This window comes from Bacillus sp. TH30, assembly GCF_016650875.1.
Lineage (GTDB): Bacteria > Bacillota > Bacilli > Bacillales > Bacillaceae_G > Bacillus_A > Bacillus_A mycoides.
Window position 1 is genome coordinate 2,750,686 of sequence record NZ_JAEKEY010000002.1, and the last position, 115,343, is coordinate 2,866,028.

Annotated in this window: 100 protein-coding genes, 2 pseudogenes and 1 riboswitch (2 of these 103 only partly in view); of the genes and pseudogenes, 65 read left to right on the forward strand and 37 right to left on the reverse strand. The window is 36.2% G+C overall.

Annotation, left to right across the window (positions count from 1 at the left end):
- The 10 genes from JFU20_RS16215 to galU all read left to right on the forward strand — a co-directional run.
- On the forward strand, window positions 1-866 hold the 3' portion of the coding sequence (locus JFU20_RS16215) for a glycosyltransferase (RefSeq protein ID WP_002166420.1). Its footprint begins 433 nt before the window's first position; 866 of the gene's 1,299 nt are visible here — the last part of the coding sequence; its start codon lies off the left edge, out of view; the stop codon is at window positions 864-866.
- A 65-nt stretch (window positions 867-931) separates the two neighbouring features.
- Entirely contained in the window at window positions 932-3,655 is a 2,724-nt protein-coding gene (locus tag JFU20_RS16220; protein WP_201038738.1) for a bifunctional glycosyltransferase/CDP-glycerol:glycerophosphate glycerophosphotransferase, read from the forward strand.
- 4 nt (window positions 3,656-3,659) lie between these two features.
- On the forward strand, window positions 3,660-4,847 hold the full coding sequence (locus JFU20_RS16225; protein WP_033716005.1) for a glycosyltransferase family 2 protein: 1,188 nt from the start codon (window positions 3,660-3,662) through the stop codon (window positions 4,845-4,847).
- Window positions 4,810-5,193 (forward strand): glycosyltransferase family protein, encoded by a 384-nt coding sequence (locus JFU20_RS16230; RefSeq protein ID WP_201038739.1) that lies wholly within the window; start codon window positions 4,810-4,812, stop codon window positions 5,191-5,193. The genes JFU20_RS16225 and JFU20_RS16230 overlap by 38 nt, the downstream gene beginning before the upstream one ends.
- Complete coding sequence (locus JFU20_RS16235) at window positions 5,193-6,968, forward strand: CDP-glycerol glycerophosphotransferase family protein (protein ID WP_201038740.1); 1,776 nt, start codon at window positions 5,193-5,195, stop codon at window positions 6,966-6,968. The genes JFU20_RS16230 and JFU20_RS16235 overlap by 1 nt, the downstream gene beginning before the upstream one ends.
- Window positions 6,969-7,187: 219 nt before the next feature.
- Entirely contained in the window at window positions 7,188-8,471 is a 1,284-nt protein-coding gene (locus JFU20_RS16240; RefSeq protein ID WP_033716007.1) for a nucleotide sugar dehydrogenase, read from the forward strand.
- Window positions 8,468-9,274: an ABC transporter permease gene (locus JFU20_RS16245; protein WP_002166426.1), complete on the forward strand. Its 807-nt coding sequence runs from the start codon at window positions 8,468-8,470 to the stop codon at window positions 9,272-9,274. Before JFU20_RS16240 ends, JFU20_RS16245 begins: the two co-directional genes overlap by 4 nt.
- A 15-nt stretch (window positions 9,275-9,289) precedes the next feature.
- Entirely contained in the window at window positions 9,290-10,921 is a 1,632-nt protein-coding gene (tagH, locus tag JFU20_RS16250; RefSeq protein ID WP_201038741.1) for a teichoic acids export ABC transporter ATP-binding subunit TagH, read from the forward strand.
- A gap of 178 nt (window positions 10,922-11,099) precedes the next feature.
- Window positions 11,100-13,148, forward strand: a complete 2,049-nt coding sequence (locus tag JFU20_RS16255; RefSeq protein WP_002016228.1) for a DUF6270 domain-containing protein — start codon at window positions 11,100-11,102, stop codon at window positions 13,146-13,148.
- 52 nt (window positions 13,149-13,200) lie between these two features.
- Entirely contained in the window at window positions 13,201-14,082 is an 882-nt protein-coding gene (gene galU / locus JFU20_RS16260; RefSeq protein ID WP_002016229.1) for a UTP--glucose-1-phosphate uridylyltransferase GalU, read from the forward strand.
- Window positions 14,083-14,137: 55 nt separating this feature from the next.
- Here the strand turns inward: galU and JFU20_RS16265 are convergent, their stop codons facing one another.
- The gene (locus JFU20_RS16265) at window positions 14,138-14,581 is read right to left on the reverse strand and encodes an SRPBCC family protein (protein WP_002166429.1); all 444 of its coding nucleotides are present in this window, start codon (window positions 14,579-14,581) and stop codon (window positions 14,138-14,140) included.
- A 510-nt stretch (window positions 14,582-15,091) separates the two neighbouring features.
- Here JFU20_RS16265 and fabZ point away from each other — a divergent pair.
- From fabZ to JFU20_RS16325, 12 genes are all read left to right on the forward strand, one after another.
- Window positions 15,092-15,526, forward strand: a complete 435-nt coding sequence (gene fabZ / locus JFU20_RS16270) for a 3-hydroxyacyl-ACP dehydratase FabZ (protein WP_000884318.1) — start codon at window positions 15,092-15,094, stop codon at window positions 15,524-15,526.
- 170 nt (window positions 15,527-15,696) lie between these two features.
- Window positions 15,697-16,605 (forward strand): polyisoprenyl-teichoic acid--peptidoglycan teichoic acid transferase TagU, encoded by a 909-nt coding sequence (gene tagU / locus JFU20_RS16275; protein ID WP_002016232.1) that lies wholly within the window; start codon window positions 15,697-15,699, stop codon window positions 16,603-16,605.
- Window positions 16,606-16,851: 246 nt separating this feature from the next.
- Window positions 16,852-17,523: a response regulator transcription factor gene (locus tag JFU20_RS16280; protein ID WP_002166430.1), complete on the forward strand. Its 672-nt coding sequence runs from the start codon at window positions 16,852-16,854 to the stop codon at window positions 17,521-17,523.
- Window positions 17,524-17,534: 11 nt separating this feature from the next.
- Window positions 17,535-18,965, forward strand: a complete 1,431-nt coding sequence (locus JFU20_RS16285) for a HAMP domain-containing sensor histidine kinase (RefSeq protein ID WP_201038742.1) — start codon at window positions 17,535-17,537, stop codon at window positions 18,963-18,965.
- A 66-nt stretch (window positions 18,966-19,031) separates the two neighbouring features.
- Entirely contained in the window at window positions 19,032-19,814 is a 783-nt protein-coding gene (locus JFU20_RS16290; protein WP_002089688.1) for a DUF3919 family protein, read from the forward strand.
- Window positions 19,811-20,845 carry an ABC transporter substrate-binding protein gene (locus tag JFU20_RS16295; RefSeq protein ID WP_201038743.1) on the forward strand — a complete coding sequence of 345 codons (1,035 nt, stop codon included), beginning with the start codon at window positions 19,811-19,813 and terminating at the stop codon, window positions 20,843-20,845. The genes JFU20_RS16290 and JFU20_RS16295 overlap by 4 nt, the downstream gene beginning before the upstream one ends.
- Before the next feature lie 19 nt (window positions 20,846-20,864).
- A complete protein-coding gene (gene pgtP, locus JFU20_RS16300; protein ID WP_201038744.1) occupies window positions 20,865-22,199 on the forward strand; it encodes an MFS transporter in 1,335 nt (444 codons plus the stop codon).
- Between the two features lie 248 nt (window positions 22,200-22,447).
- On the forward strand, window positions 22,448-23,632 hold the full coding sequence (locus JFU20_RS16305; RefSeq protein WP_201038745.1) for an efflux RND transporter periplasmic adaptor subunit: 1,185 nt from the start codon (window positions 22,448-22,450) through the stop codon (window positions 23,630-23,632).
- The gene (locus JFU20_RS16310; protein ID WP_002130002.1) at window positions 23,629-24,309 is read left to right on the forward strand and encodes an ABC transporter ATP-binding protein; all 681 of its coding nucleotides are present in this window, start codon (window positions 23,629-23,631) and stop codon (window positions 24,307-24,309) included. The genes JFU20_RS16305 and JFU20_RS16310 overlap by 4 nt, the downstream gene beginning before the upstream one ends.
- Window positions 24,306-25,505, forward strand: a complete 1,200-nt coding sequence (locus JFU20_RS16315; protein ID WP_201038746.1) for an ABC transporter permease — start codon at window positions 24,306-24,308, stop codon at window positions 25,503-25,505. The genes JFU20_RS16310 and JFU20_RS16315 overlap by 4 nt, the downstream gene beginning before the upstream one ends.
- A 129-nt stretch (window positions 25,506-25,634) precedes the next feature.
- Window positions 25,635-26,303, forward strand: coding sequence for a YknW family membrane protein (gene yknW / locus JFU20_RS16320; RefSeq protein WP_201038747.1), 669 nt, complete (start codon window positions 25,635-25,637; stop codon window positions 26,301-26,303).
- 213 nt (window positions 26,304-26,516) lie between these two features.
- On the forward strand, window positions 26,517-26,987 hold the full coding sequence (locus JFU20_RS16325; RefSeq protein ID WP_002089676.1) for a sigma-70 family RNA polymerase sigma factor: 471 nt from the start codon (window positions 26,517-26,519) through the stop codon (window positions 26,985-26,987).
- Between the two features lie 54 nt (window positions 26,988-27,041).
- On the opposite strand, the gene JFU20_RS16330 is transcribed toward JFU20_RS16325, so the two are convergent.
- Entirely contained in the window at window positions 27,042-27,548 is a 507-nt protein-coding gene (locus tag JFU20_RS16330; RefSeq protein ID WP_201038748.1) for a competence protein ComK, read from the reverse strand.
- A gap of 194 nt (window positions 27,549-27,742) precedes the next feature.
- Here JFU20_RS16330 and JFU20_RS16335 point away from each other — a divergent pair, with 194 nt between their 5' ends.
- The gene (locus JFU20_RS16335; RefSeq protein WP_002016253.1) at window positions 27,743-28,141 is read left to right on the forward strand and encodes a DUF4359 domain-containing protein; all 399 of its coding nucleotides are present in this window, start codon (window positions 27,743-27,745) and stop codon (window positions 28,139-28,141) included.
- 20 nt (window positions 28,142-28,161) lie between these two features.
- On the opposite strand, the gene JFU20_RS16340 is transcribed toward JFU20_RS16335, so the two are convergent.
- Both JFU20_RS16340 and JFU20_RS16345 read right to left on the reverse strand, forming a co-directional pair.
- Complete coding sequence (locus JFU20_RS16340; protein ID WP_002016255.1) at window positions 28,162-28,377, reverse strand: DUF2922 domain-containing protein; 216 nt, start codon at window positions 28,375-28,377, stop codon at window positions 28,162-28,164.
- A 21-nt stretch (window positions 28,378-28,398) separates the two neighbouring features.
- A complete protein-coding gene (locus tag JFU20_RS16345) occupies window positions 28,399-28,623 on the reverse strand; it encodes a DUF1659 domain-containing protein (protein WP_002016256.1) in 225 nt (74 codons plus the stop codon).
- A gap of 111 nt (window positions 28,624-28,734) precedes the next feature.
- On the opposite strand from JFU20_RS16345, the gene JFU20_RS16350 reads away from it, so the two are divergent.
- A complete protein-coding gene (locus tag JFU20_RS16350; protein ID WP_002068432.1) occupies window positions 28,735-29,220 on the forward strand; it encodes a VanZ family protein in 486 nt (161 codons plus the stop codon).
- A gap of 155 nt (window positions 29,221-29,375) precedes the next feature.
- On the opposite strand, the gene JFU20_RS16355 is transcribed toward JFU20_RS16350, so the two are convergent.
- Together JFU20_RS16355 and JFU20_RS16360 are read right to left on the reverse strand one after the other, a co-directional pair.
- Complete coding sequence (locus tag JFU20_RS16355) at window positions 29,376-32,132, reverse strand: DEAD/DEAH box helicase (RefSeq protein WP_193652159.1); 2,757 nt, start codon at window positions 32,130-32,132, stop codon at window positions 29,376-29,378.
- Entirely contained in the window at window positions 32,116-33,735 is a 1,620-nt protein-coding gene (locus JFU20_RS16360) for an SWIM zinc finger family protein (protein WP_201038749.1), read from the reverse strand. Before JFU20_RS16360 ends, JFU20_RS16355 begins: the two co-directional genes overlap by 17 nt.
- Before the next feature lie 158 nt (window positions 33,736-33,893).
- Between JFU20_RS16360 and JFU20_RS16365 the strand changes: the two genes are divergently transcribed.
- Genes JFU20_RS16365 through JFU20_RS16375 form a run of 3 tightly spaced genes read left to right on the forward strand, consistent with a single transcriptional unit; the run spans window position 33,894 to window position 37,334 of the window.
- Entirely contained in the window at window positions 33,894-34,382 is a 489-nt protein-coding gene (locus JFU20_RS16365) for a zinc ribbon domain-containing protein (protein WP_002016260.1), read from the forward strand.
- A 5-nt stretch (window positions 34,383-34,387) separates the two neighbouring features.
- Entirely contained in the window at window positions 34,388-35,941 is a 1,554-nt protein-coding gene (locus JFU20_RS16370; RefSeq protein WP_201038750.1) for a zinc ribbon domain-containing protein, read from the forward strand.
- Window positions 35,942-35,954: 13 nt separating this feature from the next.
- Entirely contained in the window at window positions 35,955-37,334 is a 1,380-nt protein-coding gene (locus tag JFU20_RS16375) for a zinc ribbon domain-containing protein (RefSeq protein ID WP_201038751.1), read from the forward strand.
- 194 nt (window positions 37,335-37,528) lie between these two features.
- On the opposite strand, the gene JFU20_RS16380 is transcribed toward JFU20_RS16375, so the two are convergent.
- Both JFU20_RS16380 and JFU20_RS16385 read right to left on the reverse strand, forming a co-directional pair.
- The gene (locus tag JFU20_RS16380; protein ID WP_002016266.1) at window positions 37,529-37,831 is read right to left on the reverse strand and encodes a DUF3910 family protein; all 303 of its coding nucleotides are present in this window, start codon (window positions 37,829-37,831) and stop codon (window positions 37,529-37,531) included.
- Window positions 37,832-37,916: 85 nt separating this feature from the next.
- Window positions 37,917-38,795 (reverse strand): cell wall-binding protein EntA, encoded by an 879-nt coding sequence (locus tag JFU20_RS16385; RefSeq protein ID WP_002167369.1) that lies wholly within the window; start codon window positions 38,793-38,795, stop codon window positions 37,917-37,919.
- A 677-nt stretch (window positions 38,796-39,472) separates the two neighbouring features.
- Here JFU20_RS16385 and opuD point away from each other — a divergent pair.
- Both opuD and JFU20_RS30445 read left to right on the forward strand, forming a co-directional pair.
- Complete coding sequence (opuD, locus tag JFU20_RS16390) at window positions 39,473-40,987, forward strand: glycine betaine transporter OpuD (RefSeq protein ID WP_002166438.1); 1,515 nt, start codon at window positions 39,473-39,475, stop codon at window positions 40,985-40,987.
- Window positions 40,988-41,292: 305 nt separating this feature from the next.
- Entirely contained in the window at window positions 41,293-41,427 is a 135-nt protein-coding gene (locus tag JFU20_RS30445) for a hypothetical protein (protein WP_002068447.1), read from the forward strand.
- 155 nt (window positions 41,428-41,582) lie between these two features.
- On the opposite strand, the gene JFU20_RS16395 is transcribed toward JFU20_RS30445, so the two are convergent.
- The 7 genes from JFU20_RS16395 to JFU20_RS16425 form a co-directional block, all read right to left on the reverse strand.
- Window positions 41,583-42,884 (reverse strand): glycosyltransferase family 2 protein, encoded by a 1,302-nt coding sequence (locus JFU20_RS16395; protein WP_002166440.1) that lies wholly within the window; start codon window positions 42,882-42,884, stop codon window positions 41,583-41,585.
- Window positions 42,881-43,636, reverse strand: a complete 756-nt coding sequence (locus JFU20_RS16400; RefSeq protein WP_002166441.1) for a diguanylate cyclase domain-containing protein — start codon at window positions 43,634-43,636, stop codon at window positions 42,881-42,883. The genes JFU20_RS16395 and JFU20_RS16400 overlap by 4 nt, the downstream gene beginning before the upstream one ends.
- A 278-nt stretch (window positions 43,637-43,914) precedes the next feature.
- A protein-coding gene (locus tag JFU20_RS16405) for an IS3 family transposase (RefSeq protein WP_087947136.1) occupies window positions 43,915-45,260 on the reverse strand; the annotation gives its coding sequence in 2 pieces (ribosomal slippage) (window positions 43,915-44,819 and window positions 44,819-45,260; 1,347 coding nt in all).
- Between the two features lie 75 nt (window positions 45,261-45,335).
- Window positions 45,336-46,547, reverse strand: a complete 1,212-nt coding sequence (locus tag JFU20_RS16410; RefSeq protein ID WP_002016182.1) for a NupC/NupG family nucleoside CNT transporter — start codon at window positions 46,545-46,547, stop codon at window positions 45,336-45,338.
- Window positions 46,548-46,909: 362 nt separating this feature from the next.
- Window positions 46,910-48,652 carry a C40 family peptidase gene (locus JFU20_RS16415; RefSeq protein WP_002016183.1) on the reverse strand — a complete coding sequence of 581 codons (1,743 nt, stop codon included), beginning with the start codon at window positions 48,650-48,652 and terminating at the stop codon, window positions 46,910-46,912.
- Between the two features lie 210 nt (window positions 48,653-48,862).
- Window positions 48,863-49,747: a D-amino-acid transaminase gene (locus tag JFU20_RS16420; RefSeq protein ID WP_002016184.1), complete on the reverse strand. Its 885-nt coding sequence runs from the start codon at window positions 49,745-49,747 to the stop codon at window positions 48,863-48,865.
- A 483-nt stretch (window positions 49,748-50,230) separates the two neighbouring features.
- On the reverse strand, window positions 50,231-52,159 hold the full coding sequence (locus JFU20_RS16425; protein WP_002129972.1) for an LTA synthase family protein: 1,929 nt from the start codon (window positions 52,157-52,159) through the stop codon (window positions 50,231-50,233).
- A gap of 550 nt (window positions 52,160-52,709) precedes the next feature.
- Between JFU20_RS16425 and JFU20_RS16430 the strand changes: the two genes are divergently transcribed.
- Window positions 52,710-53,075, forward strand: coding sequence for a YkvA family protein (locus JFU20_RS16430; RefSeq protein WP_002016186.1), 366 nt, complete (start codon window positions 52,710-52,712; stop codon window positions 53,073-53,075).
- 50 nt (window positions 53,076-53,125) lie between these two features.
- Window positions 53,126-53,617, forward strand: coding sequence for a metal-binding protein (locus tag JFU20_RS16435; protein ID WP_002089644.1), 492 nt, complete (start codon window positions 53,126-53,128; stop codon window positions 53,615-53,617).
- 176 nt (window positions 53,618-53,793) lie between these two features.
- Here JFU20_RS16435 and JFU20_RS16440 read toward each other — a convergent pair whose 3' ends face one another.
- Entirely contained in the window at window positions 53,794-54,111 is a 318-nt protein-coding gene (locus JFU20_RS16440; RefSeq protein WP_002089643.1) for a magnetosome magnetite crystal formation protein family, read from the reverse strand.
- A 287-nt stretch (window positions 54,112-54,398) separates the two neighbouring features.
- On the opposite strand from JFU20_RS16440, the gene lldP reads away from it, so the two are divergent.
- Window positions 54,399-56,060, forward strand: coding sequence for an L-lactate permease (lldP, locus tag JFU20_RS16445; RefSeq protein ID WP_201038752.1), 1,662 nt, complete (start codon window positions 54,399-54,401; stop codon window positions 56,058-56,060).
- Between the two features lie 71 nt (window positions 56,061-56,131).
- Window positions 56,132-56,247: riboswitch (TPP riboswitch) on the forward strand.
- Between the two features lie 112 nt (window positions 56,248-56,359).
- On the forward strand, window positions 56,360-58,120 hold the full coding sequence (gene thiC / locus JFU20_RS16450) for a phosphomethylpyrimidine synthase ThiC (protein ID WP_201038753.1): 1,761 nt from the start codon (window positions 56,360-56,362) through the stop codon (window positions 58,118-58,120).
- A 251-nt stretch (window positions 58,121-58,371) separates the two neighbouring features.
- On the opposite strand, the gene JFU20_RS16455 is transcribed toward thiC, so the two are convergent.
- From JFU20_RS16455 to cydA, 3 genes are all read right to left on the reverse strand, one after another.
- Window positions 58,372-59,730: an arsenic transporter gene (locus JFU20_RS16455; protein WP_002016177.1), complete on the reverse strand. Its 1,359-nt coding sequence runs from the start codon at window positions 59,728-59,730 to the stop codon at window positions 58,372-58,374.
- A gap of 219 nt (window positions 59,731-59,949) precedes the next feature.
- On the reverse strand, window positions 59,950-60,975 hold the full coding sequence (locus JFU20_RS16460) for a cytochrome d ubiquinol oxidase subunit II (RefSeq protein WP_002089640.1): 1,026 nt from the start codon (window positions 60,973-60,975) through the stop codon (window positions 59,950-59,952).
- Window positions 60,968-62,323, reverse strand: coding sequence for a cytochrome ubiquinol oxidase subunit I (gene cydA / locus JFU20_RS16465; RefSeq protein ID WP_002016174.1), 1,356 nt, complete (start codon window positions 62,321-62,323; stop codon window positions 60,968-60,970). Before cydA ends, JFU20_RS16460 begins: the two co-directional genes overlap by 8 nt.
- 252 nt (window positions 62,324-62,575) lie before the next feature.
- On the opposite strand from cydA, the gene JFU20_RS16470 reads away from it, so the two are divergent.
- Together JFU20_RS16470 and JFU20_RS16475 are read left to right on the forward strand one after the other, a co-directional pair.
- Window positions 62,576-62,725 carry a hypothetical protein gene (locus JFU20_RS16470; protein WP_002016173.1) on the forward strand — a complete coding sequence of 50 codons (150 nt, stop codon included), beginning with the start codon at window positions 62,576-62,578 and terminating at the stop codon, window positions 62,723-62,725.
- 89 nt (window positions 62,726-62,814) lie between these two features.
- A complete protein-coding gene (locus JFU20_RS16475) occupies window positions 62,815-63,900 on the forward strand; it encodes a hypothetical protein (protein WP_033716003.1) in 1,086 nt (361 codons plus the stop codon).
- 67 nt (window positions 63,901-63,967) lie between these two features.
- Here JFU20_RS16475 and JFU20_RS16480 read toward each other — a convergent pair whose 3' ends face one another.
- Window positions 63,968-64,852: a LysR family transcriptional regulator gene (locus JFU20_RS16480; RefSeq protein WP_002016170.1), complete on the reverse strand. Its 885-nt coding sequence runs from the start codon at window positions 64,850-64,852 to the stop codon at window positions 63,968-63,970.
- 135 nt (window positions 64,853-64,987) lie between these two features.
- Between JFU20_RS16480 and JFU20_RS16485 the strand changes: the two genes are divergently transcribed.
- Window positions 64,988-66,988 (forward strand): YhgE/Pip domain-containing protein, encoded by a 2,001-nt coding sequence (locus JFU20_RS16485; protein ID WP_201038754.1) that lies wholly within the window; start codon window positions 64,988-64,990, stop codon window positions 66,986-66,988.
- A gap of 57 nt (window positions 66,989-67,045) precedes the next feature.
- On the opposite strand, the gene JFU20_RS16490 is transcribed toward JFU20_RS16485, so the two are convergent.
- From JFU20_RS16490 to JFU20_RS16500, 3 genes are all read right to left on the reverse strand, one after another.
- Entirely contained in the window at window positions 67,046-67,426 is a 381-nt protein-coding gene (locus JFU20_RS16490; protein ID WP_000609851.1) for a VOC family protein, read from the reverse strand.
- 195 nt (window positions 67,427-67,621) lie between these two features.
- Window positions 67,622-68,779, reverse strand: coding sequence for an acyltransferase (locus tag JFU20_RS16495; protein WP_201038755.1), 1,158 nt, complete (start codon window positions 68,777-68,779; stop codon window positions 67,622-67,624).
- Between the two features lie 167 nt (window positions 68,780-68,946).
- A complete protein-coding gene (locus tag JFU20_RS16500; protein ID WP_002016167.1) occupies window positions 68,947-70,164 on the reverse strand; it encodes a dicarboxylate/amino acid:cation symporter in 1,218 nt (405 codons plus the stop codon).
- A 224-nt stretch (window positions 70,165-70,388) separates the two neighbouring features.
- Here JFU20_RS16500 and JFU20_RS16505 point away from each other — a divergent pair, with 224 nt between their 5' ends.
- From JFU20_RS16505 to JFU20_RS16515, 3 genes are read left to right on the forward strand one after another with little or no spacing between them, the layout of a single operon-like run.
- Window positions 70,389-70,691: a PTS sugar transporter subunit IIB gene (locus tag JFU20_RS16505; RefSeq protein ID WP_002016166.1), complete on the forward strand. Its 303-nt coding sequence runs from the start codon at window positions 70,389-70,391 to the stop codon at window positions 70,689-70,691.
- A 14-nt stretch (window positions 70,692-70,705) separates the two neighbouring features.
- Window positions 70,706-72,007 carry a PTS cellobiose transporter subunit IIC gene (celB, locus tag JFU20_RS16510; protein WP_201038756.1) on the forward strand — a complete coding sequence of 434 codons (1,302 nt, stop codon included), beginning with the start codon at window positions 70,706-70,708 and terminating at the stop codon, window positions 72,005-72,007.
- Window positions 72,008-72,016: 9 nt separating this feature from the next.
- A complete protein-coding gene (locus tag JFU20_RS16515) occupies window positions 72,017-72,334 on the forward strand; it encodes a PTS sugar transporter subunit IIA (protein WP_044439402.1) in 318 nt (105 codons plus the stop codon).
- Between the two features lie 109 nt (window positions 72,335-72,443).
- Here JFU20_RS16515 and speD read toward each other — a convergent pair whose 3' ends face one another.
- Window positions 72,444-72,815 (reverse strand): adenosylmethionine decarboxylase, encoded by a 372-nt coding sequence (gene speD / locus JFU20_RS16520; RefSeq protein WP_002143768.1) that lies wholly within the window; start codon window positions 72,813-72,815, stop codon window positions 72,444-72,446.
- 27 nt (window positions 72,816-72,842) lie between these two features.
- Window positions 72,843-73,928, reverse strand: coding sequence for a polyamine aminopropyltransferase (locus tag JFU20_RS16525; protein WP_201038757.1), 1,086 nt, complete (start codon window positions 73,926-73,928; stop codon window positions 72,843-72,845).
- 394 nt (window positions 73,929-74,322) lie between these two features.
- On the opposite strand from JFU20_RS16525, the gene JFU20_RS16530 reads away from it, so the two are divergent.
- From JFU20_RS16530 to chbG, 5 genes are all read left to right on the forward strand, one after another.
- A complete protein-coding gene (locus JFU20_RS16530; protein WP_001023565.1) occupies window positions 74,323-74,625 on the forward strand; it encodes a PTS sugar transporter subunit IIB in 303 nt (100 codons plus the stop codon).
- A 16-nt stretch (window positions 74,626-74,641) separates the two neighbouring features.
- Window positions 74,642-75,949, forward strand: coding sequence for a PTS cellobiose transporter subunit IIC (celB, locus tag JFU20_RS16535; protein WP_201038758.1), 1,308 nt, complete (start codon window positions 74,642-74,644; stop codon window positions 75,947-75,949).
- Between the two features lie 183 nt (window positions 75,950-76,132).
- Window positions 76,133-76,456, forward strand: a complete 324-nt coding sequence (locus JFU20_RS16540) for a PTS lactose/cellobiose transporter subunit IIA (RefSeq protein WP_000989054.1) — start codon at window positions 76,133-76,135, stop codon at window positions 76,454-76,456.
- Between the two features lie 3 nt (window positions 76,457-76,459).
- Window positions 76,460-77,785, forward strand: a complete 1,326-nt coding sequence (celF, locus tag JFU20_RS16545) for a 6-phospho-beta-glucosidase (RefSeq protein WP_002016156.1) — start codon at window positions 76,460-76,462, stop codon at window positions 77,783-77,785.
- Between the two features lie 49 nt (window positions 77,786-77,834).
- Window positions 77,835-78,539, forward strand: a complete 705-nt coding sequence (chbG, locus tag JFU20_RS16550; protein WP_201038759.1) for a chitin disaccharide deacetylase — start codon at window positions 77,835-77,837, stop codon at window positions 78,537-78,539.
- A gap of 41 nt (window positions 78,540-78,580) precedes the next feature.
- Here chbG and JFU20_RS16555 read toward each other — a convergent pair whose 3' ends face one another.
- Window positions 78,581-79,762 carry a chromate transporter gene (locus JFU20_RS16555; RefSeq protein ID WP_201038760.1) on the reverse strand — a complete coding sequence of 394 codons (1,182 nt, stop codon included), beginning with the start codon at window positions 79,760-79,762 and terminating at the stop codon, window positions 78,581-78,583.
- Window positions 79,763-79,951: 189 nt separating this feature from the next.
- Between JFU20_RS16555 and exsM the strand changes: the two genes are divergently transcribed.
- A complete protein-coding gene (gene exsM, locus JFU20_RS16560; RefSeq protein ID WP_002016152.1) occupies window positions 79,952-80,365 on the forward strand; it encodes an exosporium regulatory protein ExsM in 414 nt (137 codons plus the stop codon).
- A 73-nt stretch (window positions 80,366-80,438) separates the two neighbouring features.
- On the opposite strand, the gene JFU20_RS16565 is transcribed toward exsM, so the two are convergent.
- The 3 genes from JFU20_RS16565 to JFU20_RS16575 form a co-directional block, all read right to left on the reverse strand.
- A complete protein-coding gene (locus tag JFU20_RS16565) occupies window positions 80,439-83,117 on the reverse strand; it encodes a sigma-54-dependent transcriptional regulator (RefSeq protein ID WP_002034748.1) in 2,679 nt (892 codons plus the stop codon).
- 104 nt (window positions 83,118-83,221) lie between these two features.
- Window positions 83,222-83,959, reverse strand: coding sequence for a polysaccharide deacetylase family protein (locus JFU20_RS16570; RefSeq protein WP_201038761.1), 738 nt, complete (start codon window positions 83,957-83,959; stop codon window positions 83,222-83,224).
- 208 nt (window positions 83,960-84,167) lie between these two features.
- Window positions 84,168-85,241, reverse strand: a complete 1,074-nt coding sequence (locus JFU20_RS16575; protein WP_000378307.1) for a glycosyltransferase family 4 protein — start codon at window positions 85,239-85,241, stop codon at window positions 84,168-84,170.
- 451 nt (window positions 85,242-85,692) lie between these two features.
- Between JFU20_RS16575 and JFU20_RS16580 the strand changes: the two genes are divergently transcribed.
- A complete protein-coding gene (locus JFU20_RS16580; protein WP_201038762.1) occupies window positions 85,693-87,063 on the forward strand; it encodes a UDP-glucose dehydrogenase family protein in 1,371 nt (456 codons plus the stop codon).
- A gap of 75 nt (window positions 87,064-87,138) precedes the next feature.
- Window positions 87,139-88,254 carry a non-hydrolyzing UDP-N-acetylglucosamine 2-epimerase gene (gene wecB / locus JFU20_RS16585; RefSeq protein WP_002034751.1) on the forward strand — a complete coding sequence of 372 codons (1,116 nt, stop codon included), beginning with the start codon at window positions 87,139-87,141 and terminating at the stop codon, window positions 88,252-88,254.
- Window positions 88,255-88,307: 53 nt separating this feature from the next.
- On the opposite strand, the gene JFU20_RS16590 is transcribed toward wecB, so the two are convergent.
- Together JFU20_RS16590 and JFU20_RS16595 are read right to left on the reverse strand one after the other, a co-directional pair.
- Window positions 88,308-89,435, reverse strand: a complete 1,128-nt coding sequence (locus JFU20_RS16590; protein ID WP_002016146.1) for an LCP family protein — start codon at window positions 89,433-89,435, stop codon at window positions 88,308-88,310.
- Between the two features lie 74 nt (window positions 89,436-89,509).
- Complete coding sequence (locus JFU20_RS16595) at window positions 89,510-90,145, reverse strand: YigZ family protein (protein ID WP_002034752.1); 636 nt, start codon at window positions 90,143-90,145, stop codon at window positions 89,510-89,512.
- Between the two features lie 238 nt (window positions 90,146-90,383).
- On the opposite strand from JFU20_RS16595, the gene JFU20_RS16600 reads away from it, so the two are divergent.
- The 7 genes from JFU20_RS16600 (at window position 90,384) to hpf (ending at window position 96,643) form a co-directional block, all read left to right on the forward strand.
- Complete coding sequence (locus JFU20_RS16600) at window positions 90,384-91,226, forward strand: DegV family protein (protein WP_002016143.1); 843 nt, start codon at window positions 90,384-90,386, stop codon at window positions 91,224-91,226.
- Window positions 91,227-91,388: 162 nt separating this feature from the next.
- Window positions 91,389-91,703: a winged helix-turn-helix transcriptional regulator gene (locus tag JFU20_RS16605; RefSeq protein WP_002089608.1), complete on the forward strand. Its 315-nt coding sequence runs from the start codon at window positions 91,389-91,391 to the stop codon at window positions 91,701-91,703.
- A 263-nt stretch (window positions 91,704-91,966) separates the two neighbouring features.
- Window positions 91,967-93,271, forward strand: coding sequence for a C40 family peptidase (locus JFU20_RS16610; RefSeq protein ID WP_201038763.1), 1,305 nt, complete (start codon window positions 91,967-91,969; stop codon window positions 93,269-93,271).
- A 130-nt stretch (window positions 93,272-93,401) separates the two neighbouring features.
- Window positions 93,402-94,751: an ATP-dependent helicase ComFA gene (gene comFA, locus JFU20_RS16615; protein WP_033716222.1), complete on the forward strand. Its 1,350-nt coding sequence runs from the start codon at window positions 93,402-93,404 to the stop codon at window positions 94,749-94,751.
- Window positions 94,751-95,455, forward strand: a complete 705-nt coding sequence (locus JFU20_RS16620; protein WP_033716000.1) for a ComFC family protein — start codon at window positions 94,751-94,753, stop codon at window positions 95,453-95,455. Before comFA ends, JFU20_RS16620 begins: the two co-directional genes overlap by 1 nt.
- Window positions 95,456-95,581: 126 nt before the next feature.
- Window positions 95,582-95,779: a cold shock protein CspC gene (gene cspC, locus JFU20_RS16625; protein ID WP_001990088.1), complete on the forward strand. Its 198-nt coding sequence runs from the start codon at window positions 95,582-95,584 to the stop codon at window positions 95,777-95,779.
- A gap of 321 nt (window positions 95,780-96,100) precedes the next feature.
- On the forward strand, window positions 96,101-96,643 hold the full coding sequence (hpf, locus tag JFU20_RS16630; RefSeq protein WP_002016135.1) for a ribosome hibernation-promoting factor, HPF/YfiA family: 543 nt from the start codon (window positions 96,101-96,103) through the stop codon (window positions 96,641-96,643).
- A gap of 104 nt (window positions 96,644-96,747) precedes the next feature.
- Here hpf and JFU20_RS16635 read toward each other — a convergent pair.
- Window positions 96,748-97,190, reverse strand: a pseudogene (locus JFU20_RS16635) (VOC family protein).
- Window positions 97,191-97,272: 82 nt separating this feature from the next.
- On the opposite strand from JFU20_RS16635, the pseudogene JFU20_RS16640 reads away from it, so the two are divergent.
- From JFU20_RS16640 to JFU20_RS16675, 8 genes and pseudogenes are all read left to right on the forward strand, one after another.
- Window positions 97,273-98,204, forward strand: a pseudogene (locus JFU20_RS16640) (helix-turn-helix transcriptional regulator).
- Window positions 98,205-98,610: 406 nt separating this feature from the next.
- Complete coding sequence (secA, locus tag JFU20_RS16645) at window positions 98,611-101,118, forward strand: preprotein translocase subunit SecA (RefSeq protein ID WP_002016132.1); 2,508 nt, start codon at window positions 98,611-98,613, stop codon at window positions 101,116-101,118.
- A 143-nt stretch (window positions 101,119-101,261) separates the two neighbouring features.
- A protein-coding gene (prfB, locus tag JFU20_RS16650) for a peptide chain release factor 2 (RefSeq protein ID WP_100248371.1) occupies window positions 101,262-102,360 on the forward strand; the annotation gives its coding sequence in 2 pieces (ribosomal slippage) (window positions 101,262-101,333 and window positions 101,335-102,360; 1,098 coding nt in all).
- A gap of 456 nt (window positions 102,361-102,816) precedes the next feature.
- Window positions 102,817-103,140, forward strand: coding sequence for a cytochrome c551 (gene cccB / locus JFU20_RS16655; RefSeq protein ID WP_002016129.1), 324 nt, complete (start codon window positions 102,817-102,819; stop codon window positions 103,138-103,140).
- 323 nt (window positions 103,141-103,463) lie between these two features.
- Entirely contained in the window at window positions 103,464-104,150 is a 687-nt protein-coding gene (ftsE, locus tag JFU20_RS16660; RefSeq protein ID WP_002016128.1) for a cell division ATP-binding protein FtsE, read from the forward strand.
- On the forward strand, window positions 104,140-105,033 hold the full coding sequence (gene ftsX, locus JFU20_RS16665) for a permease-like cell division protein FtsX (RefSeq protein ID WP_002089596.1): 894 nt from the start codon (window positions 104,140-104,142) through the stop codon (window positions 105,031-105,033). Before ftsE ends, ftsX begins: the two co-directional genes overlap by 11 nt.
- 118 nt (window positions 105,034-105,151) lie before the next feature.
- Window positions 105,152-106,588: a S41 family peptidase gene (locus JFU20_RS16670; protein ID WP_012261984.1), complete on the forward strand. Its 1,437-nt coding sequence runs from the start codon at window positions 105,152-105,154 to the stop codon at window positions 106,586-106,588.
- 95 nt (window positions 106,589-106,683) lie between these two features.
- Window positions 106,684-107,868 carry a PDZ domain-containing protein gene (locus JFU20_RS16675; protein WP_201038764.1) on the forward strand — a complete coding sequence of 395 codons (1,185 nt, stop codon included), beginning with the start codon at window positions 106,684-106,686 and terminating at the stop codon, window positions 107,866-107,868.
- Window positions 107,869-107,939: 71 nt separating this feature from the next.
- On the opposite strand, the gene JFU20_RS16680 is transcribed toward JFU20_RS16675, so the two are convergent.
- Window positions 107,940-108,821, reverse strand: a complete 882-nt coding sequence (locus JFU20_RS16680; RefSeq protein ID WP_201038765.1) for a LysR family transcriptional regulator — start codon at window positions 108,819-108,821, stop codon at window positions 107,940-107,942.
- Window positions 108,822-108,958: 137 nt separating this feature from the next.
- Between JFU20_RS16680 and JFU20_RS16685 the strand changes: the two genes are divergently transcribed.
- From JFU20_RS16685 to JFU20_RS16695, 3 genes are all read left to right on the forward strand, one after another.
- Window positions 108,959-109,714 carry an arylamine N-acetyltransferase family protein gene (locus tag JFU20_RS16685; RefSeq protein ID WP_002016120.1) on the forward strand — a complete coding sequence of 252 codons (756 nt, stop codon included), beginning with the start codon at window positions 108,959-108,961 and terminating at the stop codon, window positions 109,712-109,714.
- Window positions 109,715-110,084: 370 nt separating this feature from the next.
- Window positions 110,085-111,800 carry an ABC transporter ATP-binding protein gene (locus JFU20_RS16690; protein ID WP_201038766.1) on the forward strand — a complete coding sequence of 572 codons (1,716 nt, stop codon included), beginning with the start codon at window positions 110,085-110,087 and terminating at the stop codon, window positions 111,798-111,800.
- Window positions 111,801-111,865: 65 nt separating this feature from the next.
- Window positions 111,866-112,177, forward strand: coding sequence for a YbjQ family protein (locus JFU20_RS16695; RefSeq protein WP_002112849.1), 312 nt, complete (start codon window positions 111,866-111,868; stop codon window positions 112,175-112,177).
- 284 nt (window positions 112,178-112,461) lie between these two features.
- Here JFU20_RS16695 and abc-f read toward each other — a convergent pair whose 3' ends face one another.
- The 4 genes from abc-f to JFU20_RS16715 all read right to left on the reverse strand — a co-directional run.
- Window positions 112,462-114,096, reverse strand: a complete 1,635-nt coding sequence (gene abc-f / locus JFU20_RS16700; protein ID WP_201038767.1) for a ribosomal protection-like ABC-F family protein — start codon at window positions 114,094-114,096, stop codon at window positions 112,462-112,464.
- Window positions 114,097-114,360: 264 nt separating this feature from the next.
- Window positions 114,361-114,906, reverse strand: a complete 546-nt coding sequence (locus JFU20_RS16705; RefSeq protein ID WP_002016115.1) for a flavodoxin family protein — start codon at window positions 114,904-114,906, stop codon at window positions 114,361-114,363.
- Between the two features lie 4 nt (window positions 114,907-114,910).
- On the reverse strand, window positions 114,911-115,279 hold the full coding sequence (locus tag JFU20_RS16710; RefSeq protein ID WP_002016114.1) for a MerR family transcriptional regulator: 369 nt from the start codon (window positions 115,277-115,279) through the stop codon (window positions 114,911-114,913).
- Between the two features lie 51 nt (window positions 115,280-115,330).
- Window positions 115,331-115,343 carry the 3' end of a LysR family transcriptional regulator gene (locus JFU20_RS16715; RefSeq protein WP_201038768.1) on the reverse strand. Its footprint extends 881 nt past the window's final position, so only the last 13 of its 894 coding nucleotides appear in the window; its start codon lies off the right edge, out of view — the gene reads right to left on this strand; its stop codon occupies window positions 115,331-115,333.

A 115,343-nucleotide genomic window follows, 5' to 3' on the forward strand; every position in this document is an offset into this window, starting at 1 on the left:
ATGATTTCTATCATTCTAATGATTTAAATACACTACCACAAGGATGGCTTTGTGCGAAAATATTTAGAAAAAGGAAATTGGTTTATGATTCACATGAGGTACAGACTAGTCGTACAGGATACAATAGTAAAATTTATGGGATTATGGAGAAATTCTTTCTTAAATATACAGATGTGATGATTATGGAAAATCATACACGTGCAAAATATGCGGAAGATTTATATGGCTTTTATCCTAAGGTCATTCATAACTATCCTTTTGTAACGCAACCAGAGGACAGTAATTCAATTAATCTGCATGAGGTGTTAGAGATTCCAAAGGAAGAACCCATCTTGTTATATCAAGGCGGAATTCAAATAGGAAGAGGATTAGAAAAGCTAGTACAAGCAGTTCCAATGTTTAAAAAAGGTACGCTTGTGTTTATTGGTGATGGGCGTATTAAACCTGAGTTACAAAAGATGGTGCTGGAGTTAGGTTTGGGAAATAAGGTGAAGTTTATTCCGAAGGTGCCTGTAAATGAATTATTGCATTATACGAAAAATGCTTATTTAGGTTTTCAGGTTTTAAATAACGTTTGTTTTAATCATTATTCAGCTTCATCTAACAAACTATTTGAATATATGATGAGCGGGGTGCCCGTTGTTGCTTGTAGTTTTCCTGAGATACAACGCGTGGTAGAAAATGAACATGTTGGGGTTTGTATAGATTCTCACAATCCTGCTTCCATTGCTGAAGGAGTAAATTACATATTAGAACATCCAGAAGAAAGAGAAAAAATGAAAGAAAATTGCTTCATCGCCCGTAATAATTATAATTGGGAAAATGAAAAAGAAATCTTTATAAACATATATAAGAGCTTGGAATAGCATAAGGGAAAAGGTGTTCTGTTTTTACGTTACCATATGAACTAAAAGATGGGAATGAGAGTTTCTTGAAGAAAGCGAAGCTAAGTGTAGTAATTACGAATTATAATAAGGAAAAATATTTAGCTCAGTGTTTACAATCTGTTATCGAGCAGACATTAAAGGGGATCGAAATTATTGTTGTCGATGATGGTTCAACAGATAATAGTATGACAGTATTGAGGCAGTATGAAAAGCAAGATAATAATTTGAAAGTTTATAAGCAACAGAATGCTGGTGTGAGTGCTGCACGTAATACAGGATTGCAAAAAGCAAATGGGGAATATGTTACATTTTTAGATGCAGATGATTATGTACATTTAGCTGGATACGAGGAAATGTATGAGGTTGCCAGCGAAAATAATGCAGATATGGTTATTGCCAATATTATTTGTTTTAATGAATATAAAAATTGGCCACTTGCATACATGAAAAAATTATTTGATAAGAAACTTCCGTTAATTAGGAACGTTGCAACAAACTTAGAATTACATTTCACTCCATCCACAAGCAATAAGATATTTAAAAGAGAAATGTGTATCATCAATGGTATTCATTTTGATGAAGATCTTTGGGTAGGAGAGGACTTGTTATTTACACAAAAATGTTTGCTGGTTGCAGAAAGAGTAATCGTACGCGATATACCGCTGCTTTATTATAGAATAGTAGATAATGGTGGTAATAACCTATCTAAAAAAACAACGATTACGTTCTTTAATCAGTTAGTTATATTACAAATGAAATTAACGGCCCTGTATAGAGAGAAAGAAAGAGTTCCGTTAATTCATACTATCGAGGCAAGACAATGGAAATTCTTTGTGGATTCCATTGTTTTAAAGGGAAAAAGTTTTTCAAGTGAAAAGCTTTTAGAAGTCATTCAATTAGGAAATAAGTTTCTATCAAACCTAGTTAGTTTAAAGCGTGTAGAGAATTTTAATGTGCGTGATAAATTAATAACTGAAATGATAAAAGAAAATGATTGTATAAGTTTAGAAAAATTATTAAGTATTATTCAGGATGAATTGATTTCAAAAGAACATATATACGATAATGAAAAATATTATTATTTTTATTATCAATTTTTCCCTCGATATAAAGAATTATTGCAAGTTAATAATTTAACCGTAGTTCATAAAATTGAAGGAATAAAACTTCGCAAAGAGGTTCTTACAATTAATGGATATGCATTTGTTGAAAATATATCGACCAAAAAAATAAAAAAAGAATTGGTATTTTATAAAGAAGGAACTACTAAAACAATCCAACTAAAAAACTCCTTACGTACCGATATATCATACTTATTTTCTAACAACACAATTGACTATAATGATGCGGGATTTGGAACAATAGAAGTCAATGTAAGAGATTTGTTAGAAGAGGGAGAATGGAGAATATCAATACGCCTCAGCATAGGGAATACTGTTGTTGAAGAACCGCTAAGGGTTCTGTTAGCACAGTTACGCAATAATACAAAGTATCAAAATATAAATTCATTGGATATTAAAGTGCTATATAAAAATAGTGAAGCTACAATTCATATTCGTAAGTCTAACTATATGAAGAGAATGATGAGTACATATAGTGAAATTAAGCGAGCAATCCGTTATGACGTAGGTTTATTTAAACGGAAAAATTATGAAACATTACTTGCAATTATATCCTATAAATTATTTGGAGCATATTTTCGTAGAAAGAGGATATGGTTAATTGGTGAAAGACAAGATACAGCGCAAGATAATTCTTATCACTTATTTACGTATATTCGAAAGAAACATCCTGATGTTCCAGTTTTTTATATTATTAATAAGGAAAGTAATGACTATAAAAGCATCAAAGAATTAGGTAATATAATCCAATTCGGAAGTTTTAAACATACATTCTATTTGTTAATCTGTAATAAAACGATTAACAGTTATTCAGAAACAGCAAATATGTATACGGATGATTATAAACATATTTTAAAGTACTATCCAGAATGGCAGCAAAACAAGAAGATTTTTATTCAACATGGTGTTATAGGGGTCAGTCGTGTAAATCATGTGTTAAATAAAAATCGAATGGGCTATTCTCTATTTGTTGTGTCCTCACAGTTTGAAAAGGATCATATCGTCAAAGAATTTGGATATGAGGAAGACGAAGTAATTGTAACGGGGCTTGCACGTTGGGATGCCTTGAAAGATGAGAGTAAAGGGAATGAAATTTTACTCATGCCAACTTGGAGAAGTTGGATTAAAACGAAAGAACAGCTAATGCAATCTAAGTACTGGCAGACATATATGTCATTTTTACAAAGTAAAGAACTTCATCAGATATTAGAAGAACAAGACATGAGATTAACTTTCTTTCCGCATTACCAGACTCAAAAATTTGGTGCAGAAATGCCTGTATTTCATGAGCGAATTAGGGTCATGAAACAAGGTGAAGAAACAGTGCAAAGTCTATTAAAACGACATCGTTTATTGATTACAGATTATTCCACAGTTTCATTTGATTTTGCTTATATGAATAAACCTGTTATTTTCTATCAGTTTGATTATGATGAATTTTACTCTAAACATTATAACGAAGGCCCTATTGATCATAGGACAGAATTGTTTGGAGAAAGGATAGAAAGTGAGAAAGATATACACCTTTTACTAAATGATTTCGAAAGTTCATTGAAGAACCCTAATTTGGAGCAAGTAAACAAGTACGTTGTTAAGCCAAAAGAATTACATTGTCAAATGTTATTCGAAAATATAAAAGGAGTGTAGAGATTTGAAAAAGCCACTAATTTCGGTGATTTTGCCCATATACAATGTAGAGATGTATATAGAGGAGTGTTTAAATTCTTTAATCAATCAAACAATTGGTGTAGAGAATTTAGAGGTTATTATGGTAAATGATTGTTCTACAGATAATACAGGAGGAATTCTAGACCGATATGCTAAGAACTATGATAATTTTAAAGCTATACACTTAGAAAAAAATTGTGGCGCACCTGGTAAACCAAGAAATATTGGTATTGATATCGCAAAAGGAAAGTACCTAATATTTATGGATCCAGATGATTATATACCAGTTGATTCATATGAAACGTTATTTAATTTAGCTGAAGAACATAAATCAGATTTTGTTATGGGAAAAATGGAAAGCTTTAATGAGAGTGATGGTTCAACTTTTCAACATTCAACTTTCAAACACTACCTTTTACAAAAAACGTATGTGAATACTAACATAGAGATATCGCCATTCTTTTTACAGGTAAAAACAGCTATTACTTTAAAATTAGTAAGAACAGCATTTGTTAGACAACATAAAATCTCTTTCATTGAGGGAATGAGAAATGGGGAAGATAAATTTTATGATGTTCAGTTATTTACAAAGGCGAAAAGGTTTAGTTACATTCCGAAAAATGTTTATAGTTATAGAGCACGTGATGATGATCATAATTTATCGTTGACACAGCAAGATATTATTTCTTCTGTTGAGAATGATGTAAAGTCTGTAGATGCAATTAAACCTGAATTGAACAACCAGGAATATAATTATTTTCAAGTAAATGCACTAAGATCAATTCTTTGGAAAATTTGTGATCCGGACTTTAATAAGCTATCAATTGAAGAAAAAAAGAGGTTAATTAATTTAGTGAAAAGAGTAATAGATAACTATGATGTTGAAATAGTGAAGAAATATTTAGTTTGGGAAGAGCCTTTATTAAGTTTAATTGAAAAAGATTATATAGATGAAGCATTAGCATATAATAGCATGTTGATTTCGAGAAGATGGTGGTTAAAACAAGGGACTGAATTACAACAAAGATATAAAAAACAAACGATTATTCGTAATAGTTTTTCTTGGAGGATTACTAAATTTCTTAGAAATAGGAATTTTAAATTAAAGGATATTATCAAGGGGAGATTTTTGAATGAAACTAAGCGTGATAACACAATTACGGGTTCATGATGAAGCTGTAATTAAACAAGCTTTTGAATTATTACAAAAACAGACTATCGGTGCTAATGAGTTTGAAGTGCTTATTTTTTATAATTATGAAAATGTTACTTTAGAAATGGTTGAATTTATAGAAAATTTAAAGGGAAGTTATAAGCTGAATATAGTATTAAAAGAAGGAAATCTTGATGTAGAGAGACTAAGAGGGGAGTATATTACTTTCTTTGATTTTTATACAAAGTTTAGGCCAAATGTATATGAACGTTTATATAATGCCGCACAAAAGAAAGATTTAGATTTCATATCTGCTTGTTTGGAAGAAAAAAATGAGAAAAAAATTATAAATAAAAAAATATAATGCAGAGTAATTTTGCTACAATTACAGCTTTAAAAGTAATAAAGAAGGAAGTTCTATTAACAAAGGGGCTTAATTTTATCTCTCAATTAAATGAGCCAAACATCAAACATTTAGATGTTCAGTTATATTTAGCTGGTCTAAATTATGATTTTGCAACTGATATAAAATATAAAAACAAAACACCATTTAATGAAGAGTACATAATAAATTCAATAAAAGATATTCAGTATGTTTTTGATTCTTTAATAAGTGATTATGGAGAAGGATTTAATCAGGATTTAAAAATTATACTTTTTAAACAAATATTAAATTTAGTGGATAAAAACACCTTTTTAAATGAAGTAGAAAAAAGTCATCAAGAGACATTGTTGAATGTGTTGGAGAGTCTCTTGTCTATTTCAGATGAAAGTATTTATAAGGGGAATGAAGGATATAAGGCCTTTTTAAATCTTATAACTTTAGGTTTATATGATGAAGCGATGAAATACATGGTGATATTTAGGAGTAAGAGGTACTGGTATAATCAATCACAAAAGTATGAAACGTATTTTGAAAAAAATCCATATCTCCTCGAAGAATCTTTATCTTGGAAAATTACAAAGCCTATTCGAGGAATTCAAAGTGTATTTGAATATATTAAAGGTTCATTGTATAAAATACTTATTCTTTTGTTGAGCGTATTTGTAAGGGTACGTTTTGCAGGGAAAGAGATTTGGTTAGTTGGGGAGCGTGAGGATCAAGCTGAGGATAATGGATACTTCTTCTTCAAGTATTGTCGCGAAAAATATCCATCAGAAAAAATATATTATGTAATTAATGAAGATTCACCTCATTTAGAGAAAGTAGAGCAATATGGTAATGTTATATATCATTCTTCCTTTAAGCACAAGGTTTATATGCTGGCCGCAAGTACATATATAAGTGCTTGGGTATTCGAAGAATGCTCTTATCCTAGACCGAAGCAAGAATTTATTAAATGGTTTGGGAATATGGTTTCTAAAAAAAATAATATTTGTTTACAACATGGTGTGATCATTCATAATATTGCTCCGTATTTAAGTAAGGAAAGATATAAGCAGGATTTAATTATTTCAAGTTCAGAGTATGAAAAACGTATTATTATGAAGACACTAGGGTATCCTGACGAGGATGTGGCTGTAACTGGATTAACTAGATTTGATAACCTTCACGAGAGAAAAACAAAAAAACAAATTCTAATTATGCCGACGTGGCGTAGACACTTATTAAATGTAAATAAAGTACAGTTTTTACAGTCCGATTATTATAAAGTATATAAAAGTTTAATTGAGAATCAAGCCTTTCTAAATTTAATAGAAAAGAATAATATAGAAGTTAAATTTTATATACATAGTCAAATGCAGAAGTTTATGGATGAATTTGTTGTGGAACATCCTAAAATGGAATTTTTAGTAAAAAGCAATGCGACTGTATCGGAATTATTAAAAGAAAGTGCACTATTAATTACTGATTATTCATCAGTGTCATCAGACTTTCTATATATGGAAAAACCAGTTATAATGTATCAGTTTGATCCGCATAATAATCATCATGCTCCGTGTACAGAAATTAAATATAGTGATTTAGGTTTTATTGTGTCTGAGGAACAAGAGTTAATTAAGCAAATAAATAATGTTATGAATAATAATTTAAAGATTAGTCAGAGATATTTAGCAAATTCAAAAAGAATTTTTAAATATAAGGATACTAAGAATGCTGAGAGAGTATATCACGTAGTTAAAGAAAAGACTTCTTAAATACTATAAATGTGTAGAAAAATAATTTAGCGTGTTTGGGAGTATTCTTATTTATTGATATGAAAGAAATTTAGAATAGCAGATTTAGATAATTTATATGGATGAAATGAGTGCTAGATAATCTGTATTTTGGTTTGGGGCGCTAAATTGTTTTTATGTGAAGTTATTTTTGGAAAATAGATTTTTTTATTAATAAATTACGTGGAGATGAGAAGGTTAGTGAAAATTTGTGTAGTAGGCTTAGGATATATTGGTCTCCCAACAGCTGCTATGTTTGCGAAACATGGTGCTGAAGTAGTAGGCGTGGATATCAATCAACATGTTGTAGAGAAGTTAAACCAAGGGGAAATTCATATTGAAGAACCAGGCCTTGGAGAAGTTTTTCAGGAGACAATAAAGCAGAAAAAACTATCTGCTTCCCTTGAGGTGGTCGGAGCAGATGTTTTTATTATTGCCGTTCCTACACCAAATAAAGATGATGAATATAAATCATGTGATTTAACAGGTGTTTTAACAGCCGTTAAAGAGGTTATTCCTAATATTAGAAAAGGAAATACATTAATCGTAGAATCAACAATCGCTCCTCGGAGTATGGATGATTTTATAAAACCTTTAATAGAAGATGCTGGTTTTGTAGTTGGGAAAGATATCTTTTTAGTGCATTGTCCAGAGAGAGTCTTGCCAGGAAAGATTATGGACGAAATTATTTTTAATAATAGGATTGTGGGAGGTATTACTCCAGCTTGTTCCAAAATGGCGGCTCAAGTGTATAGCTTATTTGTGAAGGGGGAAATAATTCAAACTGACGCAAAAACAGCAGAAATGTCTAAGTTGATGGAAAATACGTTCCGTGATGTAAATATTGCATTATCAAATGAGTTAGCAAAAATATGTAAAAATTTAAAGATAAATGTATTAGATGTTATTGAAATGGCCAATAAGCATCCACGTGTAAACTTACACCAACCAGGTCCTGGTGTAGGGGGGCATTGCTTAGCGGTCGATCCGTATTTTATTGTAGCCAAAACGCCAGAAATAGCGAATATTATTCAGATGTCTCGTGATGTAAATATTTCTATGCCATTGTACGTTTGCGAGAATATTGAACAATTGCTTAAAGGAATTGATTCTCCTAAGATTGCTGTATTTGGGGTTGCTTATAAAGGGAATACAGATGATATGCGAGAAAGTCCGGCTTTAGAGATCATTGATGTGTTATATCAAAAAGGATATAATGTGACGATTCATGATCCTTATGTTAAGAGTGAGTTATTTAATTTGAAGACGGCAGAAGAAGCTGTAGAAGGTGCGGATTTAATATTAGTATTGGCCGATCATAACCAGTTTAAAACTATGGAGTACAGCCAATTTGTTTCAAAAATGCGCCAACCAATTTTATTTGATGCTCGAAATTGTATACCTTTAAATAAAAAAGGTAAAATGAAAGTTGTTAATTTCGGGAATATTCACGAAATGTTACAATCGGATGAGGTTTTTGTATGAAAGCTATAAAAAGTGTTATTAAAGAACAATTAGATAACTTATATTTAATGGGAAGGCTTTCTATATATGAAATTAAGCAGCAATATGCTGCTAGTACGTTAGGAATTACATGGGTATTTTTGAACCCTTTAATTCAAATTTTTGTATATTGGTTAGTATTTGGTTTAGGGATTCGAGGTGGAGCTCCTGTAGAAGGGGTTCCGTTCTTTGTTTGGATGATATGTGGTATTATTCCATGGTTTTTTATAAATGGCTCAATTATTCAAGGCTCGAATTCTATTTATGCTAAACTAAATACAGTTTCTAAAATGAATTTTCCATTGAGTGTAATACCTACTTATATTATTTTATCGCAGTTATATACGCATTTAGTGTTACTAACGGTTTTAATACTTATTGTTATATGTATTAAAGGTATAAGTTTTCTTGGTATAGTTGGATTGGTTTATTGTATATTCTCTACATTTAGTTTTTTAATTGCTTTGGCTTTTATTACCTCTACAATTTCTACTATTTCTAGGGATGTACACTTATTTATTCAATCAATTACGAGAATGTTATTTTATTTGACACCAGTTTTATGGAAGCCAAGTGAGCATATGAATAGTATATTTGCATTTTTAATGAAGATAAATCCGTTTTACTATGTAGTTGAGGGATACAGGTCATCATTATTACATGGAAGTATAAGTTTTATAGGGTCATTTTATACACTATATTTTTGGGGACTAACAATTATTTTGTTTGTGATTGGGGCAATGTTCCATATTAAATTCCGCAAGCAGTTTGTTGATTACTTATAAAAGGTGAATAATCCAATGAATTATAAAGTAAAGTTTGAACATGTTACAAAGAAATATAAAATGTATAGTAAACCTTCGGATAAATTAAAGGATTTATTTTTTAGGGACAATAATGGTGATTATCATTATGCTTTAAATAATGTTAGCTTTGAGGTACCAGAAGGAGAAATAGTTGGAATTGTTGGTTTAAATGGTTCAGGAAAGAGTACATTATCAAATTTAATTGCGGGTGTCACGATTCCGAATAAGGGAGAATTTACAATTAATGGTTCTGCATCGTTGATTGCAATCTCTTCTGGGCTCAATAACCAATTAACAGGAATTGAAAACATTGAGTTAAAAGCTTTAATGATGGGCCTGACAAAGGAGAAAATTCGAGAAATTACACCAAAAGTTATTGAGTTTGCTGATATAGGAAAATTTATGTATCAACCAGTGAAAACTTATTCAAGTGGAATGAAGTCTAGAATAGGATTTGCGATTTCGATTCATATTAATCCTGATATTTTGGTAGTCGATGAGGCCCTCTCCGTTGGAGATCAAACTTTTACTAAAAAATGTTTAGATAAAATGAATGAATTTAAGGAACAGGGAAAGACGATATTTTTCATTAGTCATTCTCTTACACAAGTAAAGAGTTTTTGTACTAAAGTAATTTGGCTACATTATGGACAACTAAAGGAATATGGTAATGTAAATGAAGTAGTAGATAACTATAATGCTTTTTTAAAGAATTATAATCAAATGAGTGTTGAAGAAAAAAATAAGTTACGTGAAGAACAAACATTACAATTTCAACATGGTTTATTGCAGGAACAGTCGGTGGCAGTCCCGAGGAGGAAAATACGGGATCCTAAATCAAAAAAGAAAGATATTATATTGTTTGGAACCATTTTTAGCATTTTAGTATGTGCAATCGTAACGGGGTTAAATTATAAGGGAATTCTCTCGTTGATGAGTGAAAGTAAAAATAAGGAGAGTTTCGTCCAAAGTAAAAACGCCACTGAAAAACAAAAGATTAAAGCAGAGCCCTCAAGTGATAAGAAGTACATGGTGAATAATAATGACATCAGTATTCGAAAAGAGCCAAGTATGAGCAGTAGCCGTTTAGCATTAACTCACTTCGGGGAAATATATACAGTTTCAAATGATAATGCAACTAATAATGGGTGGATGCAAATAGTTTTGCCAAGTGGGGAAAAGGGTTGGATAAATGGAGAGTACATCATACCATTTATATCGAATAACAAGATCATAGAAGATGCTAAATTGGATAATGTAATAACATTATTAAACCGTGCGTATGGATTATCTATAAAATCAATTGATACATACGTTGGGAAAAGTTTAAGTGAACTTGAGGCTGTATATCCTAATAATCTAACACCATCACAAACGATAGTAGGTAAAACGGAGTATAAAGATGGAAAAATCAAGTTTGTTATTTCAGGGTCTAAGGTAGTAGAAATGGGCTTTCAAGACATCTCAATGTCTATTAGTAAGTTGCAAGAAATTCTGGGGAAAGAAAGTATAAATAATGATTTTGAAAAGAATTATTTATTTGAAACCAAACGTTATTATGTTATAGCACGCTCTGATAAAAGCCATCAAGAGATTCAATCGTTAGCAATTATGTCAAAAGAATAGGAAAAAATTTTGAGATTTACCTAGGGTGTTTAGGTAAATCTCATTTTAGAAATGAGCATAATTAGTTTGATTATAGACCTTTAAGGGCTTTTGCATATAGATTGAAAATAAAAATAGTATCAAATTTATTATTTGTAAGATGTATACTAATAATTAATGGGAAAGAGTGGGGTTTATAATGGAGGTTATAATAGAAGAGCTAGGATATAATCCTGAAAAAGGGAATATGACGATTATAGGAACTTCTACTGTCGGGAACGGAAGGCTAATTTTACGAAAGAAAAGGAATCATCGCGATTTTGAGTTTCCTTTGGAAGTTGAACTTGGGGAAGTGCTAAAAGGGAAAAAATTTCAAATTGATATTAATTTGAAATCTATTTTAGAAAAGCAAACATTAAACAATGAAGCTGTATGGTTAATACATATGATTACTGAGGGAAATGAGTATTTGGTTAAGGTTAAATCAAATATTGAGGAACGGTTTGACTATTTTTACAGTAAAAATAGTATTTTTAAATTGATTCCATATATAGCGAAGGATGGGGTTTTAGCATTTTATCTAAGAGGATTAGAATTAGTACCACTCGTCAAAAAAATGGAATATTCGGATGGCAAATTTGTATTAAATATTTTGTTAACTGGAAAGGATACTAAATATTTAAAGAAGGAAAAAATAAAACTTATTTTAAAAAGAAGAAATCAAGTTGATATGGCTTTTCACGGTACTAGTATAAGTACTAAATGTGTGCCAATAATAAAAGATTCTGTGGATATAGCAATTGATATAGCAGAGGATATCCCATATGTTAACCAAGATAAAGAAACATGTTGGGATATTTTTGTGAATATATGTAATGAGGGTGAAACGGAATATTATAATTTACCTCTGGAAACTAATAGTGTATTAAAAAAACAAGCATTTAGATATAAGCAATTTAAGGCGAATAAACTTTTCTATATTAAACCTTATGTTACAGGTGATAATCGACTAGCTATTTATCAATCAAATATGCTTCATAAAGTTCGAGCTATAGATATAATAGAGGATGATGAATCTATAAAAATTGACGTGGGGCTAGAAATTTTTAATAACCAAAAAATAGATGAGCTAAATTTAGTTATTAAAAGAAGAGAGAAAACTGGAAATGGATATGAATATTATGAAGAATTTGTATATGGTTTGGAAGAAAGTGGACCATTATATGTAGCTCGAATTAATAAAAACAGTTTATCTCATAAACATATTTTAAGAGATAAAGAAGTATGGGACTTTTTTATAAGATTAAAGCTAGATAATAATGAAAGTGATTTGCAACTTGATATTTCAAAACAATATAAAGGGGACTTTTCGTATTTTGATATATGTTGTACAGAGAAAAATATGAAGGGGAAATTATTTATAAATGGATCTTCGCAACTCTCTTTATATACTATAGATGGGAAAAATAGATGTGCCGTCAAGGTAGCTGTATTGGGAACCTGTTTTAGTAGAAACGCGTTTAATTCAAGCCAATATTTCAATCCAGATTATAAAAAAATATATGATTGTGTTTACACACAATTTCATTCTTCACTAATTAGTCTTGTCTCAGATCCAGTGTTATTAGATCCTAAAGAATTAGATGACATTAAAGAGAGTGACAGAAAATTTGTTGAAGTTGATTTTGATAAAAGTTTCTTTGAAAAATTAAAAGAATCAGAGGCTGAATATTTAATTTTGGATCTTTATTCTGATGCATCTAAATCTATATTGAAAATTGATAGTGATAGATATATTAGTTGTAGTTATATATTAGAGGATAGTAAATATATAACTAAGTTGGAGAATAGCCAAATAATAGATCATGAAAATAATGATGAGTATTTTGAGATTTGGAAAGAGGCTGTTGGAGATTTTATTCAAAAGTTAAAAAACATATTACCAGAGGATAAGATTATTTTAAATAAAGGTAGATTTACTTCTACTTACTTTGATGAACATAGAGAAGTTAAATCATTCTCAGATCCGCAATTAATTTTGAGGAATAATTATTTTTGGGATAAACTAGATAATTATATTATGCATCTTATACCAAAGGCGAAAGTTATTGACTTAACAAATACAAGTTATATTGGAGATGCAACATATCCGTTTGGTAAGTCATTTTCACACTATGAATCAGGATATTATAAGGAATTTTTAAATCGCTTAAATCGCTTAGTTATTTCAGACCGCTTAAGTAAGTGATGGGGAATAAAAGGAAATTCCTTTAAATTATAAAAGCTAAGGTGGGTTATTGATGAAAACAGTAAAAAAAGCTATTATCCCAGCAGCTGGATTAGGAACAAGGTTTTTACCAGCAACTAAAGCAATGCCAAAGGAAATGTTACCAATCGTTGATAAACCAACAATTCAGTACATTGTAGAAGAAGCAATTGAATCTGGAATTGAGGATATTATTATTGTAACTGGAAAAGGAAAGCGTGCTATCGAAGATCATTTTGATCATTCTTTTGAGTTAGAACAAAACTTATTAGAAAAGGGAAAGTTTGAAATTCTTGAGAAGGTGCAAGAGTCTTCCAAAATTAATATCCACTATATTCGTCAGAAAGAGCCTCAAGGTTTAGGACATGCTGTATGGTGTGCACGCAAATTTATTGGTAACGAGCCATTCGCTGTTTTACTTGGTGATGATATTGTACAAGCTGAAACACCATGCTTACGTCAATTAATCGATCAATATGAGGTAGCACAATCATCAGTAATTGGTGTTCAAACGGTTCCGGAAACTGAAACGCATCGCTATGGTATTATTGACCCGCTAGTACAAAAGGGTCGTAGTTATCAAGTAAGTAAGTTTGTAGAAAAGCCAGCTAAAGGAACAGCACCATCCAATTTAGCAATTATGGGACGCTATGTATTAACACCTGAGATCTTCATGTTCCTAGACGACCAACAAACAGGAGCTGGTGGCGAAATTCAGTTGACGGATGCTATTCAGCGTTTAAATGAGATTCAAAGAGTGTTTGCTTATGACTTCGAAGGAAAGCGCTATGACGTTGGAGAGAAGCTTGGATTTATTCAGACAACGATTGAAATGGCGTTACAACATGATGAGTTAAAGAATGAGTTATTAGGTTATATGGAGAATTTATTAAAAAAAGAAATCGTTCATAATTAACTTTCATATGAAACATCCCTGGAATTTATTCGTAAATAAATTCCAGGGATGTTTTTTATAATTGTTGCATTAATTCATTCGCCATTTTTTTAGATAGTTGTTTTGTCATTTTAGGAACAAATGGTTTTATTGCTCTGTTAAAAATAAAGGCCCCTTTACCAGTTGTTTGTATTTCCAACTGACTTGTTACCTTTGTGGTAGAGGGAGAGGTTGATTCAGCATGAAAAAAGCCGCTGCCAATCAACTTCTTAGTTGGCGAAGTCATTGTAAAGCTAATTTTATCTGGCATTTGCCATTCACTAATTTCGACGTTTAGACTAACGTCTCGTTTAATAAATCCAAAATCGCCGTGCAAACGCCAAGTTGAATGTTTATCATCAATAATCTTATGTTTAACATAGCCTGTAACTAGTGGAGCCCAATTGTTTATATTACTAACAAAGCTCCAAATTTGATCTGGGGAAGCTTTTAATTCTATAGTATGTATACCTTTTGCCATTTTTCAGTTCCTTTCTAAAAATAAAGGTATTTGAAGTTGAATAATTAGGTCAAAACGCTAAATTCATTTTATCATAATATAAAGATAATATTTCTATTACGAGATATTTTTATTTTCATTTTGAAATTTTTTATTAAAATTCATATTTCTAAATATCACATTTAAGAGAATGTAAGGAAAATAGAGAAATCCTAAGTAAAAGTAGGGAATTAATACGAAAAAGGTCGAAAATTAGGTTTTTATTTCTGATTTTTGTCATATATAATAAACCATGAATACGACATTAAGGCTTAATATATTTGATATAATTTGCCTTTCCCTAACTTGGGTATACACTCTTTTCAACCTCCGTGTCAGTAATAATTTATATTGAAAAGAGTGTATACATTTTTTTATTTGGAAGCAGAATTTTGAAGTTGTTTTTTTCTAATGACAAATAAGGACTGAAATGGGATAATGATAGTATAACTTCTGGTGGTATGACCAATTTCGTTTTAAGGAGAGAAGTGTATGCTAGATATTCAACAAATTAAAGAAATTATTCCTCACCGCTATCCATTTCTACTTGTGGATAAAGTTTTAGAAGTAGAAGAAGGAAAGCGTGCTATTGGAATAAAAAATGTGACAGCTAATGAAGAATTTTTCAACGGACATTTTCCTGACTATCCTGTAATGCCAGGCGTTTTAATTGTAGAAGCTTTAGCGCAAGTTGGTGCTGTGGCAATGCTAAAAAAAGAAGAAAATCGTGGTCGTTTGGCATTTTTTGCTGGTATCGATAATTGTCGTTTTAAAAGACAAGTACGTCCAGGTGATCAGCTTCGTTTAGAAGTTGAAATGACGCGCGTACGTGGAGCAATTGGAAAAGGGAAAGCAATTGCTACTGTAGACGGTGAAATCGCGTGTGAGACGGAAATTACGTTTGCGCTTGGTGACAAGAAAGAATAAATATATTAAGATATATGGTAGACAAATAACGATATAAAATTGTTATTTGTCTATTTTTTATGGATTGATATATAATTTAGTTTTATTAAATTGTTTTGTGCTCTGTATAATAGGGTTTACATGTATTGTAAGTTAGGTTGACGATAGGTTTAAGAAGGAAGGTTTAAATAATGAAAAAGAAAATTTTATTTTGGGTACTCGGTATTATTGGAGTACTAATTATAGGTGGAGGAGTTTATGCCTATAATGTATATTCTTCTGTATCTAAGACATTAGAGGAAGTTCATAAACCTCTAAAGCGTGATCAAAATAATAATAAAGTTGGAGAAAAAATTAGTAATACTGAACCTGTTTCAATTTTATTATTAGGAGCAGATGAACGCGGTGAGGATAAAGGACGTTCGGATTCTTTAATGGTTATCACGTTAAATCCTAAAAATAATTCAATGAAAACAGTAAGTATCCCTCGTGATACGTATACGGAGATCGTTGGAAAAGGGAAAAGTGATAAAATCAACCATGCCTATGCATTTGGCGGAGTAGATATGTCTGTAGCGACTGTAGAAAAATTCTTGAATGTTCCTATTAATTATTATATTGAAGTGAACATGGAAGGATTTAAAGATATCGTTGATGCAGTCGGTGGTGTAGATGTAAATAATGATTTAGAATTTACGCAGGATGGACATCATTTTGCGAAAGGAAATATTCATTTAACTGGTAATGAGGCTTTAGCATATACACGTATGCGTAAACAAGACCCACGTGGTGACTTTGGTCGTCAAATGCGCCAACGTCAAGTCATGCAAGGAGTTATCAAAAAAGGTGCAAGCTTCTCTTCTTTAACAGGTTATGGAGATGTGCTAGCAGCAATTCAAAAGAATGTGAAGACAAACTTAACACAAGATCAAATGTTTGATATGCAAAAGAATTATAAAAATTGTCTGCAGAACAGTGAAGATATCCAAATCCCAGGCGACGGCCACAAAGCCGCTGATGGTATTTGGTACTACTATGTTCCAGATGCAGCAAAACAAGACTTAACGAATAAATTAAAAGCGCATCTTGAATTGAAATAGTAATTTTGAATATCCCACACTATTTGTAAAGATAGTGTGGGATATTCAGTAGTAGCATATTTCTATATCAAGCACGCATGGGATTGGCATCAAAAACAACCGAATGGATATGCTAAATAAAATATAACAAGTGAAAAGAGAGAGAGGGTATCGTCGGCAAAATATGTTCGACAATACCCTCTCTTTTTTTGTCTTATTTTTGCTATACTAAACTGTACTATAATACAGGATGGAAGGAGGAGAATGATGAAAATACTTGTAGTAGATGATGAATCGAGTATTCGTAATTTGATTCGGATGCAGTTAGAGATGGAAGGGTATGAAGTATTGACGGCGGCTGATGGAAGAGAAGCTTTAGAGAGATGGAATGAGCAGCCGGATGTACTTATTTTAGATGTGATGCTTCCTGATACGGATGGGTATGAGTTGTTACGTTTATTCAGGGAGAAGGAGCGTGATATTCCGGTGCTTATGCTGACAGCGAAGAGTCAGATGAATGATAAGTTACTTGGTCTTCAGCTTGGAGCTGATGATTATGTGACGAAGCCTTTTAATTATGCGGAGCTCATTCTTCGGGTGAAGAATATGGCGCGGCGCGTGAAGAAGAAGGAGGTTCCTTTAAATCATGAGGTGATTGGGGCTGGTGATTTACTTATTTGTCCAAAGGAACGAAAGCTTCATGTGAGTGGACAGGAGATTCAGTTAACGTACCGAGAGTTTAATTTATGTCAGTTGTTTGTTTCGAATCCGCAGCGTGTATTCATGAGAGATGAGCTATTAGAGAAGGTATGGGGGTTTGAGTATATCGGAAATACGAGAGCGGTTGATATTATGGTGCAAAGGCTTCGAAAGAAACTCGGCGCGAGCGGGGAGTATATTAAGACAATTTATGGTGTGGGATATAAGCTTGATTGCTAAAAGGTGATGATATGTCTTTAAAACGAAATATGGTGTTTGGAATAGTTGGGTTGTTGATTCCAATTCTTGTTCTTTTGTATGCGGTTGTTTATATTGCACTGGAGAAGAATGTGTATCATAATGCGGCAGATTCCTTAGAAAAGTTAAGTGTGGAAGCGCAAATCTATACGATGAATTATTTAGAGAAGGAAGCAGAAGTTGAGACGCTAGGGCCTAATTCGCTTTTAATTGCTTCGTATTTAGCAAAGCGAATGGATGTCCGAGTGCAGATGATTGGGAAGAATGGAGATGTTGTTGCAGATACACAAAAAGGAGCGTTACTTCATCGGAATATTGACATTGAGAGTTCTTTGAAGGGAAAGAAATCTTATGTTTTCGAGGAGGGAGACCCAGCTCCAATTCTTTTGTTTTCAAGTCCGGTTTATTATGGAAACGATGTCATTGGAAGTATTCGTTTTATAAATGAGTTAACGGATGAGAAGGAAGTTTTAACAAATGTAAGTTGGACGTTTTTAATGACGTCGCTTTGTTTAGTAGCTGCTGGTATTTTCTTTGCGATTCGTTTGGCGAAGTCTCTTCATAAACCAATTGATCAGTTAAGGCAAATGGCATATCGGCTTGCGAATGGAGATTATGAAAGTAAGATTGAGCTGAATGAGTATGTGGAAATTGCGCAGCTTTCAGCGTCCTTTAATGCGATGGCTAATGGGATTGAACTGCATATTAAGCAGCTGAAGGAAGAGAAAGAGAAACAGAAAGATTTCTTGGACCGCATTACGCATGAGCTGAAAACACCGCTTACGGCAATTATCGGTTATGTGGATTTAATTCCGAAGTTACAGTCGAAGGAGGATGTGCAGGAGAGCCTCCGTTATGTGTCTGTAGAAAGTGAGCGTCTATTATCACTTGTAGAGGAATTACTTAAGTCTTCAAAGTACGGGAAGAGTACGTTTGAAGTATCACCTACAGTCGTGAATATTAAAGAATTGGCAGAAGAAGCGGTTTCGATTGTGAAACTCAGGTTGCAGCAGTTTGAAATTGAAGTTATGAATGAGTTAACAGAAGTACACGTCGTTGCGGATTTTGATAAGACGAAGCAAATTTTCTTGAATGTGCTTGATAATGCGATTAAATATAGTGATGCTACGCAAGTTCGTATGAATGTAATTATAAATGAGCAGGAAGCGAAAGTTTTTGTTCATGATGATGGTATTGGTATGGATGAAGGTGTGCTTGCAGAATGGAATGAGTCTCCGGAAGGTAAGGTGCTTCCTTCAAGTTACGGGAATGGCTATGGCTTATACATTTGTCAGGAGATTATGAAGAAGCAAGGCGGAAGTATGCGAATTGAGAGTAGTGAAGAGATGGGGACTACAATATGCATTACATTTTTACTTCCGAGACGGATGGAAGACATAAAAAACTTGAAAGCGGTTAAATGATACATTTATGAAACAATTATGCGGTATTTTCGAAACAACGTTTTTTTATCTTGGAGGTAGGCAGAAATGAAAAGGCTATCATTTCAAATTCTTATGTTTGTCTTTTGTATGATCGTTTCTCTTATTTTGTTTTATGTTATTGAGAAGCAAATATATAATCGAATCACAATTGTGGATGACAAACAAGCCGTTTTACAAAGAGTGAATGAATCCCTTCCTACTGAAGTGAAAGTAAGGCATGAGAAGTGGGGAGAAATTGTTGTAACGGATGAAGTTCGTTTGCATACGATTGTTTCATTCTTTGACCGAATTCGAATAGAACCGAGAGAAGCGAGGAATCAAGAACAAGTATTTACTGGAGAAGTAACGTACTTGAATGGACATAAACGTACTTTTGCAGTAGGTGACTTGTTCCAGTACGAGGCTAATGTATACGGAAAGAATGGCACGGATCCGATGATCTCAGCATTTCAAACGTATTTGTTAAGTCTGTATTATACACCAGAGCGCATTAGTAATTTCTTTGCGGAGGCAAAGGAAGTTGTAGTGAGGCAAGGGGATGTAATACGTACTATAGATCTTACGCAAATATTTGATTCTATTCGATACGCAAAGCAAATTACAGATTACGGAGAAATTCAGAAATTATTACAATCACAGAATGAGCCGATTGCTTATATTACTGCCTATAAAACAGGCAAACGTGTAAAGAATGAGCGGGAGGATATTCTAACTATTTCTGTGTATCCATCGTACTTTGTTGTGCAATATCTCGGTGATAATAACGGGAATGTCATGTATATGAAGGGCTCCCTAGCAGAATTCCTTGTAAAGGAGAGTGTGTCATGAGAAAGATAGCCTTTTTCTTCTTTTTGCTAGTAATCGGAGGAGCGATGTCTAGTTGCTCTCGAGATACAACCTCTATTAAATATAATAAAAGTGGTCTCCCTATTTTGGATGATCGTCATCTCGTTGCGTATGTAGCGGCCCGCGAGGAAGTTGGTGAAGCTTTGCTTTCGTCATTTTGTAAACAACGCGGGTGTACATATGAATTTATTCGTCTATCGACAGAAGAACTTCTTCGGAGAGTAGAAGAGGAAGCTGGAAATCCGAAGGCGGATATTATTATTGGCGGTACAGTAGATGCGCATCAAATGATGAAGCAAAAGAACCTTTCTATTCCTGTTACGAACCAGCATGCGAATCGTATTTCAAAGACTGTTAAAGATAAAGATGGTTATTGGTACGGTTATGAAGTGGAGAAACTGGCAATTGCGATTAACAAAGAGCGGTGGAATGAAGAAATAGCGCCGCTCGGTCTTCCCTATCCATCAAGGTGGCAAGATTTATTAGATCCGGTATATACGGGTAAGATTGCAATGCCTGATCCAAATGTTTCCGGCACAGCATATACTTTGTTTCAAGCACTTATTGATACTTTAGGTGAAGAAGAAGCGAAAGAGTATGTTAAGAATCTTGCAAGGCAAGTTGGTGAAGTAACGGTGAATGGTTATATGCCCGCAGAACTGGTTGCGAGCGGTGAATATATGATAGGCATCAATTTTGCGGGAGATCAGAGAATGCTTCAGAAACAAGGCTTTCCTATTGTAAGTAATGAACCTGAGCAAACAGGCTTATCTGTTAATGCGATTTCGAAACTGAAGCGTGCACCGAGTGGTTTTATAGCGGACTTATTTATTGATTATTGTTTATCAGAAGAAGCGGGGCACATTTTAGAAAAAGTTTCGTTTGGCGTACCAACGATGTTTGCGAAGAATCAGAAAGAGATAGAAGGTCAGCCGGTTAGAAGGACGAACAAAAATATATCAAATAGTGGAATAATCGAGATATGGAATAGACAGCGTCTCTCTCAGCAGTGAGAAAAGGAGACGAAAGAATATGTTTAAATGGCTTAAGCCAGCACCTGCAATTGAGAGATTACCAGTGGATATGATCGCTAAAGTATATACATTACTGCGTATTCGTGTACTAATTGGAATTTCAGTTGGATATGCTGCTTATTATTTAGTGCGCAGTAACTTTACGTTATCAAGTACGTATTTAGTACAAGAATATGGTTTTAGTACAGCTCAAATTGGATTACTAGGTTCAGTAATGGCAATTGTTTATGGATTTAGTAAGTTCTTTATGGGGAATTTATCAGATAAAGCTTTCGCCCAGCGCTTTATCGCAGTCGGATTATTTTTATCAGGGCTTGTAAATATTTGCTTCGGGTTTGCAAATTCATTTGGGATGATTGTTACATTACTTGTCCTGAACGGTATTGTACAAGGTATGGGAGCACCACCTTGTAGTATTGTTATGACGAAATGGTTCTCGAAGAAAGAACGTGGTACGAAAACAGGTATTTGGAATATTTCACATAACGTTGGCGGAATGCTAGTGCCGCCCCTTGTCGGAATTGGTGTAGGTATTTTCGGTGAAAACCATTGGCAAGGCGGCGTATTTATTTTCCCAGCAATTATCGCAATGGTAATTTCAGTTCTTGTTTGGATTAATGCGAAGGATACACCAGAATCTGAAGGTCTTCCTCCAATTGATGAGTATCGTAATGACTATGAAAATCTTGAAAAAGCAGATAATGCTAACAAGATGTCACCAAAAGAAATTTTAATGAAATATGTAGTGAAAAATAAGTTCGTTTGGTATTTATGTATTGCGAATGCATTTGTCTACTTAATTCGTTTCGGTGTTATTAACTGGGTTCCGCTTTATTTAACGACAGTTAAAGGTTTTTCAAAAACAGAAGCGCATGCTGCATACGCGATTTTTGAAGGTATGGCAATTCCAAGTTCATTAATCGTTGGTCTTTTAAGTGATAAGTTATTTAAAGGAAAACGTATGCCGTTATGTATTATGAGTATGGCCGGAGTTGTTATTGGTACGGTTGTATATTGGCAAGCATCTAGCGTACTTGTTGTAAGTATTGCAGTTTCTATTATCGGTTGTTTAATTTACGTACCACAGTTTTTAATCGGTTTAAGTGCGATGGAATTAGTACCGAAATTTGCAGTAGGTACAACAGTTGGTATGTGTGGTCTGTTCGGTTATGTAGGTGGAAGTCTTGTAGCAAACGCAGCAATTGGTGTTATTGTTGATCGTTCTGGCTGGGATGGCTGCTTCATCTTACTATTAGCAGGCGGTATTTTATCAACAGTATTCTTATTTATCGTTCAACGTGGACATGAGAGAAAAGGTCCTAAAGTGGCGTAATAGTTTATTCAGAAAAGCGATCCAATCATTATTTTGGATCGCTTTTTTTATATAAGGAAACCTTTCCTTAAAACTATCTTAAAAGATAGAATGTCATATTTCTAATCATTGGTATTTTTGTTACAATATAAATGATTGTGTAAAACTTTGTAAAATGAGTGTAACAATGTAAGTGGGGTTATAAATTTCAGAAAGTTTTATACAATTGAATATCTATTAAACTATTAAGATATAAAAGGAGAGAGAATATGTTACCTAATACGGTTCGTACTCCAAACAAGAAGAAGAAATGGATTATTATCGGAGTTATTGCACTAATTGTTATTGTAGCAGCAGTTAATATTTTTGTTATGCAAGGTAAGAAGAAAGGTACGGCTAATACAGATGCTGTAAGTTTTGAGAAAGTGACAGAGCGAAAGCTTAATAATACGAAGTTAATTTCTGGTCAAGTGAAGCCAGGAAATATTGAAAGTTTCTATGCGGATCCGACTAAAGGAAAAGTGAAAGATATTGCAGTGAAAGAAGGACAAGAGGTAGAAAAAGGAACGAAACTATTCTCTTATGATAATGAAGAAATTAATCTTCAAATGAAGCAAGCTGATCTTGATCAGAAGATGGCTGATATGCGTTACGATCAAGGGAAAAAGAAGATTGATTCATTGAAGAAAGAAATTAAGAAGGTAAAAGATAGTGGGGCTGGGAAAGAAGTAACAGACCCGATGGAAGAGCAAGTAAGTGAGTTAGAAATGGCACAAAAGACAACTGACCTTGAGAAAGAAAAAGGGAAGTTACAAAAAGAAGAGTTAAGTAAAAAACAGAAAGAACTTACGATTTATAGTAATTTTACTGGTGTTGTACAGAAGTTAGATAAGGATGCAGCGCAAAGTTCATCTCAGGCATTAGGTGGTCAAGGGAAAGCATTTTTACAAGTTGCTTCTAAAGACCCGTTCCAGGTTCAAGGGACTTTAACAGAGCTTCAAAAGTCACAAATTCAAAAAGATCAAACGTTCACTGTAACTGCGAAAGCAAATAATAAGAAGAAGTGGACAGGTAAGATTACGGAAGTAAGTGAATTCCCAACGAGTGCAGAGATGGCTCAAGCTGCTGGTGAGGGAACTCAAAATATGTCTCAATATACATATAAAGCAAGTCTTGATAGCCAAGATGGTTTATCTCCAGGTTATCACGTTTCTCTGCAAGTAAATTTAGAGAATAAGACGATGATTGCTGTTCCAAGTAAGAGCATTGTAGAAAAAGGCGAAGATGCATTTGTTTATATCGAAGACAAAGGAAAGCTTCGTAAACAAAATGTGAAAAAAGGTACTACTGATGGAGATTGGACAGAGATTGTTGAAGGCGCAACAGTGGGGCAAAAGGTGGTTAAAAATCCTTCCGACAACGTGTATGACGGAATGGAAGTGAAAGAGAAATGATTACGTTAAATAATATTGCTAAAACATATTATCAAGGAAAATTGGCAGTGCCGATTTTACATGGTATTAGTTTAACAATTCAAAGCGGTGAGTTCGTTTCTATTATGGGACCGTCTGGTTCTGGTAAATCAACGCTTATGAATATTATCGGTTGTTTAGATCGTCCAACAGAAGGTGAATATATGTTGAATGATGTGAATATCTTAACAGCAGACGAGTCAAAACTAGCTTTAATTCGTAATGAATATATCGGCTTTGTGTTCCAGCACTTTAATTTGCTGCCGCGTCTTTCCGCAGTGGAAAACGTTGAACTTCCGCTCATCTATGGTGGGGTGAAGAAAGCAGAGCGTCGTCAGAGAGCCCTTGAAGCGCTTGGAAAAGTTGGATTATCAGATAGAGTCCATCATTTACCTAGTGAGTTATCAGGTGGACAGAAGCAACGTGTAGCGATTGCGAGATCGATTGCAAATAATCCAACGTTCATTATGGCCGATGAGCCGACAGGTGCACTTGATACGAAGTCTGGTGCACAAGTTATGGATATTTTCACGAAGCTAAATGCAGAAGGTACGACGATTGTTATGGTTACGCATGAAGAAGAGGTAGCGGCGTATTCTTCCCGCCGCATTGTACTGCGAGATGGGAAAGTTACAGAAGATAGAAGGTGTGCAGTATGAGTTTACTAGATAGTATGAAAATTGCCTTATCGTCTATTTTGGCTCATAAACTACGCTCAGCTTTGACGATGCTAGGGATTATTATCGGTGTGGGCTCTATTATTACCGTCGTTGCGATTGGGCAAGGCGGGGAAGCTGCACTGAAATCCCAATTTGTTGGATCAGGTAATCAAACGGTACCGATTCATTATAGTGCCGATATGAATGATCCTTTTGGTATGGCGATGGTAGAAGCACCGAAGATAACTGAAGAAGATATTTTTGAAATTAAAAAAATTCCAGATATCGCACATGTTGTAACAACAAATTCAAGTATGGAACCAATTGATATTGAAGATAAAATAGAAATGGTGAATATTACTGGATTAGACAGTGAGTATTTTTCAGTAAATAAAGTAAAGTTGTTAAAGGGACGTTCTTTACAAGAATCAGATGTGGATCAAGGTAATAATGTTGTCATGATTAGTAAACAAATGGAAGATAAGGTATTTAAGGATGCCAATCCAGTCGGTAAAATTATTGAAATGAAGGGGCAACCGATGCAAATTATCGGTGTCTACAAATCAGATAACGAGTTTATGGGAATGGGACCGTCAGAAGCACTAGTTCCGATTTCATTATGGCCGACACTGTATGGAAAAGATGAAATTCAAAATATTTCTGTTCAAGCGAAAAATGTAGATAATTTAGAAAAAGCAGGTAAAAAAGCTGCTGATGTCTTAAACAGTCGTAAACCGACTGATGCAACTGGTAAATACGAAGTTATGAATTTAAAAGAACTTCAAGAAGGTATTTCAAAGATGACCGGTATTATGACAATGATTATTGGTGGTATCGCTGGTATTTCATTAGTCGTTGGTGGTATTGGTGTTATGAACATTATGCTCGTATCTGTAACGGAGCGTACGCGTGAAATTGGAGTACGTAAAGCACTTGGAGCGACGCGTAGTAAAATTTTATTACAGTTTTTAATTGAAGCAGTTATGTTAACGCTTCTAGGTGGTTTAATCGGAATTGGTCTTGGGTATGGCGGGGCATATATCGTTTCCACATTTGCGAAGTGGCCACCGCTCGTTTCATGGGAAGTTGTCGTTGGGGGCGTATTGTTCTCTATGACACTAGGTATTATCTTCGGATTAATTCCAGCGAACAAAGCTGCGAAATTAGATCCAATTGAAGCACTTCGTTATGAGTAATTTACTAGTGTAGTAGAGAAAGTTTCTCTCTACTACACATTACCGTTCTAGTGGGCGGTTCGTATCCTCTTGCATGAGGATGTGAACCGCCCGTTAGAACGGGTTATATAAATAGAAGGAGGCGTTATGATGGAAGCGAATTTGAATACGCAAAAAGTTGGTGGAGAGAAGCCGTCATTATTTGGAATGATTACTTCTCCTGGCGTGCAGTTTGAGAGAATGAAGACGAGTAATGCGGTATGGGGTGCATTTTGGATACTTGTTTTATTAGGTGGACTTGTTGCAGGCCTTGCTGCTTATGTGTACTCCCTAACCCCTGAGGCGATTAAGATGAATAAGGATTTGGGTATTAGCGTTACACCTATAATGTCGTTTGGTACGGGTGCAGTATTTGGTGCTATTGGTATGGCGATTAGTTTCTTTATTAGTGCAGCAGTGTATAAAATATTTATGATGTTAATGAGCAATGATACTTCTTATAAGAAATTATTAACAATCAGTGTGTACTCAAGCATTATTTCATTACTTGGTTTATTAATAAACACAGTTTTAGCACTTGTTTTAGGCGGGTCAGGACAAGAAATGTATACTGGTTTAGGACCGATTTTCGCTTCAAGTGGTGGTGTTGCAAAAGGTATTGCAAATAATATTGAAGTGTTCACAATTTGGGGATTTGTTATTACATGGTTAGGTCTTCAAATTACGGCTGGTTTAAGTAAAAAGAAAGCAACAATTCTTATGGTTGTCTTCTTTATCTTAACTATTGGATTTGGTGCGGTAAAAGGTATGTTCCAATAATAAAATAAAAAAGGTGACTCTTCCTAGAGTCACCTTTTTTATTTTTACTCCTATTTCAAATACCTCAAATAGAATTTCAAATACGGCCTAGTGTAATTTCAAATTACGGCAGCAGTATTTGAAATTACCCACAATGAAATTTCTTTTCTCATTTTATATTGTAGAGGTACCGCGGAATACTGAAGAGGTATACCTTTTAGAAACGGGCACTGTGTGAAGCCAGCGACTTTTGCAGATACGGTTGTTTTGTATGAAGGTATGATTGTAAATCAAATAAAGAGGTTAAATATTTACCAGGATTATGAAGAGTATTATCAATGTGGTTTAATTGGTCTTTGGCATGCTTATGAAAGGTATGAGGAGGAGAAAGGTAGTTTCCCTGCTTATGCTGTCGTAACAGTACGTGGTTATATATTGGAGAGGTTGAAGAAAGAATGCGTAGTGCAAGAGCGCTATGTATGCACGGACGAGTATGAGGAACGATTTGAGTGTGAAGATGCTGGAACGAGGGCGAAGGATTTTATGAGTGTGTTAGATGAGAGGGAGAAGCATATTATTTCAGAGCGATTTTTTACAGGGAAAAATATGGGAGAGATAGCTTCTGAAATGGGGATGACGTACTATCAAGTGAGATGGGTATATCGACAAGCACTTGAGAAAATGAGAGATAGTGTAAGGGGATAAGAATAATAAGTAGAATGGAAGGCAAAGGAAATATTGCGTTCCATTCTATTTACTTTAAGGCAGTAAATGTGGCAAGAGGTTTTTTGAGTGTAATGAATCTTGCATGTTCATTCGGGATAATACATGTCCAGATTTGAAAAATTGTTGCTGTAACTTATGAGAACCTATTTGTATTGTTATGGTAGCTCCGTTAAAAAAATGAATGTTAGCTTTGTTAGTTTTTTTGGAAAACTCTATCTCATCTATATGGTTATAGAACAACCAAATGCAGCTTGGAGAAGAAGGAGATTCTGTTGGGAAAACGCAAATATATTCTTTGTGATTAATCGGAATTGGAACATTTTGTTTGAGCTTAAAGTTTATTTGGACTGCATGACGTCTACCTTGATAAGTAGAATGAACATGTGTTAGACAAGATTTCTTTATAAGTTGGATAGCTGTTTGGCAAGAGTACAGAGGGTTTCCGCTACTGTCGATAATTTTTGTCCGGTAATAAGGGTGTTTGCAAGGTTCGAGCATCATTGTAGAACTAGAAATAAAAATATCATTTTCATTATTCATGATTCTAAAATCCTCCCTTATAAGAATTGTTATTCTGAATATAATTATATACGAATTATGTAAAATTATTATTAATCTTCTGTTGTGTATTGTAAATTTTTACTGTTCGTTTACAATCAATAGATGATAGTCTTTCTAATTTGCATCGCTTGTACATATATATGAAAATAGAAAAGAGTAGGCGGTGATATAGCATGAAGAAAAAGTATATTATTATGGCTCTAGCTGTTGTTCTCTTAGTTTATTTAGCAAACAGTAATCCGAGTAAGGGAGAATATACGGATTGGGCAGCAAAACAATTTATGAAGCGTAATGATGTGAGTAAGAAGCTAGAAGAGGTTGAGAAAGAAAACAAAGAGGGTATACTTGGCGACTTAGCATCGGCGGGAAAGAAATTGGCAAATAAGTATGTTGAACCACAAGTTGGATTATTAATTGAGCATTATACAAAGCGAAATGATTATATTTTCTTCTCAACATATACGACAGAGTTTGATTTAGGCGGAGAGAATTATAAGTATGTTTGTGTTGGTTTTTCAAACATCTTTATTCCAATTGAAATGCCGAAGAAAAAAGACGAATCTGCAAAATAATGCAGATTCGTCTTTTTGATTTACGGAGTGATCTGAACTTCAGATACGTTTTTTTCTATGAGGCGAGCCCCTTTTTTACGAGTATTTTCACCAATTGATGAAAATACAGATGAAGAAAGAACGGTATCCATTACTTGATTTACGACTAGTTCATTTACTGGTGTGATGGGATTTTCGATAGAAAAGGCAACTGTTTTTCCATCTTCTTTCACGAAAATTAACTCTAGTACTTGCATGCTTTATTCCCTCCTTTTTAATTATAGATTAGAAAGATCTGACGTGCTTACAAGTTGTACAGCGTGAAGTGATGATTGTTGTAGTGAAGCAAGAGCACGTGCTACTTCATGTACCTTTCCTAAATCTGCATTTGTTTTTACACGTTTGAATTGCTTGTTCTTAAAAACTGTTTTACCGTTTTTGTCTAATCCTCCGTTTAATACAAGGCGTAAAGTTAAATCCATTACGATTGTTTCAACTGCCATGTTTATCACCCCCTTTCACTTTATAAATAGGTGGTAAATGTCATGTTTTGGCGTGAAATTTTTTGTTTTTTTTGTTACTCTTAAAAGACTAAGAGAGGAGTTTTCCGGAGAATGAATCGTAAATGGCTATTTTGGATTCCTGTATTACTATGGATGGGGATTATTTTCTATTCCTCAGCACAGCCATATAAAAAACAGGATATGCGCTCGGATATTGAGCAATATATAAATGTTGAGTTTGTGAAAGAGCATTTTTCATGGGTATCTATCGATTATGGGGGAGGTACACCTGTTAGTATCGCAAATAAAGGTGTAGGTGGATTTGTTGAGTTTTTCCTTCGTAAAGGTGCTCATTTTATGGTGTTCTTTATGCTCGGTTCATTGACGTATTATGCTTTTCATCGATCGGGTTATTCGAGAAAAAGGTGCTTTGCATACGCCCTCCTTTTCGTTGCGGGGTATGCAACATTTGATGAAATTCATCAATGGTTTACGGGAGACCGTACACCGATGTGGCAAGACTCATTGCTTGATACGTGCGGTGGGTTAACAGGAATTATAATAAGCAATTGGTTTTGGCATAGAAAAAGGAGCTAATCTCAGTTAGAGATTTGCTCCTTTTTCATTTATCCCGCTATTTGTGGGAATAGAAACATCCACCTTATCCCGCATTAACTGCCCGTAAAAGCCCGATTGGTGAAGGTTAATAATCAGTGGGGGATGAACAAAACCCCACTGATTAAAGTTTCACTTTATACGCCAAGTAATTCTTTTAGTTCGTCGGTTGATAGTTCGGTCATCCAACTATCGCTTGTAATGACGGCGTTGTTTAATGATTGTTTTCGTTCTAACATTTCATCAATCTTCTCTTCAAGTGTTCCCGTTGTAATAAGCTTATGAACGTGAACGAAGCGTTTTTGACCGATGCGATAAGCACGGTCTGTTGCTTGGTTTTCTACAGCTGGGTTCCACCAACGGTCATAGTGAATGACATGGTTGGCGGCAGTTAAGTTTAATCCTGTTCCGCCGGCCTTTAACGATAAGATGAAGATGTCATACGTTCCGTTTTGGAACTGCTCAATCATCTTGTCACGCTCTTTCTTCGGTACGCTCCCGTTTAAGAAGAGGACGCGCTGACCGAATGTTTCTTCTAACATACTTTTTAGCATGTTCCCCATGCCAATGTATTGAGTGAAGATTAAGCAACTTTCATTTTGGTCTTTTATATTTTCGATGAGCTCCATTACCGTTTTTGTTTTCATAGAGCGCTCGACGATATTTTGTGGTTCTTCTTCTTTCAAATAAAGGGCTGGGTGATTACAAATTTGTTTTAGCTTGTTCAGCATAAGTAATATAAATCCGCGTCTTTCAATTCCGCTTAATCCTTCTACATTTTGTAATGTATCTTGAACCAGTTGTTCATATAAGGAAGCTTGTTCGCCAGTTAGTGGACAATAAGCTTTCTGTTCTTGTTTATCTGGTAAGTTTAATGCGACCGTTTGATCTTTCTTCGTACGACGCAGTAAAAATGGCGAGATAAACCGCTGAACTTGCTGGATTTTTCCTTCATCGCGGTCCTTTTCAATCGGTGTGACGAAGCGGCGCTGGAATTGTCCTAAGCTTCCGAGATACCCATGATTGATAAAGTCGAAAATAGACCAAAGCTCAGCAAGTCGGTTTTCCATCGGTGTACCGGTTAAAGCAATTTTGTGATTTGCTTGTAGGTTTCTTACTGCTTTCGACTGTTTCGTATGTGGGTTTTTTATATTTTGTGCTTCGTCTAAAATAACAGCGTCCCAGCATAACGTACTAAGTTCTTCTTCATCAAGCTGAGCTAATGCATAAGAAGTTAATATAACATCTGTTGATTGAAGAAAATCTTTAAATGACTCATCCTTAGATCGGTTACTTCCATAGTGTAACTGAACACGTAAACTTGGTGCGAAACGCTCAAATTCTTTTTGCCAATTTCCAAGGACTGATGTTGGTGCCACAATTAATGCAGGACCTGTTTGGAGATTGTTTTCTTTAGCGTATAGTAAGTAAGTTATCGTTTGAATACTTTTTCCGAGCCCCATATCATCGGCTAATAATGCTCCAAATCCAAGCTTTCGTAAGTATAGTAACCACTCAACACCGTGTTGTTGATACGGGCGGAGTGTTGCTTGTAGCGAAGATGGTACATCTACGTTTGGAATATCTCCAATGTGCAGAAGTTTTTGGAAAAGCTCTTCGTAATATCCATCTAGTTCGATTTCAATATCGGTAAACGGACTATCGTCTTCTACAATTTCTGTTTCTGCCGTATTAGATAAATGTTGCTGCAACACATCTTTCATTTCAAGTCCATATTTATCGGCACGGTGCATTAGTTTTTTTACTTCTTCAATAAAGGCAGGATCAAGTCTCATCCATTGACCATTTAAATTGAAAAGACGTTTGTTTTGTTCAACGAGTTCGAAAAATTCGCTTTCTGATAAATCAATTCCGTCCGTTGAAATGCGCCAGTCGAAATTAACGAGCGTATTCATGCCGAAGAAAGACTGTGTTTGTGCTGTACTTTGCTTCAGCTGTACACGCAACCTCGGTTTGGTTGCTTTTAAATTTTGCCACCATGATGGTAGTAAAATTGTAATACCTGCTGCCAATAATTCATTACTTGCTTCGGTTAAGAAATTCCAAGCTTCCGTTTCAAAGAGTTCTTCTCGGAACTTGTCGTCCTCTTTTAGCCACGGTACGAGCTTACTGAATCCTTCTTGTGTTTCAAGGATACGTTCTTCGTAATCGTGCCATCGTTTTGGTAAGGAATCGATACTTTCATATACATATATGCGATGTGCACCACGTTTTGGTGTAACGATTGTTTCAAGCTTCCACATTTCAAGTTCTTCTTGCGGTTCTTGTAGTCTTAAGCCGACTGTAAATGGAAGATCATCTTCAATGTAACCAATTTTTCGAAGCCAATCTTCTTCATGTAGTGCTGCTTCCAATTGCCTTTTCGTAAAGTCGTAATGTTCGTATAGTCTCTTTGCATCTTCCCATCCGTCATTTGAGCGAGCATCTTGCAAAATACTTTCGTTCACAGCGGCAGAGAAAAGAGATGCTAACATGTCATCTTCAATTGAGGTATTCTGAACTTTCCAAGATGGCTGCTGAGACCAATGCTTCATATCAGGTGCGAAGCTGCCGCTGACGAAAGCGTCCCATAATTCACTTGCGTCCTTTGTAAGTGCCGTAATAGGACCGTTCATTTGCATATTTGCAAATGAATTCATCGGTTTATTTGCGATGTATTCAAATGCCTGTGCATTCGTTAACATAACGCCTTGTTTTCCCTCATACGTTGCTTCTTTTAAAAACGTTCCGTAGAAAGAAGTAGAGTGCCATGCGAATGCATTTTTTTTCCAAGTTGCTACGGATAAGAGCGTACCGCTATCATCTTCTCCCCAAAGGAACCAACCTTGACTAACGTGCTGGAGCCTAATTGTTACTTCAGTTTGTATGATCATCGATTAATTTTCCTCTCCGTAATTCCTCTTGTAGTGCACGCAGACGTGAATGTAAGTTAGCGATATGAATAATGAAAGCATCCCATTCATCAGTTCGCTTCAGTCGTTTATAAAGCATACGTAATTTCTTTAAGTAACGAACGGCACGTTTATATGATTTGCGATTTCGCTCTTCAATTGCTTCCATTGCGGCATGGTGATAAAGAGGAAGTGCTGCTTCGGGCGCTTCTTTTTCAATATCTTTCAATGGTTCTTTCAAAAGTTCGATTACTTCGAATCCATATAAGAGCTGAAGTTCCGTCCATGCATGGTATTGTTTCTTCGCAAGTACATATTGTTCATAATTTGTGAAACTATACGGTAATAGTTCTTGTAAAATCATTTCTAATCCGGCTTGTTCATTCGTATGCGTTGCATATGTCTCATACATCATCACAAATAATCGAACGATATCTTGTATGAAGACGGTATTTTCTTGTTCCGTTATCGTTTCTTTTACTTGTTTATAAGTAAAGGAAAGCCAATCTTTCCCGCGGTCCCACTCCATCGCACTTAATAACTCTTCTAACCAATAGAAGTAAAGGCTCACAACAGAAGAAGGCTGTTTTTCCAGTAATTCCATTGCCGATACATCTTCACCGTTTAAAAAGAGCAGGTGAGAAGATGCTAATGCTTTGGAAAGTGGATTGATTTTAGTATCGATTCGTTTTTTTTCTTCTTGTAGCTGCTCCTCTGTTCTTAACAGTTCACCCCATACGTGACGATAAATGAAGAATCGCTCTTGTGTATAGGCATCGGTAGAGAAGAATGATTCATGTATGAGCCGCGCTGTTTCTTCTAAAATCGGTTTGGATTCTGCTGGAATCGCCTCTGTTTTTAGGTCCCTAACGGTAGATTCAACTTTATCAACGAATAGGCGAACGACGTTAACTGGTTGGTGATAAGAATATAGTTTGTTTGCTTCAAATTCTTGAATTTCTTCTAATAATTTTTGAAAGCAATAAAGTGCCGCGTGCAACTTAAATAATTCATGAATAGCAACGATGCGCGGAGCTTTCCGTTCTAATTTTGTATAGAAGTCTGTAAAAAGACTCATAAGAAAATACATTTGTTTATAAGTGAGCCGCGCTTGTTCTTTTTTAAATGATTCATATTCATTTTCAAAGTATGTTTGCCAACTTTTATAATCCATTTCTTCAAAAGCTGATGATTGCAATACTTGTCGTGCAGTTCGAATAGGAGGAAGAGAAGGTTTTGTATTATTTTTGAATAAAGTTAATACATCTCCTACTTGCCCAAAACTAGAAGCTGCAGATAGTAACACAGCAAGCATATGCTGACATTGCGTTGGCGCGAAGCAATCGCAATAGCTTTCAGTGACATTACGAATCGGGATGTGAACGCTATATACACTGCCTTCAGCATTTACAGTTCCGGATAGCGTATAGCCATCAAAGTCAACGTTATAGACAACACCACTACGATATAGTTGCCGAGCTGTAGCGACATGCTCTTGATCAGCAACTTGCTGTGGATCAAGCCCTTGAACGAACTCATTCGCAATCATCATAATTTCATCTTTCGTAATTGAGTCTTGCAGCATAATATTCCTCCGTACACAGATTTCTTTCCTTTACCATTATAAACAAAAAATGCTCAAAACAGAAAAAATGAAATTCTAATTACACAATTAGAAAATCATGGTAATATATATAATGTTAATTTTGTATATTACTATGTAATTAAAAGGAGAGAATTTGTTTGTCAGATTTACAATCGAAGTTTGGTAATGGCATGAATAAGTTGCAAGAGGGAATTGAGCAAGGCAAGATGAAGTTGCAAGTAGCACAGGAAATGGCGCAATTAAAGAAGATTACACAAGAGAAGTTACAAGAGAAAACTGAAATTTTACTTGAACTTGGTCAAACGGTATATATGCAACTTCGTGATGATGAAGTTCGAGTAGATTTGTTGAAAGCTATTGTAGCACCAGTGCAAGAGCTTGATGTTGCTATTTATAACACGCGCAGACAAATTTCTAATTTACAGAGACAAGAACAAAAAGGACAGTGTAGTTGCGGTGGTCCATTATCATTAAATGATAAATTTTGCGGGCAGTGCGGTAAAGAAAATGAGTTACTCCTTCAATCAAAAAATATTGAAAAAGAAGCATGTTCTTCATGTGGTGAACAAATTGCAACGGAAGCTACATTCTGTCCAGCATGTGGTATGAAGCAAAGTAAGGAGTGAGGAACATGTATTGTAAAATTTGCGGTTTAGAACAGCCTGAGGCAGTAAACTATTGTACACATGACGGCTCAAGTACGGATAGTATAGATAGCCATGTTATGTTAGTCCCGCAATCTTCGAAGTATTGCCGAACATGTGGACAGGAAAGTAAAGAATATGCTACATATTGTGAGAAATGCGGTGATTCTTTATTAGGAGTCGCCCAAAAAGAATCGAACATGAAATTACCAAATGCAGGAGCGCAATTACATGTAAATGCATCAGGAAGTATGCTGAAAAAAGGATTATTCGGTGGTGCTTTTGCAATTGTATGTATGTTCATTGCAGGCTTCATTGGCAGTTTAATAATAGATTCTGCTATAAATGATGTAGTGGAGACAGCGGTTAGAAATACGGATGGTATGTTGAATATGAATACCATTAATCAATCATTTATTGGTATAGCACCATTAATTTTAATGTGTCATTTAATAGGTATTGAAATTAGCGGGAGCGGGGCATACACGATGTCATTCCTTCTTCATATCCCATTATTCATCTTGGTAACTATTCCGGCACTTATATTAGGTGGAAGTGGATTTTTTGTTGAAAGAAAAAAACCTTCAATTAGTTGGCGAGAGAAGTTCATGACATCATGTGTAATTGGCATGATATACGGTATTTTCTTATGTATTGTAAGCTTTATGGCAAGTTCTTCTACATCTATTTCTTATTTCTATCAAACGATGACTATTGATGTTGTATATTCTCATGTTGTTAGTTTATTGTTTGGTATTATATTTGGCCTATTATTCAGCTTTATTGGTATGAGTATTGAAGCAGGACCGCATCGTATGCTTTCTTCTACTAGTCAGTTTGTCCCGTATGTAACGTCTATTTATTATAGTATAGTGACTGTTTTGAAAGGACTACTTATTACATTTGGTATTATACTTATTACGATTTTATTTAGTAGTTCAAAATCAATGGGTCCAATTGATTTTCCAGAGAAGGCGTATAAAGTATTACTTTCTTTAGAAGCAACACCTTTCATGTGGAATATGGCCCACCTTTCTCCAACTGAAATTGAGTGGGGAAATATGGAGAGAGAAATGCATAGATATTCAGTCGAAAAAGGGCCACTGCATGTATCGTATATGTCAGGCATATCAATACAGGGTACGTCTTTAAAAGACCTGGAAATCGCTAATGGTGCTAGTGCTGATCGTATAAAAGATATTGATGATTTTAATTCGTATTTACATTGGTGGGGATTATTAATTCTTCTACCATGTATTCTACTAGTTAGGGCTGGAATGAAATTGGCTCAATATCGTATGCGAAATATGTACGTAACTATAGCAGTGTTTAGTGCTGTTTATACAGTGATGATGCTTTGTGTAAATGGATTAGCAAAAATTCATATTACAGCTTCAGGAAGTAAGGAAATTATGAAGGAGTTCGCTGGAATTTCTGGACCGATATTATCTATTCAAAGTAACACGCTATATTTAATAGTAGGTAGTTTTCTTATTTCTTACGTATTAACATTCGCGGGTATGAAATTAGCAAAAAAATAAGGGGGAGAAATACTTGAAGTTTTGTGGAACATGCAATAAACAAGTTGCGGATCATTTGAACTTTTGTCCTGATTGCGGAAGTAAAGTAGAAGAAATTGCTGATCAAACAGCTTCTTCTCACTCAGAAATGCGTAGAGAAACAAAGTCAGTGAAAAGTAAGAAGAACATGTTTTTACTTATAGGTTTTGTCATTGTTTTTGCTATTTTGTTTGGCGCATATAAATTCGGTGCGAGCAAATTTTCGAAGGAAAAGCAAGTAAATGCAATGATTGAAGCATTCCAAAATAAAGATGTGAATGTAATCGATGAGATTTTGAAAGTAGACGATCCAACCTTAAAGGTTAAGACAGAAGATATTAAGGCGTATATCCGTTATTTAAAAGAGAATCCTTCTTATAATAAAGAACTGTTATCATATTTGCAAAGAGAGACAGTAGATCAAAAGTTAGCAAGTGATAAAGCATCTTTTAAAGATGGGAAAATTATAGAAGACGGGAAAGAATGGTTCTTGTATCCGAAGTATAAGTTCAGCATGAAGTCGTATTACATGAATGTTAGCACAACTGCAAAGAATGCTGAAATATATGTGAATGATAAAAAAGAAACAGAGCTTTCTAGTGACAAAACTTCGAAAGAATTAGGTCCATACTTCCCGGGTGCTTATGTTGTAAAGGCAAAGGCGAAGACGGAACTTGCTGAATTAGAGACAGAAAAAGAAGTGGATTTAGCAGATGAAAAGAATGGGACAGTAGAAGTGAATTTATCACTTGAAGGAAATTATGTAACCATTTCGTCTGATGAAAACGATGCAACTGTATTTGTTAATGGCAAGAAACGCGGAAAGTTAAATTACGGAAGTTATAAACTTGGTCCTGTACCGACGGATGAAACGGTAGAAGTACATTTGGAGAAAAACGCTGAATTTGGTGTGATGAAATCTGAAAGTATTAAAGTTGGAGATCAAAGTACATATTACTTAAAGTTCCCAAAAGAAGCTTCTAGTTCAGCGGTTGGAGATTTTGTACAAAATCATATTTATAATAACGTGCGTGCAATTGCATTAAACGATTTTAGTTTAATTGAAAATGATTATGATAAGAGCGGGAAATCGTATAAGGAAGACCGTGATTACTTACAATATCTACACAAAAAAGGAATTACAGAAGATTTATTGACAATGAATATTCGCAATGTAGAACGTCAAGGTGCAACGAAATATAAAGTAACGACATATGAAGAATATCATATTCGTTACGGTGACGGCTCTGTAAAATTCAAGAGCTTTAATAATGACCATATCGTTACTGTTAATGGAAATGGAAAGATATTGTACCATTCTCTTGGAGCGAATAATACGCTGAAATCAGAGGAAGTATCTGGTCCGACTCATTAATATAAGAAAGAGGCTGTTCAATTTTGAACAGCCTCTTTCTTGAGGTAGCTTGCCGTTATTGTCAATCTTTGACGGTAAATCGATATTCCATGTTGAACCGTTGATATAATTTTCTCTACTCGTGTTCATGAAGGGGAAGTAAAAAGGATATCACCTAGTTGGAAAATCCTACTAGGTGATATCCTTTTTTGCAATTAGAAGCGGGCTTCCTTTAATATCGCTTCTACATATGGATCATTTAATATTTGCTTTATGAGCGGTAGCATTTCTTGCTCGAATGGAATATCAATAGGGAATGGCTTTTGAGAGCCTGGTTTTATTCCGTATTGTACGAGTTTGTAATGTGTATTTTCTTCAGACTTGAGCACAATTAATTTATAGCGATTGTCATCGTTTGTTAGTGAGAAGTCAATTGCGATTGCATCATATGTTACATCATCTTTATATATGTACGGCTTTGGTGTACCGACCCAGTCTACCTTAGCTTGTAAATTCATGGACGTCACCTCCTTATATGTATTATATAAAAAATAAAAGCCAGCTCTCAATAAAGAGAACCGGCTGTAATTTAGCAGTCATTGGTTATTTTAAAATTTTCACTTTAACAGTTTTGCGTCCCCATTTTTGAGCAGCGCTATCTGATCCAAGTAGGATGTCGATACGGTTACCTTTAATTGCACCGCCAGTATCTCCAGCGATCGCTTCTCCGTAACCTTCTACCCATACTTTAGATCCTAATGGGATTACTTTCGGGTCAACAGCGATCATTTTCATGTTTGGGTTCGCTGTTAAGTCATGACCCATTGCAGTTAATACACGGCCGCCGTATGTGCCACCGTTTTCACTTGGGTGAGCTGTATATGCCGTAGCTACAACTGTTAACTCACGACCACCAGAAGGTGTGCTAGTCTCAGCAGCTTTCACAGCAGGCTTAGCAGCTGGTTTTGCTTGTGCTGCAGGTGCTTGAGCTTTAGCTGGTGCTACAGTTTTAGCAGGAGCAGGTTGTTCTTGTTTCTCGATAACAGGTGCTGTACCTGTTAAGAAAGGAACGTGAACATAAGCCGTTTTCCCGTTATATTCAAATTGTAACCACTCATTTTGTACTTGGTTCGTTGTTTCGATCATATCGTCTTTCTTAAGCGTTCCAAGAATTTCTGAGTTTGTGTTCGCTTCAGCACGTACATTTAATACGTTAGCTGTTACATAGTAAGAGTTCTTTGTAAACTCTGCACTTACGAATGCGTCTTTACCATCTAATTTGATTTGTGACCATCCGTTTTCTGTATTTAGAACATCTAATTTATGACCATTCTGTAATTTACCGACAACTTTTGATTCAGTAGTAGGGTTTTCTCGTACGTTTAGTACGTCTGTTGTTACAACAGTTTCTGCATTAGCAGATGCGGTGAAAATCCCAAGACCAAAAACTGCTGCTGTTGCTATTCCAATTAATTTTTTCATGATAGCCTCCATTGCGTTTGTTTTCGTGTCCTCATTATAGCAACAGATTTTTTCGGATTTTGGGAAAACACACAATTACAAACCATTCGTAATAAGTCGTTAACACTTTGTAATATAGCTAGAATGAGAGGAAAGCGTTTTTCATTCCATATAATTAGTAGGTTTCTAGTTATATTCAAAATATTTAATACAACATATTTTTTTCGGTGCAAATAAAAATATTGCAGGAGTATTACATAATGATTACTATACAGTTACGTTCCTTGAGTATTTTACCGTTTTATGGGTAATATAGTTATATAAACATAAACATCTCGTTTGTGAAGTTATAAACACGCGCTATATACTAGCAAAAAACCGCATAATTGTTACAAGAAGAAAGGGTTGTAAAGAATAAATCTGCCCTTTTTTAAAACTGTAACACATCCTTTTTTGGGAAAATCTCTTCCCATCCGCATTTTTCTCACACAATTTGACAGTAGTATTCCAATCTTGTAGCTCTTGCAGAGTGGAAAGGTTGTACGGAAGGTAAGGCTGTCCATAAGAACTCTAATTGGTGAAGGCAAACTTGAGAGAGCCGAAAGAAAATCACCACAAAAAACTATGGTTTTCTATCCGATTTAACATATCGGAATTTATGATTTTTACAAGAAATGAAACATACGAAGGGGGATTTGATGAGGAAACTGACGAAAACATTTATTGTCTCATTAACATTATGTATTGCATTTACACTTTGGGGGATTATTCCCGAATCTATTATTGGAAAAGGTAGCTTAGGAAATGTAACGACTGTAATTCAAGCTGCGTTAGTTAGTAAGTTTGGATGGTTCTATATTATTTCCGTTTCTATTTTCTTAGGAATTGCTATTTTCTTAATTGTTTCTAAGTACGGTTCGATTCGTTTAGGTAAAGATGATGATGAACCTGATTATAGTTATATGACATGGTTTGCTATGTTATTTAGTGCCGGTATGGGAATCGGTTTGGTTTTCTGGGGTGTCGCAGAACCGATGAACCATTTATACACACCTCCGTTTGGAGAGAGTGCGACTGAAGAGAGTGCACGCCTTGCACTTCGTTTCTCATTTTTCCATTGGGGATTACATCCGTGGGGATTATATGCACTTGTAGCATTATGTATTGCGTATTTTACATTTAGAAAAGGAAGAGCAAGTACAATTAGTGCGGCGGTCGGTCCGCTATTTAAAGGCGGTGAACATGGCCGTATTGCCCATATGTTTGATGTTCTAGCTGTATTTGCGACAGTATTTGGTGTGGCGACATCATTAGGACTTGGGGCAAAGCAAATTGCGGGTGGTGTTAGTTATTTAACATCCATTCCAAACTCATTATCGACACAGCTAGTAATCATCGGAATTGTAACTGTTCTTTATATGCTATCTGCGCAAACGGGACTCGATAAAGGAATTAAATATTTAAGTAATGCGAATATTATTTTAGCGTTTGCACTTATGATAATTGTATTATTTGCAGGTCCAACAAACTTTATTATGAATTATTTCACTTCAACAATCGGTTCATACATTCAAGAATTGCCAAGTATGAGTTTCCGTTTAAGTCCATTAAATGAAGGCGGAAATCAATGGATTCAGTCATGGACAATTTTCTACTGGGCATGGTGGATTGCATGGTCACCATTCGTAGGTACGTTTATTGCTCGTGTGTCACGCGGGCGTACAATTCGTGAATTTGTTGTTGGTGTGTTACTCGTACCAACAGTAATTGGTGCGCTTTGGTTCTCTGTTTTCGGAGGAACAGGTATTCACATGGAGCTATTTGATGGTGCAAATATATATGGACAAATTAAAGAAATGGGCACAGAAGTAGGATTGTTTGCTATGTTAGACCAAATGGGTAGTATGGGACCGGCTTTATGTGTGTTAGCCATTTTACTTATTTCAACATTCTTTATTACATCGGCAGACTCTGCTACGTTTGTTCTAGCGATGTTAACGACACATGGTAGCTTAAACCCACCAAATCGTATTAAAATGGTTTGGGGTATTGTTCTAGCTGCGTTAGCTTCGATCTTATTGTATGTCGGAGGATTAGAGGCGCTGCAAACTGCGTCGATTATTGCGGCCTTCCCGTTCGTATTTGTTATTTTCTTTATGATTGCAGCACTATTTAAAGAGTTGCAAAAAGAAGGGCGTATGAAACAACATTAATAATAGTAGAAAAAATTCTGTATATATAAATAGTATTAGGACTGTCGAATGTAGGCAGTCCTTTTTCACTGTTCTATACTATTGTAGGAAAAGCATTACTTTGTTGCGGAATACTATAGATATCGGAAATTTAAAAAGAAAAATCGATATAGTTCGACAATATCCGATATTTTACACATTATATTCATATTTTTGACAAAAATATGTCGGAAATGTGTTGTTACTTTTATGTATATGTGCTATATTATTTCCTGTAAGCGATTTCAAATAGTTTTAAAGCGCATTCAAGGGGGACAACTAGAATAATGAAACGTTACGAAAGAAAGTGGAAGCATATTTGTTTGAAACGTGTGGCACATCGAAATGCCCAAGAAAGCACGGAACCAAAGACTGAAACTCGTAAAGAGCATCAAGAGAAGCAATTGGTTCTACAAAAATAGCAATCACTTTTTCGTATATAAATGAAGGTCGATCGTTCGTTGGGGGATGGACGTGAAATAACTTTCAGCTAAGGGGTATTGTCTGATATATATAGTATTACGGTAAAAAATAAGCACAGAGCATACGGCGCTCTGTGCTTATTTTTTAATGAAATCTATTTTTCTTTTTTAAATCGTACTGTTTTATCCCAACCAATTACTTGTTTCTTGCTCTTTGCACGTAAGTAAAGAATGAGACTGCGAATAAACAAATACGTAAAGAGCTGTGCGTACGTAAAGTACATAATGACGCTTATGAAAATATTGGTCGGTGTAAAGGTTCGTTCGACGCTCTGAGCACTAAATAATTGAGAAACATATGTAATATATGCGACATACCACATAAATAGTAATGGAATGCTATATTGAATTTGGAATATGCCGAGCAGTCCAATTATAAACCAAACGTTTGAAATGATTAGGAATAGCCAAAATACGACATACACTAAAACTTGTTGTAAGGAATGGACGAGAAGTTTCCCTTTAAAAAAGCTTAATGAAGAAAACATTTTTTCTAAAATGTATAAGTTTCCTTGAAGCCAACGTGTCCGCTGTTTTATAAGAATTTTTAAATGTTCAGGTTCTTGTTCCCATGTAATCGATTCCGGGACGATTGGTAAGAGATAGCCCTTTTGGGTAATTCTTAATGTTAATTCAGCATCCTCTGCAATTGCATAAGGATCATAGCCGCCAAGTTCTTCTAATGCGGAACGACGAAGAAGCATGTTTGTTCCGGTTAGTGAACCTGTTTGGAATAATAGCCAGCGTCCAGATTGCATAAGGAGCTGGAAAATCTGAAATTCTAATGAAATCATTCGTGTAAGCCAGTTTCTTTTCTCATTTACTGTACGAACGTGTCCAACTGCTCCAACGGCATCCTTTGTTGTTTCAGCATGTTCTACGAGCATTCGCAGTGCATGTGGTTCAGGTTGATTATCTGCATCGTAAACACAGAAATATTCACCATCCGAAATGCTAAGGCCGTAGTTTAATACACGCGATTTTCCTTTCGGTTCGCCAGGTGGTACACGAATGTGATGAATATGAGCATAAGCTTTGTCGAAATCATCTCCAATTTCAGGTGTTTCATCTTGAGAGTTATCGTTTAATAAATAAACGTTTAGTTTGCCTGGGTATTCAATCTTTGCCATTGCTTCTAATGTATCTTTAATAACAACCCCTTCATTATGGGCAGGTATTAAAATATCTACACTTGGATAATGTTCTAGCGTACGATCTTTTCGTTTACTATTTCGATGAATTAAGCCCGCAATTGTTAAGAAAGAGTAATAAACGAGTAAAGCAGAGAATAGAAAGGCGGTAAAAATCAATACATATTTAATTGAAAATGTGATGCTGATCCAGAAAACGAGTACGCAGAACAGAAGGAATAAAAGGAGTATAACGAGTGTCATCATAATAATGTCGGTCCTTTGTTTCCAATTTGCTCTCGTGAAATTTTCATGTCTTGGATTGCCTCATTAGCAAGCCATTGCTCCATTTTTGGCTTTAGGCGGTTCATTACAATATCAGCACCGGCTTCATTTGTGTTTTGTAGTAAAATAACCAGTGTATTGCTGTCGTATTCAGCAGCAAGGTCAAAGTCATTCCTTACCGTTTCAACTAATAATGAAGCTACACGATCCATGACACTTTCCTTCGTATATTTACTAAAGGAAGTGAAATCAAAGAAAATGATAATGCCTGTTTCATTACGACGATTCATCGCAGTTGTTAATAAAGCTTGTCGTCTTTCGAATTCTTGTCTTGTTAATAATTTTGATTCTCCAATGTATTGCTCAAGCACTCTCACTCGTTCAGTTAACTCTTTATTTTTAAGGATAACCTTTTTTAATAAATGGGTTGAAATATAAACAATGAAGAAGTTAGCTGCCATCAGGAAGTGGGTAATAATATATTCCCATTGATCTGATGTACTCCATAAGTGAAGCCACGCTTGATAAAATAAATAGAATACTGAAATGATTGTTCCCAGTATGAAGAAAATAAATGCTGTTTTATCAGGTAAAAATAGGAATAGTACATTTATGATGACATATATAATTGTAAAAATGAGCGCGTGCTCATATTTCGTCACATGTACAGTAGTAAAATAAAATAAAATTTGTAAAATCCACATAGAGAGGACTTTATAGGACTTATCTTTCACGAAACGTTCCTCCTTAAAGCTAATTCGTGCTGGATATTTGTAGTATGCACAATTATTAAGAAATGGACCATGTAGCTGGAAGTCTTTTTTTAGCGAGCGACATCAGGTAGTATCCCTCTTGTACAAGAAAAAATAAACAGACATACTAATTATTGTAACATAGCGTCTATACATCTATACATAAAGTATTTAATATATATGAAAATTATATTTATGTTATATGAAAAAGCCTCCTCTTTAAAATGAAGTGACCCCCGAAAGTTAGACAGGTCGTTTCATTAGGCAGCCTCTAGGGTATGAGCCCGGTATTGTACCGGGCTCATACCCTTTAATTTTGCCTTAATTCTTTTATGATTATAGTATTCTATATACTTTGCTAATTCTTGTTTGAAATGTGTTATACTTTCAAATTCTTTTCGATACAGAAATTCTGATTTCATGATACCAAAGAAATTTTCAATAACGGCATTGTCATAACAGTTTCCTTTGCGAGACATACTTTGAGTAATGCCACAGTTCTTAAGAGAATGACGGTATTGTTTCATTTGATAGTGCCAACCTTGATCAGAATGAATGAGGAGTTTATCCAGATCTGTTATACGTTCAAAAGCTTGATCTAACATCGTTGAAACAAGGGAATAGGTCGGTCTTGAACCAATTGTATAGGTAATAATTTCACTATTAAACAAATCCAACATTGGTGATAAGTATAACTTCTCCCCAAATAACTTAAACTCCGTAATATCTGTAACCCACTTTTCATTTGGTTTTACAGCTTGGAAGTTGCGATTTAAAATATTTGGCGCAATTTTCCCAACTGTCCCTTTGTAAGAGCGATATTTTTTCATACGAACAAGACATTTTAACCCTAATTCTTTCATAAGGCGATACACTTTTTTATGATTTACTTTGTGTCCACGATTCATAAGTTCATCACGAATACGACGATACCCATAACACCCATCGTGTTCATTATAAATAGCTTGAATCAGTTCTTTTACTTCTGCATTTGGATCAGGACGATTGAACTGTTTCATCCAGTAATAGTACGTACTACGTGGAATGTTTGCGAGTTGAAGTAACTCCTTGACAGGAAATTCATGCCTTAACTCATAGATTACTTGCGCTTTGTCTTGTTTGGTGATTTTTCCTTGTTTTGAACTAAGGCATTCAACTTTTTTAAATATGCATTTTCCATCCGTAAACGCTCATTTTCGGCTTGTAGTGCTTCTATTGAACCTTCTACTACTGGTTTTATTTTTTTATCTTTCATGGTTGGACGCCCCTTTTTCTTTGATTGTAGGGCATCCAATCCTCCTGTTTCATAGGCTATTTTCCATTTCCGAAGTGTTTCATAAGACGGAATATTGAAAAGCGCCGCTGTTTCTCTGATAGATGTCCCGTGTTCATTCATATAATAAAGTACATCTAGTTTATACTGAGCTGGGTATAATGTATAGCACTTGTCAAAGGCCCTTTCACCTGAAGATTCATATCGTCTAATCCACTCACGAATTAAAACAGGAGTAACTCCTATAGATTTAGCAATTGTTTTTCCACTCTCTGAACCATCTAAATATCGTTTCACTGCTTGGATTTTTTCTTTTGAAGAAAATTTAGCCATAAAAAATGCACCTCCAATTGTTAGACCGTGTCTAACAATTGGGGTGCACTTCAAAAGAGGAGACTTTACATGAGTTTATAGGAACATCATACCTGCGACTGCTGCGTTTAAGAAGTTCGCTAGTGTACCAGCGATAACTGCTTTAATCCCTAATTGTGCAATTTGTTTACGGCGAGTAGGAGCTAACGTTCCTGTTACACCTAATTGAATTGCGATAGAAGAGAAGTTTGCAAAACCACAGATTGCGAATGTTAAAATCATATTTGTTTTTGCAGAGAACTCTGCCATGTGTGGTCCTAAGTTTGCGTATGCAACGAATTCGTTGATTGCAAGTTTTTGACCGATAAAGCTTGCTGCTTGGATAGCTTCACCTGGAGAAACCCCGATTAAGATTGCAAATGGTGATAATAAGTAACCGAAGATTAAATCAAGGCTAAGTTTAATATCGAACCAAGAACCAACCCATCCTAATAAGCCATTTAATAAAGCGATTAATGCAATGAAGGCCATTAGCATTGCAGCTACGTTAATAACAAGTTGTATACCTTCAGATGCACCGCGTGCAGCTGCATCGATAACGTTTGCGTCTTCACGCTCTGTTGAAAGTTGAACATTATTATCTACTTTTTCTGTTTCTGGCATAATTAGTTTTGCAATTAATAAACTTGATGGAGCTGCCATAATTGCAGCTGCTAATAAATGTTCTAATGGAATTCCCATTGCTGCATATCCGACAAGAACTGATCCGGCAACAGCTGTCATACCACTTACCATAATAGTGAAGAATTCACTGTTAGTTAAACGTGCTAAGTATGGTTTAATTAAAATTGGTGCTTCTGTTTGTCCTAAAAATACAGTTGTTACTGCATTTAAGCTTTCTGCCTTAGAAGTTCCAAGAAGTTTACTTAATGCACCACCAACGATACTAACAAATTTCTGCATAATACCTAAGTAATATAAGATTGCAACTAATGAACTAATAAATACAATTGGAAGTAGTGCTTGAATAACGAAAACAAATCCCCAAGGGCCTTTTGCGTTGACTAAATCCCCAGCAACGAACCTAATTCCCTCGTAAGAAAAATTAATTAATCCTTGAACGCCGTCAGCAGCAACTTTTAAGCCTGCTTTTCCAGCATCCCATCGCAATACGATAAATGAAAATGTCATTTGTAATGCTAGCGCGATTAAAATTGTGCGCCAATTAATAGCTTTGCGGTTAGAAGATAGTAAGAAAGCAATTGCTAATACTCCAATCACGCCGCCAATTCCCCATAAAACATTCATGCAGTGTATGCTCCTTCCTCATAGTAAAAAAGTGTATAAACCAGTTGTCTATACTTTTGCGAATATAACATCTTAAGTAACTTATCATAATGGACATCGGAGGTCAAACGTCTAACGAAAAGTTTAAATAAAAAGAAAATTCTTTGAAAAAACACATATAAAATGAATAGACATGAAATAGGTTATGTTTTTTGTTGAAATATATTCATTATGATAACGTTTTGGGCAATTTCAATAGAATATAGTGTATGAAATAGGAGAATGAACGCATAATTTTTTCGTAGAGAGAATGAAAGGGGATTACTATGTTGAGTCTTTTAAAAAGAGCCTTCTAGTAAACTAGAAGGCTCTGAAACTATAACTTAAGGTGCTTTCGTATACCCTAAGAAATGGCTTTTCCAATAAGAGTTGTTTAATGAAGCGATTGCTACACCTTTATCTCCGGATTGGATGAATGATCCCCCGCCAAGGTAGATACCCATGTGAGAAGGACCTGCTTTATAAGTATCTTTGAAATAAATTAAGTCTCCAGGTTGTGGACTTGAAGTTTGTGGTAAGCTGCTCCAATATCCAGCAACACTTTGGCGGCTAATGTTATGACCAAATTTCTTAAATACGTGGTAGATGTAACCACTGCAGTCAACACCATTAGCAGAAGTACCGCCCCAAACGTATGGTACGCCTTGCATAGATTTCGCGTATGCAAGTAGAGAAGAACTGTCACCGCTATTATTAGTATTATTGTTGTTATTATTTTGATTGTTATTTTGGTTGTCGTTAGGCTTATTATCTACTGCGCCACCAACTGGTGTTTTAGATAGGAAACGTGTTCCGATGTAACCAGTTTGACCGTTGTAGTTAATTTTGCTCCATCCAGAGTTTTCAGAGATTACTTGAACCTTCTGTCCTTGTGGAAGTGCGCCTATGATTCTATAATTTGTACCTTCGCCGCTACGTACATTTAGTGCAGAAGCATTAATGTAGTAGTCGCCAATTGCACCTTGATCAGGTTGTTTTGGCTGTTCAGGCTGTTTCGGTTGTTCAGGAGTAGCTGTGCCACCTTTAACGAATTTTACAAATTCGCTACTAACATAGCCTGTTTTTCCTTGGTAGTTTACTTTAAACCAGCCGTTTTCAGATCCAACTACGTTTAATGTTGTACCATTTAACACGCCGCCAATTACACTATGGTAAGCTGCAGGGCCTGTACGAACACGTAGAGATGTTGCGTTAACAACGTAAGTACCACCAGTTTGAACAGTTCCATTATTATTTTGCTCTTGGTTGTTACCTTGAGTGACGTTTTCGTTAGAACCGCCTTTTGTTACGTAGTCCTTGCTTAAGTAAGCAGTTTGTCCCGCGTAATTGATTTTGAACCAATCTTGAACTTCGCCTACAACTTGTACTACTTGTCCTTGTTTAACAGAACCTACAGTTGGATGAGAAGTGCTAGGACCTGTACGAACGCGAAGGGAAGATACATTTACTGTATAGTTTCCACTTGCTGGTTGAACAGTTGCTTCATTGTTACTATTGTTGTTATTGCTTGTAGAGCCAGTATTTGAAGAAGCGCCTGATACAAATTGGCTACTAACATAACCAGTTTGTCCGTTATGGTTGATTTTCACCCAACCATTTTCTTCTCCAATTACGTTTAAAGTTTGTCCTTCATATACACGTCCTGAAACAGAACTAGAAGTGTTAGGAGCTGTACGTACACGTAATACATCAGCAGTAACTTTATTGTTTCCACCTGTGCTTACATTGTTATTCGTTGCTCCGTTTTTTGATACAAACTCGCCACTAACAAAACCAGTTTGTCCATTAACGTTAATTTTGAACCAACCATTTTCTTCTCCAATTACGTTTAATGATTGACCATTATAAACGCGAGAGATGACGTCGTGAGAAGTACTTGATCCTGCACGAACGTGTAGTACGCTAGCATTCACCGTATATGATGAATTGTTTGATGCGGAAGCTTGGACAGTTTGTGTAGCAGCTTTTTGTGTATTTTGTTCAGGGGCAGCTTGAACGCTATCAAGTGTAGGGGCTGCTCCTCCTGCTACAGACACTGCCGCAAGACCGGCAAGGTATTTTTTCATAATTTGTCGATTCCTTTCTGTCTGTAATGTAGTGAAGAAATATTTACCAACTGTTAAAAATTCTAAAGAGCATGTCGATTACTGTCAAGACTTATGTGGTAATCTGAATATGAAAAAAAGGTTACAAAAAAAAATCAAGGTATAAATCTGCACCTTGATTTCCATTTAAATACATATATTTGATGTGGAAAATGAGAAGATTATTCGTATTTAGGAAGATGTGCTGTTGGATTTTAAAAGGCTTTGAGAAAATGACCTTTGTAGTAATTTGGTGATAGGGCCAACTTGACCATCTTGAATCGCAGTTCCATCGAGATGGGTCATCGGTAAAATTTCAATAGTCGTTCCCGTAAAGAAGCATTCATCTGCTTGATAAACATCGCGAACGCTGAAAAGCTCTTCCTTTACAGGAAGTTGAAGAGTGTTAGCTAAAGAAAGGACGTACTGACGAATAATGCCGTTTAAAATAAGGTGATTGGCTGGATGCGTATACAGTGTTCCGTTTTTTATAAGAAAGAAGTTAGAGTGGCTACCTTCAGTTACAATACCATTTCGTACGAGAAGTGCTTCTTTACAACCTTTGCGTTCAGCTTTCGTATAAGCTAATACATTTGGTAATAAATTTAGCGATTTAATATCACAGCGGAGCCAGCGTGTATCAGGTTCTGATATAGCACGTACACCGTATTCAATCCATAAAGATGGTCTTTCTTTTTTTGAAATATAAGCATAGATTGTCGGAGATATGTCATATGAAAATGCATGTGCTCGAGCTTGTACACCACGAGATACTTGTAAGTAAATTGTTCCGTCTTCGTGGAAATTATTGTTTTCAATTAATTTGTAGAGTAAGATGATGAGTTCGGCTTTTGAGAAAGGAAGTGATAATTCTATTTCTTCAAGGGATCGATATAATCTTGTTAAATGTGGGTCTAATAAGTGAAAGTTTCCGTTATAAAGGCGAATAACTTCATAGACGCCATCACCAAATTGTAAACCTCTTTCTTCAAGTTCTATGTACGCGCGATGTTTTGTTGTATCAATAACTGCATCATTCCATAGTACAAATCTTTCGTATGCCAATTTTCGTCCCATCCTTTCGTTAGTACATGAATAAAAATCACTATAGTAATTTTTATGTAAGCAATTCTCTACATATGACGTATATGTATTTGTAAATCATAGAGAAGTAGTGGTGATTTATAGCATTTTGTATATACAAATTCGAAAATGAGAAATAAGAATCCTGCTTTTTGAAATAAAAAAAGCAACATTCGTATGGAATGTTGCACAAGGAGGGTAGCTATCTTTCATAGGGACATCGTCTTTAAAGGTTTCATTTATGCAAACAAAACACTTGGAAAGACAATTATAAAAAAGTTGAAAACAAATGATGCGCATATTTCTCTAAGGGATCTTATTAAAGATGAGAGATAAGAAATATGTGGAACCTCGTTTACATATTTTATTATAAAGATGTTTCGTTAATGTGGTGTAAATATTAGGTGAAGGTTATGTAATTTTAAAGTTAATGAATAGGAGAGGAAGGATAGCAGAAAATAAAAAAAGAGGCTGAGATTACTCAGCGCTCTTCTTTTCTTCTTTAATAGCTGTCTTTACTTCACCAGTTTTGATCTTGTTACTTTCAGAGAAGCGAAGTAAGTCGCCTTCAATAATTTTGTCTGACATATTTAGCTCGTTTTGTGCACGATCAATAAGTGGTTGAGCTTCTTCTTTCGGTAACTGCAGAACTTCACCAGTGTGGCGATCGTAGAATGTACTGTTCGTGTACATGTACTTATCTGTAACGAAGCTACCGTCACGAAGAACAACGAATCCTTTATTTTCTGGTGAGAATACATCATGACCGAATTGAATTTGATTCGTAGAATCTACACCAAGTAAGTTTAGAATTGTTGGCTTAATGTCAATTTCACCAGTTGGTTTTGAAATTGTTTTACCTTCTTTTTGACCTGGAACGTGAATAAACATCGGTGTTTTTTGTAAGTTCATATGGTCAAATGTAGTGATTTCTTCTTTTCCTAAGAACTGTGCCATTGCACGGTTATGGTTTTCAGAAATACCATAGTGATCACCGTAGAATACGATAACTGAGTTGTCGTAAATACCCTCTGCTTTTAGACGCTCAATAAAGTGTTTCATTGCTTCGTCTAAATAGCGAGCAGTTACCATGTAACGGTCAAATACGCCATCACCAGAATTGTATTCATCGATTAATTTCGTACTGTCATCATAAGTGAATGGGTAATGGTTTGTTAAAGTAAGGAAGCGAGTATAGAACGGTTGCTTCACTTGTTTTAACATATCGATAGATTGATCGAAGTATTCGATATCTTTTAATCCCCAATTTAATTTTGTTTCTGGCGTAATTTTGTAGTCAAGCTCGTTGTAGTAACGATCATAACCAAGTGCCGGATACATAATGTTACGGTTCCAGAACGTTGCGTTATTCGCGTGGAATACTGATGTGTGATATCCTTGCTGACGCAAAATTTCTGGAGTTGCTGTATATTCGTTATTACCGTGTGTGAAGAATACGGCACCACGGTCTAGTGGATACATTGAAGTATCTACTAAGAATTCAGCATCAGACGTTTTACCTTGCCCAGTTTGATGGAAGAAGTTATCGAAGTAATAACTTTCTTTCGCAAATTGGTTTAGGAATGGTGTAACTTCTTGTCCGTTAACTTGCGCACCAATTAAGAATGTTTGTAATGATTCAAGAGAGACAACAATTACGTTTTTCCCTTTTGCAGTACCAAACATATTTGGATCTGGTTTACTTTGTGTTGTTTTCACGTAGTTTTCTGTTTCTTGTAATTTACTACCATCAGCAAACGCTTTTTGTGAACTTGATTTTGCTTGTAAGCCAAGATCGTATGCTTGGTGTACATATAATCCTAAGTTTTTAACAAGCATAACGCGGTCGAATGAACGTGTTAATAGTTCTGGACGCTCAGCTTCTGCAAATCCTAGGTTTACGCAGAAAATGGCAACCGTTGACACGAAGTATAGGGAACGCATCGGACGCGCTACACGTTCTGTCGGTGCAAAATCTTTCTTCTTCTTCAATAGAACGAAGAATACGATAATATCCGCAAATGCAAGGATGATTTTGTAGTTAAATAATTCTTTCACACTAGAGCCTAAACTTCCGAAATTAGACGTTTGTCCTAGTACTGGTAAAGTAACGAAGTCATTGTAGAATCCGTAGAACATTACGTTACCAACAAGAATGAACGTTAAGATAAAGTTAATTCCTAGTGCTATATAGTTACGTTTTTTCCCTTTTGCAAATAATGCAAGACCCACAAACAGTAATGATGCTGCTAATGGACTAATGAATAAAATGAATTCTTGCATGAAAGATTCAAGTTTTAAATCGAAGCTAGTGCGTGTAATGATGTAGGATTTTAGCCATACGGCCAAAGCTACGAATAAAGTAAAACGCACATTTTGAAATTGTGATTTCATGGTTTCTTTCATTCATTTCCACCCTTTCTCTATCAGGCTTGGTCGATTTTGGAGCGAAAAATGTTAAAATAAAAAATACATAGTTTTATTGGCCATAATTAGAGTTTCTATATTCACCCATATACGACTTTAACTATGCATACCCTTTTTGGTTTCTTGTGCTGCTCATAAGCATAACGTCATTTCTGTATTATACAACAAAATTCATTTCTGAGAAACACTATAACATTTTACATTTTTTGTATGTGATTTGTCACTACCAGAGAAAACTTTAACATTCGTTTATATGCCCGTCAACTAGAAAATATAACAAAAATAGAAAAGAATGTTAAGTGGAATTGAAAGTTTTTTGGTTGAGAAATATGGAATAGAAATCTTTAAGTGGTTGTCTAGAAAACTATTATATGAAGGAAAATATGAAAAAATTAACGAACACTTGTTCTTTTTGGTTTTGTTTGTTACAATGAAATTTCATTGATAGATTATGTGTAATTTTGATGAACTTTTACTGATAACATAACATATTGTAGCTTATTTCTTTTGAAAATAGGGAGGCTTTTGAATGAAACAAAAATTTTCAGTTGAAGCGTTTTGGAAGAAAATAAAACATGTTGCGAAGCAGGCAGGGCAGTCGGTAATCTATGCGAGTTTATTGTTGTTTTACGTGTTGCAAAGACCGGATGTTCCAAAACGAGTGAAAATTATTGTAATCGGAGCACTTGCTTATTTCATTGCACCGATTGATGCCATTCCAGATTTCATTGCTGGAGTCGGTTATACGGATGATTTAGGTGCGTTAATGGCCGCACTATTACAAGCATCGATATACGTAAATGAAGATGTGAAAGATAAGGCACGAGTGAAGTTGGCAGAATGGTTTGGTTCGGATATAGACACATCATTTATCGATCAAAAATTAGATCAATAGGTGAGAACTGTCATAGGATGACAGGGCGAACGTAAGCGAGGAAGTGCATTATGCCATCAGGAAGAACGCATACGAAAATAAACTTAATATCCCTTCCGGTTGTTTTGTTTATGCTCTTTTCGTATGGATTAACAAGTTTTGATTTTTTATTAACTTTTGCAATTGGCTTTTTAGTAGGTACTTCATTTTTAACACCGGATTTAGATACGTACAGTAATGCGTATAATAAATGGGGATTCCTCCGTATTTTTTGGTATCCATATAGGAGCGTAATGCCCCATCGTTCCTTCTTCACACATACGATTATAATTGGTGATATTATTCGTATTGCATACATGTTAATTGTGTTTTCTCCGTTTTTATTCCTATTAAATATAATCGCATTCGGTGGAAATTTAATAGAAATTGCGAAGGAACACGAGGTTGAAATTGTAACGTTTGTAATGGGGATTGTTGTGGCGAGTACGCTCCACATTATAGCGGATAAAGCGAATACGCGCCGCAAGAAAATGATGAGAAAAAAGAAGAAACGCAGAAGATAAAAAAACCGTCCCAAAAGGTATTTTGGGACGGTTTTTTCTTATTAATAGGTAGGTTATTCTTTTCGTATTTTGTAGTTAAGTCGATATTCCTTGTCGAATCGCCGATAAAATTTCATTTACGATCATGCGACATTAATTTTTGGACAGTTCCTTTTTAATCAAACGTTTGTTTAAAACTAAGCTTTCAGTATCTTAATACCTTTCACGATATTCCAAATGAAGTAGTATAAGCTAATGATTCCGCAAATGCATAAGACGATGATTGCTCCAATTCCAAGTGTTACGTCTGGTTGATCAGATCCGATGCCCATAATTCCTAAAATAACTAATCCAATAAATGTTGCGATACTTGGAATAATGTGTGTCCATAGAGCACGTTTCGCATGTGGTTTCGTTTCAGAATCGCCCACAATCCACACGATAATAGGGAATAAGATAGGTGCAAATAATACACTAAAGTATGATAAAGCTGCTAATATTTTGTTTCCGTTCATATATATCACCTCATAAGTAATGTCCGTTGTTATACTTTTAGTATGCGATAAATTTGGCAACCTTCCTATCGATTAACATTACAAAAACGTGACGCTTTTGTAAGATTTCTTTTTCAAATGATGAAATTTTCGAAAAAATCTTTTTAAATGAAAATTGTTGTGATAAAATTATTGAAAACGTTTTCTTGAACGTTTTGTATTTTTTAGACTTAAAGGTATGATGACCTGGTAGTCTATTGATAAGGTTATATCTTATTTAAAAGGGGATTCTTTAGGGGGAGAGAACAATGAACACATGGACACAAGTTTACGATCCGTTCGGTAACATTTGGATTTCGGCAGCAGTCGCACTTATTCCAATCATATTTTTTTTCTTAGCTTTAGCGGTTTTCCGCATGAAGGGGTATGTGGCAGGATTTATTACAGTTGTATTAACGATTTTGGTGGCGTTATTTGCGTATAAAATGCCATTCACAATGGCAATGGCAGCGACCGGATACGGTTTCTTATACGGATTATGGCCAATTGCGTGGATTATCATTATGTCAGTATTTTTATATAAAATTTCTGTGAAAACAGGTCAATTTGATGTCATTCGTGCATCTGTATTATCCATTACGAATGACCATCGTTTACTCGTTATTTTAATTGGATTTTCATTTGGAGCATTTTTGGAAGGGGCAGCAGGATTTGGTGCACCAGTAGCGATTACGGCAGCGCTTCTGGCAGGCCTTGGGCTAAATCCTTTATACGCAGCAGGTCTTTGTTTAATCGCAAATACTGCACCAGTAGCGTTCGGAGCGATGGGGATTCCGATTACAGTTGCTGGACAAGTAACAGGCATTGATCCGCATAAAATTGGACAAATGGCTGGGCATCAATTACCGTTCTTATCTTTATTTGTTCCGTTCTTTATCGTATTTTTAATGGATGGCTTTAAAGGAGTAAAACAAACGTGGCCTGCTTTATTTGTAGCGGGTAGTTCATTTGCAATTACACAGTTTATTACAGCGACGTTTTTAGGACCAGAACTTCCGGATATTACGTCAGCGCTTGTAAGTTTAGTAAGTTTATCGCTATTCTTAAAAGTTTGGCAGCCGAAAGAAGTTTATCAAACTAAGCAAGCGAATAGTGAAGTAGCCGCGGCGACGACGGCGACATCTATGCCGAAACTAACGGTAGGAAAAGTAGTAAAAGCGTGGTCTCCGTTCATTATTTTGACTGTGATGGTAGTCATCTGGAGCCAGAGTTTCTTTAAAGCGTTATTCGCTCCGGGCGGCGCTTTAGAAAGTCTCGTATTTAAATTTGAAGTTCCAGGCTTGCACAATTTAGTAATGAAAGCAGAGCCAATTGTAAATAAACCAACACCTTATGAAGCAATCTTGAAATTAGATATTTTATCAGCGACTGGAACAGCAATTTTAATTGCTTGTATCATTTCTATCTTTATTTTGAAAATGAGTGCAAAAGATGCAGTAGCAACATTTAAAGAAACGTTAAACGAACTAAAAATGCCAATTCTATCTATTGGATTCGTATTAGGATTCGCATTTATCGCAAACTATTCTGGTCTATCTTCTACATTAGCGTTAGCACTTGCAGGAACTGGCGGATTATTCCCGTTCTTCTCACCATTCTTAGGATGGATTGGCGTATTCTTAACAGGATCAGATACGTCAGCGAACGCACTGTTCTCGAATTTACAAGCAATTACAGCGCAGCAAGTCGGTGTATCTGAAGTGCTTCTTGTTGCAGCAAATACAACGGGCGGTGTAACGGGTAAAATGATTTCTCCGCAATCAATTGCGATTGCTTGTGCGGCAGTTGGACTTGCTGGGAAAGAGTCAGATTTGTTCCGCTTTACATTGAAGCATAGTTTATTCTTCGTTACTATTGTTGGGATTATGACGTATGTGCAGGCTTACTATTTAACTTGGATGATTCCGTAAACAACAAAAGAAATAACCTTTGCATTTTTCAGATTAACGTGTATACTTGGAAAGTATTGAAAATTAAATCAGTGATAAACTAGGGGTGCCTAACGTATGCGTAGGCTGAGAGAGAAGCGTGTGAACTTCTTAACCCTTTGGACCTGATCTGGCTCGTACCAGCGTAGGGAAGTTAACGGCTTTACATAATGATGTCTTTATGAGCCAGGTCCTTATTCTTTTATGGACCTGGCTCTTTTTATTTTGGCATGCGCTGGCCATATCTCGTCCTTGTCACGAACAGGGGGGCAACAAAGGTTATGAAACAGTCTGTTTCAGCTGAGCAAATTGAATTGAAATCGAGTTTACCAGGAAGTAAGAAAGTGTATGTGGATGGAACACGTGAAGGTATGAAAGTACCAATGCGCGAGATTGAACAAAGCGATACGAACGGTGTTCAAAATCCGCCAATCCATGTGTATGATACGAGTGGACCTTATACAGATCCAGAGTATAAAGTGGAGCTGGAAAAAGGGATTCCAACGCCGCGCCACTCTTGGACCTTGGGGCGTGGTGATGTGGAAGCTTATGAAGGACGCGAAATTAAACCTGAGGATGACGGTGTGAAAGTGGCTTCAAAACATACACCTGTTTTCCCGCAAATGGATCGTAAGCCGCTTAGAGCGAAGCAAGGTGCAAATGTTTCGCAAATGCATTATGCGCGTAATGGCATTATTACGTCTGAGATGGAATATGTTGCGATTCGTGAAGGGGTAGAGCCTGAATTTGTTCGTAAGGAGATTGCAGAAGGTCGTGCGATTTTGCCGGCGAACATTAACCATCCTGAAGCGGAACCGATGATAATTGGACGTAATTTTCACGTGAAGGTAAATGCAAATATCGGAAACTCTGCTGTATCGTCTTCTATTGCAGAAGAAGTAGAGAAGATGACGTGGGCGACTCGCTGGGGTGCAGATACGATTATGGATTTATCTACAGGTAAAAACATTCATACAACACGTGAGTGGATTATTCGTAATGCTCCGGTACCAGTTGGAACTGTGCCAATTTATCAAGCGCTTGAAAAAGTAAACGGAATTGCAGAAGATTTAACGTGGGAAGTATATCGTGATACGTTAATTGAGCAGGCGGAGCAAGGCGTTGATTACTTCACGATTCACGCTGGTGTATTACTTCGTTACATTCCAATTACTGCAAAGCGTATGACAGGTATTGTTTCGCGCGGTGGTTCGATTATGGCGCAGTGGTGTTTATTCCATCATAAAGAAAACTTCCTATATACTCACTTTGAAGAGATTTGTGAAATTATGAAGCAGTACGATGTTTCGTTTTCTCTTGGAGATGGATTACGTCCAGGTTCTATTGCAGATGCAAATGACGAAGCGCAGTTTTCTGAGCTTGAGACACTTGGTGAATTAACAAAAATCGCTTGGAAACATGATGTGCAAGTTATGATTGAAGGACCTGGGCATGTACCGATGCATTTAATTAAAGAAAATATGGAGAAAGAACTTGATATTTGTCAGGGTGCGCCGTTCTATACACTTGGGCCGTTAACGACAGATATTGCACCAGGTTATGATCATATTACTTCAGCGATTGGTGCTGCGATGATCGGCTGGTTTGGAACGGCGATGCTTTGTTATGTAACCCCGAAAGAACATTTAGGTTTACCGAACAAAGATGATGTTCGCGAAGGGGTTATTACGTACAAAATCGCTGCGCATGCAGCCGATCTTGCGAAAGGGCATAAAACGGCTCATCAGCGTGATGATGCACTTTCAAAAGCACGATTTGAATTCCGTTGGCGCGACCAATTTAATTTATCTTTAGATCCTGAACGCGCGATGGAGTACCATGATGAAACGTTGCCAGCAGAAGGGGCGAAAACAGCGCATTTCTGTTCAATGTGTGGCCCAAAGTTTTGTAGTATGAGAATTTCACATGATATTCGTGAATATGCGAAAGAAAATGACTTAGAAACGACAGAAGCAATTGAAAAAGGAATGAAAGAGAAAGCGGTAGAATTCAAAGAAACTGGTAGTCACTTATATCAATAACACGTTACACCTCTTTACTTGATTGATCACATTGTACCTAACTTAAATATAGAAGAAGCCCCCTTTGCTAAGACGGTAGCAAAGGGGGCTTCTGTCGTCTATCCCGCTATTTGTGGGCAGTAAAACTCCCACCTCAACATTCGGCTGGAGCAAGGAAGTTAGGTGGGAGATAAACTGCCCGTAAACGCCCGATTGGTGCGGGCTAATAATCAGTGGGGGATGAACAATCCCCCACTGATTAAAGTTTCACTTTATAAGGCGAAGAATAATTGTACCCAGTAGTATAAGAGGAATAATGTGACGACTGTTGTGAGTGGGATTACGATGAGAGATACGCTTAAATAATCTTTCCATTTCACTTTAATTTTGTTTTGTCTTAAGATATACATCCAAATGAGGGAAGCTAGTGTACCGATTGGTAATAATAGTGAACCGATGTCACTACCGATGATATTTGCGAGGTAGATCGTTTTTAATGTGACTGGATCTAGTCCCATTTCTGTTAATGTGATTGTACCAATCATAAGTGCAGGGTGGTTATTGAAGACGTTAGAGAGGAGGGAAACGAGTCCGCCCATTGCAAAGCTGGCATAGAGTAGATGCTGACTTACAACTGGTTCGAGCCAATGGACAAGCGCCGCTGTTAATCCTGCGTTATGAAGCCCGTAAATAATTACGTACATAGAGAAGGCGAAAATTAAAATGTGCCACGGTGTCTTTTTCAAAATATCGACTGGGTTTGTTCGTAAGTAGTACCATCTCCAGATGAGAAGAACGAGTGAACCGAGTACGGCAACAATTTCGATTGGAATCGATAAGAAGGATGCAACGAATAGAAGACAGCGCATAAGGAAGACGAAGCCTAATACTTTTAACATGAATTTCGTACGTTTTTGTTTCGTATTAACAGAATTTTGTCCTTTTAACGGATGGAAGTTTTTCGTGAAGAAAATTTCTTCAATATCATATGAAGAAACAGGTAATCTTTCTGGTAGCTTTTTCTTTAAAACTGTATACATAAGCCATGACATAAACAGTAGTCCTAGTGTTGCAGGTACAAACATCATAGCAGTATGCATATAAAGAGTCATATGGACGATGTTTAATGCGATTAAGTTTACGATATTACTTACACCGATTGGTGCACTAGATGCAGTGGCAATTAGAGCGCCACTTAATAAATAAGGGATTTGTTGATGAGGTTTTAATTGAAGATTTTTCAGAAGAAGGATTAAAATTGGAGTTGTAATTAAAATACTACCGTCATTATTAAATAAAAGAGTCATAAGAAAACATAGTAATTGAATGTACCAGTATAGGCGGTGTCCGGAACCTTTCGCTAAATTTGCGAGTTTTGCTGCGGACCAGTGGAAGAAGCCGAAGCTTTCTAATATAACTGCCATAACGATGGTCGCTAATATCGTTATGGAGGCGCCTCCAATTTTACTTATAATGTCTATGACGTCTGGTTTTGATACAAGTCCAGTAATGAGGATAATGCCGGCGCCGACTGCTGCCGGCCACGCCTCATTTAAACCGCGAGGTCGCCAAAAGATAACAATCATCGTTAAGAAGAATACAATAATAGTAATCCATATTTCAATGCTCATATTTAACCTACCTTTCTATTTTCCCTTGAACAAATGTAGCTTGTCTCAAGTTTATATAGCATTATATTCAAAAGAAAATAAGAAGAACTAGGCATCTACCTTAATCTAGTGAATATGTGTATTTTGAGCAATAAGGCAAGTATAAGGAGTAGTGTAATAACTATTAGGAGAGGAGTCTAATAAATTAGGGGCATTCTATGTGTGAATGCCCCTAATTTACTATTTTTCCTTTAAAAATGTTCGATCTTTTAAGAATAAATTCCAGAAGAAAATAAATCCTGGTAGTAAAATTGCAATCCCGATTGCGTAAAGAATAAGAAGTGCATAGAATGTTTCGACCGTCGTAAAGCTTGTAAATACAGTTACGTCCGGGTAAATGATATAAGGTAAATGGGCGACGCCGTAAGCGTAGCTTGCAAATGCATATTGAGCGACGACAGCTAAAACTGCAATGCGAGGAAAGCCTAGTGTGCCATATTTCTTATTTGTCCACCAAAGGGAAGAGTATCCGATAACAAATAAAATGATAGAGACTGTAAACCATGGGAATTGCTTTATTAGTCCTTGCATAAGCCAGTGTGTTTCAGGGTCCATTACAACGAGAGCGATAATAGCAGTCACGAGCGTTGCAGGACCAAGTATGATGGCATTTCTTCTATAAATTCGGTACGTATCTTCAGAACCTTGTTCCCTAGCAAAATCAGCAAGAAAGAGAGATGATAGAAATAGTTCCGAAGTTAGTCCGAAGAGCATATAACAATAAATAACGGGACTAGAAAGAAGTTTTCCGTAAAGGAGTACTTCTTTTCCTTCAGACATCGTAATATAGGCACCTTCTGTAACTGGCAGAACGGTAATTAATAGAGCAGGGATTAAGAGCCCGGTAATACCTGAAATAATCCGAAGAAGGTGTTGGTATTTTGGCAGGGAGTAAGCAAATACCATAAATGTACTACGAATCGCAACGAGTACTAAAATTAACATAACTGGTACAAACATAACGGTTGCAAGGGTAAAGGCCGCTTTTGGGAAGAAACCGAGAAAAGCAACGACGACAAAGACAAGAAACGTATTTGTTACTTCCCAAGTTGGTGATAAGTACCGATTAGCAAGCTTGGCAGCAAGCGTCGGGTGTTTAGCGTATACCATGCCCCAAAAACCAGCTCCAAAATCAATAGACCCTAGTATGCTATATACGAAAATAAGAGCCCATAAGATGATGATTGCAATGCTTTCCTCATGCACGAGAATCGCCTCCTTCGTGATGTAAATCATTCTTTAACGGATGTTTCTTAAAGAATGTCCGTAGTACAAAGACTGTTAAAATACCGAGTCCGATATATAAAATGATGAATAAAACAAATAAAGGACCGACGAAATCAGCGCGCGTAGAAGCATCTACCGTGCGTTGCATGCCATAAATTGTCCATGGCTGACGACCACTACAACTAAAAATCCATCCGAATTCAATACCGAGCAACATAACGGGTCCACAGGCGGCAGCTCCCCAAAGAAGCCACTTCGGTAACTCTACTCCTTTTTTTCGGTAAACAAAGTACCAATATAAGAGGGCAATAGCTGCAACTGCAAAGGTAAAGGCAGCAGTGCCGACCATTAAGTTGAATAGTGTATGTGTGTAAAATGGTGGCCACGTTTCTTGCGGGAATTCATTTAGCCCTTTTACAACGGTGTTAGGGTCTAGTCCCACTAATAAGCTAAGCATGTTCGGAATTTCAAGGGCATAGTTTAGTTCAAGTGTGTTAGGGTCCACAACCCCGCCAATCGATAAAGGCGCGTGTGATGTCGTTTCAAACAAAGCTTCAGCAGATGCTAGTTTTTCAGGTGAATGTTTATGTAAGGCAATAGCAGATTCGTGTCCTGAAAGCCACATCGTAGCACCTGTGATAAATGTAACGACAAGCCCTAACAGTAATCCTTTTTTATGGTAAGCAATTTCACGAGCACTTAAATTTTTCTTTAATAATTTAAATCCAGCGATAGAAGCAATAACAGCTGCTCCAGTTGTATAGGCCGTAATAACGACGTGGAATGCACTTGTGCCAAAGCTCGGATTAAAGAAAGCTTTCCACGGATCAACGTTAAAAACTGAGCCATCTGGATTCATTGAAAAGCCCGCAGGTGTATTCATCCATGTGTTTGCCGATGTAATAAGCACGGCAGATGCAGTGGCGCCAATCATAACGAAAAATAGCGAGATTAATCTCATAACTGGAGGTAGTTTATCAGCCGCATATACGTAAATAGACATGAATAAAGCCTCTAAAAAGAAGGCGAAAATCTCAATTTGAAACGGAACGGAAATAACTTGCCCAACAATTTTGGCGAAACCAGGCCAAAGAAGTGAAATTTGTACACCAACAATTGTTCCAGTTGGAATTGCTACACCGAGAAGGATAGCAAAAGCCTTTGTCCATCTTTTTGCCATAATGGCATAGTCGGAATCTTTCTTCCAGTGATAGAGTATTTCACTTATAAAAATCATTAAAGAAAGCCCGACTCCAAGCGTTGCAAAGATAATGTGGAATGCTAATGAAGAACCAAAAAATGCCCTTGCTAATGTTACGGTATCCATATGTATACTCCTCTTCTTTTTGCCATTATTTTCTGATTGAATTGGAAAATTTATTCAAAAAACTACCAAAAACATATATGTATTTAAAAAATGAGTACGGTAATGCGATATTTAAATATTCTAAAAAGAAAGAAATTGATATTTGGTAATATTTTATTTGTTTTTTAGGGCTGAATCTTTTATAATCTTTTATGCGAACGTAAGTTCTGTTTCTGGGATGAAGAAGTTTATGTGAAATGGAGAGGGTGTTTTATGTATCCTGAAGTCATTAAAAAGATGGCATTTTCAAGAGAGCATAGAGATTTATTATTAAAGTTGTATAATAAAGAAATTACGCGTCGTGAATATGATCGACTTGTGGAATCGCTATATAGACCTTCTAAAGAGGCTTGCGAAGGATAAGGTGAGAGAGACAATCTAAAGGATTGTCTTTTTTATATTTGCGTATGTTCTGGTAAAATTAAGGTTAGCCTTAAAAGGAGGTGAAAAGCTTGCGAAAACGTTTATATATAGGGATTGGGGTTATTCTCTTAATCGCTTTAGGTGGAGTTGTATTTTGGTCAGCTTTACAAGGAAATCGTACCGAGCATTTTATTTTACGACATATGGTGAATGAAAATGGAACACTTGCAACGTATCGCTTAGAGGATACAAAGGCAGGTAAGGGTGAAGCGAAGGGTCGTGAAGCTTTATCAGAATCTGCAGGGTTATGGCTACAATATACACTTGATAAAGATGATCAAGCTTTATTTGATGAACAAGTGAAGGTTATTCAAAATAACTTTGTACACAAGGATCGCATCGTTATATGGAAAATCTCTGAAAAGGGAGAAATGCAGTCAGCTACTAATGCACTTATCGATGATCTTCGTATTATAGAACAATTATATCGTGCTTATGAAATGTACAAGGAAGATCGCTATAAAAACCTTGCAGATCAATTGAGTGATTCTGTACTTCGTTATAATAAAAAAGATAATTATTACGTTGATTATTACGATGCAGATACAGGAAAACAAAATAACTTTGCAACAACATCTTACATAAATCCGCATGCATTCTCTTATATGAAAAAGTATGGAAAAATTTCTGCACAGCAGTATCAGGAAGTTGTTCAGTTTTTAGCGGATTATCCAAGGCAGGGCTGGGCATTCCCGAAAGAGTATAAAGATGATGGGACATTTACGTACGATAAAGAAGTGAATCTTATTGATCAATCATACGTTGCTTATCATCGTAGTTTAGGCGGTCTTTCATCAGACGCTTATTTGGAATTTATAAAGAAGAAATTTCGCGAAGACGAAAAGTTATATGGTCGTTATAACTTAGAAACGGGAAAACAAGCTGTGAACTATGAATCACCAGCATCTTACGGATTAACAATTTTGTACGTACTACAAACAGGTGATACAAAGTTTGCGAAGGAATTGTATGAGCGGATGAATACATTCCGAAATGATAATGTATTTAGTAGATATTATGGTGGATATGTAACAGGTGAGAATAATAATACACATATTTTCGATAACGTATTGCCGCTTTTAGCGGAAATGGAATTGGATAAGAGTAAAAAATAGAAGGTGCCACCCTATGGGGATGGTACCTTTTATTTGTGTCCTTACTTGTTTGTAAAGCGATATAATTTTATGCCCTAATATTGGAGAAGTAATCAATCACGAATTCACGAAATTGCTGGGCGGTGTTTGATAAATAGCGCTTCTTCGACCAACTTAAGCCGATAGTTCGTTCGCAATTAGGTTCAATAATACGTAACTTATTTGATGCTAAAGTAGAGTTTTTTAATAAAGTTAAACTTGGGACAAAGGCGATGCCAAGACCTTGCTTAATGAGATCGCTAATCACGGTTGGTTCATCTACTTCAAAAGCGATATGTGGAGTGAAACCAGCTTTTTTACAAAATTCATCTGTTAAGTGCCGAAATCCGTAACCAGTGTTCATACTAATAAACGATTCGTCTTTTACTTCATGCAAATAGATACTTTCGCGGTTTGATAACCGATGTCCTGAAGGAACAGCTAAGAAAATTTCTTCTGTGATAAGTGGTTCCCAAACCATTTCATCGCCTTCAATTGGTACAGAGGAGATACAAAAATCAATTTCCATATTATCTAGTTGCCGCTTCATAGAAGGAGTAGATGCGAGAAATTGTTGGAATCGAACGTTAGGATGTTCTAGTAAAAAAGAACCGAGTAGCTCGGGTAATATTCTTGGAATAGAAACTGCAAGTGTAATAGAGCCTTGTTGTAATTCAGCTAAATCTTTAATTTCGCGTTCCCCTTCACTTAATTCATGAAAAATGCGTTCTACTCGTTTTAAAAATACTTTGCCGAAAGAGTTTAATGTAATCTGTCGACCTTGGCGATCAAATAAGGGGACGCCTAAGTCCTTTTCTAGTCTAGCGATTGTTTTACTGAGTGAAGGCTGCGCGATATGCAATTCTTCAGCTGCTTTTGTCATATGTTCTAGTCGTGCGACTGTCTGAAAGTATTTTAATTGAAGAAGTTCCACTTCGAATCTCCTTTCTATAGACCAAAAGGAATGAATTGATAATTAAAGATGTATTATACAGTATGGAAAGTGACGTGTATAGTAAATCTGTTAAACCATTCGAAGGGTGTTAAATTAGGAGAAGGAGTATGTTTCATGAAGGGAATTCAACTTATATTTAAAGATTGGAAGGCGATGTGGAACCATAAACATGGACGTATCGCTTTAATTTTTTTATTAATCGTTCCTTTAATTTATTCAGGATTCTTCTTAGCTGGATATTGGGATCCGTACGGAAAATTAGATAAATTACCTGTTGCAGTTGTTAATTTAGATAAGGGTGCTGTGATGGATGAAAAAACAATCCAGGCTGGAGACGATTTTGTTAAAAATTTAAAAGAGAATAAGGAATTGGCGTTTCATTTCGTATCAGAAAAAGATGCTGATGAAGGGCTAAAAGAAGATAAGTATTATATGGTGGTTACGATTCCGGAGGAGTTCTCTAAAAAGGTAAGTACACTAATGGATGAGAAACCAGAGCCGGCACAATTGCAGTATAAAGTAAATCCAGGTAAAAACTTTGTAGCAGCTCAAATTGGAACGACAGCTGTTGAAAATATGAAAACAAAAATCTCAAATAGTATTACGAAATCTTATACAGAAGGTGTCTTTTCAAAGTTTCAAGATTTGGCACAAGGGTTGAGTGATGCAAGTAATGGCGCTGAGAAGTTACATGAAGGAACGACGGATGCAAAAAATGGGGCAAATCAGCTTGCAGATGGTATTCATCGTTTAAGTGACGGGACATCAAAAGTGAAAGAGGGAAGTGAAAAACTTGCTTCTAGCCAATCTGCCTTAAGTGTCGGTGCAAATGAGCTTAGTCAAGGAGCGACATCACTTCATAATGGTATGGAGCTGCTAGCACAGGGTAAGAAGTCTTTACAATCAGGAGTTAGTGAATTAAGTGCTGGTACAAATGAATGGGTGAACGGAAGTGAGAAACTTGCTGAAGGGCAAGTGAAAGCGGACAATGCAGCAAATAGTGTAAAACAACAATTAGAAGAGTACGTGAAAAGTCATCCAGAAGTGCAGCAAGATCCTGCTTTTCAAAAGATCATTGCTACTTCTAACGGATTAGCTAAAGCAACAAACACTTTAAATAATAGCCAACAACAATTGACACAAGGTGCGCGGAAGCTTACTGATGGTCAGCATAAGATTGAGGAAGGCATGAATACATTCGGAGTTAAGTTAAACGAAGCTACCGCTGGAACGAAAAAGATAGCAGATGGTACTTCGAATTTAGCTGATGGATTTACGAAGTGGGGAAATGGATTTACATCATTACAAGAAGGTGTAAATCACCTTGCGAGTGGCGGAACAGAGCTGAATCATGGTGCTGATAAGTTAACGAACGGACTTGTTAAACTTGACAATGGTACGAAAGAACTTTCTACGAAATTGGGAGAGGGCGCAGAGAAGATAGCGGATGTTCGCAATGATGATGCACGCAATACGATGTTCTCAGAGCCGGTTCAATTAGTGAAGTCGACAGTTTCTGATGTGCCTAACTACGGTTCAGGTATTGCACCATACTTTTTATCACTGGCATTTTATGTTGGTGGAATTATGGCATCGAATATTTTACCTCTTGGCCGTAGACAAAATATGAAGGTAAGCGGAACAGTACATTTTATTAATAAACTAGGATTGGTATATTTAATTGGACTTATTCAAGCATTACTTGTGGATGTGGTAGTGTTAGGAGTTATGAAATTAGAAGTTGCAAGTGTATCACTCTTTGTTTTATCAAGTATTGTTATTTCCTTTACGTTCATGACATTTATTCTTATGTTAGTAACGGTATTTGGTCTTGTTGGGAAGTTCGCAGCGGTAACGCTTCTCGTTCTTCAATTAGCGACGAGCGGAGGTACTTTCCCAGGAGAGTTAAATATAGCTGTGCTTAGCAAAATTGGACAGTTTCTCCCAATGTCTCATTCTCTTAGAGGATTACAAGATGTTATCTCTTTAGGAGATTGGTCGCAATTACGAATGCAGATTTTAATTTTATTATGCTATCTCGTTGTTGCTGGTGGAATCACATGGGTTACGAGTCATATACAGCATAAGGAAACGAATGCAGAGCAAGTTTCATAATATAAAGAAGCTATCCGGATAAAAGGTTTTATTACGACCTTTTCGGATAGCTTTTTCTTATTTCTTTTCCATTACCGCAAAGTAATTATTTTCATTATCAGCAAAGTTGAATGCTCTACCTGTAGGTAAATCTACAACTTGTCCAACTGTAACATTTTTCTCAGAAAGATCTTTATACAGTTGATCTAAGTTATTAGAGAAGAACATAAGTGAAGGGGTATTTAAGTTTAATTCAGGTTGCATCTTCGCAATTAACGCCTTATCGTGAAGGACGATGCTTGTTCCAGCTTCTTTTGCCGGCGCAATTTCAATCCAGCGAAATCCTTGACCGTTATTTTCTTCCGCAACGATTTGGAATCCTACTGTTTCTGTCCAAAATTGTACTGATTCATCTTGGTTATTTACATATAACATAATTTGCCCAATTTGATTAATCATAGGTGTGTCCTACTTTCTTTTCTTATATGAAATACTATCCCGCATTAACGGGCAGTAAGACCCCTACCTCAAAATTCAGCAAAAGAAAAGAAGTTAGGTGGGGATCGGGCTGCCCGTAAATGCCCGATTGGTGAGGGCTGATAATCAGTGGGGGATGAAGAACCCCTCCACTGATTAAAGTTTCACTTTATTATATCAAATATATGGTTTAAATACTTTTTCATGATTTTTCCGAATGGCAATCTTCGCCCATTTCATATTTGTCGTAGGGGAAGGCCCTGTAATCCACGTATGAAATGGTAGTATGCTGCCAATGACCATTGCTGAAATAGAGATTGTGGTCGTTAATATAAATAATAATAGGCTATATAATATTGTGTTTTCTTGCAATGCGAATAAGGAAAGAAATTTTGTACATAGTTGCAAGAAGAAAAAATGAGCTAAATAAGCGCCATACGTGTAATTCCCGATAAAACGTAAAGCTTTATATAAGAAACCACGTCGCTGTACAATTGTAATAGATAACACGTACAGTATCATAATTTCACAAACAATATATAAAAACATGGACGGTTTTAAATAAGTAGAAACCGTTAAATGAATAGAATTGGCGCCGTAAAAACTAAATAACTCATAATTGATGAATAAAAATAAGATGAAAAATATTATTGTTATAAGCGGAATATGTTTCATGACAAATATACGCCAAGTTTTTAATGCTACAGCAGCTATTCCTCCCATGACGAAATAGAATGAGTAGAAGAAGAAGGAACGATCTGTATAATGTAAAATAGTTGAACTAGTCAGTTTCTCTCCATTAAAAATGTAGTGAGAAGAGTACCACATTAAGAAGAAATATAGACAAGCGAAAATGGTCATATATTTATATATGTCTTTTTTATTTTCTGTTCGTTTTTGAAACCAATAAAATAGTGTGCATAGTAACGGGAACAATAAGTGAATTTGGAACATCATAATAACGTACCAAAGATGAGGTGCAGCTGTTCCGAGTAATAAACTTTTTATTCCGCCTTGTAGTGTAATGACATCGTTTGTTGTTAATAAGTAAAGAATAGACCAGAAGAAATAAGGAATGAGTAAATGTGCGGCTTTTTCATAAATATATTCTCTGTAAACGAGTTGCTTCGTATATAGCCGAATTAAATGGAAGCCGACGATAAATATGAATGCAGGTGCTGAAAATTTTGCAAGATTAAATAGCATGCCCATAATGAGGGATTGCTCGAGTAAGACATTTCCTTGATTCATTGTATATAATAAGGAACTTTGCAAAACGACAGCAAGAAATGCAATGCTTTGCAAAACTTTGAATTCTGGTGCGCTTTGAGTCATTGTATCCATCTCCTTTTCCATACATGATTATAGTACGGAGAATGGATAATGGATGTGGAATATTTGTGAAGATTATAACAAAATTGTGGCGGGATGGGATTATATCGACGTTTCGACAAATAACAACAAAAAAGAGGATGCTCCACCGAGTATCCTCTTTCTATATATTAAGCAAATTTATTTTTGATCCAGTTTTTACCTTCTACAAGGCGAGCTGTCATTACGGCACAAGCGTTATCTCCTGTTACGTTTAACACTGTTGCAGGAGGATCGATGATTGTACTAATTGCTGCGATAATTGGCAATGCTTCTGGTGGGAATCCGTATAGAGAAACGATTAACATTTCACCAATCATACCTCCGCCCGGAATAGCACCCATTACTGTTCCTACTAATAGAGAAACAACAAGTGCAATTGCTAATGTTTTCGGTCCTTCGAATTCCATGTTGAAAATACCGAATAAGAAAGCAATTTTTAATACCCCGCCTAAAACAGATCCGTCTTTATGAAGTGTAGATCCAAGAAGGACAACTGTTTCACGAACGTCAGAAGAAATACCCATTTTCTTCGTTGCTTCTAAGTTCGCTGGAATACTTGCGGCACTACTACAAGTTGCAAGTGATGTAACTGTAGGAGAGACCATGTTCTTCCAAAATACTTGTACACCTTGTTTGCGACCTGCAAGGTACGCATAGAATGTAAAGAATACAAAGAAGTAAATAAGAGAAGCTGGATAGTATACCATTGCTGCTCGGAAGTAAGTTCCAAGAAGTTGTGGTCCGAATTCACCAACTAATGCTGCGAAGTAGGCAGCTAGTCCGATTGGAGCGTAGTACATAATGAAAGATACGACTTTCATTGAAATTTCTGCACCAGCTTGTAGGAATGTAGCGAATGGTTTCCCTTTTTCACCAACTGCTGAAGTTGCAACCCCCATTAAGATAGAGAAGAAAATAAGAGCTAGCATGTTCTCGCGAGATAGTAACTTTGAAAAGTCTGATACTGTTATGATACCAACAATTTGATCAGCAACACTAACTGCTTTTTCAGCTTTATCAGGCTGCGTTAGTTCTAATACAACACCTTGTGCTGGCGGGAATACTTTCACGATAATAATCATAAAAATAGCAGCTAAAATACTTGTAAATAAGAAAGTTCCAGCCATACTAGACATAATTTTACCGAAACGTTTTAATCCATCCATATTAGCAATAGATGACGCGATGCTAAAGAACACTAACGGTACAACAATCGTAAACATTAAGTTTAAGAAAATGTCACCAAGCGGCTTTAAAGCAACTGCATCGGCACCCATGAAATAACCAATGAAACCACCAATTAGGATAGAAGATAATAAAATAAGCGGAAAGCGATATGCCTTCATAAATATATCCTCCTATCGATTATAAAAAATCATACTGAATCATTATAGCGAGTTAGAGACTTCTTTACTAGGAAAATACGGATAGATGGAATAGCGTGAAAACCGAGAAATTTTTGTTTTTAAGCTCGGCATACAGTTAGAAATCTAGACATATATATTTGTAACCTAGTGGTGGCAAGGGCTACACCATAACTTAGGTTTGGAAAAAGGGGGAGGGGAGCGAGATGAATATTTTACTTTGCTGTGCAGCGGGAATGTCTTCCAGTTTGATTGTTACAAAAATGGAGAAAGCAGCAGAGGCAAGAGGGATACAGGTAAAGATTTGGGCAGTATCAGGTTCAGAAGTGCGAAATCATATTGATACTGCAGATGTACTTTTACTTGGACCGCAAGTACGTTATTTATTACCGAAAATGAAAGAATTATGTAAGGACAAGGGAATACCTGTTGATGTCATTCAATCTGTCCATTACGGGCTTTGTAATGGAGAAGCTATCTTGCAAGCAGCTTTGTTAATGAAACCATGAGGAGTGTGGGATAGATGATAGGGTTTTTAGAGAAATATGTGATGCCAGTGGCAGGGAAGGTTGCAGAACAGAGACATTTGCAAGCGATTCGTGATGGAATTGTTTTAACGATGCCTTTCTTGATTATTGGATCATTTTTCCTTATTATTAGTGCATTACCAATACCAGGATATAATGATTTTATGGCAGGTTTATTTGGTGAGAATTGGCAGAGGGCTTTAGGGTATCCAGTTAGTGCAACTTTTAATATAATGGCTTTAATAGCTGTTTTTGGAATCGCTTACAGACTTGGAGAATATTATAAAGTGGACGCTTTAGCATCCGGAGCATTGTCGCTTGTGACGTTTTTACTTGCAACTCCATTTCAAGTTGCATATATTATACCAGGCACGAAGGAAAGTGTGATTGTAGATGGAGCAATCCCAGCGGCGCTAATGGGAAGCCAAGGTTTATTTGTAGCGATGATTATTGCAATTATATCTACTGAACTTTATCGGTTTATTGTACAAAAAAAGATGATTATAAAGATGCCGGAGACAGTTCCACCAGCTGTGACACGTTCATTTGCGGCACTTGTTCCAGGTTTTATTGTTGTAACGGTTATTTGGATTTTGCGCTTAATTATAGAAAATACTTCTTTTGGCAGTATCCATAATATTGTGGGGCGAATTTTACAGGAACCACTTAGTGTACTTGGTGCTAGTCTTTGGGGCGCAATAATAGCAGTTATTCTCGTTCATGTTCTTTGGTCGTGTGGAATTCATGGTGCTACTATTGTTGGTGGTGTAATGAGCCCCGTTTGGTTGTCGTTAATGGATCAAAACCGAGTTGCTTTCCAAGCAGGGCAAGATGTACCGAATACGATTACTGCACAGTTCTTTGATTTATGGATTTATATGGGCGGTTCTGGTGCAACACTCGCTTTAGTTGTAGGAATGTTACTATTTGCGCGAAGTCAGCAATTAAAAAGTTTAGGGCGATTATCGATTGCACCAGGTATTTTTAATATTAATGAAATGGTGACTTTCGGTATGCCGATAGTAATGAACCCGCTTTTACTTATTCCATTTATACTTGTACCAGTTGTGTTAACGGTTGTTTCTTACTTTGCAATGGAATGGGGATGGGTCGCACGTCCGAGCGGAGCGGCTGTACCTTGGACGACACCTATTCTTTTTAGTGGATATTTAGGATCAGGCGGGAAAATTTCAGGAGTTGTTTTACAACTTGTTAACTTTGCACTTGCATTCTTTATTTACTTACCGTTCTTAAAAATATGGGATAAACAAAAAGTAGCGGAAGAAAAGGGGGAGTAAAGAACTAAAATGGATACGATAGAGACGAAAGCTTTTCACTTAATTTTGCATGGTGGTAATGCGAGAAGCTGCTCAATGGAAGCAATTGATTGCGCAAAGCGCGGTGAATTTCAGGAAGCAGAAGCGAAACTACAAGAAGCTTTAAATGAATTGCAAGAGGCGCATCGCTTACAAACAGAGCTCATACAGAAAGAGGCTGCCGGGGAAAAAAACGAAGTTACCCTTTTGATGGTGCATGCACAAGATCATTTAATGAACGCAATTACGGTGAAGGAATTGGCGAGTGAGTTTGTAGAATTATATAGGAAGATGTCGGTGGATGAATGAACCTTGCTTAGGCAAGGTTTTTTATGTATGTGTCCGTACCATCAGTGGAGTGTTTGTTCCACTGATGGTATTTACAATCCTCCTTTTTACGGATGAGTAAGAGTGATAATTAATCGGCAGTAACAATCTCTCCTATACCACGAATTAATTTTTTTATATGCATCTCATTTGGTCTTAATATACTTACGATATAATCAATCGCTATTTGCGGTTCAACGGTCGTACCGCACGTATAACAGTCGATGGCTGCAAAGTTTTTTTCTGGATAAGTGTGAATTGAAAGGTGGCTTTCGGATAGTAAAACTAAAACAGTAACGCCATGCGGATCGAATTCTTTTGTACTTACGTTTAAAATATGGGCACCAGAGCAATCTGCAGCGTTAACTAAATGATATTCTAAAAAGTGAACATCATCTAATAGGGAAAAGTCCACTCCCCATAAATCTACTATTATATGCTTACCAAAAGTAGAATATTCCATAGGGTAGCACTCCTTGCTATAATATTGTCAAAACTCCATTTCCTTTTTGTAACATTGATGTAGGATAAGATTCGATTCTGAGTTTAAAAGAGCGAGATTACGTTGTTCTAAATATTCTTCTTTAAATTGAAACAAAGGAGAAAGAAGAGAAGGTAATGTTCGAGGAGTTGGTACTACATATAATTGCTCAATTTGATCGAGTACATAGGCAGAATTAGCAGCAATATGAAATCCCCAGTCAGTTCCGAAAGAAGGAACGATTGTATGATAACTTTTCACAGTTAATCCAGCATGTTCAATTGTGTTACCGATGCTCCAATATACTAGAGGTGCATCAGCAGGTGAATTAGATTGGCAGACGAATGCTCCATCTTCTGTTAGGAATGTAGCTATAAGGGCAAAAAGCTCACTTGTATATAAAGTGCTTAGCACTTCTGTCGATGGATCAGGAAAATCAATAATAATTACATCATATAAAGAGGACGGAGATTTCAAAAATTCTTTTGCGTCACATACATGTACATTTGCACGATCATCAAAAAATGCTTGTTGATTTAAAGAAACTAATGCTGGAACATTGCGAGCCATCGTAATCATTTCTTCGTCTAAGTCGACGAGGTCTACATGTAGAACTGTTTCATATTTTAAAACCTCTCTTAAAGCAAGACCATCGCCACCGCCTAAGATGAGAACGCGTTTTGGGTCTATTACCTTTGACATAATCGGATGTACAAGCGCTTCATGATAAATTTGCTCATCAACGGAGCTGAATTGTAGTTGCTTGTCCAAGTATAAGCGAACATCGTTTACTTGGACTAAATTAATATTTTGATAATTACTCTTTTCTTCAAATAAATTCGTATGTTCACCAGCTTGTATTTCCTTTAGAGAAATTTCATCCCATATATCTAAGTTGTGTGAGTTTGTTTCGATTATAGGTTCTAATTGTGTTTGCTTATTGTGTTTGTCTTGTTTACCAGTATGATTCTGTTTATTTTCTGTTTCTTGCTCGTCTAGTTCAAACTTGTCAGAGTCTAATTCAGAGGGCTTGTCTTTTTTATAGCATGCTATTCTATAAATCTTCACTTTTTTCTGTTTTCTATGTTTTGGCATAGGGATCCCCTTTCGAATTGTGTTATTTTATTCTATGTAATTTAGTAGAGTTTGCTTGGACAACAAATAGAAGAGTGTGTTCGAGAGGAGTTTATTTTTTTAATAGATTTTCACGCTAAAAAATTTTTTTAGTGTTTTTTTGCTTTAAACACAACTAGACAACTAAACACTAATCTATTTTCATACAGTTATGTGTTAAAAGTGAGGTGTTTTATAACACACTGTGTGTTTTTTTTGGGACACACTGATTGAAAGCGGTAACACACAAAGAAATCACTCGAAAAAACGCTGATTTTAGGCGTTTTGAAAAGTTGGCACGGTAATTGCATTAATAAATAGCGTAAAGAAAAATAAAAAACATAAATTTTTTATACCACACAAGGGGGATTTATAAATGAATATTTTATTATGTTGTTCAGCAGGGATGTCTACAAGTTTACTAGTTACAAAAATGGAAGCGGCTGCAAAAGCTCGTGGTCTAGAAGGTAAGATTTGGGCTGTATCTGGGGATGCAGTAAAAAACAATATCGATCAAGCAGACGTACTATTATTAGGACCGCAAGTTCGTTACATGCTTTCTACAATGAAAACGCTTGCCGATGAGAAAAACGTTGGAGTCGATGTTATTAACCCAATGCACTACGGCATGATGAATGGAGAAGCAGTTTTAGATCACGCATTAACACTAAAAAAATAATTGGGGGGGAAGCGAAATGCAAAAGTTTATTGCATTTATGGAGAAGTATATTGTTCCTGTCGCTGGTAAAATCGGATCGCAACGTCACTTAGCTGCGATCCGTGATGGATTTATTGCAGTTATGCCACTTATTTTAGTTGGTGCATTGGCATCACTAATTAATGGTTTTCCGTCTGAAGCTTTCCAAGAGCTCATGAAAGGTTTGTTTGGTGAAACGTGGAAACAAGTTGGCGGTGGAATGTGGACTGGTTCTTTCGCAATTCTAGCACTAATCATAGCATTTACAACAAGTTATAACTTAGCAAAATCTTACGGCGTTGATGGTTTGTCAGCAGGTATTATTTCATTTGGTGCGTTAATTATTCTTACGCCAACAACACCGAAAGAAGGCGGATTGAACTTAGCTTGGACAGGGGCACAAGGGCTATTTGTAGCAATTATCGTGGCACTCCTTGTTACTGAGGTATTCCGTTTCTTTGTACAAAGAAACATTACTTTTAAAATGCCTGATGGAGTACCACCAGCAGTTTTAAGATCTTTCGCAGCTATAGTTCCAGCATTTGTTATCTTAACAGTAGTTGCAGGTATTCAATTAGCAGTGAAATTAGCTGGTACAAGTGTTCATGAATTTATCTTTAATACGATTCAATCACCACTGCAAAGTTTAGCAGGGACATTACCAAGTGCAATTGTCATTGTACTCCTTGTTCATCTTCTTTGGTTCTTCGGTTTACATGGGCCAAATATCGTTGGTGGTATTATTGAGCCATTATACTTACCGGCATTAGAGAAAAATATGAAGTTATTCCAAGGTGGTACATCTGCATTTGATGTTCCAAACATTATTACAAAACCATTCTTTGATACTTTTGTATATCTTGGTGGTTCTGGTGCAACATTAGCATTCTTGGTAGTTGTATTACTTGTAGCAAAAAGTGCACAACTACGTGGTGTATCTCGTCTATCAATTGGTCCAGGTGCATTCAACATTAACGAACCAGTAATCTTTGGTACACCAATTATTTTAAATCCAATTTTATTCTTACCGTTTATCATAACACCAATTGTATTAGTAATTACTTCTTATACAGCTATATCTATTGGTTGGGTACCAAAAACAGTTGTGATGATTCCATGGGCAACACCACCAATTATTAGTGGTTATCTTGTAACAGGTGGACATATTTCTGGTGCGATTCTACAGTTATTCAACTTTGTAATTGCAATGGTAATCTATTATCCATTCGTTGTGTTATCTGACCGTTCAGTTGTTCGTACTGAAAAAGCAGCAGCACAAGGAAATAACAACTCTGTACCTATGTGACATAGTAATTGTTCTCACAGACAGCATTGTCTGTGAGAACAATTACCTTTATATCATGTTCAAAAAGATGAAACCCATCTACAAGAACACCAAACTATCATTAATAAAATAATAATTTAATAGACATGTTCAAACTGAAGGGGTATTTAAATCGGTTGAACCATAATAGAGAGGGCGGTAATTATGATGACTACAGCAGAACAAATTCCATTCCAATTGATTTTAAATAGTGGTAATGCACGAAGCTTTGCAATGGAGGCACTGCAATTCGCCAAACAGGGGAAAATGGCAGAAGCTGATGAAGCGATGGTAAAGGCGAAAGAAGCGATTAATGAAGCGCATCATTTCCAAACAGAGCTCATACAATCAGAAGCAAGAGGGGAAAAAACAGAGATTAGTGTTCTTTTAATTCATGCGCAAGATCATTTAATGAATTCTATTACGGTAAAAGAATTAGCGGCAGAATTTATTGACCTTTATAAAAAGCTAGAAGCGAAAGGGGAATAAAGCATGACTGGAATTAAAATTGCTACAATCGGCGGTGGCTCTAGTTATACACCAGAGTTAATTGAAGGATTTATTAAACGTTATGACGAGCTTCCTGTTCGTGAAATTTGGTTAGTAGATATTGAGGCAGGAAAAGAGAAGTTAGAAATCGTTGGTGACTTAGCGAAACGTATGGTGAAAAAATCAGGTTTACCAATTGATATTCATTTAACACTTGATCGCCGTGAGGCATTAAAAGATGCTGACTTCGTAACAACGCAGCTTCGCGTTGGTTTGTTAGAAGCACGTGCAAAAGATGAAGCAATTCCATTAAAATATGATGTAATTGGTCAGGAAACGAATGGTCCTGGTGGTTTGTTCAAAGCGCTGAGAACGATTCCTGTTATTTTAGATATTTGTAAGGACATGGAGGAACTTTGTCCGAATGCATGGTTAATTAACTTTGCGAATCCGGCTGGTATGGTAACAGAAGCTGTACTTCGCTACACGAACATTCAACGAGTAGTTGGTCTATGTAACGTTCCAATCGGAATTCGTATGGGTCTTGCAAGATTACTTGAAGTAGATGCAAGCCGTGTCCACGTTGATTTCGCTGGTTTAAATCATATGGTATACGGATTAGATGTATACTTGGATGGCGTAAGCGTAATGGATCGTGTGTTAGAGCTTGTAACAGATCCAGAAAAGCAAATTACGATGGAAAACATTGCTGCGCTTAACTGGGAGCCAGACTTTATTCGCGGTCTTCGTGCAATTCCGTGTCCATATCATCGTTACTACTATAAAACACGTGAAATGTTGGAAGAAGAGAAAGCAGCTTCGATTGAAAAAGGTACACGTGCAGAAGTAGTAAAACAATTAGAAAATGATTTATTCGAGCTATATAAAGACCCGAATTTAGATATTAAGCCACCACAATTAGAAAAGCGCGGCGGAGCTTATTATAGTGACGCAGCATGTAGCTTAATTACGTCTATTTACAATAATAAAGGTGATATCCAGCCTGTTAATACACGAAACAACGGAACAATTGCAAGCTTGCCACATGATTCGGCTGTTGAAGTGAACTGTATTATTACGAAAGAAGGTCCAAAACCAATTGCGGTCGGAGATCTTCCAGTACCAGTTCGCGGTTTAGTACAGCAAATTAAATCATTTGAGCGCACAACAATTGAAGCTGCTGTTACAGGGGATTATCATAAGGCGCTGCTTGCTATGACAATTAATCCACTTGTACCATCAGATAAAGTTGCAAAACAAATTTTAGATGAAATGTTAGAAGCTCATAAAGAACATCTTCCACAATTTTTTAAGAAGATAGAGAAATAAAGCGGCGCTATTTAGCCCGCTTTTTTTTATTCTAGTAGGAGGTATTGCGATGATTAAGCTAATTGTAAATGCAGATGATTTCGGTCTTACAGAAGGTACGAATTACGGAATTATTGATGGACATAAAAACGGGCTTGTAAATTCAACGACGATGATGATGAATATGCCAGGGACAGAGCATGCCGTACGCTTAGCGAAAGAGTATAAAACGTTAGGAGTAGGAGTGCATCTCGTATTAACGGCAGGAGAACCGCTTCTTAAAGACGTTCCATCACTTGTGAGTAGCGATGGATTGTTTCATAAACAAAGTGTTGTATGGGAAGGCAATATAAATCCAGAAGAGGTTGAAAGAGAGTGGACGGCTCAAATTGAGAAATTTTTGTCTTACGGTTTAACACCAACTCATTTAGATAGTCATCATCACGTGCATGGATTACCGCTTTTACACGACGTTCTTGAGAGCTTAGCAAGTAAATACAATGTTCCAATTCGTCGTTGTGAAGAAGAGCGAGCGGTGCGCCCATTTTCAGATGTATTTTACAGTGACTTTTACGCTGACGGTGTGACGGAAGATTATTTTGTGCAGTTAAAGGAAAGAGTACAGGATGAGCAAACGGTAGAAATTATGGTGCATCCAGCTTATATTGACCCAGAGCTTGTGAAGCGTTCTTCTTACGTAATGGATCGCGTGAAAGAGTTGCGTATTTTAACGGAGAGCGAGTTGCCTGAGGGAATGGAGCTTGTGAGGTTTTAATAGAAAAAACGACGGCTAAATGGGGCCGTCGTTTTTTGTGCTTACAAAATGGATAGAACATATCCACCGAAGGCTCCGATTATAACGATAACCCAAGGTGGTGTTTTCCAAAAAGCGAGTAAGCAAAATAGAAGAGAAGCAAAAACGAAATCTACAGAATTCATAATTGTACTCGTCCAAATTGGATCATAAAAAGCTGCAAGTAAAATGCCGACAACGGCTGCGTTTACTCCAAGTAGTGCACCTTGTATGTAAGATACTCTCCTTACACTGTCCCAAAATGGTAAAACGCCAACAACGAGCAGGAAGGCAGGAAGAAAGATAGCGATCGTTGCAACAACTGCTCCGGCGGTTCCATTTAGCACTGCTCCTATATAAGAAGCGAATGTAAATAGTGGCCCTGGCACTGCTTGTGTTAATCCGTATCCAGCAAGAAATTGTTCTTTTGTCATCATCCCGTTTTGTACAAACTCACTTTCAAGAAGAGGAAGTACGACGTGCCCTCCTCCGAATACAAGTGCACCAGAGCGATAGAAGCTGTCAAATAAAGAGATGAAATAAGAGTACGGTCGTAACATTGGTAGCAGTATTAATAGCCCGAAGAATAAGATGAGACAAGACATGGCTACCATTTTTGAAATAGGTACGTTTATTTTATTTGCTTGGCTAATTGGCTGACCGCGATATAAAAACCAACCAATAAAGCCAGATACTATAATGAGAATGACTTGTGTCCAGCTACTTGGCCATAATAGGGCGATTGCGGCAGTTACAATCGCGATTGTTACACGGTTTCGATCCGGTGTTAACTTTTGAGCCATTCCCCATATTGCATGAGCGACAATTGCGACCGCTACAAGTTTCAGTCCATGAATCCAGCCTGTACTTCCAAGTTCGAACTGGTTCAGGAAGGAAGCGAAAAAGACTAAAACGAGCACAGACGGGAGAGTGAATCCAATCCATGAAATAATGGCTCCTAATAATCCGCCGCGTAATAATCCAACTCCCATCCCGACTTGGCTGCTAGCAGGGCCAGGAAGGAATTGACATAGCGCTACTAAGTCCCCGTAACTTCGTTCATCCATCCATTTTCTTTTTTGCACGTATTCATGATGAAAATAACCAAGATGGGCGACGGGACCACCAAATGAAGTAAGTCCTAATTTAAATGATACGAGAAAAATCTCTATTAATGATTGGAAAGAGTAGTTATTATTTTTCAAAATTTCCTCCTAGACTGTTTTTCTAAGTGCATTATACAAGAGGGAGTAAAGCAAAAGAAACGATTTTAATGTAAAGATTGTGTGAATCTTTTCTTCGTAATTAAAATTTGAAAAAGTCATAAATGATTATGTCTAAACCATAAAGTAGTAGAAGTAGTGCTGGGAAATTTATATGAGGAGAATGCCCGTATGACAACACATTTCTTTGCTAGGTTAACAGGAAAGAGGGAAGTACCTCCTGTAAATACAGAAGCTTACGGTGTGACAGAGCTCATTTTTAGTGAAGATTTAAAGAAGTTGCAATATCGGGTCATATTAAAAAACATAAAAAAAATCACGTCATGCCAAATTCATTTAGGGAAAGCGAATCAAATTGGTCCAGTTGTTTTAAGTTTGTTTGGTCCGTTAGAGCAAGGAATTAGTGTGAATGAAGGAGTCGTTACTGGTGTAGCTAAAGTGGAGGATTTTGAAGGGCCTTTACAGGGGAGAGCATTTGACAGCTTGTTTCAAGAGATAATGCAAGCAAATGTATATGTAAATGTTAATACGAAATCTAATAAAAAGGGAGAAATAAGGGGGAGAATAAGGGAAGTAAAGAAGTAAGCGAAAAGGCTGTCCAAAAAACATTTTGGAACAGCCTTTTCTAATTATATAGAGTGCTACAATATCCCCTAGTTTAATTTTTTACAGGCTGATTTTTAATGAAGAAGTCCATTATATAAAATACTTCGTCATCTGGGATTTGTATTTCAAATGTATTTTCAATAGGTTGCAATGCTTTTTTCACTTTCATATACATCCAGTACTCATCTTGTCTTCGTTTCTCTTTATCAGGATGAGGGAGGAGACTTTCACCTTTTTGAAGACGGTCAACCATGCAGCTCATATGCAAAATCACACCCATTAAACTGTCAGGAGTTAGCTGTAAAGAAATCAATTCTTGAATTGTATTTAATGCATAACGAATTGTTTTAATAAGTAATGCTCCATCGTTACGCTGCATTTGTTGTTCAAGAATATCAGCCATTTTTGCATATGTTTCTTCATACGTAATCAATTCTTGAATTGGTTGAATAGCTGTGTAGTTCACAATGTCTTGGAAATGATATGTTAAGCAAGGTATTTGCATATCGAAATTCGTGACGATACAAATGATATTACGCTCTTTTTTTATGTTCTCGATCATTTTCGTTAAATCTTTTTCATGAACGATGCTAATCGGAATAATTTCAATTAAGTCTTTATCAAAGCGTAAATAGTTCTCTAACATTTTTTGAATTGCTAAAGCACTTCCTTCGCCGGTTAAACAAGCTGTTAAAATCACGGATTTCATTGGCGATAGTGGCTTTTTCTTTTCTTCCTGTACGTTTAAATAGAACGGCGTTAAGTTCTTAACTGTTTCGTATAGTGCATCTAATGAATAGCCAAGCTGAGCTTTTCGAGCTGCTTCTAGTGCGTGTGGTGTACTCGTCATGGAAAGAACACGTACAGGGATTTTGAATTCAGTTTCTAATATATCACCAATATAAGCGAGAGATCCCATATCAACAAGTAAAAGAAGCCCGTTTACATTTTGAAGTGTTTTCATATACACTTTAACACGCTCTAAGAAGTCTTTTGGTGATTCATGCAAGGGCATATCGATACCAGTTACTTCATCAATACCGAGAAGTTCGTTTGCAACGTTTGCCATTTCTGTTGCGATGCCATTACCGTGTGCTAATATTAATACTTTTACTTCTGTTTGTGAGGCAGGAATTGGATCAACAACGAAGAACATTGTTAAAAAGCCAGCTTCATCAATAGGTATTGTTATTTGTAATTCTTCTTCTAATAGCTGAATACATTGCATAGCTACGGAAAAAGCTTCTTTATATTTCGTACGAATTTGATTTAATTGTGGGTGGTGAATTTGTTTCCCGCCCTGTAAACGTTGTAGAGTTGTCTGTACATGTAAACTTAAAGCGAGAAATACTTTTTCATCGAAAGTTTTAGATAAATATTTTTCAGCTAGTTCCGCAATTTTTTCACATACGGAAACGATATTACGATCCACAATTTTAAAAACATTTTCATGACTTGTTTTTTTAGATATTTGGTTAAAGTATTGGACGAAAAAGCTTTGAATATCATTTTCTATTAGTAATTCTAATTCTTCCTCTTCAATGCCGCGTGCTTGAAGTTCTTCATATTTATAATCAATATAATCGTAAATAGAAGAGCGACTTCCTTCGGGTTTTATTGTATGTTTACTCCAACCTTCATCACCTGTAAATACAAATGTTTCATTTGGTATTTGATATAGATGACGGCTCTTTCTTTCAATAAATAATCCTTCTTTCATATACCAAGGTAAATCTGTACTTGAAACACAGACAGAATCACGTTTTTTTGTTACGAAATCAGAATAAGCTTTCGCACAGGCAATTTGTACGTCCGTTTTCAATTGACCGATGTTATTTGGACAATTGTAAAAGACGAAAGCACGCATTGTATTTGGACTAACATGAATCTCTTTCCTTAGACGAATTGCTTCATTTGTGAAAAATAGTTGCAGTAAAGCAAACCGTTCTTTATGTGTTCGCTCACGAAGTGGTGGAAGCGTAACGGTCATCGGAATACGTCTTGTAAATGTTTTTAATAAAAATGAATTTGGTTCTTCGGTTGTTGCAGTAATAATCAACACTCGTGCCTTACGTTCATTTTCCGTTTCTCCAAGGCGGCGGTATACTCCGCGATCAATAAATGTGAAGAGCATCTCTTGTCCTTCTGGAGGAAGGCGATGTACTTCATCTAAGAAGAGGATTCCTTCATGTGCTTTTTCAATTAACCCTTTTTGATCACTGGCACCTGTGTAAGCTCCTTTTTTTATCCCAAATAACTGTCCAAGTAGTAGTTGTGGATTGTTTGCATAATCAGCACAGTTAAAGACGATAAAAGGTGCATCTTTTGGAAGTTGTTCCACTTCAATTGCGTATTCGTGCATTAAAGAAGCGAACATCGATTTTCCGACACCTGTTTCTCCAAGTAGTAAAGTATGCATACCGTTTGGAGGATAGAGAATAGAAGCTTTTGCTTTTTCAATTGCAATTTTTAGGCTTGTATTTTCAATAGCAAATGTATCTAATGAAGTGCCCTTTGTTGAATGCGTTTCCAATGAAGTGTTCGTTTCTATATAAAAACGGACAGGGCGTGTACTCGTTTTTAATAAACGATTATCTTTCACAAGCTTGTTTAAATCGCTACTAACATTTGCACGGTCTAACTGTAGAAGTGTAGCGAGTTCTGATGCTGTTATACCTTCTGTATAATTCCCTTTTTGTATTGCGTTAAAAATGAGATCTATTCGTTTCATTTCTATTCACCTCGAAACTTCATCACTATTTAAAATTCTACACAAAAATGAGAAGTGTGGGAAGAGAAAAATAAAACAGCTTTAGTACATAGGCACTAAAGCTGTTACAATCTTGTGTCTTTCCAAAAATTCACTTCGAGATGGGAAGATGGATTGTAGGGAAGTAGTTTATATCCTTGTGAGTGTAAATAATCAATTACTTTTGGGAGTATTTGCACTGTGACACTAGAATCATGCATTAAAATAACCTCTACTTGTTCATCGCTTTGATTTCGTACTCTTTCTAGTATTGCGGAAGGATTTTCATAGCTTTTCCAGTCATATGTATCAATTGTCCAATCCCACATTTTATACTGGGCAGATACGAGTGCGTCACGGTAATTCTTTTTTAAGTAAGGCATGCTACCGTATGGGACCCGAACGAGATGTGTATTTAAATGTGTAACTTGCTGGACGATGTTTTGGGTTTGCTCCATTTCTGCAATTAAAACAGATGGATCGCCAGTATAAAGACGTTTTACATCATGCGACATACTATGGAGACCGATATAATGTCCATCTTTAATCAATCGCTCCATCGTTTTTTTATAATGTGGCACCTTTCCGCCAATAACGAAGAAAGTTGCTTTTCCGTTCTTCTCTTTTAAAATATTTAAAATTTGTGGTGTGTATTTATTTGGTCCGTCATCAAATGTTAAGTACGCAATTTTTGTTGTAGGAGAGGTAGTTTGAGTACTTTGGTAATCTTTTACTTGAATGTCTGTAGTTGCTTTTGTATTCGATGATGCGTACATAGTAATAGTTAAAAATAAAATTATACATTGAAGTAATCGCTTGATCATAACATTCACCCTCAGTTTGACAATCAAGATGTAAAAATGAAAATTTGATACTTTTTTCGTTATACGTATATCTTTCTCCAATAGAGGCACTCTCAAACAATCTATATTTTGGAAATGGGGAATAAGGATTAAAAAATAAAAAATAGCATCCTCTTATGAAAAGAGGATGCTATTTGAATATTTCATAATAGTAAAGGCTATACTACAATTAGTCTTCGCGTTTTTTCACTTTTTTATAGAAGGAAATAATTGGTTTGTAACGTTCGTGTACAAGACCGATTACTTCAGCAATGATTTCTGTAAAGAAGATTAAAATGAAAAGAAGAATAATGGATAACCATAATGTTGCACTACTGAAAATAATTGCATTTACACTAAAGAAAATACCCAATGCGTAAATAATTAGTACCGTTTTACGATGAGAGAATCCCATTGCAAGCAAACGGTGATGTAAATGCGATTTATCAGGTGCTGAAATAGGCTTTTTATTTACGATACGGCGGATAATTGCAAATGTCGTATCAAATATAGGTACACCTAAAATAATGATTGGAACGATAAAACTGAATAACGTTACGCTTTTGTATAATCCAAGTAACGATATAACAGAAATACAGTATCCTAAAAATAGTGCTCCTGTATCTCCCATGAAAATTTTTGCTGGATGGAAGTTGTAGAATAAAAATCCAATTGTACTTGCTAATGTAATCAGTGCTAGAGGTAATATAATAGCTGCTCCAGTACCCCATGGGCTAGTGAAGGCCATATATGCTAGCGTTGCAAGTACGATAGATGAAATCCCTGCGGATAATCCATCTAATCCATCAATTAAGTTGATGGCATTTGTAATACCTACAATCCAAAATACAGTAATTGGATAAGCAAGCCATCCGAGTTCAGTATCTCCAAGAATTGGAATATATAATACTTGCACTAATAATCCACTTTTTACAATCATGATGGCAACTAATAGTTGTCCACCGAATTTTACCTTCGCAGATAGTTCGTACATATCATCTAAAATCCCGATGATAACAATGATGATAGCACCTAAAGTTATCGATAACATTCTTTGTTCGTACAATCCACCGACAACAAATCCTACGGCTACACCGATGAAAATTGCTAACCCGCCAAGACGAGGCATAATTTTTTGGTGTACTTTACGCGCATTTGGCTTGTCTGTTGCTCCTATTTTGAAAGCTAATTTAATAACTAAAGGAGTAACGACGAGTACAGTGATGAAAGATGCCAAAATGGCATAAATCACTTGTGAGTCCATTAATACCCCACCCTTTATAGTTTAACGTAATTTTTCTAATTGTATTTATCTGAAAATTATGATGTTTATTTACAGGCTCATAACATATGGTATCACAAAAAGATTAGAATTCAATCTTTTTTTCTTTCGGCTGTAAAGGGGAGTGAATAGAATATATGACAATTGGATATGGAATGTTGTGTCCTTAGAGAAGGTTGATCTCATATTGTGGCTTGTAATGTGACATTGTACTTCCCTCTCATATAGCGATGACTTTTGTTTCAGTATTATAAGTGTTGCACGTAAAATTGAGTAAGTTCCGTGTTAAAATGTGGGAATTTACATTTTGTATATATTGCATCATTTAACTTTACAAAATCTTAAAAAATAATAAAAAAACAATTCATATAATAAAGAAGTGAAAGAGTTTTCTCATTTTTAGTGTGAGAGGGGGAAGCACAGGGAGAATTCTGTGTATTCGTATATTTTCTTATGTATATTCCTGTGCGAAAGGAAAATGAAAATTACGATAATAGGTACCGGATATGTTGGATTGATTACGGGAGTAGGATTGGCGAGATTGGGACATTCAGTCACATGTTTCGATATAAATGGTGAAAAAATTGAACGGATTAAACAAGGCGAGTTACCTATTTATGAATGTGGATTAAGTGAATTAATAAATGAAGCATACGAGAATAATCATTTAACTTTTACAGCAAGTAAATCAACGGCATTTAATGATGTAGAGTTTATATTTATTGCAGTTGGAACGCCATCTTTATTAGATGGAACAGCAGATTTAACGTATATTCGTAGCGCTTGTGATGATATTGGAACATATGTGAATAACGATATTATTGTTGTTACGAAAAGTACGGTTCCTGTAGGGACAAATGATGTAATGAGAGAATGGATTGAGGATAAACTACAAGGTAGACATGAATTATATATTGTATCGAATCCAGAGTTTTTAAGAGAAGGTTCTGGTATTTATGATTTTTTTCAGGGTGATCGTATCGTAATTGGAGCATGTAGTGAAGAAGCTGCAAGGAAAGTAGAGAATTTGTACAGTAAATTAAGCTTACAAACGTATATTACAGATATTCGAAGTGCTGAGATGATTAAATATGCATCTAATGCTTTTTTAGCTACGAAGATTAGTTTTATTAATGAAATTTCTAATATATGTGAGCAAGTGGGGGCAGATATAGTAGATGTAGCTACAGGGATGGGGATGGATAAGAGAATTGGTGCATCTTTTTTAAATGCAGGCATCGGATATGGAGGATCTTGTTTTCCAAAAGATACGAAAGCACTTGTGCAAATTGCAGGGAATGTTTCTCATGATTTTCGCTTGTTGAAAGCAGTCATTGAAGTGAATAATAAACAACAGTTGTTGTTAGTTGAAAAAGCGAAGAAAATTATAGATATGAAGAAGAAGCGAATTGCGGTTCTTGGTGCAGCATTCAAACCGAATACTGACGATATTAGGGAAGCGCCATCTCTTATTATAATAAAAGAATTAATTAATATAGGTGCGGATGTGGTTTTATATGACCCGCAAGCTATTCAAAATGTAAGAAGTTTATTTGGAAATACGATACGATACACTGAGTGTATAGATGAATCGATTAGAGAGGCGCATGCAGTTTTTATCGTAACAGAATGGGAATCAATTCGAAATTATCCGCTAGAAAAGTATGCACAGCTTATGAGGGAACCTATTCTATTTGATGGGAGAAATTGTTATACTAATGAGGATGCCGAGAAGCATGGATTAGATTATTACTCAGTTGGGCGAAAAGGCGCCTGTAATAGTAATGTTTCTCAGGTGCGTTAAAAAGTGTATTTTCACATGCATATTTTTATATGCGATAATAGAAGTTTTAACTAGTGAAAGAAAAGAGGCAATGAAATGACTGAACGTTTAAAAGTAATGACAATTTTCGGGACACGACCAGAAGCAATTAAAATGGCACCTCTTGTATTAGAGTTGCAAAAGCACCCAGAAAAGATTGAATCAATTGTGACTGTAACAGCACAACACCGTCAAATGTTAGATCAAGTATTAAATATCTTTGGAATTACGCCAGATTTCGATTTGAATATCATGAAAGATCGTCAAACTTTAATTGATATTACAACACGTGGTTTAGAAGGTTTAGATAAAGTAATGAAAGAAGCGAAGCCTGATATCGTACTTGTGCATGGTGATACAACGACGACATTTATTGCAAGCTTAGCTGCCTTCTATAATCAAATTCCAGTAGGGCATGTGGAAGCCGGACTTCGTACATGGGATAAGTATTCTCCATATCCAGAAGAGATGAATCGCCAACTAACAGGTGTAATGGCGGATCTTCATTTCTCACCTACAACAAAATCAGCAACGAACTTACAAAAAGAAAATAAAGATGAGTCACGCATTTTCGTAACAGGAAATACAGCGATCGATGCACTGAAGACAACTGTAAAAGAAACTTATAGCCATTCGGTGTTAGAGAAACTTGGAAATGATCGTCTTGTACTTATGACAGCACACCGTCGTGAAAATTTAGGAGAACCAATGCGCAATATGTTCCGTGCAATTAAGCGTCTTGTTGATAAGCACGAAGATGTACAAGTTGTATACCCTGTTCATATGAATCCTGTTGTTCGCGAAATAGCGAATGATATTTTAGGCGAGCATAGCCGTATTCATTTAATTGAGCCGTTAGATGTAATTGATTTCCATAACGTTGCAGCTCGTTCATACTTAATGTTAACTGATTCTGGTGGTGTACAAGAGGAAGCACCATCACTAGGTGTGCCAGTCCTTGTCCTTCGTGATACGACGGAACGCCCAGAAGGTATCGAAGCAGGTACGCTGAAATTAGCAGGAACAGATGAAGAGACAATCTTTGGTCTTGCTGATGAGTTGTTATCTGATAAAGAAGCTCATGATAAGATGACGAAAGCATCTAACCCTTACGGCGATGGTCGTGCATCTGAGCGTATTGTAGAAGCGATTTTACAACACTTTAAGAAGTAACAACAATTGCGTGAAATAAAAAGAGCCAAATCGTATACGATTTGGCTCTTTTTTTATTCATGATTCCTCATAATCCACTCTGCATGAGCATTTGTAGAAGGGGGAGGAGGCGGTGGTGTTTTGTTCTCACTCGGCTCCTTCTTTGCTTTTGCGCTGGAGTTAGAATTTGAATCGGAATTTGTATTCTCATTTTTCGTAGTCTCTGTTGGAACTTTTGCTTTTTCTCCTATTTCCTTTTCAATTTCGTTACGTACAGTCTCTACACTGATTGGATCTGGAAGGAAGTAATAAATACCGCCAATTTTTCTGTCTTCTCCTTCAAGTTTTAACGTTTGTATTGTAGAAGGGTCGAATCCAGAGATTTTATTGTAAAGAGCAAGTCCGTCTGAAATAGGAATATCGGTTTTTATATATTTTCCAACTACCTTTGTTAAATCTTTAATTTTAAATACGGTAGAAGCAGAGTTTAGCTTTTGGGCAACAGCAGCCAGTACTTGTCTTTGTCTAGCAGCTCGACCATAATCACCGTTAGGATCTTGCTTTCGCATACGGACGTATGCGAGTGCTTCTTCACCATTTAAGTTCTGTTGACCTTGTTTAAATTGGATTTTTTTATAGTAATCCACGTCAGAGCGTTCCCAGAAATCGAAGGGGACATCAACGGTAATACCGTCAACAGCATCAACGATACCTTTAAATCCTTGGAAATCAATTTTAATATAATGATCAACAGGAACTTTTAAAAACTCTTCGACGGTGTCGATTGCCATTTTTTCTCCACCGTAAGCATGGGCAGCGTTAATTTTGTCTTCTTTATTTTTGCCAACAATCTTAACACGAGAATCGCGTGGGATACTCATAAGTGAAACCTTTTTTGAGTTTGGATTAACTGTCGCGAACATGAGTGAATCTGTTCGGCCGTTTTGACCATCTGTTGCGTAATCCTCAATACCCATAATTAGTATTGTGAAAGGTTTTTTTGTGATTTCCACATCTTCTGCTCGTAATTTAGATTTTTCACGGCTAAATCCACTGTACATCCCCATGAGAGAAGTGTAGGAATTTAACATATAAAGTCCTACGCTACCAAATAAAAATGCGAAAATAAGAAAGAAGAAAAACTTTCTTCTACGTTTCTTTTTTATTCTGCTATTTTGGAGATGATAATAACGTTCTTCCATATATAATCTCCTTAGTTCATTTGTAGGGAATTAATTCACTACATTAATCTTTAAAGGCGATACGTTAGCTATTCTTAGATAACACCTTGTTCTAAGTACAACATATCTCCTTCTTTAATTGTACACTTCCCGTTTGTTAATTCAATCATCCAATCCGTAAATGTTTGTTTTCGATTTTCTTCTACATACGTATCGAATGTGACGTTTTCTAGATAATGTATATCTTTAATGTTATATTCTGAATTACGTAATTCATTTTCAACTTTGCCAAGCAATGTGTAATCAATTTCTGTTTCCATAACGCGCATTAGTTTTCGCTCAACAACGCCTACGTGATTAAGTCCTTCACTTGTACATTTTCCATATGCGCGAATTAATCCACCAGCACCAAGTTTAATGCCACCAAAATAGCGCGTGACGACAACGACAGTATCCTTTAGACCTCGCTTTTTTAATACTTCTAACATAGGTACACCAGCTGTGCCGCTCGGTTCGCCGTCATCGTTTGCCTTTTGGATTTGATCTTGTTCACCGATTAAATATGCGGAACAATTATGTGTTGCATTCCAATGCTGTTTTTTTATTTTTTGTATAAATGCTTGAGCTTCCTCTTCCGTTGTGGCGCGATTCACATAGCAAATGAATCTTGATTTTTGAATCACAATTTCGTGCTCTCCATAGCCTTTTATTGTTAAATATTGTAATAACAATGGTATACGCCCCTATCTTTCAAAATAACTAGTACTTTACATTTTAAAAGCGAGCGTTTTTATATTCAAACATTTTTTACAAATATGTTGAAATTTTTGGTGAGTATTTTATCTTTTTGTTGTAATTTGTCGAGCGAGTGATTGTAGTTTCTAGCCGGCATTTTTATGTATGGATGCACCTTTTCTAGTTTTCGTGTAAAATTAGGGGATAAAAATTTTTTATAAGGCAGGTACGAAAATGAAAACAGCTATTGTTACCGATAGTACAGCATATATACCGAAGCATATTCGTGACGAACTCAATATATATATGATTCCATTAAACGTTGTGTTTGGAACGGAATCTTATCAAGAAGAGGCTGAAGTTTCAGCAAATGATTTTTATATAAAAGTACGTGAACAAGAAGAACTTCCGAAAACTTCGCAACCAGCAATTGGAAAGTTTTTAGAGTTATATGAAGAGTTATCTAAAGAATATGATGCAGTTATTAGCATTCACCTTTCCAGTGGAATTAGTGGTACATATCAAACAGCAACGGCAGCTGGACAGATGGTAGATGGTATTGATGTATATACGTACGACTCTGAAATTAGTTGTGAAGTACAAGGGTTTTACGTGCGTGAAGGGGCGAAATTAGTAAGTGAAGGGAAAGCCCCAGAAGAGATTATCGCTCGCTTTGATGAAATGAAGCAAACGATGGATGCTTATTTTGTAGTGGATGATTTACATCATTTACAACGTGGTGGAAGATTAAATAGTGCACAAGCTTTCATCGGTAGTTTGTTACAAGTAAAACCAGTATTATACTTTAGAGATAAAGTAATTATTCCATTCGAAAAAATTCGTACGCGTAAAAAAGCGTTAAAGCGTATCGTTGAAATCTTTGATGAGCAGGCAAATAAAGGTGTGCCTATGGAAGCTGTTATTATTCATGCGAATCGTGAAGAGGAAGCTAATGAATGGAAACAAGAATTAGAAGAGATATACCCTCATGTTACAATTCGTACGAGTTATTTCGGAGCTGTAATTGGGACGCATTTAGGTGAAGGTGCGCTTGGTTTAGGTTGGTATACGAAGTGATAAAGATATAAAAGCTCTCTTACTTGAAGAGGGTTTTTTTACGGGGATTTGACAAGTTAATATTTGGAAATGGTAAAATGTATGTAAAATTAAATAATGAGGAAAGTTTTATTACTTACTTTTTACAAGAAACTATATTATAATAGAAGAGAGGTGAAACATATGGAGCATAATTCTTGTTTATGTCCAAAGTTTGAGTCAGCTTTTACAATGCTTAGTAAGAAATGGACTGGCTTAATTATTAAATCTTTGCTCGAAGAGCCGAAACGTTTCAGAGAAATCGCAGATATTATACCGAATATGAGCGATCGTATGTTGTCAGAACGTTTAAAGGAATTAGAAGGCGAAGGTATTGTAGTTCGTAATGTTTATCCAGAAGTACCAGTTAGAATCGAGTACGGTGTAACTGATAAAGGGAAAGCGTTGGAAAGTGTTATGGATGAGGTCCAAAATTGGGCTGAGAAATGGATGAAGTAACGTTTCTATTTCATTCATATTGGAGTATTTTCAAAACGTAAGGGGTTCCCTTACGTTTTTTTCAATCCTATAAAAAACGGTGTAAGGCTCTTAAAATTCTACATATATATACAAATTTAGATATACTTTGCTATAGAGATAAATGTAATATTACATTTATTTTACAAAACCGTAACATTAGCAAAAAAACTCCCGAATTATGGTATAAATTTTAATAGGTTATATACGGAAAATGAAAAAAAGAAAGCGGTGTAAAAAATAAAATGAAAAAGCTAAAAATGGCATCTTGCGCATTAGTTGCAGGGTTAATGTTTTCTGGGCTAACACCAAATGTATTTGCAGAAGATAAAATTTCTGACGTGAAATCACAAATTAACACACAAAATGATACTTTACATAAACAACAACAAGAACGTGATGAATTACAAAAACAAATGAATGACTTAAACAAAACAATCCAAGGTTTGGATAAGTCTGTTCAAGAGAACGCTTCAAAACTTGATGAAACAACAAAAAAAGTTTCTGATACTGAGCAATTAATCGAAAATAAAAATAAAGATATTGCAGAACTACAAACAAAGATTGCAAAACGTGAAGAGTTATTAAGAAAACGTTTAGTTGCACTACAAGAACAGCCAAATACGAACATTGTAACAGAAGTTCTTGTAAACTCTAAAAACGTTGCAGATTTAGTTGATCGTTTAGCTTCTGTGTCTAAAATTATGGAATCTGACGAAGATATCATGAAAACACAACAAGAAGATCAAACGAGCGTGAAAAAAGATGTTGAGACAGTAAAAGAAAAACAAAAAGAATTAAAAGAAGCACAAGCTCAAATTGAAACTGCTAAGAAAGAACTTGACGTTGAAAAAGAGAAAAAAGCAACAGCAGTAAACGATTTAAGTGGTAAAATGGATACAGTTGTAACTACAATGACAAGTACGGAAGGTCAATTGAAAGAGCTAGAACAACAGGCATTAAAATTACAACAAATCGCTGAAAAAGAAGCGCAAGAAAAAGCGGCACAAGAAGCTGCTGCTCAAAAACAAGCAGAGCAAGCTGCTAAAGAAGCACAAGCTCAACAAGTTGCACCAGCACAAGCGCCTGCAGAACAAGCTGCTCCAGCAAACAATGCTGGACAAGCTAAAAAAGAAGAGCCTAAAAAAGAAGAGCCTAAAAAAGAAGAGAAAAAGCCAACTCCACCAACTCCACCAACTCCACCAACTGATGGTGTGATTGGTAAAGCACAACAATACTTAGGTTTACCATATGTTTGGGGGAGTGCATCTCCATCAAACGGTGGTTTTGACTGTAGTGGATTCATTTCTTACGTATTTGGTGTAGGTCGTCAAGACGTTGCAGGTTACTGGAACTCAGTTTCTAAAGTAAGTAGCCCACAACCTGGAGATTTAGTATTCTTCCAAGGTACTTATAAAGCAGGTCCATCTCACATCGGTATTTACGTTGGTAACGACCAAATGATTCATGCTGGTGATAAAGGGATTGCTTACTCTAGCTTAAGCAGTAGCTACAACCAAAAACATTTCTTAGGATACGGTAGATTCTAGGATTTATAATTGAATAAAAAACGTGTATAAAGTCGATAGCTTACTATTTTATAAGTAGGTTATCGGCTTTTTTGAGTTTTTACGAGATAAAGAGAAGGATTTATAGTAGTGCTGGAGGTGGTTATTGATGATGTTAGCTGGTAGACAGTTATTGTTAGAAGAACTCTCTTCAGATTTGCAGGATAAATTGGATCATTTGAAAAGGAATCGAGACGTGGTTTGTGTACAAGGGGTAATTAAGAAGTCTTCAAAATATATGTGTCAGCGCTGCGGAAATATAGAGCAGCGACTATTTGCATCATTGCTATGTAAAAGGTGCAATGAAGTATGTACGTATTGCCGGAAATGTATAACGATGGGCAGGGTAAGTGAATGTACTGTACTTGTACGCGGGATTGCTGAAATAAGCGGAGAAAGTTATTTGAATCCGTTACAGTGGGAAGGCATTTTGTCTGACGGTCAGGAGTTAGCTGCGCAAAGTGTCGTTGACGCTGTTAAGCAGAAAGAATCATTTTTTATTTGGGCGGTGTGCGGGGCTGGAAAAACAGAAATGTTGTTTCGCGGAATTGCAGAGGCACTACAAAAGGGAGAAAGAGTTTGTATTGCAACGCCGAGAACGGACGTTGTACTTGAATTAGCACCAAGATTACAAGAAGTGTTTCCAAATATAAATGTAGCTGCTTTATACGGAGGGAGTTTAGACCGAGAAAAAGATGCGGCGTTAATCGTTGCAACTACACATCAATTGTTACGTTATTATAGGGCGTTCCATGTCATGATTGTAGATGAGATAGATGCTTTTCCGTATCATGCAGATAAGATGTTGCAGTATGCAGTAAACGAAGCGATGAAAGAGAAGGCAGCACGTATTTATTTAACTGCAACTCCAGATGAAAAGTGGAAGCGTAAGTTGCGAAGTGGTAAGCAAAAAGGGGTTATTATTTCAGGGCGATACCATCGTCATCCATTGCCAGTTCCGATATTTCGGTGGTGCGGAAATTGGAAAAAGGGTCTTATACGTAAAAAAATTCCTCGTGCTTTATTACAATGGCTAAATCTGTACTTATCGAAACGATACCCCATTTTTCTATTTGTTCCTCATGTGCGATATGTAGAAGAAATTAGCCAGTTATTAAAATCATTAAACAATCAAATTGACGGTGTGCATGCAGAAGATCCGGCGAGAAAAGAGAAGGTAGCAGCTTTCAGAAAAGGAGAAATCCCTTTATTAGTTACAACGACGATTTTGGAACGTGGAGTAACTGTTAAAAATTTACAAGTTGCAGTTTTAGGAGCTGAGGAAGAAATATTTTCAGAAAGTGCTCTCGTTCAAATTGCAGGGCGTGCTGGCAGAAGCTCTGATGAACCGCATGGAGATGTTATCTATTTTCATTATGGAAAGACAGAGGCGATGGTGCGTGCGAAAAAACATATTCAAAGTATGAATAAGAATGCTAAAGAACAAGGATTGATAGATTGATGCATTGTCTACTTTGTGATGAGTATATTTCATATGCGATTAGTTGGTACACTTTTTTTGTTAAGCTTCATAAAAAGTATATATGTGATAGATGTGAACAAAAACTTTCCTATATTATAGGAGATATTTGCAAGGAGTGTGGTCGGCCTTTAGAACTTGTACCAGCTGAATATAAAAACGGGGATATTTGTATGGACTGCATAAGGTGGACGAACGAGCAGGGGTTTCCGTCTCTCATAAATCGTTCGTTGCATGTGTATGATGAAGGGATGAAAGAAATATTAGCACAGTTTAAATTTCGAGGAGATGCTGAATTAGTGCATATTTTTCATCAGCCTTTTCGAAGTCTTTTTCAAAAATATTTTGCGAATGTTTCAGTTGCCATTCCGGTTCCTCTTAGTGAAGAGCGAGAATACGAGCGTGGTTTTAATCAAGCGGAGTTACTAGCTTCTTGTTTGCCTATCAAAATATTTTGTACATCATTAAGAAGAATAGAAACAGAAAAACAAAGTAAGAAGAAGCGTAAAGAAAGGATATCGGGAGTTAATCCTTTTTATTTTCAGGGAGAAGAGATGTTTCATGAGCAACATGTTTTAATCGTGGATGATGTGTATACGACAGGAATTACTGTTAGGCAAATTGGAAGCCTTTTGTATGATCGAGGAGCGAGAGAGGTTTCTTGTTTGACGCTTTGTAGAGGTTAATATGTGAATGTCGAAAGGAGTAATAAAAAGACGACAGGTCTTCTTTGACTTACAGTCTTGTCATTCGCTATAGTCAGAATATGGGGCGAATGCCCTGATTTTAAGAGTGAAGGGAATGGAATGAACATGCAAGGACGAGTAAAATGGTTCAATGCAGAAAAGGGATTTGGGTTTATTGAGCGTGAAGATGGTGACGATGTGTTTGTTCATTTTTCTGCTATTCAACAAGATGGGTATAAGTCGTTAGAAGAAGGTCAACAAGTGGAGTTTGATATTGTTGATGGAGCACGTGGGCCACAAGCGGCCAATGTTGTGAAACTGTAAAAATTAAGTTTTTGGAAAAGATAGAGCTGTATTTTTAGCAGCATTATATAGATGGCGAAAGCTCTTGCTCGTAACAAGGGCTTTTTTGTTTTGGAGGAGTTGTCAAAAAGTTGTTTCTTTTCTGTAACTAATTGTCCACAGTTACAGTCGTTATTCACGATGGTAATAGGATAAAATAAAGATAGAAACGATGCATCTTTTCATTTCAACAAAAAACGATAAAAAAATCGCAATTCCACTAATTTTTTTAAAAAAATTAGAAGGAGTTTTTAAGCCAATGTCGAAATTGTAGTACATAGGCTTGAAAGGAGGAATTCATCTATGAAATTCAACATTCGTGGTGAAAATATTGAAGTAACTCCAGCATTAAAGGAATATGTAGAGAAAAAACTAAGTAAATTAGAGCGTTATTTTGATACATTCCCAGAGATTAAGGTTAACTTAAAAGTATACTCTGACAAGCAACGTATCGAGGTAACAATTCCATTTACAGATTTATTACTTCGTGCAGAAGAAACAAATAGCGATATGTACGCTGCGATTGATTTAGTAGTTGATAAAATTGAGCGACAAATTCGTAAACATAAAACAAAAGTAAACCGTAAATTACGTGAAAAGGGTTCTATTAAAACTAACTTTATCCTTCCAGAAGCAGTAGCTGTTCTGGATGCGGTAGAAGAGGATGAATTAGAACTTGTACGTACAAAACGATTCGATTTAAAACCGATGGACGTTGAAGAAGCGATCTTACAAATGGATATGCTAGGACATAGTTTCTTCGTCTTCACAAATGCTGATACAAATGAAACTAATGTTGTATATGGCCGTAAAGATGGGAAATATGGTTTAATCGAAACTAAATAATAATTCGAAGGCGCAGCCAAATGAGGCTGCGCTTTTTTTATATGTTTTTGCCTTCCTATCTTGTAATATTGATATAAATTTAAATGGCTTATTCGTAATGAAATTTAGAAGTCATGTTTTGTAACGGTCAATTGTATTACTATTCCAAAAGGATCTCGCACAATGGCGTAACCAGGGCTGAAGGAGTTTTTTTCAAAAGGTGTTAAAATATAAACCTCATCATGTTGAATTAGATTGTGATAGAGTGCTTCAATGGTTTGGAAATCTTTAGATTGAATGCATAATGATGAGTTATTACTTAATTGCCAAGGCGTGTGGAATCCACTGCCTGTTCTGCAATCATAATTTTATTAGTACCAATTTGTAAAACAGAATGGGTAATATAATGTTCTTGGCTTTCTTTATACGTGAAATTCGGATCTATTTCTTTCATTTCTTTATAATTCTTTTTAAATAAAACTTTTGCGTCTAAATACTGTTCGTAAAATGCAATTGCTTTAGCACCTTGCCCATTTAATGATAAAAAAGGGATTACTTCAAAGTTCATTGTATTGCCTCCTCCATATATGTTCACACTTATTACTATACAAATATAAGGTGCCACGCATTGGCACCTATAGGGAGAGTTTATGAAAAAAGTTGAGCGTTTAAATCAGATGCTACGTTTTATTAATCAAAAACAAATATTCACATTGAAAGATTTAATGGATGAATTTTAAATTTCAAAAAGGACAGCTTTACGTGATATTGCATCATTAGAGGAAATGGGTGCCCCTCTTTTTGCAGAGTATGGTCGGTATGGAGGGTATCGTTTAATAAAAACGATGACATTACCACCGATTTCATTTACAAATCATGAAGTTTTTGCACTTTATTTTGCAATGCAAGCACTAAGTAGTTTTGTAAGTATTCCTTTTCAAATCTCGTTTCGTTCCATTAATAAGAAATTTTTAGATAGTGTTTCGTCAAAACAGCGTGAGCAAATTGAAAACTTGCAAAAAAGAGTGTCCTTTTTTCATTTGGAACAAGCACATGAATGTGGTTATCTAGAAGAGATTTTGTTAGCTGCTGTTCAAAATAGGGCTTTAACTATAATAAACTATGTAACGCCGAAACAAACGACAATGCGCCGTATTCAGCCTATGCAATGAAAGGTTATTGGTATTGTCAGGTTTACGATTTAGATAAAGCGACTTATCGAGTGTTTCGCTGTGATCGTATTAGGTCGTTAGAAATGGTAGATGCTCAGGATAGTCTGGATTTGGAAAATATAAATATACATAACGCACATAGTCTTTGGAAGGCAACTGAACAAGCTATTCAATTTAAATGCTCAATTACTGCGAGGGGGATAGAGATATTCAAGCAACAACAATATCCTTCGATGAAATTATGGGAAGAATGTGAAGATACATATTTAATAGGAACTTATGAGCCTGCTGAAATCAACTTTATCATTTCATATCTAGCTAGTTTTGGTAAAACTATAAAAATAATTGAGCCATCTTCTTTAAAAGAGAACTTGAAAGAATACTACTTAGATTTAATACAAAATTTGTAACGAAGAGATAGTAGTTTGTTGGAAGAAATAAAATAAAATAAAAACTTTTTCTGAATCTACGGCTCGACATTTGGACGATTGTTGTCATAGTTATAAGACAAGTGTTACAATTATCATTAGGTTTATACATTTTAGTTTTTTTAATTAGGAGAAAAATTGGCATAACATAAAGTGAAACTTTAATCAGCGGGGGTGTTCTTCATCCCCCACTGATTATTAGTTGAACCAATCGGGCTTTTACGGGCAGTTGAGCCTCCACCTAATTTCTTTGCTTTTGCTGAATTTTGAGGTAGGGGTCTTACAGCCCGTTAAGGCGGGATAAATTTGATTTTTATAACGACTGATTGTAAAGAGAAAAAGAAAGCAATCGGAAGTTTTATTTTAATAAAAGAGGAGCGTATTTCCTATGATCGGTATTTTAAAAAAGGTATTTGATGTCAACCAACGCCAAATTAAACGTATGCAGAAGACAGTGGAGCAAATTGATGCATTAGAATCATCTATTAAGCCGCTAACTGATGAACAATTAAAAGGAAAGACGATTGAATTTAAAGAACGTCTAACAAAAGGTGAGACAGTAGATGATCTACTTCCTGAAGCTTTTGCGGTTGTTCGTGAAGCAGCGAATCGTGTTCTTGGAATGCGTCCATATGGCGTACAGCTAATGGGTGGTATCGCCTTACATGAAGGAAATATCTCTGAGATGAAAACAGGTGAAGGTAAAACGTTAACATCTACTTTACCTGTATATTTAAACGCATTAACAGGAAAAGGTGTTCACGTTGTTACAGTCAATGAATACTTAGCGCAACGTGATGCGAGCGAAATGGGACAACTTCATGAGTTCCTTGGCCTAACTGTAGGGATTAACTTAAATAGTATGTCACGTGAAGAGAAACAAGCTGCTTATGCTGCTGATATTACGTATAGCACAAATAACGAGCTTGGGTTCGATTACTTACGTGACAACATGGTGTTATATAGAGAGCAGTGCGTTCAGCGTCCACTTAATTTTGCTATCATCGATGAAGTCGATTCTATTTTAGTCGATGAAGCACGTACGCCGCTTATTATTTCGGGACAAGCTCAAAAATCAGCAGAGCTATACATGTTTGCAAATGCATTCGTTCGTACATTAGAAAATGAAAAAGAATATTCATTTGATGTGAAAACGAAAAATGTAATGTTAACAGAAGATGGTATTACGAAAGCTGAGAAAGCTTTCCATATCGATAACTTATTCGATTTAAAACATGTAGCACTTCTTCACCATATTAATCAGGCGCTTCGTGCACACGTTGTTATGCACCTTGATACAGATTATGTTGTACAAGAAGGCGAAATCGTAATCGTAGACCAATTCACTGGTCGTCTTATGAAAGGTCGTCGTTATAGCGAAGGTTTACATCAAGCTATTGAAGCAAAAGAAGGCGTAGAAATTCAAAATGAAAGTATGACGCTTGCAACAATTACGTTCCAAAACTACTTCCGTATGTACGAAAAATTATCTGGTATGACTGGTACAGCGAAAACGGAAGAAGAAGAATTCCGTAGTATTTACAATATGAATGTTATCGTAATTCCAACGAATAAAGATATTATTCGTGATGATCGTGCTGATTTAATCTTCAAATCAATGGAAGGTAAATTCAATGCAGTTGTTGAGGATATTGTAAATCGTCATAAGCAAGGGCAACCTATTCTTGTTGGTACAGTTGCAATTGAAACGTCAGAGCTTATTTCAAAAATGTTAACACGTAAAGGTGTACGTCATAATATCTTAAATGCAAAAAACCATGCGCGTGAAGCAGATATCATTGCAGAAGCTGGTATGAAAGGCGCTGTAACAATTGCGACGAATATGGCTGGTCGTGGTACGGATATTAAGTTAGGCGACGATATTAGAAACGTTGGCCTAGCAGTTATCGGTACAGAGCGTCACGAAAGTCGTCGTATTGATAATCAGTTACGTGGTCGTTCTGGTCGTCAAGGGGACCCTGGTGTAACACAGTTCTACTTATCAATGGAAGATGAACTAATGCGCCGCTTCGGTTCTGACAATATGAAAGCGATGATGGATCGCCTTGGTATGGATGATTCACAGCCAATCGAAAGTAAAATGGTTTCTCGTGCGGTAGAATCTGCGCAAAAACGTGTGGAAGGAAATAACTATGATGCACGTAAACAGCTATTGCAATACGACGATGTACTTCGTCAACAACGTGAAGTAATTTATAAACAGCGTCAAGAAGTAATGGATTCAGAGAACTTACGCAGTATTATTGAAGGTATGATGAAATCTACGATAGAACGTGCTGTTGCACTTCATACGCAAGAAGAAATCGAAGAAGATTGGAGCATTAAAGGTCTTGTCGATTACTTAAATACAAACCTTCTTGAAGAAGGAGATGTAAAAGAAGAAGAGTTACGTCGCCTTGCTCCAGAAGAAATGAGCGAATCAATCATCGCGAAATTGTTAGAGCGTTATAATGAAAGAGAGAAGCTTCTACCTGAAGAGCAGACGCGTGAATTCGAAAAGGTTGTTGTATTCCGTGTTGTAGATACGAAATGGACAGATCATATCGATGCAATGGATCACCTTCGTGAAGGTATTCATTTACGTGCTTACGGACAAATCGATCCACTTCGTGAATACCAAATGGAAGGGTTCGCAATGTTCGAGTCGATGATCGCTTCTATTGAAGAGGAAATCTCTCGTTACATTATGAAAGCTGAAATTGAGCAAAACTTAGAGCGTCAAGAAGTTGTTCAAGGTGAAGCTGTTCATCCATCAAGCGATGGCGAAGACTCGAAGAAAAAACCGGTTGTAAAAGGTGACCAAATGGGACGCAACGATTTATGTAAATGCGGTAGTGGCAAGAAATATAAAAACTGTTGTGGCATTGGGCAGTAATAGGGAACTGTAGTTCAGGCTGCTTTGCAAACTTTTACATCAAAAATGTATAATGAAAAGGTTTAAACTCTCTCCGTAATAAGTGGAGAGAGTTTCCCTTGTTTTCATATGAAAGTAACAGCAATTACATAGAGGTGAAGGAAATGGAATTAGTAGAAATTAGGCAAGAACTAGAAAAAATGGCTAAGAGATTAGCGGCTTTTAGGGGGTCTCTTTGACCTTCCTACTAAGGAAAAACAAATTGCAGAATTAGAAGAAACGATGATGGGCGCAGGATTTTGGGATGACCAACAAGGCGCACAAGCTGTAATTAATGAAGCGAATGCGCTGAAAGATATGGTTGGAAGGTTCCGTCAGTTAGATGAGACGTTCGAAAACTTAGAAATGACGCATGACTTACTTAAAGAAGAGTATGATGAAGATTTACATGAGGAACTAGAATCAGAAGTGAAAACTTTAATTCAAGAAATGAATGAGTACGAGCTGCAGTTACTATTAAGCGATCCTTATGATAAAAATAACGCTATTTTAGAATTACACCCAGGTGCAGGTGGAACAGAGTCACAAGACTGGGGTTCTATGTTATTACGTATGTACACGCGCTGGGCTGAAAAACGTAGGTTTAAAGTAGAAACGGTTGACTACTTACCGGGCGATGAAGCTGGTATTAAGAGTGTTACATTATTAATTAAAGGTCATAACGCTTACGGTTACTTGAAAGCGGAGAAAGGTGTACATCGTCTTGTACGTATTTCACCGTTCGATTCTTCAGGTCGTCGTCATACATCGTTCGTATCTTGTGAAGTTGTACCTGAATTCAATGATGAAGTTGAAATTGAAGTGCGTACAGAAGATTTGAAAATAGATACGTATCGTGCAAGTGGTGCAGGTGGACAGCACGTTAATACGACAGATTCAGCAGTTCGTATAACTCATCTACCAACAAACACGGTTGTAACATGTCAGTCAGAGCGTTCTCAAATTAAAAACCGTGAGCATGCGATGAAAATGCTAAAAGCGAAATTATATCAAAAGAAATTAGAAGAACAACAAGCACAATTAGATGAGATTCGCGGAGAGCAAAAAGAAATTGGATGGGGCAGCCAAATCCGTTCTTACGTATTCCACCCGTATTCTCTTGTGAAAGACCATCGTACAAATACAGAAGTTGGTAACGTACAAGCAGTTATGGATGGGGAAATTAATCCGTTTATTGATGCGTATTTACGTTCTCGTATTTAGTAAGAGAAAAAGCCAACAGAATTGTTGGCACATGCTGAGGTCCAAGAGGATATAAAGAGGCTTATCTTATTTATATTGATGAAATAAAGAGGAAGAGAAGTTGGAAACGACAACTTCTCTTTTTGATGAGATTATATGTAGAATACAATGCCGTATATTGTTTTGTAAAAGGTAGAGAATAGTAAAACAAAGTGGTAATAGAGTAGGACTTTATATAGAATTTCTCAGTTTTGATTGGAGAAAAAGGCTCTTTATAGAACTTTCTAAGGTGTTCACAGAATTGAAACAATTTATGAAAGCTTATTTTATTAGGCTTCTCACTATATTTGTGAAAAATATGAAATACACCTTAGTTTTTCTATATAAAGATAATGCTTATAATGAATATTGAATGTGTTATGAAAACTATTGCCTAGTTATGAATGAAAAGAATATCAACAATGGGGAGCGATAGAAGTGAAAAAGAAATTGTTGGCTATTACGCTGGGGACATCAGTCGTTTTTGCTTTAGGAGCATGTGGAAATAAAGAAGAGAGTAAACCATCAAAACAATCTGCAAGCACAGATAGCGCAGAGCAAATTTACCAAAAAAGTTGTATAGGTTGTCACGCTAAAGATTTATCAGGAGCAACTGGACCAGATTTACGAAAAGTAGGACAGAAATATGACGCAGCAGAGATTGAAAAGATTATTGAAAAAGGCCGCGGTTCAATGTCACCAGGAATTATTCAAGGTGAAGATGCGAAAAAAGTAGCTGAATGGTTAGCGGAGCATAAATAAGAAACGTAATTAATAAACGAGCTGATTGTATAACTTGACCGAAAAGTGCTTCGAGTTAAGTAATTACATGAGCTCGTTTACCTTTTATTAGTATGTAACATAACTGTAACAAAATTGTATCCGAATTGGAAACCGATTGATGTTACAATGGGGTTTGTAGAATTTTGATGAAATATATTACATAGAGTAGCGTTGCTAATAAAAAGCATGTATGGAAGCTACCTTCAACAAGAATGGTCGAATGAAAATAAAGGTTTTTCTTTTATTTTCAAATGTACAGAAAAGTATTTCTAAAAAAATCATTAAGTATTGGGTGATAAATAATGATAAAAATGACGAATGTTTATAAGGAGTACCCAAATGGTATGAAAGCCATTGCTGGTCTCACAGTTAACATTAAACAAGGTGAATTCGTATACGTAGTTGGACCGAGTGGAGCCGGAAAATCTACATTTATTAAAATGATGTATCGTGAAGAGAAGCCATCTACAGGATCAATTAATGTAAATGGACTTGTAATTGAAACATTAGCAGAAAGAGATGTTCCATATTTCCGTCGTCAATTAGGCGTGATTTTCCAAGATTTTAAATTGCTACCTAAATTAACGGTATATGAGAATGTTGCGTTTGCTTTAGAAGTAATTGAAGAAGAGAAGGAAGCGATTCGTGAGCGCGTTACAGAAGTGTTAGGTCTTGTTGGTCTTGAAGAGCGTGCCGATGCACTTCCAAATGAGCTTTCGGGCGGAGAGCAACAACGTGTGGCGATTGCAAGAGCGATTGTAAATAAGCCAAAGGTTGTAATTGCCGATGAGCCAACAGGTAACTTAGATATTGAAACAGCTCTTGATATTATGAAGATTTTTAAACGTATTAATGAGCGTGGTACAACGATTGTTATGGCGACACATAACGCAGATATCGTAAATACAATTCGTCATCGTGTAATTGCAATTGAAGGCGGAAGAATTGTTCGAGACGAGATTGAGGGAGGATACGGATATGAAGGCTAAAACCCTTAGTCGACATTTGCGAGAAGGTGTGAAAAATCTATCCCGTAACGGATGGATGACATTTGCTTCTGTAAGTGCAGTAACAGTTACATTATTACTTGTAGGTGTCTTTTTGACAGCGATTATGAATATGAACCATTTTGCGACGAAAGTAGAGCAAGATGTAGAAATTCGTGTGCATGTTGATCCAGCAGCAAAAGAAGCTGATCAAAAGAAATTAGAAGAAGATATGAGTAAAATTGCGAAAGTAGATTCTATTAAATATTCTTCTAAAGAAGAAGAGTTGAAACGTTTAATTAAAAGCTTAGGCGATAGTGGAAAAACGTTCGAGTTATTTGAGCAAGATAACCCACTGAAAAACGTATTTGTTGTAAAGGCGAAAGAACCAACAGATACGGCAACAATTGCGAAAAAGATTGAGAAAATGCAGTTTGTAAGTAATGTTCAATACGGTAAAGGTCAAGTTGAAAAATTATTTGATACTGTAAAAACTGGTCGTAACATCGGGATTGCGTTAATTGCGGGTCTTCTATTCACAGCGATGTTCTTAATCTCTAACACAATTAAAATTACAATTTATGCTCGTAGTACTGAGATTGAAATTATGAAACTTGTTGGTGCAACAAACTGGTTTATTCGTTGGCCGTTCTTGTTAGAGGGATTATTCCTAGGAGTATTAGGATCAATTATTCCAATTGGCCTAATTTTAGTTATGTATAATTCGTTGCAAGGTGTGTTTAATGAAAAACTTGGCGGAACAATTTTCGAGCTTCTACCATACAACCCATTCGTATTCCAATTAGCTGGTTTATTAATGTTAATCGGTGCATTAATCGGTATGTGGGGAAGTGTAATGTCAATTCGTCGCTTCTTAAAAGTATAAAAAGTTGCAAACATAATTCGTACAAGCTTATCATATAGTAGAAATAGGTAAAGGCATCACACATCGTGTGATGCCTTTTGCTACACCACCTGTGTGTTCTGGAAAGGGGAATTCCGCATTGAAACGTAGAGTTGCAATTATTGGAATGGTTGTTGCATTTTTAATTGGTGCTGGCGGGATGTTTGGTGGTATGTACTGGTTTGGGATAAACCCAGCGTATGTAACGCAAACAGTATCGAATGGTAATGCTGGCACAGCGCAAGGGAATTTGGTAAAGATTAATGAGGCGTATGCACTAATTGATTCACGTTATGTGGAAGACGTGAAAGACGACAAATTAGTCGAAGGTGCGATACAGGGAATGTTGTCTACGCTGAAGGACCCTTATTCCACGTATATGGATAAAGAAACGGCAAAACAGTTTAGTCAGTCACTGGATCCTGAACTTGAAGGGATTGGAGCTGAAGTGAACAAGACGGACGGTAAGCTTATTATCGTATCGCCAATTAAAGGTTCACCAGCAGAAAAGATAGGAATTAAACCGAATGACCAAATTTTATCTGTAGATGGAAATAGTGTGAAAGATTTATCACGTGAAGAAGCAGTATTAAAAATTCGTGGTAAAAAAGGAACGACTGTTGCAATTGAAATTAAGCGCGCAGGAGTGGCTGATCCGATAGAATTTAAAATTAAGCGTGAAAAGATTCCGATTTTCACTGTATTTAGTTCTGTAAAGCAAGATAGCGGAAAAGATATCGGTTATATGCAAATTACTTCTTTCGCTGAAAATACTGCGAAAGAATTTAAGGATCAGTTAAAAGAGCTAGAGAAGAAAAACATAAAAGGCTTAGTTATTGACGTGCGTGGTAATCCTGGCGGTTATTTAAATAGTGTAGAAGATATACTAGGAGACATCATGACAGATAAAAAGCCAATGCTACAAGTAGAACAGCGAAATGGTGAGAAGAAGAAATTCTCTACGGAACTGAAAGAGAGAAAGTCATATCCAATTTCAGTATTAATTGATAACGGAAGTGCTTCTGCTTCAGAGATTTTAGCTGGTGCGCTAAAAGAAGGAGAAGGATACGATTTAATTGGTGAAAAAACGTTTGGTAAAGGTACTGTTCAACAGGCTGTTCCATTTAAAGATGGCAGCAACATTAAATTAACAATGTTTAAATGGTTAACACCAGATGGCAATTGGATTCATAAAAAAGGAATCGCGCCAACTGTAGAAGTGAAGCAACCAGATTATTATCATGCGACACCAATTCAAATTGAAAAGACACTTTCATACAATTCAAATGATGTACAAGTAAAACACGCACAAGAAATGCTTAAGAGCTTAGGATATGTACCAGGACGTGAAGATGGATACTTTAGCAAAGAGACAGAATCAGCACTAAAAGCATTCCAAAATGCGAATGAGATGGAAGCAACAGGACAACTCGATAAAAAGACAGCTGAAGCGATTCAAACTAAAATCATTGAAAAAATCCGTTCTGGAGAAAATGATTTACAATTACAGACGGCATTGAAATTAATAGCGAAATAAGAAAGAATACAGGCACTTTGATGCCTGTATTTTTTTATGTGTTAAATATGATAAGATAAAAAGAAAGAATGATATAAATGGTGGTGAATGAATTCGTGGAGGCATGGCTTTTTGAAATAATACGAGCAGTTGGACGTTTTTTCTTACACCCTGCTGTCTATGTATTTTTAATTAGTAGTATCTTCGTTGGATACTTACGTATATTACGAGAACGAAAAGATTTTTCTTTTAAAGTATATGATATTTGGTTTGAACTACGAACAACTCTATTTGCAGGTATTGGGTACGGGTTAATCGTATCTATTATTACGATTGGGCTCGGGCTTGTTGTTTCAAAAGCGAGTTTATGGGCAATTTTACTTTGGACGTTATTATTCGGATTAACTGCTATGTATCGATATTTATCTGTAGCTTATACTTTCGGAATCGCGATTGCACTCGTGTTGTTATCGTCTAAGATGCCAGTTTCCTTCTTACAGCTTGGAGAAGGTGAAGAGGGTACGATTGTATCCCTTGCTATTTTACTAGGCGTTATGCTCGTTGTAGAGGGTTTATTAATCTCTAAAAATGCAGTTCGTTATTCTACGCCGAAGATTAACAAAGGTAAGCGTGGGCTACGAATTGGACTACATGAATCCAATCGTTTATGGCTTGTACCAGTATTTATTCTTATACCAGGAGACGCGGTGACAGGATTTATTTCTTGGTGGCCTGTCGTTTCAATAGGTTCGACTACATACTCTTTATTCCTCGTTCCATTTTTAATTGGATTTATGAGAAAGGTTAGAAGTTATGAGCCGACGGAAGCTTTATTATTTACAGGAAGACGCGTCTATGGTTTAGCGGGGCTCGTACTCGTTTTAGGTATCGCAAGTTACTGGTGGCACGTACTCGCAATTATCGCGATGGGAGTCGCAATGCTTGGACGCTTTACAATCTCGATGCAAGAGAAAATTGCAGACGAGAAAAGACCAGCATACTTTGCCGCACGTAATGATGGACTTGTTGTGTTAGATACAATTCCGAATACAATTGGGGCAGAGATGAATTTAAAGCCTGGAGAAGTTATTACGAAAGTAAATGGAATCATTCCAAGAAGTACCGAAGAGTTTTATGACTCGCTTCAAACGAAGACGACAGGAGCGTTTTGTAAATTAGAAGTAGTAGATACAAATGGTGAGCTTCGTCTTGCTCAAACGGCATTATACGCCGGGGGACATCATGAATTAGGTGTTGTGTTTGTCCAGCAAGAGCATGAGTGGGATTCGGAAGCGATGTAATCATTAAAATGAAACGAAAGAAGATGCTGTATAACATTGTAGTTATACAGCATCTTCTTTTTTGTTACAATTTACGGTTTTACTTGAGCATAATGTTGTGCAACAAACTCGCGAAACGTTTGTGCAGCAAGTGATAAGTAGTGTTTTTCATTCCACACTAAATGAGGCGTCCATTGGCAAACGAGCTCTTCAATATGGAGAAGCGTCAGTGGGGGTAATTCCTTTTGTGCTGCAATTGGTAAAAAGGCAACACCAAGACCGGTGCGTACTAAGCCGCTGATGGCTGCAGGTTCATCCCCTTCACATACGACATTGGGCGTAAACCCAGCCCGCCTGCAGAACTTGTCTGTAATTTCACGGAAGCTGTATCCTGGTTTTAGGGAGATGAACGGATCATCTGCTACTTCACTTAGCTTGATACGGTGGCGATTTTTGAGACGATGTGTACTCGGCACAGCTAGTACAATCTCTTCGGTCATTAATGGAAGACTATAGATTCCTAGTCGATCAATAGGTGAAGGAGTAAGACAAAAGTCGATTTCGCCTTTTTCAAGAAGTTGAACTTTCAATTCTTCTGTGGATGCTTGCGTTATGCGGAAGTTAATGTGTGGATATAAGTCTAGAAAAGGTGCTAGTAATTCAGATACTCGATTTAAGGTCGTAGTAGCTATTAAAACACTTCCACGTTCTAATCCAGCCATGTCTGTAACTTGTCGTTTGCCTACTTCTAGTGCCTCAAGGGCTGTATCTACTTGCTTGAGAAAAGCTTTTCCGAAAGTGTTTAGGCGAATTTGCCTTCCGATTCGATCGAATAAGGGAACTCCTAACTCTTCTTCTAATCGAGCGATAGTAACACTTAAAGCTGGTTGGGAGATATGAAGTTCCTGTGCCGCTTTTGTTATATGTTCCGTACGAGCGACTGTCTTAAAATACTTGAGCTGCAGTAATTCCATAAAATGTGTCCACCTTTTCTTATATACTCAAAGTTATTAATATGATAGTTATTTTATATTTTTGTTTATCAACAATCAATTTTATAATATGAGTGTGAAAAGAAACATTATAAAAAGTTAAATGAGGTGGATGATTTTTGGATATTCAAAAATATTTAGAACATATTCAATCTGAAAAAAGAGAGGTAAGTTTCTCTTACTTATCTCATCTTCAAAAACAACATGTACTCAACGTTCATTTTGAGAATCTTGATATTCTGGCAAGAAAACCGCTATCTTTGCGTGAAGAAGATTTGTATCAAAAAATTGTTTATGCGAAACAGGGTGGCGTGTGCTACGAGTTAAACGGAATATTTTATTTTCTGCTAAAAGAATTAGGTTTTGACCCGTATCTTATGGCAGGAACTGTATATGTAAGAGAAGGAATTTGGGCTCTTGAAAATGCTCACTTATTCATAATCGTACCAATTGATAATAAAGAATACTTGGTGGATGTAGGTATGGGCGGTAATTCGCCACGAATTCCTGTTCCGCTGAATGGAGAGGAAGTTGTAGATAGTGATGGCCTTTACCGAGTAAATAAAGATGAAACAACATCGTTTTATTATTTGCAAAAAAAGACTGATGATGAATGGGAGATTCTATATCGATTTGAGCAGCCTTCCCATAAATGGAACTTGGAGAACATTCATCCAATCTGTGTCTTAACTGAAACAGCTCCAGAATCAATGTTCAACAAGAGGTATTTCCTTTCAAGAGTGACAGAAAATGGGCGTATCACTTTGTTAGGAGACACGCTAATTATGGTTGATGGAAAAGAAAAAACAAAAGAAAAACTAGAAAAACATGAGATTGAAGAAACTGTTCGTCGCTATTTTCAAATTCAAATGTAGTGGGGAAACTTTAGGGAGGGTTAATATATAACTTTAGATCTACAAGTTAAACTGTTTATTGCACAGTGGGAAATAAACGGATAAGAACTTAGAAAAGCAAAGGGTGTATCGAAGGTATTACAAGTTTCGAATTGTTTAAAAGATGTATTTGTGAAAAAATAGAAGGACCGCATGTTATAAGTGGGCACATTTATTTGAATACGATAAGTAATATATATAAATGAAGCCTAATTTCTCATTGATATGAATGAGGGATTAGGCTTTTTTAGATTTGCTCACTTTTTTAGTTTCGTAGACGGATAACTTGAATAATTATTTGATAATGGTTATCATTTAGGGAGTCTTTTAATTTGGAAAAGGGAGGAAAAATATGCTACGTAAATTTTTTTCTTACTATAAACCGTATAAAGGTTTATTTATACTTGATTTTTCCTGTGCAGTTATCGCAGGCTTACTCGAACTTGGTTTCCCGCTTATCGTAAATCAATTTATTGATAAGTTGTTACCAGGACAAAACTGGACGCTTATTTTATGGGCTTGTTTCGGTTTGTTCGTAGTTTATGTGTTAAATGCAGGTTTGCAATATGTCGTTACATATTGGGGACATATGCTTGGGGTTAACATTGAAACAGATATGAGGCAGAAATTATTTGATCACATTCAAAAGCTATCATTCAGATTTTTTGATAATAATAAAACAGGTCATTTAATTTCACGTCTTACAAACGATTTAATGGAAATTGGCGAAATTGCTCACCATGGACCAGAAGATTTATTCATTGCCATTATGACTTTAGTTGGAGCATTTTCATTTATGATGATGATTAACTGGAAGTTAGCACTTCTAACATTCTTCGTAATCCCGTTCTTATTATGGTTGGCACTTTACTTCAATAAAAAAATGACAGGTACGTTTAGACGTTTATTCTCAGACGTTGCTGATTTCAATGCATGTATCGAGAACAATGTAGGTGGTATCCGCGTTGTACAAGCATTCGGAAATGAAAAGTTTGAGAAAGAGCAATTTGCTGTAAATAATGCTCGTTTCCGTACAACAAAATTAATGGCGTATAAAATTATGGCGTTAAATTCATCGATTAGTTATATGCTGATGCGTCTTGTAACACTCTTTGTATTAATATGTGGTACATGGTTTGTTCTGCAAGGTGAATTAACGTACGGTGGATTTATTGGATTCGTTTTATTAACGAATATTTTCTTCCGCCCAATTGAAAAAATTAATGCGGTTATTGAAAGTTATCCGAAAGGAATCGCTGGTTTTAAAAGATATGTAGAACTTCTGGAAACAGAGCCGGATATTGTAGATTCTAAAGATGCAATAGAAGTTAAACATGTACACGGCGATATTCAATACAATAACATCACGTTCGGATATGAAAATAAAGAGCCGATTTTAAACGATATTAGTTTGAAAATACATGCAGGTGAAACAGTTGCTTTCGTTGGACCATCAGGGGCAGGGAAAACAACACTATGTAGTTTATTACCTCGTTTTTATGAACACTCATCTGGATCAATTCAAATTGATGGCATTGACACCAAAGAGATGACGTTATCGTCACTTCGTAAGCAAATCGGAATTGTACAGCAAGATGTTTTCTTATTCTCAGGAACAATTCGTGAAAATATCGCTTACGGAAACTTAAAAGCTTCAGAATCTGAAATTTGGCAGGCGGTAAAACGTGCTCAGCTAGAGGACTTAATTTACTCGCAACCAGACGGTTTAGATACAGTTATCGGTGAGCGTGGTGTGAAACTTTCAGGAGGACAAAAGCAGCGCTTAGCAATTGCCCGTATGTTCTTGAAGAACCCGCCAATTTTAATTTTAGATGAAGCAACTTCTGCGCTAGATACAGAGACAGAACTTGCTATTCAAAAATCACTTGCTGAGCTATCCGTTGGTCGTACAACGTTAGTTATCGCTCACAGGCTTGCAACGATTAAAAATGCAGATCGCATCGTCGTTGTAAATAAAGACGGTATTGCAGAACAAGGTTCACATGAGGAACTAATCGAACGAGGCGAGGGTTACAGCCGATTGTATGAGGCGCAGTTTAGTTCGTAAATATAATTTCTGCTGAATTAGTGCACCATAAGTAAGTGGAAATCTTATATGGGAGGCTATCAATCATGATTGTAACAACAACTTCTACAATTCAAGGGAAAGAGATTATTGACTATATCGATATAGTCAATGGCGAAGCAATTATGGGGGCGAATATCGTGCGTGACCTTTTCGCTTCTGTCCGTGACGTTGTCGGTGGTCGCGCAGGCGCCTATGAAAGTAAATTAAAAGAAGCGCGCGACATTGCAATGGAAGAGATGAAAACTCTCGCAAGACAAAAAAATGCGAACGCCATTGTTGGTATCGACGTGGACTACGAAGTAGTTCGCGAAGGAATGCTAATGGTTGCGGTGAGCGGGACTGCTGTCCGTATATAAAGTGAAACTTTAATCAGTGGGGGGGGTCATCCCCCACTGATTATTAGCCTTCACCAATCGGGCGTTTACGGGCAGCCCGACGCCCACCTAATTTCTTTGCTCAAGACGAATTTTGAGGTGGGAGTCTTACTGCCCACAAATAGCGGGATAAAGTGAAAAGCCGTGCACCAGCACGGCTTTTTGTTGTTATTGTGTCTAACATGATAGGTAGGGTGATATTCTATGTCAAAGCCTCGATATTTCTTGGGAAATGTGGAAGGTCCCGTCGATATATGGGGAAGACATTAGAGCGCTTCTTTACACTGCCGAATTCGAACTAATAATTTTTCGTATTCTTGTTCGAGAAATGTGATGTCATCATGCTGATTTGGGATAGAAATCCGGCTGATGATTTCTGTTAATTTTGTTTGTAATTGTAATAATTCTTGTTCAGTAACGTTTACAGAAGCTTGGGTGGTTCTTTTTGTGTATTGCTCGTAATTGCCGTGGAATATTCTTGGTTCGCTCTCATCTACTTGTAGAATATGGTTTGCAACAGAACGAATAAAGGCACGGTCATGGCTAATGAAAAGTATTGTGCCAGGATACTCCTGTAACATGCTTTCTAATTCTTCTTGCGTTGCCAAGTCTAAATAGTTTGTCGGTTCGTCGAGCAGAAGCATATTATAGTTTCCTAAAAATACTTTTGCGAGTGCAACCTTCATGCGTTCTCCACCACTTAAGATGTGCACAGGTTTATGAACATCTTCACGGCGGAATAGGAGCCTTGCAAGTATTGTTCGAACGAACGATTCTGTATAGTTTGTTTCTTCTAGAACGTTTTCTAAAATTGTTTTATCTGTTTTTAAAATAGATAATGTTTGTTCAAAGTATCCAATTTTACAACTTTTCGAAAGCTGAATGCCACGCTCGTTCGCGAGAAGCATTTTGAACAAAGTTGTTTTTCCGCTTCCGTTTTCCCCTAAAATAGCAAGCTTTGCCCCAGGGACAATTGTTCCATTCATATTTTTAAATAGTGTGCGATCCCCTATTTTCTTCGTTGTTTTATTAAACTGAACAACTGCTTTACTATGAATTGGTGTGTGGTATTGTACGTCAAACTGAGCTTGAGAAAAGTCCTTCGGTTTTTCTTTCTGTTCCAACTTTTCAAGGCGTGTTTCTAGTGCTTTCGCTACTTTGCTAACATTTTCTTGCCCATGAGCCCCGCTGCACTTATAAAGTTTAGATTCAGATGAACTGAACCGTGTTGGGATTTTTGTCATGCTAGAAGCACGTTGCTTTCTTTGTGAAATTGACTGTTCTAACCGATTTTTTTCTTGTATATATTGATCATATTCTGCTTGCTTTTGTATTCGCTCACGTTCTTTTTGCTTTCGATAGTTTGAATAATTACCTTTATATTCTTGAATAGTACCGTCTTCAACTTCGATGATTTTTGTACATATGGCATCTAAAAGATCACGATCATGCGATATTAAAACAAGTGCACCTTTATAAGATAAAAGTGCCTTTTCTAATTGCTCTGTACCGAACATGTCTAAGTGACTTGTTGGCTCATCAGCAAATAGAATGCCTGCATCTTGTTCGAGGGCATGGGCGATCTTTAGGCGCATTCGTTCACCGCCACTCATTGAATTTGCGACGTTTGAAATATTCCATTTGCCTTTAGCGAGGGAAGAAGCGGTTTCCGGTATCCCCTCGCTAAGCTGTGGAATGATGGCGATAGAACTATGATGAGTTACTGTGCCTTTGTCAGCTTCTATTTCTTTACTTAATATTTGTAATAACGTAGATTTTCCAGCTCCGTTGACTCCGACAATCCCTATACGATCGTTTGCTTGAATTTCTAGTGATGGTAACGTAAATATGGTGCGATCACCAAAGCTCTTTTCGATATTACGTGCGATTAAAATAGTCATAAAAAAACCTCCCTAGTTTCACTAGAGAGGATAAATGTCGCCCTTCAATGTAAAAATCGTACATAAATAAACGATTTTTTACATGATCATATCGAAAGAAAGTATCGACAAATGGACAGACTAATCCTCTGCTAGTTTTCATCATTTTTGTTCACTATTTGTGATGGATGAAATAAATAAGAGAATTAGAACTTCATTGGTCAAAGTACCTTCCTTTCATAATATTATTTTTATTGTATGCGCATACAAATGGATTTGTCAAACTTATTTCTGTGTGCTATTTTTGAATTTATTATTATACAATTGTGCTTTTGCCAGCGCCTCAGCATCGTTCTTGATTTCATCTAGTCCATTCGCATCCCCAATAATATACCCTTCAAATGATGAACCAACAAAATCAAAGATATATTGAAACTGGGCGATAAGCGGCAATGCTTTCAGTTTTGGACTGTCTCCGCCAACGATGACAACGTACATTTTTTTGCCTTTCATTTTTTCTTTGAAATGAAGAGACTTATTACGCAAGCTTTGTGACCAGCGATCAACGAAGTTCTTCATGTGGCCGCTCATTCCGTACCAGTATAGCGGTGTAGCGAAGATAATTGTGTCGTGCTCTAGCATGCGTTTGGTTAACTGCTCGTAGTCATCATTTACAGGTTGAAATCCTTCTACATCATGGCGCTGATCTATGATTGGGTGGACGATATGATCACGCAAGTAAATTTGTTCTGTTTCAATCCCATCAATCACCATATGTGTTAAAGCTTCCGTATTTCCGTTTTGTCTTGAACTGCCATGTATAACAAACATGTAATCATCCCTTTTCTTTTGCTTGTTTTAGGAGTGAAACGTGTTTTTGCAAATTCGTTTGAATGTTGGAAAGTAATGTGATTTGCTTCGTTACCTCATCAAGTTTGTCTTCGTAAAGTGCAAGGATACTACTACACGGATTTTCGTAAAGATGTGGCTCGATTTCGAGGCAACGTAGCATTCGTTCTGTTTCTTCTAAATTTAAGCCGATTTGCAAGTACATTTGAATCAGCTCTACTTTTTCGATTGCACTTTCATCAAAATCACGGTAGCCATTTGCTAGGCGTTTCGAAGGGAGTAATCCCTTTTCTTCATAATGTCTTAGTGCCCTTTCGCTAACCCCAGTTTCTTTTGATAACTCTCCAATTCGCAATGCGTTTCACTCCTTTTACATGTATTGTAAACCTTCACACTAATGTGAAGGTCAACTCTGTTTT

Excerpts from the sequence above, each read along its gene's own strand:
- exsM (WP_002016152.1), top strand. The coding sequence starts at position 79,952 with ATGACAACACATTTCTTTGCTAGGTTAACAGGAAAGAGGGAAGTACCT.
- JFU20_RS16330 (WP_201038748.1), bottom strand. The coding sequence starts at position 27,548 with ATGAATAATGAAAATGATATTTTTATTTCTAGTTCTACAATGATGCTC.
- JFU20_RS16505 (WP_002016166.1), top strand. The coding sequence starts at position 70,389 with ATGAATATTTTACTTTGCTGTGCAGCGGGAATGTCTTCCAGTTTGATT.
- JFU20_RS16705 (WP_002016115.1), bottom strand. The coding sequence starts at position 114,906 with ATGTTTGTTATACATGGCAGTTCAAGACAAAACGGAAATACGGAAGCT.
- JFU20_RS16255 (WP_002016228.1), top strand. The coding sequence starts at position 11,100 with ATGGAGGTTATAATAGAAGAGCTAGGATATAATCCTGAAAAAGGGAAT.
- ftsX (WP_002089596.1), top strand. The coding sequence starts at position 104,140 with ATGAAGGCTAAAACCCTTAGTCGACATTTGCGAGAAGGTGTGAAAAAT.
- JFU20_RS30445 (WP_002068447.1), top strand. The coding sequence starts at position 41,293 with ATGAAACGTTACGAAAGAAAGTGGAAGCATATTTGTTTGAAACGTGTG.
- pgtP (WP_201038744.1), top strand. The coding sequence starts at position 20,865 with ATGTTTAAATGGCTTAAGCCAGCACCTGCAATTGAGAGATTACCAGTG.
- cydA (WP_002016174.1), bottom strand. The coding sequence starts at position 62,323 with ATGGATACCGTAACATTAGCAAGGGCATTTTTTGGTTCTTCATTAGCA.
- JFU20_RS16590 (WP_002016146.1), bottom strand. The coding sequence starts at position 89,435 with ATGGAAGAACGTTATTATCATCTCCAAAATAGCAGAATAAAAAAGAAA.
- lldP (WP_201038752.1), top strand. The coding sequence starts at position 54,399 with ATGAACACATGGACACAAGTTTACGATCCGTTCGGTAACATTTGGATT.
- JFU20_RS16440 (WP_002089643.1), bottom strand. The coding sequence starts at position 54,111 with ATGAACGGAAACAAAATATTAGCAGCTTTATCATACTTTAGTGTATTA.
- secA (WP_002016132.1), top strand. The coding sequence starts at position 98,611 with ATGATCGGTATTTTAAAAAAGGTATTTGATGTCAACCAACGCCAAATT.
- ftsE (WP_002016128.1), top strand. The coding sequence starts at position 103,464 with ATGATAAAAATGACGAATGTTTATAAGGAGTACCCAAATGGTATGAAA.
- JFU20_RS16500 (WP_002016167.1), bottom strand. The coding sequence starts at position 70,164 with ATGAAGGCATATCGCTTTCCGCTTATTTTATTATCTTCTATCCTAATT.
- JFU20_RS16470 (WP_002016173.1), top strand. The coding sequence starts at position 62,576 with ATGTATCCTGAAGTCATTAAAAAGATGGCATTTTCAAGAGAGCATAGA.
- JFU20_RS16245 (WP_002166426.1), top strand. The coding sequence starts at position 8,468 with ATGAAAGCTATAAAAAGTGTTATTAAAGAACAATTAGATAACTTATAT.
- JFU20_RS16605 (WP_002089608.1), top strand. The coding sequence starts at position 91,389 with ATGGAGCATAATTCTTGTTTATGTCCAAAGTTTGAGTCAGCTTTTACA.
- JFU20_RS16415 (WP_002016183.1), bottom strand. The coding sequence starts at position 48,652 with ATGAAAAAATACCTTGCCGGTCTTGCGGCAGTGTCTGTAGCAGGAGGA.
- tagU (WP_002016232.1), top strand. The coding sequence starts at position 15,697 with ATGAAAAAGAAAATTTTATTTTGGGTACTCGGTATTATTGGAGTACTA.
- JFU20_RS16385 (WP_002167369.1), bottom strand. The coding sequence starts at position 38,795 with ATGAAAAAATTAATTGGAATAGCAACAGCAGCAGTTTTTGGTCTTGGG.
- yknW (WP_201038747.1), top strand. The coding sequence starts at position 25,635 with ATGGAAGCGAATTTGAATACGCAAAAAGTTGGTGGAGAGAAGCCGTCA.
- JFU20_RS16530 (WP_001023565.1), top strand. The coding sequence starts at position 74,323 with ATGAATATTTTATTATGTTGTTCAGCAGGGATGTCTACAAGTTTACTA.
- speD (WP_002143768.1), bottom strand. The coding sequence starts at position 72,815 with ATGGAATATTCTACTTTTGGTAAGCATATAATAGTAGATTTATGGGGA.
- JFU20_RS16620 (WP_033716000.1), top strand. The coding sequence starts at position 94,751 with ATGCATTGTCTACTTTGTGATGAGTATATTTCATATGCGATTAGTTGG.
- JFU20_RS16565 (WP_002034748.1), bottom strand. The coding sequence starts at position 83,117 with ATGAAACGAATAGATCTCATTTTTAACGCAATACAAAAAGGGAATTAT.
- JFU20_RS16525 (WP_201038757.1), bottom strand. The coding sequence starts at position 73,928 with ATGCCAAAACATAGAAAACAGAAAAAAGTGAAGATTTATAGAATAGCA.
- thiC (WP_201038753.1), top strand. The coding sequence starts at position 56,360 with ATGAAACAGTCTGTTTCAGCTGAGCAAATTGAATTGAAATCGAGTTTA.
- JFU20_RS16610 (WP_201038763.1), top strand. The coding sequence starts at position 91,967 with ATGAAAAAGCTAAAAATGGCATCTTGCGCATTAGTTGCAGGGTTAATG.
- abc-f (WP_201038767.1), bottom strand. The coding sequence starts at position 114,096 with ATGACTATTTTAATCGCACGTAATATCGAAAAGAGCTTTGGTGATCGC.
- JFU20_RS16690 (WP_201038766.1), top strand. The coding sequence starts at position 110,085 with ATGCTACGTAAATTTTTTTCTTACTATAAACCGTATAAAGGTTTATTT.
- celF (WP_002016156.1), top strand. The coding sequence starts at position 76,460 with ATGACTGGAATTAAAATTGCTACAATCGGCGGTGGCTCTAGTTATACA.
- JFU20_RS16340 (WP_002016255.1), bottom strand. The coding sequence starts at position 28,377 with ATGCAAGTACTAGAGTTAATTTTCGTGAAAGAAGATGGAAAAACAGTT.
- celB (WP_201038758.1), top strand. The coding sequence starts at position 74,642 with ATGCAAAAGTTTATTGCATTTATGGAGAAGTATATTGTTCCTGTCGCT.
- JFU20_RS16280 (WP_002166430.1), top strand. The coding sequence starts at position 16,852 with ATGAAAATACTTGTAGTAGATGATGAATCGAGTATTCGTAATTTGATT.
- JFU20_RS16455 (WP_002016177.1), bottom strand. The coding sequence starts at position 59,730 with ATGAGCATTGAAATATGGATTACTATTATTGTATTCTTCTTAACGATG.
- JFU20_RS16570 (WP_201038761.1), bottom strand. The coding sequence starts at position 83,959 with ATGATCAAGCGATTACTTCAATGTATAATTTTATTTTTAACTATTACT.
- JFU20_RS16345 (WP_002016256.1), bottom strand. The coding sequence starts at position 28,623 with ATGGCAGTTGAAACAATCGTAATGGATTTAACTTTACGCCTTGTATTA.
- JFU20_RS16310 (WP_002130002.1), top strand. The coding sequence starts at position 23,629 with ATGATTACGTTAAATAATATTGCTAAAACATATTATCAAGGAAAATTG.
- JFU20_RS16285 (WP_201038742.1), top strand. The coding sequence starts at position 17,535 with ATGTCTTTAAAACGAAATATGGTGTTTGGAATAGTTGGGTTGTTGATT.
- opuD (WP_002166438.1), top strand. The coding sequence starts at position 39,473 with ATGAGGAAACTGACGAAAACATTTATTGTCTCATTAACATTATGTATT.
- JFU20_RS16495 (WP_201038755.1), bottom strand. The coding sequence starts at position 68,779 with ATGACTCAAAGCGCACCAGAATTCAAAGTTTTGCAAAGCATTGCATTT.
- fabZ (WP_000884318.1), top strand. The coding sequence starts at position 15,092 with ATGCTAGATATTCAACAAATTAAAGAAATTATTCCTCACCGCTATCCA.
- JFU20_RS16695 (WP_002112849.1), top strand. The coding sequence starts at position 111,866 with ATGATTGTAACAACAACTTCTACAATTCAAGGGAAAGAGATTATTGAC.
- JFU20_RS16360 (WP_201038749.1), bottom strand. The coding sequence starts at position 33,735 with ATGCTGCAAGACTCAATTACGAAAGATGAAATTATGATGATTGCGAAT.
- wecB (WP_002034751.1), top strand. The coding sequence starts at position 87,139 with ATGACTGAACGTTTAAAAGTAATGACAATTTTCGGGACACGACCAGAA.
- JFU20_RS16230 (WP_201038739.1), top strand. The coding sequence starts at position 4,810 with ATGAAACTAAGCGTGATAACACAATTACGGGTTCATGATGAAGCTGTA.
- JFU20_RS16575 (WP_000378307.1), bottom strand. The coding sequence starts at position 85,241 with ATGGACTCACAAGTGATTTATGCCATTTTGGCATCTTTCATCACTGTA.
- JFU20_RS16295 (WP_201038743.1), top strand. The coding sequence starts at position 19,811 with ATGAGAAAGATAGCCTTTTTCTTCTTTTTGCTAGTAATCGGAGGAGCG.
- JFU20_RS16235 (WP_201038740.1), top strand. The coding sequence starts at position 5,193 with ATGCAGAGTAATTTTGCTACAATTACAGCTTTAAAAGTAATAAAGAAG.
- JFU20_RS16435 (WP_002089644.1), top strand. The coding sequence starts at position 53,126 with ATGCCATCAGGAAGAACGCATACGAAAATAAACTTAATATCCCTTCCG.
- JFU20_RS16540 (WP_000989054.1), top strand. The coding sequence starts at position 76,133 with ATGATGACTACAGCAGAACAAATTCCATTCCAATTGATTTTAAATAGT.
- JFU20_RS16485 (WP_201038754.1), top strand. The coding sequence starts at position 64,988 with ATGAAGGGAATTCAACTTATATTTAAAGATTGGAAGGCGATGTGGAAC.
- cspC (WP_001990088.1), top strand. The coding sequence starts at position 95,582 with ATGCAAGGACGAGTAAAATGGTTCAATGCAGAAAAGGGATTTGGGTTT.
- comFA (WP_033716222.1), top strand. The coding sequence starts at position 93,402 with ATGTTAGCTGGTAGACAGTTATTGTTAGAAGAACTCTCTTCAGATTTG.
- JFU20_RS16380 (WP_002016266.1), bottom strand. The coding sequence starts at position 37,831 with ATGAATTTACAAGCTAAGGTAGACTGGGTCGGTACACCAAAGCCGTAC.
- JFU20_RS16600 (WP_002016143.1), top strand. The coding sequence starts at position 90,384 with ATGAAAACAGCTATTGTTACCGATAGTACAGCATATATACCGAAGCAT.
- JFU20_RS16490 (WP_000609851.1), bottom strand. The coding sequence starts at position 67,426 with ATGATTAATCAAATTGGGCAAATTATGTTATATGTAAATAACCAAGAT.
- JFU20_RS16350 (WP_002068432.1), top strand. The coding sequence starts at position 28,735 with ATGAATCGTAAATGGCTATTTTGGATTCCTGTATTACTATGGATGGGG.
- JFU20_RS16290 (WP_002089688.1), top strand. The coding sequence starts at position 19,032 with ATGAAAAGGCTATCATTTCAAATTCTTATGTTTGTCTTTTGTATGATC.
- JFU20_RS16315 (WP_201038746.1), top strand. The coding sequence starts at position 24,306 with ATGAGTTTACTAGATAGTATGAAAATTGCCTTATCGTCTATTTTGGCT.
- JFU20_RS16430 (WP_002016186.1), top strand. The coding sequence starts at position 52,710 with ATGAAACAAAAATTTTCAGTTGAAGCGTTTTGGAAGAAAATAAAACAT.
- JFU20_RS16370 (WP_201038750.1), top strand. The coding sequence starts at position 34,388 with ATGTATTGTAAAATTTGCGGTTTAGAACAGCCTGAGGCAGTAAACTAT.
- JFU20_RS16420 (WP_002016184.1), bottom strand. The coding sequence starts at position 49,747 with ATGGGACGAAAATTGGCATACGAAAGATTTGTACTATGGAATGATGCA.
- JFU20_RS16410 (WP_002016182.1), bottom strand. The coding sequence starts at position 46,547 with ATGAATGTTTTATGGGGAATTGGCGGCGTGATTGGAGTATTAGCAATT.
- hpf (WP_002016135.1), top strand. The coding sequence starts at position 96,101 with ATGAAATTCAACATTCGTGGTGAAAATATTGAAGTAACTCCAGCATTA.
- tagH (WP_201038741.1), top strand. The coding sequence starts at position 9,290 with ATGAATTATAAAGTAAAGTTTGAACATGTTACAAAGAAATATAAAATG.
- galU (WP_002016229.1), top strand. The coding sequence starts at position 13,201 with ATGAAAACAGTAAAAAAAGCTATTATCCCAGCAGCTGGATTAGGAACA.
- JFU20_RS16335 (WP_002016253.1), top strand. The coding sequence starts at position 27,743 with ATGAAGAAAAAGTATATTATTATGGCTCTAGCTGTTGTTCTCTTAGTT.
- JFU20_RS16680 (WP_201038765.1), bottom strand. The coding sequence starts at position 108,821 with ATGGAATTACTGCAGCTCAAGTATTTTAAGACAGTCGCTCGTACGGAA.
- JFU20_RS16305 (WP_201038745.1), top strand. The coding sequence starts at position 22,448 with ATGTTACCTAATACGGTTCGTACTCCAAACAAGAAGAAGAAATGGATT.
- JFU20_RS16395 (WP_002166440.1), bottom strand. The coding sequence starts at position 42,884 with ATGATGACACTCGTTATACTCCTTTTATTCCTTCTGTTCTGCGTACTC.
- celB (WP_201038756.1), top strand. The coding sequence starts at position 70,706 with ATGATAGGGTTTTTAGAGAAATATGTGATGCCAGTGGCAGGGAAGGTT.
- JFU20_RS16425 (WP_002129972.1), bottom strand. The coding sequence starts at position 52,159 with ATGAAAGAAACCATGAAATCACAATTTCAAAATGTGCGTTTTACTTTA.
- JFU20_RS16355 (WP_193652159.1), bottom strand. The coding sequence starts at position 32,132 with ATGATCATACAAACTGAAGTAACAATTAGGCTCCAGCACGTTAGTCAA.
- JFU20_RS16265 (WP_002166429.1), bottom strand. The coding sequence starts at position 14,581 with ATGGCAAAAGGTATACATACTATAGAATTAAAAGCTTCCCCAGATCAA.
- JFU20_RS16515 (WP_044439402.1), top strand. The coding sequence starts at position 72,017 with ATGGATACGATAGAGACGAAAGCTTTTCACTTAATTTTGCATGGTGGT.
- chbG (WP_201038759.1), top strand. The coding sequence starts at position 77,835 with ATGATTAAGCTAATTGTAAATGCAGATGATTTCGGTCTTACAGAAGGT.